Annotated in this window: 116 protein-coding genes, 3 pseudogenes and 1 riboswitch (1 of these 120 only partly in view); of the genes and pseudogenes, 36 read left to right on the forward strand and 83 right to left on the reverse strand. The window is 71.1% G+C overall.

Annotated features, from left to right (window positions below; all coding sequences use genetic code 11):
* A protein-coding gene (locus tag T328_RS14890) for a 2-oxoacid:ferredoxin oxidoreductase subunit beta (RefSeq protein ID WP_496496497.1) crosses the window boundary here: on the forward strand, positions 1-582 show its 3' portion. The gene continues 495 nt to the left of window position 1, outside the view; only the last 582 of its 1077 coding nucleotides appear in the window; its start codon lies beyond the left edge, outside the window; it ends in the stop codon at positions 580-582.
* Between the two features lie 44 nt (positions 583-626).
* Here T328_RS14890 and T328_RS14895 read toward each other — a convergent pair whose 3' ends face one another.
* Positions 627-1052 carry a winged helix-turn-helix transcriptional regulator gene (locus T328_RS14895; protein ID WP_496496656.1) on the reverse strand — a complete coding sequence of 142 codons (426 nt, stop codon included), beginning with the start codon at positions 1050-1052 and terminating at the stop codon, positions 627-629.
* A gap of 75 nt (positions 1053-1127) precedes the next feature.
* Between T328_RS14895 and T328_RS14900 the strand changes: the two genes are divergently transcribed.
* Positions 1128-2006 carry an NAD(P)H-binding protein gene (locus T328_RS14900; protein WP_496496498.1) on the forward strand — a complete coding sequence of 293 codons (879 nt, stop codon included), beginning with the start codon at positions 1128-1130 and terminating at the stop codon, positions 2004-2006.
* 96 nt (positions 2007-2102) lie between these two features.
* On the forward strand, positions 2103-3134 hold the full coding sequence (rarD, locus tag T328_RS14905; RefSeq protein WP_496496499.1) for an EamA family transporter RarD: 1032 nt from the start codon (positions 2103-2105) through the stop codon (positions 3132-3134).
* A 28-nt stretch (positions 3135-3162) separates the two neighbouring features.
* On the opposite strand, the gene T328_RS14910 is transcribed toward rarD, so the two are convergent.
* A complete protein-coding gene (locus T328_RS14910) occupies positions 3163-3801 on the reverse strand; it encodes a class I SAM-dependent methyltransferase (RefSeq protein ID WP_496496500.1) in 639 nt (212 codons plus the stop codon).
* Between the two features lie 69 nt (positions 3802-3870).
* Between T328_RS14910 and T328_RS14915 the strand changes: the two genes are divergently transcribed.
* Positions 3871-4695, forward strand: coding sequence for an APH(3'') family aminoglycoside O-phosphotransferase (locus tag T328_RS14915; protein WP_496496501.1), 825 nt, complete (start codon positions 3871-3873; stop codon positions 4693-4695).
* Positions 4696-4701: 6 nt separating this feature from the next.
* Here T328_RS14915 and T328_RS14920 read toward each other — a convergent pair whose 3' ends face one another.
* Both T328_RS14920 and T328_RS14925 read right to left on the reverse strand, forming a co-directional pair.
* The gene (locus tag T328_RS14920; RefSeq protein WP_496496502.1) at positions 4702-5157 is read right to left on the reverse strand and encodes an NUDIX domain-containing protein; all 456 of its coding nucleotides are present in this window, start codon (positions 5155-5157) and stop codon (positions 4702-4704) included.
* Positions 5158-5279: 122 nt separating this feature from the next.
* Entirely contained in the window at positions 5280-5897 is a 618-nt protein-coding gene (locus tag T328_RS14925) for a CGNR zinc finger domain-containing protein (RefSeq protein WP_496496503.1), read from the reverse strand.
* Positions 5898-5917: 20 nt separating this feature from the next.
* Here T328_RS14925 and T328_RS14930 point away from each other — a divergent pair, with 20 nt between their 5' ends.
* On the forward strand, positions 5918-6373 hold the full coding sequence (locus T328_RS14930; RefSeq protein WP_496496504.1) for a VOC family protein: 456 nt from the start codon (positions 5918-5920) through the stop codon (positions 6371-6373).
* 140 nt (positions 6374-6513) lie between these two features.
* Here the strand turns inward: T328_RS14930 and T328_RS14935 are convergent.
* The 3 genes and pseudogenes from T328_RS14935 to T328_RS14945 all read right to left on the reverse strand — a co-directional run bounded on the left by T328_RS14935 (position 6514) and on the right by T328_RS14945 (position 9238).
* Positions 6514-7770, reverse strand: a pseudogene (locus T328_RS14935) (IS3 family transposase).
* A gap of 158 nt (positions 7771-7928) precedes the next feature.
* Positions 7929-8795: an NAD(P)H-binding protein gene (locus T328_RS14940; protein WP_496496505.1), complete on the reverse strand. Its 867-nt coding sequence runs from the start codon at positions 8793-8795 to the stop codon at positions 7929-7931.
* Positions 8792-9238 (reverse strand): nuclear transport factor 2 family protein, encoded by a 447-nt coding sequence (locus tag T328_RS14945; RefSeq protein WP_443234978.1) that lies wholly within the window; start codon positions 9236-9238, stop codon positions 8792-8794. The genes T328_RS14940 and T328_RS14945 overlap by 4 nt, the downstream gene beginning before the upstream one ends.
* A 135-nt stretch (positions 9239-9373) precedes the next feature.
* Between T328_RS14945 and T328_RS14950 the strand changes: the two genes are divergently transcribed.
* Together T328_RS14950 and T328_RS14955 are read left to right on the forward strand one after the other, a co-directional pair.
* Positions 9374-10219, forward strand: a complete 846-nt coding sequence (locus T328_RS14950; protein WP_496496506.1) for a helix-turn-helix transcriptional regulator — start codon at positions 9374-9376, stop codon at positions 10217-10219.
* A 210-nt stretch (positions 10220-10429) separates the two neighbouring features.
* A pseudogene (locus T328_RS14955) lies at positions 10430-10974 on the forward strand (transposase).
* 8 nt (positions 10975-10982) lie between these two features.
* Here T328_RS14955 and T328_RS14960 read toward each other — a convergent pair.
* The 3 genes from T328_RS14960 to T328_RS14970 form a co-directional block, all read right to left on the reverse strand.
* Positions 10983-11189, reverse strand: a complete 207-nt coding sequence (locus T328_RS14960; RefSeq protein ID WP_496496507.1) for a hypothetical protein — start codon at positions 11187-11189, stop codon at positions 10983-10985.
* A gap of 158 nt (positions 11190-11347) precedes the next feature.
* On the reverse strand, positions 11348-12556 hold the full coding sequence (locus tag T328_RS14965) for a LolA family protein (RefSeq protein WP_496496508.1): 1209 nt from the start codon (positions 12554-12556) through the stop codon (positions 11348-11350).
* Positions 12557-12826: 270 nt separating this feature from the next.
* On the reverse strand, positions 12827-13837 hold the full coding sequence (locus T328_RS14970) for a polyprenyl synthetase family protein (RefSeq protein ID WP_496496509.1): 1011 nt from the start codon (positions 13835-13837) through the stop codon (positions 12827-12829).
* Positions 13838-14025: 188 nt separating this feature from the next.
* Here T328_RS14970 and T328_RS14975 point away from each other — a divergent pair, with 188 nt between their 5' ends.
* Positions 14026-15243, forward strand: a complete 1218-nt coding sequence (locus tag T328_RS14975; RefSeq protein ID WP_496496510.1) for a fumarylacetoacetate hydrolase family protein — start codon at positions 14026-14028, stop codon at positions 15241-15243.
* A 63-nt stretch (positions 15244-15306) separates the two neighbouring features.
* Here T328_RS14975 and nuoN read toward each other — a convergent pair whose 3' ends face one another.
* The 14 genes from nuoN to T328_RS15045 form a co-directional block, all read right to left on the reverse strand.
* Entirely contained in the window at positions 15307-16950 is a 1644-nt protein-coding gene (gene nuoN, locus T328_RS14980) for an NADH-quinone oxidoreductase subunit NuoN (protein ID WP_496496511.1), read from the reverse strand.
* Positions 16943-18565, reverse strand: a complete 1623-nt coding sequence (locus tag T328_RS14985) for an NADH-quinone oxidoreductase subunit M (RefSeq protein ID WP_496496512.1) — start codon at positions 18563-18565, stop codon at positions 16943-16945. Before T328_RS14985 ends, nuoN begins: the two co-directional genes overlap by 8 nt.
* A 6-nt stretch (positions 18566-18571) precedes the next feature.
* On the reverse strand, positions 18572-20479 hold the full coding sequence (gene nuoL / locus T328_RS14990) for an NADH-quinone oxidoreductase subunit L (protein ID WP_496496513.1): 1908 nt from the start codon (positions 20477-20479) through the stop codon (positions 18572-18574).
* 12 nt (positions 20480-20491) lie between these two features.
* Positions 20492-20791 (reverse strand): NADH-quinone oxidoreductase subunit NuoK, encoded by a 300-nt coding sequence (gene nuoK, locus T328_RS14995; RefSeq protein ID WP_496496514.1) that lies wholly within the window; start codon positions 20789-20791, stop codon positions 20492-20494.
* An 85-nt stretch (positions 20792-20876) separates the two neighbouring features.
* Entirely contained in the window at positions 20877-21785 is a 909-nt protein-coding gene (locus tag T328_RS15000) for an NADH-quinone oxidoreductase subunit J (protein WP_496496515.1), read from the reverse strand.
* The gene (nuoI, locus tag T328_RS15005) at positions 21782-22393 is read right to left on the reverse strand and encodes an NADH-quinone oxidoreductase subunit NuoI (RefSeq protein ID WP_496496516.1); all 612 of its coding nucleotides are present in this window, start codon (positions 22391-22393) and stop codon (positions 21782-21784) included. Before nuoI ends, T328_RS15000 begins: the two co-directional genes overlap by 4 nt.
* Entirely contained in the window at positions 22386-23753 is a 1368-nt protein-coding gene (nuoH, locus tag T328_RS15010) for an NADH-quinone oxidoreductase subunit NuoH (RefSeq protein WP_496496517.1), read from the reverse strand. Before nuoH ends, nuoI begins: the two co-directional genes overlap by 8 nt.
* Complete coding sequence (locus T328_RS15015; RefSeq protein ID WP_496496518.1) at positions 23750-26221, reverse strand: NADH-quinone oxidoreductase subunit G; 2472 nt, start codon at positions 26219-26221, stop codon at positions 23750-23752. Before T328_RS15015 ends, nuoH begins: the two co-directional genes overlap by 4 nt.
* Complete coding sequence (gene nuoF, locus T328_RS15020; RefSeq protein WP_496496519.1) at positions 26218-27564, reverse strand: NADH-quinone oxidoreductase subunit NuoF; 1347 nt, start codon at positions 27562-27564, stop codon at positions 26218-26220. The genes T328_RS15015 and nuoF overlap by 4 nt, the downstream gene beginning before the upstream one ends.
* On the reverse strand, positions 27564-28478 hold the full coding sequence (gene nuoE / locus T328_RS15025; RefSeq protein ID WP_496496520.1) for an NADH-quinone oxidoreductase subunit NuoE: 915 nt from the start codon (positions 28476-28478) through the stop codon (positions 27564-27566). The genes nuoF and nuoE overlap by 1 nt, the downstream gene beginning before the upstream one ends.
* Positions 28475-29809, reverse strand: a complete 1335-nt coding sequence (locus tag T328_RS15030) for an NADH-quinone oxidoreductase subunit D (protein WP_496496521.1) — start codon at positions 29807-29809, stop codon at positions 28475-28477. The genes nuoE and T328_RS15030 overlap by 4 nt, the downstream gene beginning before the upstream one ends.
* Complete coding sequence (locus tag T328_RS15035) at positions 29809-30549, reverse strand: NADH-quinone oxidoreductase subunit C (protein ID WP_496496522.1); 741 nt, start codon at positions 30547-30549, stop codon at positions 29809-29811. Before T328_RS15035 ends, T328_RS15030 begins: the two co-directional genes overlap by 1 nt.
* An 85-nt stretch (positions 30550-30634) precedes the next feature.
* Positions 30635-31189 (reverse strand): NuoB/complex I 20 kDa subunit family protein, encoded by a 555-nt coding sequence (locus T328_RS15040; RefSeq protein ID WP_496496523.1) that lies wholly within the window; start codon positions 31187-31189, stop codon positions 30635-30637.
* Between the two features lie 12 nt (positions 31190-31201).
* Complete coding sequence (locus T328_RS15045; protein ID WP_407560455.1) at positions 31202-31561, reverse strand: NADH-quinone oxidoreductase subunit A; 360 nt, start codon at positions 31559-31561, stop codon at positions 31202-31204.
* A gap of 810 nt (positions 31562-32371) precedes the next feature.
* Between T328_RS15045 and T328_RS15050 the strand changes: the two genes are divergently transcribed.
* Positions 32372-33118: a C40 family peptidase gene (locus T328_RS15050; protein ID WP_496496657.1), complete on the forward strand. Its 747-nt coding sequence runs from the start codon at positions 32372-32374 to the stop codon at positions 33116-33118.
* A gap of 159 nt (positions 33119-33277) precedes the next feature.
* Here the strand turns inward: T328_RS15050 and T328_RS15055 are convergent, their stop codons facing one another.
* From T328_RS15055 to T328_RS15065, 3 genes are all read right to left on the reverse strand, one after another.
* Positions 33278-33439 (reverse strand): prevent-host-death family protein, encoded by a 162-nt coding sequence (locus T328_RS15055; RefSeq protein WP_496496524.1) that lies wholly within the window; start codon positions 33437-33439, stop codon positions 33278-33280.
* A 107-nt stretch (positions 33440-33546) separates the two neighbouring features.
* Positions 33547-34122: an HD domain-containing protein gene (locus T328_RS15060; RefSeq protein WP_496496525.1), complete on the reverse strand. Its 576-nt coding sequence runs from the start codon at positions 34120-34122 to the stop codon at positions 33547-33549.
* 23 nt (positions 34123-34145) lie between these two features.
* Entirely contained in the window at positions 34146-35219 is a 1074-nt protein-coding gene (locus T328_RS15065) for a helix-turn-helix domain-containing protein (protein ID WP_496496526.1), read from the reverse strand.
* A gap of 254 nt (positions 35220-35473) precedes the next feature.
* Between T328_RS15065 and T328_RS15070 the strand changes: the two genes are divergently transcribed.
* Positions 35474-36145, forward strand: a complete 672-nt coding sequence (locus tag T328_RS15070; RefSeq protein ID WP_496496527.1) for an ATP-binding protein — start codon at positions 35474-35476, stop codon at positions 36143-36145.
* Here the strand turns inward: T328_RS15070 and T328_RS15075 are convergent.
* The 7 genes from T328_RS15075 to T328_RS15105 form a co-directional block, all read right to left on the reverse strand.
* Positions 36129-37415, reverse strand: coding sequence for a geranylgeranyl reductase family protein (locus T328_RS15075; protein ID WP_496496528.1), 1287 nt, complete (start codon positions 37413-37415; stop codon positions 36129-36131). The two genes, T328_RS15070 and T328_RS15075, sit on opposite strands and share 17 nt — an antisense overlap.
* Before the next feature lie 88 nt (positions 37416-37503).
* On the reverse strand, positions 37504-38199 hold the full coding sequence (locus T328_RS15080) for a demethylmenaquinone methyltransferase (RefSeq protein ID WP_496496529.1): 696 nt from the start codon (positions 38197-38199) through the stop codon (positions 37504-37506).
* Positions 38196-39392 (reverse strand): cyclic dehypoxanthinyl futalosine synthase, encoded by a 1197-nt coding sequence (mqnC, locus tag T328_RS15085; protein ID WP_496496530.1) that lies wholly within the window; start codon positions 39390-39392, stop codon positions 38196-38198. Before mqnC ends, T328_RS15080 begins: the two co-directional genes overlap by 4 nt.
* A gap of 148 nt (positions 39393-39540) precedes the next feature.
* Positions 39541-41475 (reverse strand): protein kinase domain-containing protein, encoded by a 1935-nt coding sequence (locus T328_RS15090; protein ID WP_496496531.1) that lies wholly within the window; start codon positions 41473-41475, stop codon positions 39541-39543.
* Positions 41476-41606: 131 nt separating this feature from the next.
* Positions 41607-42815, reverse strand: coding sequence for an RNA-guided endonuclease InsQ/TnpB family protein (locus T328_RS15095; protein WP_496496532.1), 1209 nt, complete (start codon positions 42813-42815; stop codon positions 41607-41609).
* Positions 42812-43243 (reverse strand): IS200/IS605 family transposase, encoded by a 432-nt coding sequence (gene tnpA / locus T328_RS15100; RefSeq protein ID WP_496496658.1) that lies wholly within the window; start codon positions 43241-43243, stop codon positions 42812-42814. Before tnpA ends, T328_RS15095 begins: the two co-directional genes overlap by 4 nt.
* Before the next feature lie 223 nt (positions 43244-43466).
* A complete protein-coding gene (locus T328_RS15105; protein WP_496496533.1) occupies positions 43467-44342 on the reverse strand; it encodes a menaquinone biosynthetic enzyme MqnA/MqnD family protein in 876 nt (291 codons plus the stop codon).
* Positions 44343-44569: 227 nt separating this feature from the next.
* On the opposite strand from T328_RS15105, the gene T328_RS15110 reads away from it, so the two are divergent.
* Both T328_RS15110 and T328_RS15115 read left to right on the forward strand, forming a co-directional pair.
* Positions 44570-44773: a cold-shock protein gene (locus tag T328_RS15110; protein ID WP_018840208.1), complete on the forward strand. Its 204-nt coding sequence runs from the start codon at positions 44570-44572 to the stop codon at positions 44771-44773.
* 101 nt (positions 44774-44874) lie between these two features.
* Entirely contained in the window at positions 44875-45813 is a 939-nt protein-coding gene (locus T328_RS15115) for a phosphotransferase (protein WP_496496534.1), read from the forward strand.
* Positions 45814-45937: 124 nt separating this feature from the next.
* Here the strand turns inward: T328_RS15115 and T328_RS15120 are convergent, their stop codons facing one another.
* On the reverse strand, positions 45938-47080 hold the full coding sequence (locus tag T328_RS15120) for a hypothetical protein (RefSeq protein ID WP_496496535.1): 1143 nt from the start codon (positions 47078-47080) through the stop codon (positions 45938-45940).
* Positions 47081-47345: 265 nt separating this feature from the next.
* On the opposite strand from T328_RS15120, the gene T328_RS15125 reads away from it, so the two are divergent.
* Positions 47346-47753, forward strand: a complete 408-nt coding sequence (locus tag T328_RS15125) for a hypothetical protein (RefSeq protein ID WP_496496536.1) — start codon at positions 47346-47348, stop codon at positions 47751-47753.
* A 44-nt stretch (positions 47754-47797) separates the two neighbouring features.
* Here the strand turns inward: T328_RS15125 and T328_RS15130 are convergent, their stop codons facing one another.
* The 6 genes from T328_RS15130 to T328_RS15155 form a co-directional block, all read right to left on the reverse strand.
* Entirely contained in the window at positions 47798-49786 is a 1989-nt protein-coding gene (locus T328_RS15130; RefSeq protein WP_496496537.1) for an AMP-dependent synthetase/ligase, read from the reverse strand.
* 127 nt (positions 49787-49913) lie between these two features.
* On the reverse strand, positions 49914-50306 hold the full coding sequence (locus tag T328_RS15135; protein WP_496496659.1) for a hypothetical protein: 393 nt from the start codon (positions 50304-50306) through the stop codon (positions 49914-49916).
* A 105-nt stretch (positions 50307-50411) separates the two neighbouring features.
* On the reverse strand, positions 50412-50927 hold the full coding sequence (locus T328_RS15140; RefSeq protein WP_496496660.1) for a GNAT family N-acetyltransferase: 516 nt from the start codon (positions 50925-50927) through the stop codon (positions 50412-50414).
* Between the two features lie 96 nt (positions 50928-51023).
* Positions 51024-52487 carry a caspase, EACC1-associated type gene (locus T328_RS15145; RefSeq protein ID WP_496496538.1) on the reverse strand — a complete coding sequence of 488 codons (1464 nt, stop codon included), beginning with the start codon at positions 52485-52487 and terminating at the stop codon, positions 51024-51026.
* Between the two features lie 6 nt (positions 52488-52493).
* Complete coding sequence (locus T328_RS15150) at positions 52494-52838, reverse strand: effector-associated constant component EACC1 (protein WP_496496539.1); 345 nt, start codon at positions 52836-52838, stop codon at positions 52494-52496.
* A 252-nt stretch (positions 52839-53090) separates the two neighbouring features.
* Positions 53091-54299: an ATP-binding protein gene (locus T328_RS15155; protein ID WP_496496540.1), complete on the reverse strand. Its 1209-nt coding sequence runs from the start codon at positions 54297-54299 to the stop codon at positions 53091-53093.
* Between the two features lie 469 nt (positions 54300-54768).
* Between T328_RS15155 and T328_RS15160 the strand changes: the two genes are divergently transcribed.
* A complete protein-coding gene (locus T328_RS15160; protein WP_496496541.1) occupies positions 54769-55026 on the forward strand; it encodes a hypothetical protein in 258 nt (85 codons plus the stop codon).
* A gap of 5 nt (positions 55027-55031) precedes the next feature.
* Positions 55032-55385: a PIN domain-containing protein gene (locus T328_RS15165; protein WP_496496661.1), complete on the forward strand. Its 354-nt coding sequence runs from the start codon at positions 55032-55034 to the stop codon at positions 55383-55385.
* A gap of 527 nt (positions 55386-55912) precedes the next feature.
* On the opposite strand, the gene T328_RS15170 is transcribed toward T328_RS15165, so the two are convergent.
* The 6 genes from T328_RS15170 to T328_RS15195 form a co-directional block, all read right to left on the reverse strand.
* On the reverse strand, positions 55913-57268 hold the full coding sequence (locus tag T328_RS15170) for a dicarboxylate/amino acid:cation symporter (RefSeq protein WP_496496542.1): 1356 nt from the start codon (positions 57266-57268) through the stop codon (positions 55913-55915).
* 286 nt (positions 57269-57554) lie between these two features.
* On the reverse strand, positions 57555-57866 hold the full coding sequence (locus T328_RS15175) for a DUF4229 domain-containing protein (protein WP_496496543.1): 312 nt from the start codon (positions 57864-57866) through the stop codon (positions 57555-57557).
* A 58-nt stretch (positions 57867-57924) separates the two neighbouring features.
* Positions 57925-58452 carry a GNAT family N-acetyltransferase gene (locus tag T328_RS15180; protein ID WP_496496544.1) on the reverse strand — a complete coding sequence of 176 codons (528 nt, stop codon included), beginning with the start codon at positions 58450-58452 and terminating at the stop codon, positions 57925-57927.
* A 7-nt stretch (positions 58453-58459) separates the two neighbouring features.
* Positions 58460-59122: a hypothetical protein gene (locus T328_RS15185; protein ID WP_496496545.1), complete on the reverse strand. Its 663-nt coding sequence runs from the start codon at positions 59120-59122 to the stop codon at positions 58460-58462.
* Between the two features lie 69 nt (positions 59123-59191).
* Positions 59192-59644 (reverse strand): Lrp/AsnC family transcriptional regulator, encoded by a 453-nt coding sequence (locus T328_RS15190; RefSeq protein ID WP_496496546.1) that lies wholly within the window; start codon positions 59642-59644, stop codon positions 59192-59194.
* Between the two features lie 48 nt (positions 59645-59692).
* Positions 59693-60406, reverse strand: a complete 714-nt coding sequence (locus T328_RS15195) for a UbiX family flavin prenyltransferase (RefSeq protein ID WP_496496547.1) — start codon at positions 60404-60406, stop codon at positions 59693-59695.
* A gap of 175 nt (positions 60407-60581) precedes the next feature.
* Between T328_RS15195 and T328_RS15200 the strand changes: the two genes are divergently transcribed.
* The 4 genes from T328_RS15200 to T328_RS15215 are packed head-to-tail and all read left to right on the forward strand — an operon-like array spanning position 60582 to position 62454.
* Complete coding sequence (locus tag T328_RS15200) at positions 60582-61154, forward strand: rhomboid family intramembrane serine protease (protein ID WP_496496548.1); 573 nt, start codon at positions 60582-60584, stop codon at positions 61152-61154.
* Positions 61155-61200: 46 nt separating this feature from the next.
* Positions 61201-61908: a DUF4870 domain-containing protein gene (locus T328_RS15205; protein ID WP_496496549.1), complete on the forward strand. Its 708-nt coding sequence runs from the start codon at positions 61201-61203 to the stop codon at positions 61906-61908.
* Positions 61909-61954: 46 nt separating this feature from the next.
* Entirely contained in the window at positions 61955-62206 is a 252-nt protein-coding gene (locus tag T328_RS15210; protein ID WP_496496550.1) for a type II toxin-antitoxin system Phd/YefM family antitoxin, read from the forward strand.
* A complete protein-coding gene (locus T328_RS15215; protein ID WP_496496551.1) occupies positions 62203-62454 on the forward strand; it encodes a type II toxin-antitoxin system RelE family toxin in 252 nt (83 codons plus the stop codon). The genes T328_RS15210 and T328_RS15215 overlap by 4 nt, the downstream gene beginning before the upstream one ends.
* A 12-nt stretch (positions 62455-62466) precedes the next feature.
* On the opposite strand, the gene mqnP is transcribed toward T328_RS15215, so the two are convergent.
* Complete coding sequence (gene mqnP, locus T328_RS15220) at positions 62467-63411, reverse strand: menaquinone biosynthesis prenyltransferase MqnP (protein ID WP_496496552.1); 945 nt, start codon at positions 63409-63411, stop codon at positions 62467-62469.
* On the reverse strand, positions 63408-64853 hold the full coding sequence (locus T328_RS15225; protein ID WP_496496553.1) for a menaquinone biosynthesis decarboxylase: 1446 nt from the start codon (positions 64851-64853) through the stop codon (positions 63408-63410). Before T328_RS15225 ends, mqnP begins: the two co-directional genes overlap by 4 nt.
* A gap of 190 nt (positions 64854-65043) precedes the next feature.
* Between T328_RS15225 and T328_RS15230 the strand changes: the two genes are divergently transcribed.
* Together T328_RS15230 and T328_RS15235 are read left to right on the forward strand one after the other, a co-directional pair.
* Entirely contained in the window at positions 65044-65439 is a 396-nt protein-coding gene (locus T328_RS15230; protein WP_496496554.1) for a PLD nuclease N-terminal domain-containing protein, read from the forward strand.
* A gap of 70 nt (positions 65440-65509) precedes the next feature.
* Complete coding sequence (locus T328_RS15235) at positions 65510-65902, forward strand: PLD nuclease N-terminal domain-containing protein (RefSeq protein WP_496496555.1); 393 nt, start codon at positions 65510-65512, stop codon at positions 65900-65902.
* 105 nt (positions 65903-66007) lie between these two features.
* Here T328_RS15235 and T328_RS15240 read toward each other — a convergent pair whose 3' ends face one another.
* From T328_RS15240 to T328_RS15260, 5 genes are all read right to left on the reverse strand, one after another.
* Positions 66008-66784, reverse strand: a complete 777-nt coding sequence (locus T328_RS15240; protein ID WP_496496556.1) for a DUF5995 family protein — start codon at positions 66782-66784, stop codon at positions 66008-66010.
* Between the two features lie 224 nt (positions 66785-67008).
* Positions 67009-67650 carry a superoxide dismutase gene (locus tag T328_RS15245; RefSeq protein WP_496496557.1) on the reverse strand — a complete coding sequence of 214 codons (642 nt, stop codon included), beginning with the start codon at positions 67648-67650 and terminating at the stop codon, positions 67009-67011.
* A 279-nt stretch (positions 67651-67929) separates the two neighbouring features.
* Positions 67930-68109, reverse strand: a complete 180-nt coding sequence (locus T328_RS15250; protein ID WP_496496558.1) for a hypothetical protein — start codon at positions 68107-68109, stop codon at positions 67930-67932.
* 556 nt (positions 68110-68665) lie between these two features.
* Positions 68666-69727, reverse strand: a complete 1062-nt coding sequence (locus T328_RS15255; RefSeq protein WP_496496559.1) for a fatty acid desaturase family protein — start codon at positions 69725-69727, stop codon at positions 68666-68668.
* Between the two features lie 29 nt (positions 69728-69756).
* The gene (locus T328_RS15260; protein ID WP_496496560.1) at positions 69757-69966 is read right to left on the reverse strand and encodes a hypothetical protein; all 210 of its coding nucleotides are present in this window, start codon (positions 69964-69966) and stop codon (positions 69757-69759) included.
* 379 nt (positions 69967-70345) lie between these two features.
* Here T328_RS15260 and T328_RS15265 point away from each other — a divergent pair, with 379 nt between their 5' ends.
* The 5 genes from T328_RS15265 (at position 70346) to T328_RS15285 (ending at position 74521) form a co-directional block, all read left to right on the forward strand.
* The gene (locus T328_RS15265) at positions 70346-70549 is read left to right on the forward strand and encodes a cold-shock protein (RefSeq protein WP_496496561.1); all 204 of its coding nucleotides are present in this window, start codon (positions 70346-70348) and stop codon (positions 70547-70549) included.
* 194 nt (positions 70550-70743) lie between these two features.
* The gene (locus tag T328_RS15270) at positions 70744-72216 is read left to right on the forward strand and encodes a DEAD/DEAH box helicase (RefSeq protein ID WP_496496562.1); all 1473 of its coding nucleotides are present in this window, start codon (positions 70744-70746) and stop codon (positions 72214-72216) included.
* Between the two features lie 246 nt (positions 72217-72462).
* Positions 72463-72654, forward strand: coding sequence for a hypothetical protein (locus T328_RS15275; protein WP_496496563.1), 192 nt, complete (start codon positions 72463-72465; stop codon positions 72652-72654).
* A gap of 163 nt (positions 72655-72817) precedes the next feature.
* Complete coding sequence (locus T328_RS15280; RefSeq protein WP_496496564.1) at positions 72818-73351, forward strand: GNAT family N-acetyltransferase; 534 nt, start codon at positions 72818-72820, stop codon at positions 73349-73351.
* Between the two features lie 168 nt (positions 73352-73519).
* The gene (locus T328_RS15285) at positions 73520-74521 is read left to right on the forward strand and encodes a UDP-glucuronic acid decarboxylase family protein (RefSeq protein ID WP_496496565.1); all 1002 of its coding nucleotides are present in this window, start codon (positions 73520-73522) and stop codon (positions 74519-74521) included.
* Between the two features lie 7 nt (positions 74522-74528).
* Here the strand turns inward: T328_RS15285 and T328_RS15290 are convergent, their stop codons facing one another.
* The 6 genes and pseudogenes from T328_RS15290 to T328_RS15315 form a co-directional block, all read right to left on the reverse strand.
* Complete coding sequence (locus T328_RS15290) at positions 74529-75713, reverse strand: aminotransferase class I/II-fold pyridoxal phosphate-dependent enzyme (protein WP_496496566.1); 1185 nt, start codon at positions 75711-75713, stop codon at positions 74529-74531.
* Between the two features lie 30 nt (positions 75714-75743).
* Positions 75744-76859, reverse strand: a complete 1116-nt coding sequence (locus tag T328_RS15295) for a hypothetical protein (RefSeq protein WP_496496567.1) — start codon at positions 76857-76859, stop codon at positions 75744-75746.
* A gap of 46 nt (positions 76860-76905) precedes the next feature.
* Positions 76906-77028, reverse strand: a pseudogene (locus T328_RS15300) (hypothetical protein); the annotation flags it as partial.
* A complete protein-coding gene (locus T328_RS15305) occupies positions 77025-77993 on the reverse strand; it encodes a ketopantoate reductase family protein (RefSeq protein ID WP_496496568.1) in 969 nt (322 codons plus the stop codon). The pseudogene T328_RS15300 and the gene T328_RS15305, both read right to left, overlap by 4 nt.
* Positions 77994-78157: 164 nt before the next feature.
* Entirely contained in the window at positions 78158-78604 is a 447-nt protein-coding gene (locus tag T328_RS15310; RefSeq protein ID WP_496496569.1) for a hypothetical protein, read from the reverse strand.
* Between the two features lie 90 nt (positions 78605-78694).
* Positions 78695-79060, reverse strand: coding sequence for a hypothetical protein (locus T328_RS15315; protein WP_496496570.1), 366 nt, complete (start codon positions 79058-79060; stop codon positions 78695-78697).
* A gap of 273 nt (positions 79061-79333) precedes the next feature.
* Between T328_RS15315 and T328_RS15320 the strand changes: the two genes are divergently transcribed.
* Positions 79334-81397 (forward strand): HelD family protein, encoded by a 2064-nt coding sequence (locus T328_RS15320; RefSeq protein WP_496496571.1) that lies wholly within the window; start codon positions 79334-79336, stop codon positions 81395-81397.
* A 444-nt stretch (positions 81398-81841) separates the two neighbouring features.
* On the opposite strand, the gene T328_RS15325 is transcribed toward T328_RS15320, so the two are convergent.
* The 8 genes from T328_RS15325 to T328_RS15360 form a co-directional block, all read right to left on the reverse strand.
* Positions 81842-82849 (reverse strand): hypothetical protein, encoded by a 1008-nt coding sequence (locus T328_RS15325; protein WP_496496572.1) that lies wholly within the window; start codon positions 82847-82849, stop codon positions 81842-81844.
* Positions 82831-83478 (reverse strand): hypothetical protein, encoded by a 648-nt coding sequence (locus T328_RS15330; RefSeq protein WP_496496573.1) that lies wholly within the window; start codon positions 83476-83478, stop codon positions 82831-82833. Before T328_RS15330 ends, T328_RS15325 begins: the two co-directional genes overlap by 19 nt.
* Before the next feature lie 150 nt (positions 83479-83628).
* Positions 83629-85113, reverse strand: a complete 1485-nt coding sequence (locus T328_RS15335) for an FGGY-family carbohydrate kinase (RefSeq protein WP_496496574.1) — start codon at positions 85111-85113, stop codon at positions 83629-83631.
* 206 nt (positions 85114-85319) lie between these two features.
* On the reverse strand, positions 85320-85568 hold the full coding sequence (locus T328_RS15340; protein ID WP_496496575.1) for a type II toxin-antitoxin system RelE family toxin: 249 nt from the start codon (positions 85566-85568) through the stop codon (positions 85320-85322).
* A 2-nt stretch (positions 85569-85570) separates the two neighbouring features.
* Positions 85571-85816 (reverse strand): type II toxin-antitoxin system Phd/YefM family antitoxin, encoded by a 246-nt coding sequence (locus T328_RS15345; protein ID WP_496496576.1) that lies wholly within the window; start codon positions 85814-85816, stop codon positions 85571-85573.
* Positions 85817-86101: 285 nt separating this feature from the next.
* Complete coding sequence (locus T328_RS15350; RefSeq protein WP_496496577.1) at positions 86102-86452, reverse strand: type II toxin-antitoxin system prevent-host-death family antitoxin; 351 nt, start codon at positions 86450-86452, stop codon at positions 86102-86104.
* 57 nt (positions 86453-86509) lie between these two features.
* Entirely contained in the window at positions 86510-86749 is a 240-nt protein-coding gene (locus tag T328_RS15355) for a ribbon-helix-helix protein, CopG family (RefSeq protein WP_496496578.1), read from the reverse strand.
* 69 nt (positions 86750-86818) lie between these two features.
* A complete protein-coding gene (locus T328_RS15360; protein ID WP_496496579.1) occupies positions 86819-87535 on the reverse strand; it encodes a copper homeostasis protein CutC in 717 nt (238 codons plus the stop codon).
* Positions 87536-87562: 27 nt separating this feature from the next.
* Here T328_RS15360 and T328_RS15365 point away from each other — a divergent pair, with 27 nt between their 5' ends.
* Complete coding sequence (locus T328_RS15365) at positions 87563-88270, forward strand: HD domain-containing protein (RefSeq protein ID WP_496496580.1); 708 nt, start codon at positions 87563-87565, stop codon at positions 88268-88270.
* Between the two features lie 17 nt (positions 88271-88287).
* Here the strand turns inward: T328_RS15365 and T328_RS15370 are convergent, their stop codons facing one another.
* The 3 genes from T328_RS15370 to T328_RS15380 all read right to left on the reverse strand — a co-directional run bounded on the left by T328_RS15370 (position 88288) and on the right by T328_RS15380 (position 92575).
* Positions 88288-91395 (reverse strand): NACHT domain-containing protein, encoded by a 3108-nt coding sequence (locus T328_RS15370; RefSeq protein ID WP_496496581.1) that lies wholly within the window; start codon positions 91393-91395, stop codon positions 88288-88290.
* A 138-nt stretch (positions 91396-91533) separates the two neighbouring features.
* Positions 91534-91755 (reverse strand): DUF397 domain-containing protein, encoded by a 222-nt coding sequence (locus tag T328_RS15375; RefSeq protein ID WP_496496582.1) that lies wholly within the window; start codon positions 91753-91755, stop codon positions 91534-91536.
* Positions 91745-92575 carry a helix-turn-helix domain-containing protein gene (locus T328_RS15380; protein WP_496496583.1) on the reverse strand — a complete coding sequence of 277 codons (831 nt, stop codon included), beginning with the start codon at positions 92573-92575 and terminating at the stop codon, positions 91745-91747. The genes T328_RS15375 and T328_RS15380 overlap by 11 nt, the downstream gene beginning before the upstream one ends.
* 267 nt (positions 92576-92842) lie before the next feature.
* Here T328_RS15380 and T328_RS15385 point away from each other — a divergent pair, with 267 nt between their 5' ends.
* Positions 92843-93232, forward strand: a complete 390-nt coding sequence (locus T328_RS15385; protein ID WP_496496584.1) for a hypothetical protein — start codon at positions 92843-92845, stop codon at positions 93230-93232.
* An 11-nt stretch (positions 93233-93243) separates the two neighbouring features.
* On the opposite strand, the gene tgmC is transcribed toward T328_RS15385, so the two are convergent.
* The 5 genes from tgmC to T328_RS15410 all read right to left on the reverse strand — a co-directional run bounded on the left by tgmC (position 93244) and on the right by T328_RS15410 (position 96434).
* Positions 93244-94419, reverse strand: a complete 1176-nt coding sequence (tgmC, locus tag T328_RS15390) for an ATP-grasp peptide maturase system methyltransferase (protein WP_496496585.1) — start codon at positions 94417-94419, stop codon at positions 93244-93246.
* Positions 94416-95252 (reverse strand): MvdC/MvdD family ATP grasp protein, encoded by an 837-nt coding sequence (locus tag T328_RS15395; RefSeq protein WP_496496586.1) that lies wholly within the window; start codon positions 95250-95252, stop codon positions 94416-94418. The genes tgmC and T328_RS15395 overlap by 4 nt, the downstream gene beginning before the upstream one ends.
* 127 nt (positions 95253-95379) lie before the next feature.
* On the reverse strand, positions 95380-95667 hold the full coding sequence (gene tgmA, locus T328_RS15400; RefSeq protein ID WP_496496587.1) for a putative ATP-grasp-modified RiPP: 288 nt from the start codon (positions 95665-95667) through the stop codon (positions 95380-95382).
* Positions 95668-95784: 117 nt separating this feature from the next.
* Positions 95785-96057 (reverse strand): DUF4031 domain-containing protein, encoded by a 273-nt coding sequence (locus tag T328_RS15405; protein ID WP_496496588.1) that lies wholly within the window; start codon positions 96055-96057, stop codon positions 95785-95787.
* A complete protein-coding gene (locus tag T328_RS15410) occupies positions 96054-96434 on the reverse strand; it encodes a DUF8819 family protein (protein WP_496496589.1) in 381 nt (126 codons plus the stop codon). Before T328_RS15410 ends, T328_RS15405 begins: the two co-directional genes overlap by 4 nt.
* A 140-nt stretch (positions 96435-96574) precedes the next feature.
* Between T328_RS15410 and T328_RS15415 the strand changes: the two genes are divergently transcribed.
* On the forward strand, positions 96575-97513 hold the full coding sequence (locus T328_RS15415) for a MurR/RpiR family transcriptional regulator (protein WP_496496590.1): 939 nt from the start codon (positions 96575-96577) through the stop codon (positions 97511-97513).
* A gap of 509 nt (positions 97514-98022) precedes the next feature.
* A complete protein-coding gene (gene murQ, locus T328_RS15420) occupies positions 98023-98958 on the forward strand; it encodes an N-acetylmuramic acid 6-phosphate etherase (RefSeq protein ID WP_496496591.1) in 936 nt (311 codons plus the stop codon).
* 106 nt (positions 98959-99064) lie between these two features.
* Here murQ and groL read toward each other — a convergent pair whose 3' ends face one another.
* From groL to thrC, 4 genes are all read right to left on the reverse strand, one after another.
* Positions 99065-100687, reverse strand: a complete 1623-nt coding sequence (groL, locus tag T328_RS15425; RefSeq protein ID WP_496496592.1) for a chaperonin GroEL — start codon at positions 100685-100687, stop codon at positions 99065-99067.
* A gap of 322 nt (positions 100688-101009) precedes the next feature.
* Positions 101010-101213: a cold shock domain-containing protein gene (locus T328_RS15430; protein WP_027756133.1), complete on the reverse strand. Its 204-nt coding sequence runs from the start codon at positions 101211-101213 to the stop codon at positions 101010-101012.
* Positions 101214-101609: 396 nt separating this feature from the next.
* The gene (locus T328_RS15435; protein WP_496496593.1) at positions 101610-101888 is read right to left on the reverse strand and encodes a MoaD/ThiS family protein; all 279 of its coding nucleotides are present in this window, start codon (positions 101886-101888) and stop codon (positions 101610-101612) included.
* Positions 101885-103189, reverse strand: coding sequence for a threonine synthase (thrC, locus tag T328_RS15440; protein WP_496496594.1), 1305 nt, complete (start codon positions 103187-103189; stop codon positions 101885-101887). Before thrC ends, T328_RS15435 begins: the two co-directional genes overlap by 4 nt.
* 17 nt (positions 103190-103206) lie before the next feature.
* Positions 103207-103346, reverse strand: a riboswitch (SAM riboswitch).
* Between the two features lie 193 nt (positions 103347-103539).
* Here thrC and T328_RS15445 point away from each other — a divergent pair.
* From T328_RS15445 to T328_RS15455, 3 genes are all read left to right on the forward strand, one after another.
* Positions 103540-104604, forward strand: a complete 1065-nt coding sequence (locus T328_RS15445; protein ID WP_496496595.1) for a glucosyl-3-phosphoglycerate synthase — start codon at positions 103540-103542, stop codon at positions 104602-104604.
* Between the two features lie 116 nt (positions 104605-104720).
* Positions 104721-105218, forward strand: coding sequence for a hypothetical protein (locus tag T328_RS15450; RefSeq protein WP_496496596.1), 498 nt, complete (start codon positions 104721-104723; stop codon positions 105216-105218).
* 49 nt (positions 105219-105267) lie between these two features.
* Entirely contained in the window at positions 105268-106707 is a 1440-nt protein-coding gene (locus tag T328_RS15455; RefSeq protein ID WP_496496597.1) for an alpha,alpha-trehalose-phosphate synthase (UDP-forming), read from the forward strand.
* 84 nt (positions 106708-106791) lie between these two features.
* Here the strand turns inward: T328_RS15455 and T328_RS15460 are convergent, their stop codons facing one another.
* The gene (locus tag T328_RS15460; RefSeq protein WP_496496598.1) at positions 106792-107325 is read right to left on the reverse strand and encodes a CGNR zinc finger domain-containing protein; all 534 of its coding nucleotides are present in this window, start codon (positions 107323-107325) and stop codon (positions 106792-106794) included.
* 107 nt (positions 107326-107432) lie between these two features.
* Here T328_RS15460 and T328_RS15465 point away from each other — a divergent pair, with 107 nt between their 5' ends.
* Positions 107433-108296, forward strand: coding sequence for an alpha/beta fold hydrolase (locus T328_RS15465; RefSeq protein ID WP_496496599.1), 864 nt, complete (start codon positions 107433-107435; stop codon positions 108294-108296).
* Positions 108297-108362: 66 nt separating this feature from the next.
* Here the strand turns inward: T328_RS15465 and otsB are convergent, their stop codons facing one another.
* Positions 108363-109223: a trehalose-phosphatase gene (gene otsB, locus T328_RS15470; RefSeq protein ID WP_496496600.1), complete on the reverse strand. Its 861-nt coding sequence runs from the start codon at positions 109221-109223 to the stop codon at positions 108363-108365.
* 37 nt (positions 109224-109260) lie between these two features.
* Here otsB and T328_RS15475 point away from each other — a divergent pair, with 37 nt between their 5' ends.
* Positions 109261-109506, forward strand: coding sequence for a DUF3263 domain-containing protein (locus tag T328_RS15475; RefSeq protein ID WP_496496601.1), 246 nt, complete (start codon positions 109261-109263; stop codon positions 109504-109506).
* 20 nt (positions 109507-109526) lie between these two features.
* Here T328_RS15475 and T328_RS15480 read toward each other — a convergent pair whose 3' ends face one another.
* Positions 109527-110807, reverse strand: a complete 1281-nt coding sequence (locus T328_RS15480; protein WP_496496602.1) for an ABC transporter substrate-binding protein — start codon at positions 110805-110807, stop codon at positions 109527-109529.
* Between the last annotated feature and the right edge of the window lie 252 nt (positions 110808-111059).

Consider the following 111059-nt stretch of genomic DNA (forward strand, 5'->3'; position numbering starts at 1 on the left):
CCCATGGGCTCGCTCGACGCGCCGTTCAACCCGGTCTCCCTGGCGCTCGGCGCCGAGGCGTCCTTCGTCGCCCGCACCGTCGACTCGGACCGCAAGCACCTCACCGAGACGCTGCGCGCGGCGGCCTCGCACCCGGGCACGGCGCTGATCGAGATCTACCAGAACTGCAACATCTTCAACGACAACGCCTTCGAGGTGCTCAAGGACCGCGAGCAGGCCCAGGAGGCGGTGATCCGGCTGCGGCACGGCGAGCCGATCCGCTTCGGCGCCGACGACCACAAGGGCGTCGTACGCAACCGGGCCACCGGCGACCTGGAGATCGTCGAGGTCACGCCGGAGAACGAGGCGGACGTCCTGGTCCACGACGCCCACGCCGCGACCCCCACCACGGCCTTCGCCCTCTCCCGGCTGGCCGACCCCAACACGCTGCACCACACCCCGATCGGCGTGCTGCGGGACGTGAACCGGCAGGTGTACGACACGGAGATGGCCGAGCAGCTCGACGACGCCGTCCAGCACAAGGGCAAGGGCGACCTCGCCGCGCTCCTCGCCGGCGGCGACACCTGGACGGTCCTGGGCTGAGGCGACCGCCTCACCGTTCGACAGCGCGAGCCCGGGCCCGGCGATCAGGCCCGGGCTTCGTCGTACCCGGCCCGCGCCGCCGTCACCTCGGGCACGCTGTCGTTCGACCAGACCGCCAACGGCCGCACCAGCCGGGCGGCCTGCTCGCCGAGCGGAGTCAGCGAGTACTCCACGTGCGGCGGGATGACGGGCTTCGCCTCGCGCAGCACCAGGCCGTCGCGCTCCAGCGTCTGCAGGGTCTGCGCGAGCATCTTCTCGCTCACCGCGCCGATCCGCCGCCGCAGCGCGCTGAACCGTATCGTCCCCTCCAGCAGCGTCAGCAGCACCAGCACGCCCCACCGGCTGACGACATGCTCCAGGATGTTCCGCGCGGGGCAGTCCGCCGTGATCACATCCGGAAAGCCCCGCAGCCTGGCCCCCGCGTCTGCCTCTACCTCTACCTCTGCCTCTGCCTCCGCACCGACCTCCATGCTTACCCTCATACCAGTACCCTACTTCAAAGTGGGTACTTACTCATCGTAAGCGTGCAGCTTACGGTGGCTTCTATGAAGATCACCGTCACCGGAGCCACCGGACACCTCGGCCGCCTCGTCGTCGCGGACCTGCTGGAGCAGCTGCCCGCGGAGCGGGTCGCCGTCGTCGTACGCAACAGAGACAGGGCCGCGGACCTCGCGGCGCGCGGCGTGGAGCTGCGGATCGCCGACTACGACGAGCCGGCCACGCTCGTGGACGCCTTCCGCGCGGGCGAGCGGGTGCTGCTCGTCTCGGGCAGCGAGGTGGGGCGGCGGGTGCCGCAGCACCGGGCGGTCGTCGAGGCCGCCGCGGCGGCGGGCGTCGGGCTGCTCGCGTACACCGGCATCCTGGGCGGGCCGAAGGCCGACTTCCGGCTGGCGGACGAGCACAAGGCCACCGAGCAGCTCATCCTCGACTCCGGCCTGCCGTACACCTTCCTGCGCAACGGCTGGTACCACGAGAACTACACCGAGCACCTCGCCCCCGTGCTCGAACACGGCGCCGTCGTCGGCAGCGCGGGCGCCGGCCGGGTCGCCTCCGCCGCCCGGGCCGACTACGCCGCGGCGGCGGTCGCGGTGCTGACCGGCGAGGGCCACGAGGGCCGGGCGTACGAGCTGAGCGGCGACACGGCGTGGAGCCTCCCGGAGTACGCCGCCGAGGTCGCCCGGCAGTCGGGCGCCCCGGTCGGCTACCGCGACCTGCCGCCCGCCGAGCACCTGCAGACCCTGCTCGGCGCCGGGCTGCCGGAGCTGATGGCCGAGGTGCTGGTCGACGTCGACGCGGCGGTCGCCCGCGGGCTGCTGGCCGGGACGTCGGGCGAGCTGGCCCGGCTCATCGGCCGACCGACGACGCCGCTGGCGGAGGCGGTGGCCGCGGGGCTGGCGGCGCGGTTGGCGGCGCGGCAGGCGTAAGGACCCAAATACTGATACGAGAATGACAACGGGCTCTCCCGCCCGCTACGGTCGTCCCGGCGCAGGCCGTAGGGCAAGCGGGACGGGAGGGCAGCCGTGGGGTCGTCAGGCGACGCACCGGCACGGTCGGCGGGTGAGGCGCGGCTCGGGCTGGTCTACGGCTTCGCCGCGTACGGGACCTGGGGGATCATCCCGCTGTTCTGGCCGCTCCTGAAGCCCGCGAGCGCCGGGGAGATCCTGGCCAGCCGGATGGTGTGGTCACTCGTCGTCTGCGTGCTGCTCCTGCTGGTGCTGCGCCGCTGGGCGTGGATCCGGCCGCTGCTGCGCGAGCCGCGGCGGCTGGGGCTGGTCGCGGGGGCGGCGGCGGCGATCACGGTCAACTGGTTCGTCTACATCTGGGCGGTCAACTCCGGACACGTCATCGAGACGTCCCTCGGCTACTTCATCAACCCCCTCGTCAGCATCGCCTTCGGCGTGCTGCTGCTGCGCGAGCGGCTGCGCGCGCTGCAGTGGATCGCGGTCGCGGTGGGCGCGGGCGCGGTGGTCGTGCTCGCAGTGGGGTACGGGCAACTGCCGTGGATCTCGCTGGCGCTGGCGTTCTCCTTCGGGACGTACGCGCTGATCAAGAAGCGGATCGGGCTGGAGGGCATCGAGTCCTTCGCCGCGGAGACGACGGTGCAGTTCCTGCCGGCGCTGGGGTTCCTGCTACTGCTCGGCGGCCGGGGCGACGCGACGTTCCACACGGAAGGCCTGGGCCACGCGCTGCTGCTCGCGAGCTGCGGCGTGGTCACGGCGTTCCCGCTGATCTGCTTCGGCGCGGCGGCGGTGCGGCTGCCGCTGTCGACGATCGGGCTGATGCAGTACCTGGCGCCGACGCTGCAGTTCCTGCTGGGGGTCCTGTACTTCCACGAGTCGATGCCGGCGGAGCGGTGGGCGGGGTTCCTGCTGGTGTGGCTGGCGCTGACGCTGCTGACGTACGACGCGCTGCGCACGGCGCGACGGGGGCGGCTGGAGCTGCGCCGCGCGGCGGCGGAGGCGCGGACGGCGACGGCGGAGGCCGCGGAGGAAGCGACGGCCGCGGCCGGAAAGGCCCGCGCGAAGGCGGCGGACCCGGCCCGGCCCGCCTGAGACGCCGACGGGCCCCTCGGCGGCCCCGTCAGTCCCCGGCTGCCCCGGCCGGCTGCGCGGTGCCGACGATGAACGTGCCGCGCTCGCGTACGTCCGCCGCCCAGCCCAGCGCCGCTAGGTCGGCCGCGAGCACCCATGGGTCGTGGAAGACCTTCACGATCTCGTAACGAGTGCCGTCCTCCAGGTGCCGGATCTCCTTCTCCAGCCCTTCGCGTTCGGCCTCGGCGGGGCCCTCGTCCACGAAGACCGCCCGGCCGCCCGGGGCGAGCGCGGCGCCGACGACGTCCCAGAAGGCCGCCATCCGGGACGGCGGGACGTGCGAGATCCAGAAGCCGAAGAACACGGTGTCGAAGCGGCGTTGCGGTCGCCAGCCGAAGACGTCGGCCCGTACGAACTCGACGTCCTCGGTCCCCGGCCGGGAGCGGGCGACGGCCAGGGTCTCGGGTGCGGAGTCGAGCGCGGTCAGCGAGCGGGCGCGGGCGGCGAGCGCGGGGGTCCACTGGCCGGTGCCGCAGGCCAGCTCCAGCACGTCGCCGCTGATGGGGACCTCGTCGACCACGTTCAACACCTCGCGCAGGTCCTCGCGTTCGGCGTAGACGGCGTCGTATTCGGGGGCGCGGGCCCGGTAGTAGGCGATCTGCTCCGCGATGCGCTCGTCGTCACTCATGATCCGACGGTAACGGCGGCGGGGGCCGGGCCGATAGTGCGCGCGTAGGCTGCGGCTAGGGTGGCCGCCATGGGCGATCACCACGGGCTCCAGGCCCTGCTGCCGGGACGCGCCGGCGCGGGCGACGACGGCGACTGGACGCCCGTCGTCACCGGCGAGTCGGGCGCCGCCGTCTTCCGCAGCGCGGACGGCACGCGGTACGCCAGGTGCGTGCCCGCCGCGGTGGCCGACGAACTCGACGGCGAACGGGACCGCGTCGAGTGGCTGGCCGCCCAGGGCGGGCCGGGGCCCCGGGTGCTCGACTTCCGCTCCGACGACGTCGGCGCCTGCCTGGTGACCAGCGCCGTTGCCGGCGTGCCCGCCGACCGGCTGTCCGCGGCCGACCTGCGGGCCTGCTGGGGCCGCATCGCGGAGGCCGTACGCGCCTTGCACGCGCTGCCGGCCGCGGACTGCCCGTTCCGCCGGGACCTGGACCTGATGATCGCCGTTGCCCGCGCCGTCGTCGCCATCGACGCGGTGAACCCCGACTTCCTGCCCGTCGAGCAGCAGGCCACGCCCGCACCGCAGTTGCTGGCCCGCCTCGAACCGCAGCTCGCGCGGCGCCGGGCGCAAGAGGCCGCCGACACAGTCGTCTGCCACGGCGACCTGACCCTGCCGAACATCGTCATCGACCCGGAAACCCTGGACGTGGCGGGCTTCGTCGACCTGGGCCGCCTCGGCCTGGCCGACCGGCACGCCGACCTGGCCCTGCTCCTCGCCAACGCCCGCGAGACGTGGCCGGACGAGCAGCTGGCGCACGAGCAGGACGCGGCCTTCGCCGAGCACTACGGCACCGCCCCCGACCCCGACCGCCTCCGCTTCTACCTCCACCTCGACCCCCTCACCTGGGGCTGAGTCCCGTCATGCCGGGGCGCCCGCCCTGATCAGCCGGACGTGGGACTCCTGCAGCCCCTCCGGGAGCGCGTCCGGGCTGAACCACTCCGCCGCCAGAATCTCGAAGCCGTCGAGCTTGAGGGTTCCACCCACGTGCAGCGCCTCGTACGCGATCTCCGCCCGGAGCCGGTAGCCGCTGGTCACCCGGACCAGGCGGCCCGGAATGACGTCGAGGCCGGTCTCCTCCCGCACCTCCCGGACGACGGTCTGCGGGAACTCCTCGCCCTTGACCGCGAAGCCGGTCGGCAGCCCCCACGGCCGGGCGTCGGGCCACATGCGGTGCTTGAGCAGCAGAACCTGCCCCTGCTCGTTCCGCACCACGCCCGTCACCCCGATCATGAACTTGGCCTGCGTGAACCAGAGGACGCGCCATTGCAGGGAGCCGCGCATGAGCTTCCACGCTCGGGCTACAACTCGCTTCATGCGCATGCGCATCCTTTCGGCCGGGCAGGCGCGGGGGCGCCTGTGCTGACCGATTCAACCCGAGCCGTGAGGCGCGGGTCACGCCCTTGACGAACGCGGCTCGACGGCTTTGCCACCCGCCGTCAGGGGTGGTCCGACTCGCGGCGGGCCCGGAGGGCGCGGACCTTGTGGCGGTTGCCGCAGCGTTCCATCGAGCACCAGCGGCGGCGGCCCGGGCGGGAGGTGTCCGCGAACAGCAGGTAGCACCGCTCCCCCGCGCACTCGCGGATGCGGCGGCCGTACGGGCCCGAGAACAGGTCCACCGCTTCGCGGGCGACAGTCGAGAGCAGCTGTGCCGCCGTGGCCGGCGGCTCGGACCAGGCCGGGGTGCCGTCCGGGGTCAGGCGGGGGGCCAGCGGGGGTGCGGCGGCGGCGGCGTTGAGGGTGGCGAGGTCGGCGGGTGGGAGGGGGGCGCCGTGGGCGCGGGCCTGGGTGAGGCGGAAGAGGGCGTCGCGCAGGTGGCGTACGGCGGGGACGTCGGCGTCCGTGACCGCCAGCTCCGGCACCGGGCGCAGTCGGCTGGCCGCGGCCCAGGCCGCGACGTCCGCGGGGCTGTGCAGCACCTCGTACCGAGCGAAGAGGCCCGGGCCGCCCGTGGTGAGCAACTCCAGGCTGAGCGCGCCCGGGTCGAAGCGGAAGACCTGGCCGTCCGGCGGGCACATCTCGATGCCCGGGGCGCGAGTGCTTGCCTCGTCCACCATGTAACCAGTATAACCGGTACATGGTTCCCACGCACTGGAAAGTCGTCGTCGACGCCCGCGACCCGCACGCCCAGGCCGACTTCTGGGCCGCCGCCCTCGGCTACGAGGTGGAGGACAACAGCCCGCTCATCGAGCAACTCCTCGCCGCCGGCGCCATCCCCGAGGACGTGCTGACCCGGCACCACGACCGCCGCGCCTGGCGCACCGCCGCCGCCATCCGGCACCCCGACGACCCGTACGACCCCGCCTCCGGCGCCGGGCTGGGCCGTCGGCTGCTCTTCAACCAGGTCCCCGAACCCAAGCCCGCGACCAAGAACCGCCTCCACCTCGACCTGCATCCCGAGTCCGGGCGGCGCGAGGAGGAGACGGCCCGGCTGGCGGAGCTAGGCGCCACCGTCCTGCGCCACGTGAAGGAGCAGGGCGGGGAGTGGACGATGATGGCGGATCCGGAGGGCAACGAGTTCTGCGTCCACTGACGCGGGCGTCAGAGGGCATGAGGGCCCGCCCACGCCACAGCGCGGGCGGGGACGGTTCGGTGCCTCACACGGCCCAGGACTCCGCGGGAACGTCCAGCCACGCGCGGTGTGTGTGAACCGCCCCGGGTTCTTCGGAGGCTCTAGGTTGTGACTGTGACCTGCGGTTCTTGGATGTTCTGGTGGTAGGCGGCCTCGTATTCGGCGGGTGGCGCGTGGCCGATCTCACCGTGTAGTCGTCGGTGGTTGTACCAGTCGACCCATTCGGCGGTGGCCAGCTCGACCTCGGACAACGTCCGCCAGGGCCGTCGTGGTTTGATCAGCTCGGTCTTGTACAGGCCGATGGTCGACTCCATCAGGGCATTGTCCAGCGCGTCCCCGACCGAGCCGATGGAGGCTGCGATGCCGTCCCGGTCCAGGTGCTCGGCCAGCGTTGCGACGACCGATTGAATCCGTCTTGCGACCCGGCGTCGGAGTGATGTATCAGCTCGCCCGTCACCGCCGGGGTGCCGGAGCGGTCGCGCTGCCACAGGGCCATCTCCAGTGCAGCCAGCACGAGTTCGGTGTGCTTGGTGGTGGCCGCCGACCAGCCCACGATGCGGCGCGAGAAGGTGTCCACCACGAAGGCCACGTAAACGACGTGGGCCCAGGCCGCGACGTGGGTGAAGTCCGCTACCCAGTGCGGTTCGGGGCCTCGGCGACGAAGTCGCGGTCAACGAGGTCGGGTGCCCGTTCCGCGGCCGGGTCCGTGCTGGTGGTGACGATCTTCTTCCCGCGGACGGCGCCGGCGATGCCCAACTCGCGCATGAGTCGCTCCACCGTGCAGCGGGCGACGGTATGGCCCTGGCGGTTCAGCTCCCGCCAGACCTTGCGGGCGCCGTAGACGCGGTAGTGGGCGTCGAACACCTCGCGGATGAGCACCTTGAGCCTGGCGTCGCGGCTCGCGCGCGCAGAGGCAGGGCGGTTCTGGGCCGCGTAGTAGGTGGAGGGGGCGATGCTGATGCCGTGCTCGGACAGCACGGTGCAGATCGGCTCGACGCCGCCGAAGCGGTCCCGGTGCTCGTCGATGAAGCTCACGAGCGTGTGTGTGGCCGGTCGAGCTCGGCCGCGAAGAAAACGGACGCGGCCCTGAGGATCTCATTCGCCCGCTTGAGCTCGGCGTTCTCCTTGCGCAGCCGCTTCAGCTCGGCTGACTCCTCCGTCGTGGTGCCGGGCCGCTGCCCGGCATCGATCTGATCCCGACGCACCCACTGGCGCACCGTCTCGGCCGCGCCGATGCCCAGCCTGGCCGCGACCGCTTTCATGGCCGCCCATTCAGTGTCGTAGTCCGGCCGCACCTCGGCGACCATGCGCACCGCACGACGGCGCAGTTCAGCAGGGTAAGGGGACGGACGCGCCATAGCTCGATCCTCTCAGGGAATCGAGCCTCCACCCGACCCGGGGCGGTTCACTTCAGTTGGCGAGTTGCCAGTTGATCTGGCGGGTTGAGCACGATGGGTGGCCGAGCTCACGGGCTGGTCCAAGGAGGAGGTCACGCCGGGGCCAGCACAGGTGTCGGTCAGTCTTCGGGTGTCCCGGCGTTCGCCCACTGGGGTGCGTGGTCCTGGACGAACTCGGCGAAGGTGCGGGGCGGGCGTCCGGTCAGGTCCAGCACCGCGGTGCTGACCTGGTCGTCACGGCCGGTTTGGATGCCGGCGTCGACAGCGGCGAGGGCGGTCGCGAAGGCGTCCGGCATGCCGGACGCACGGTAGGTGTCTGCCTGCTCGGCGACCCCGACGGGCACGACCCGGATCGGCCGGCCGGTGTGGATGGTGATGATCTGTGCCGCGTCCTGGTAATTCAGCGCCTTCGGCCCGGTGAGCAGGTAGTCACGCGGCTCGTCGGGGTGGCCGTCGGGTTCGGCCAGTAGCACGGCGGCCACCGCCGCGATGTCGCGAGCGTCGATCCAGCCCACCCGGCCGGTTCCGGCGGCGGTGCGGATCTCACCGCGTCGCCGGATCCGCTCACCCAGCGGGTGGGGGGCCAGGAAGTTCTGCATGAACCCGGAGGCGCGCAGCACCACCCATCCGGGCCGGGCCCGCACGTGCGCGGCCAGTGCCAGCGCACTTGGGGCACCGGGCAGCACGATAGCGGAGCCGAGCAGCACCACCCGGCGCACGCCGAGGCGTTCGGCCTCGGCCAAAAACGGTTCGACCAGCGGCATCGGGTCCGTGGTGTCCACCGGAGGCACCAGGTAGACCCGGTCCATCCCGTGCAGCGCGGCCGGATGGGTGATCGGGTCGCTCCAGTCGAACCGAACCGCGTCCGGGGCGTCGGCCGGTGGGATGCGGCTGGCCACCCGGACCGGCACACCGCTTTTGCGGAGCAGTTCGGCCAGGGCGCTTCCCGTCTTCCCGGTGCCGCCGGTGATCAGCACGCCGGTCATCGGGTGGCCTGCGAGCGCAGCGAGCCGAGCAGTTCGGGCAGCGTGCCGGCCGCTGAGGCGGCGGCCAGCGGGTTCCAGTAGTCCCGATAACGGGTGATCAGGCCCTGGTGGGTGGTGAGCACCGTGATGTAGTCCAACTGGTACGGCTCATCGGTGGCCACCGTGCGGCCGCGCGCGGTGAACTCCACCACGATGGTGTCCGGCTGGTCCGTGTGGCGCACGGTGAGGGTCGGGATCGCCTGCACGTCCATCAGGTCCGGGTAGCCGGCCAGATAGCCCCGGACGGCCTCACGTCCAGTCAGCCGTCTCGGTGAGGCCCCTTCGGCGAAGGGGAACTCGGCGGTGCCGTACTCCGCCCACAGATCGGCGATGGCATCCATGTCTTTGGCCAGCAGCAGCTCCAGCAGCTGGCCAAAGGTCTCTTCGGAAGTGCGTGGTGACACGGTGATTCTCCAGCGTTCAGCAGGACGTGTGACCGCACCAGAGTGGGCGCACGAGGCAGTGCCGTGGAACGCACCAGTGAGCCCCGGACCACTGGTCCGTGGCTAAGCCGAGTGCCGTTGTGCCAACCTGGCCGGGTGAGCAGAGGAGAACTGGCCGACTTCCTGCGCCGTCGGCGGGAGGCGCTGCGCCCGGCCCAGATGCCGACCACGGCTGTCCACCCACCCGGCCTGCGTGCCCGGCGCACCCCCGGGCTGCGCCGGGAAGAGGTGGCCGCCCTGGCCGGGGTGTCCACGAGCTACTACGAGCGACTGGAGCAGGCCCGCGCGCCGCGTCCGTCGCCGCAGGTGCTGACCGCGCTGGGCACGGCGCTGCGCCTCACCGCCACAGAGCGTGAGCACCTGGCACGGCTGGCCGGGCAGATCCCGCCCAGTACGGACGCCGATCGCGCCCCGGTGCCTGCCGAAGCACGCCGACTGCTGCACCGGCTCGGCCCGATTCCCGCCTATCTGGTGAACGACCTGGAGAACATCGTGGCCTGGAACGCTGCGGCGGCCGCGTTGATCATCGACTTCGCGCAGCTGCCCGTCCACGAGCGCAACACCGTGCGCCTCGCCATCCGGCTGGGCGGCACCCTCTGCTCGGCTCCCGTCGGCGCGGAAGGCGACTTCGCCCGGCAGTCCGCCGCCCACCTGCGCGCGGCCGGCGCCCGCCATCCGGCGGACGGTGCGCTGGGCGAGCTGGTCAACGAATACGCCGCGCACAACCCGGACTTCGTCGCCGGCTGGCGCAGCCACGACGTGCGCCCCCGGCCGACGCTGCGCAAACGCCTGCATCATCCCGAACTCGGCGAGCTGGAACTTGACCGTCAAACCCTGCTCATGCCCGGCACCAGCCTGCGGCTGGTTCTCTACACCGCAGATCCCGGTAGCCCGAGCGCCACCGCACTGGCCCAGCTGGGCCCTCCCGACGCGCCGCCGTGACCGTTGGCCCAGGCCAGGCGGGGCGGCCAAGACCTTATCCACGAACGCTCGGGAGCCCCAGTCCAGCGGCCGACAGACCTCGCCGCGGCGGCAGGCGTCCCGCAGGAGCGCCAGAACGGTCTGGATATCCTGCCGGGCTATCGCTCAACTGGCCAGCTGAAGCGCTCAGTCACAGCTGCGGCATCATTGTTGCTTGTGGGTGTCGATCTGTTGCAGCGGCTCGTTCGTGACGGTCTGTGGGGAGTTGGTCACTCCATTGCTGCCGTCGTTCAACTCCCGTCCGCAGGGCGGCGGGACCACTCCGCGTGACGAGCGGGCCGTGTTCACGGCGGTTGTTTATGTACTGACCAGCGGGTGTGCCTGGCGGCATCTGCCGGAGGCGTTCGGTGTCTCGCCCGCGACGGCGCACCGCCGGTTCACCGTGTGGACCCGAGCGGGGCTGTGGCGTCGGCTCCACCGGACGGTCCTGGACGAACTCGGCGCGCGGGGCGAGCTGGACTGGACCGCGTCGATCGTCGACGCACCTCACCTGGCTGCGCGAGCGCGGACTCATCCCGCGCATCGCACGCCCCGGGATCGAATCGAGCGAACGGCTCGGCCGACACCGCTGGAAGATCGAGCGGTCGATCGCCTGGCTGTTCGGCTACCGCCGCCTCACCATCCGGTACGAGCGAAAGTGCTCCCACTTCCTCGCCTTCCTCGGCCTGGCCGCCGCCCTCACCTGCTACAAGAAGCTCGCGAAACTCGCCACATGAGACATCCCCTAAGCCTTGTGGACAGGGCCATCGCAGAGGCTCAGCAGAAGCTCGACAGCGCAGACCGCGATATCGCCGTGTGCATCCTGAACCTTCGCGGCATGACCTTGGCAGGCAGGCTCATGGACAAGAAGGAAGCCAAGCGGGAAGCCGAAAGGCACATCCGGTCTGCCCTGGCCATGTCGCAGGGCATGAGCCAGGAGCTTGACGTTCACGGCCTGACTGTCGGTCAGGGATCAAGGTCTGACGAACGGCCCCACAGCAGCTCGCATACTCGGAGATCCGAGGGCAGCGAGTTTTGTGTCCACTGACACGCACGCGAAGGCCGCCGCATGCGGGGAGGCGCGCGGCGGCCTTGGGGGCGGTGGTGCGGTCAGTCGCCCGCAGCGGCCTCCAGGGCCTCCGGGGTGACGGCGCCGACGTAGACCTTGTCGTCCGTGATCAGCACGTTGACCAGCCGGCTCTCGAAGACCCGGCCGGCGTCCGTCTTCTCGGTGAAGAAGTCGAGGGCCGCCCCGGCCCCGTTCCCGCTCAGCGCGTCGCCGGGCAGCGCGATCTCGGCGATCGAGCCCCAGCCCTCGCCGTGGACCTGCACGTCCTCCAGGCCGGCGGGCGCGTCGTCCTTGTCGCCCTTGCCCCAGTCGCCGCCCCAGTCCCCGGTGTCCTCACCGAAGCCGCCGAAGCCCTCGCCGAAACCGCCGTCGAGGCCCTTCCCGAGGTCCCCCTCCGTCACCTCGGCGCCCGCCGGCGGCGCGAACAGGTCCGCGGCCGGCTTGCTGAAGTCGACCTTCGTGAAGCCGACGTCCACGACCGCCTTGCCGTCGTCCGCGGTCAGCGCCACCCGCAGCGGCACGCCGTTGTCGGCGTCCACCGCGACGGTGATGTCCCTGACCGTCGACTCGTCCTGCTTCGGCGTCAGCCGCAGCTCGTACGCGTCCTGCCCGGCGACCTGCGCCGTCCCGGCGACGTCCACGACGGTCGTGTCGTCCGCGGCCTTCAGCAGCCGCTCCGCGAGCTGCTGCGGGGTGGCGTCCTCCAGATCCTTCGGCAGGGCGAAGTCGTCGCCCTTCGGGGCGTCCTTCTCCGCGTCCCGCGGCAGCGTCGAGTGGACGACTTCGTCGGAGTCGCCGCCGAACGTCCACACGTCATCGCCGTTGTGCACGACCGTCCGGTCGCCGTCCGCCCCCTCCAGCGTGACCCGCTGCTTCTCCGGGCCGTCGGCCGCGACCTGCAGCTTGGTGTCGCCGGAGAGCAGCCGCGCGAGATCCGCGCCCTCGCCTCCGCCCATGCCGCCGAAGGGCAGCGAGGGCAGGCCGAGGTCCGTGCTGACCTTCACCGTGCCGTCGACCGACTCGACCTCCGACGCGAGCGCCTTGGCTATCAGCTCCTTCGCCGTCACGTCGTCGGTGCTCGGTCCCTCGTCCTGGGCGAGCGCGGGCACCAGGCCGATGGTCGCGGCGGCGAGACCCGCGACGGCCAGGGGTACGCCGTACCGCACCGCCTTTCTGCGCCTGGCCGCGGCGAGTTCCACGGCGAGGTCTTCGGCCTCGTCGTAGGGCCGCTCCGGTGGGATCAGTGCCATAGGAAGTACCTCCGTCTCCGCGGTGATTCGCGGAAAGTCACCTGCTGCGTCGCGCTCGTCGCACTCGTCGCACTCGTCCACCCCTGCGGACCATTGTCACTCGATCCGCGTATGAGGGCTGTAACCATCCCAACAAACCGGACGGCCCGGGTCGTCAGCCCCTGGGCGCAGCTTGGGTTACTCCTGTCGTATGACGGCATCCGCCGCGAGAGGGGGTTCACCCTGATCGGTGTACGGGCCATCCTCTTCCCGGCCGCGCGGCCGGGGCCGCTACCCGGCGCGGTCCACCACCGCGTCGCACAGCCCCTCCAGCGCCGCCCGCGCCGGGCACGCCGGCAGCGACATCAGGATCGCCCGCGCCTCCGCGGCGTACCGCACGGTGTCCCGCCTGGCCTGCTCCACCGCCGGGTGCACCCGCAGCCGGGCCAGGGCCTCCGCGTGCCGCGAGTCGTCCGTCAGGTCGTCGGCGAGCAGCGCCGCCAGCTCCAGGTCCTCCGGCCGGCGGTCCCGCTGGGCGGCGGCGCGCAGGTGCAGCACCGGCAGGGTGGCCACGCCCTCGCGCAGGTCCGTGCCCGGGGTCTTCCCGGACTCGTCGCCGTCGCTGGTGATGTCCAGCAGGTCGTCCGCGAGCTGGAAGGCGATGCCGATGCGCTCGCCGTACTGCGTCAGAACCTCCACCACCGACTCGTCCGCGCCCGACGTCAGCGCGCCGAAGCGGCCGGAGACGGCGATGAGCGAACCGGTCTTGCCGGCGAGCACCTCCAGGTAGTGATCGACCGGGTCGCGGCCCTCGGCCGGCCCCGCGGTCTCCAGGATCTGCCCGGTGACCAGCCGCTCGAACGCCTGCGCCTGGATACGGACCATCTCGGGACCCAGGTCGGCGAGGATCCGCGACGCCCGCGCGAAGAGAAAGTCGCCGGTGAGGACGGCGACGGAGTTGGCCCAGCGGCTGTTCGCGCTGGGTACGCCCCGGCGTACGGCCGCCTCGTCCATCACGTCGTCGTGGTAGAGCGTGGCCAGGTGCGTCAGCTCGACGACGACGCCCGAGGGCGCGACGCCCGGCGCGTGCGGGTCGCCGAACTGCGCGGAGAGCATGACGAGCAGGGGGCGGAATCTCTTGCCGCCGGCACGTACGAGATGCCGCGCGGCTTCGGTGATGAACGGCACATCGCTCTTCGTGGCCTCAAGAAGGCCCTCTTCGACGGCCGCCAGTCCGGCCTCGACATCGGCTTCCAGAGCTTGGTCCTGCACGCTGAGCCCCAAGGGCGCGACCACGGTCACGAGGGCTCCTCCTGTCTGCAGACGTTCACGTGGAACAGATTGTCGATCTGTCGCCAGCAACCACCATGCACCACGTTCGCAGCGTAGCCGGTCACGCGACGATCACGTCGGGCGGCTTCCCCTAGGTCGACCGGGGGGTCGTAATCTGAGGTCCGAGCCCACCGACCACGATGAGGCAGGACTCCGCGATGTCCGAGCACAGCCCGCTCGACGTGCCCGAAGGCGATCCCTTCGGACCGCACAACCTTCCGTACGGCGTCTTCACCACGCACGGCGACGCAAACCCCCGCGTCGGCGTCCGCTACGGCACCGCCGTCCTGGACGCCGCCGCCGTCGCGGCGGCCCTCGGCTCCCCGCACGCCGCGCTGCTCGCCGCCCCGACGCTGGCGCCGCTGATGGCCGCGGGCCGGCCGGTGTGGCAGGCCGTACGGGCCGAGGTGACCGGCTGGCTGACCGACCCGGCGCACCGCGCCGCCGCGGAGCCGCACCTGCACGCGCTGGACCGGGTCGCGCCGCGCATGCCGTTCGAGGTCGGCGACTACGTCGACTTCTACTCCAGCGAGCACCACGCCGCCAACGTCGGCCGCATCTTCCGCCCCGGCGAGGAGCCGCTGACGCCCAACTGGAAGCACCTGCCCATCGGCTACCACGGCCGCGCCGGCACCGTCGTGCCGTCCGACACCCCCGTCGTACGCCCCGCGGGCCAGCGCAAGCGCGCCGCCGGCGACCCGGCGCCCGAGTTCGGACCCTCCATCCGCCTCGACATCGAGGCCGAGGTCGGCTTCGTCGTCGGCGTGCCGTCGCCGCTGGGCACCCCCGTGCCCCGTACCGCCTTCCGCGACCACGTCTTCGGCGTCTGCCTGGTCAACGACTGGTCCGCACGCGACGTCCAGCCCTGGGAGCAGCGCCCCCTCGGCCCACACCAGGCGAAGTCCTTCGCCACGTCCATCGCGCGCTGGATCACCCCGCTCGACGCCCTGGACGCGGCCCGCGTCGCCCCGCCGGAGCGCACGCACCCGCTGCTGCCGTACCTTGACGACACCGGGGCGGACGAGGAGCGTGGCGGCTACGACCTGCACCTTGAGGTACGGATCAACGGGGAGCCGGTCTCCCGGCCGCCGTTCGCCGCGATGTACTGGACCGCGGCGCAGCAGCTGGCCCACATGACCGTCAACGGCGCCTCCGTACGCACCGGCGACCTCTACGCCTCCGGCACGGTCAGCGGGCCCGAGCCGGACCAGGTGGGCTCGCTGCTGGAGCTGACCAAGGGCGAGGGCCCGTGGCTGGCGGACGGGGACACCGTCGAGATCGACGGCTGGGCCCCCGGCCCGGACGGGGTGCGGGTCGCCCTCGACGGGGTCCGCGGCCAGGTGAAGCCGGCCGGCTGGACCCCGCCGCGGCGCTGAGCGGCTCGGCCGGATTCCGCGCGGAGGGGATTCCGGGGGCGCACCCGCCCCCGGACCCCCCGCTCAGCGGACGAACACTCCCGCGTCCCCGGCCAGATCCAGGAAGTACTGCGGCGCCACGCCCAGCACCAGCGTCGCGGCCAGGCCGACCGCTATGGCGGTGACCGTGAACGCGCTCGGCACCGTCACCGCCGGGCCCTCCGGCCGCGGCTCGCTGAAGAACATCAGGACGATCACCCGCACGTAGAAGAACGCGGCGATGGCCGAGGCGATGACGCCGACGACGACCAGCGGCGTGGCGCCGCCCTCCGCCGCCGCCTTGAACACCGCGAACTTCCCGGCGAAGCCGCTGGTCAGCGGAATGCCCGCGAACGCCAGCAGGAACACCGCGAAGACCGCCGCCACCAGCGGGGAACGCCGGCCGAGCCCCGCCCACTTGGACAGGTGCGTGGCCTCGCCGCCCGCGTCGCGCACCAGCGTGACGACGGCGAACGCGCCGATCGTCACGAAGCCGTACGCGGCCAGGTAGAACAGCACCGAGGAGATACCCTCCTCGTTGGCGGCCGTGACACCCGCGAGGATGAACCCGGCGTGCGCGATCGAGGAGTACGCCAGCAGCCGCTTCACGTCGGTCTGGGTGATCGCGAGGATCGCGCCGATGACCATCGTGATGATCGCCACGCCCCACATCACCGGCCGCCAGTCCCACTTCATGCCCGGCAGTACGACGTACAGCAGCCGCAGCAGCGCGCCGAACGCGGCGACCTTGGTGGCCGCGGCCATGAAGCCGGTGACGGGCGTCGGGGCGCCCTGGTAGACGTCCGGGGTCCACATGTGGAACGGCACGGCGCCGACCTTGAAGAGCAGGCCGAGCAGCAGCATGGCGCCGCCGATGAGCAGCAGCGCGTCGTTGCCCATGGTGTCGGCGAGCGCCGGCGTCATGTTCGGCGGGTTGCCGGCGACGACGTCGGCGATGACGGCGTACTTCACGCTGCCCGAGTAGCCGTACAGCAGCGCGATGCCGAAGAGCAGGAACGCCGACGAGAAGGCGCCGAGCAGGAAGTATTTCACCGCCGCCTCCTGCGACATCAGCCGCTTGCGGCGGGCGACGGCGCAGAGCAGGTACAGCGGCAGGGAGAAGACCTCCAGCGCGATGAAGAGCGTCAGCAGGTCGTTCGCGGCGGGGAAGATGAGCATGCCGCCGGTCGCGAACATCAGCAGCGGGAAGACCTCGGTGGTGGTGAACCCCGCCTTGACCGCGGACTGTTCCGCCTTGCCGCCGGGCGTGGCGGCGGCCTCCGCGGCGAAGGAGTCGACCTGCTTGCCGTGCGCGGCCGGGTCCAGCCGGCGCTCGGCGAAGGTGAACACCCCGAGCATGCCGATCAGCAGGATGGTGCCCTGCAGGAAGAGCGCCGGGCCGTCGACGGCCAGCGCGCCCATCGCGATGGTCTGCGCCTCGTCGGTGCCCTTGCCGGTCGCGGCCTGCGCGACGATGACGCCGAACGCGCTGCCCATGGCGATCACGGCGAGGAAGACCTGCGTGAAGTACCGGTGCCGCCGGGGGACGAACGCCTCGACGGCGACGCCCAGCACGGCCGCGCCGAGCACGATCAGCGTGGGCGCCAGCAGGTCGTACTCGATGTGCGGCGCCTTGATCTTGTCGACGTTGTCCTGCGCGATCCACAGGCTGTGGACACCCCTACTCATGTGCGGCCTCCACAGGGTTCACATCGGGCTCCGGGTCGGTCTTCTGCACGTCGGACATGGTGTGCTCGACCGCCGGGTTGACGATCTCGGTGAGCGGCTTCGGGTACACGCCGAGGCCGATGAGCAGCGCGATCAGCGGCGCCACCACCAGCACCTCGCGCACCCGCAGGTCGGGCAGTTTCGCGACCTTCTCGGTGACCGGCCCCGTCATCGTCCGCTGGTAGAGCACGAGGACGTAGATCGCCGCGAGCACTATCCCGACGGTGGCGATGATGCCGATCACCGGGTAGCGGCTGAACGTGCCCACCAGCACCAGGAACTCGCTCACGAACGGCGCGAGGCCCGGCAGCGACAGTGTGGCCAGCCCGCCGATCAGGAACGTGCCGGCCAGCACCGGCGCCACCTTCTGCACGCCGCCGTAGTCGGCGATGAGCCGCGAGCCGCGCCGGGAGATGAGGAACCCGGCCACCAGCATCAGGACCGCGGTGGAGATGCCGTGATTGACCATGTACAGCGTCGCCCCGGAGTGGCCCTGGCTGGTCATCGCGAAGATGCCCAGGATGATGAAGCCGAAGTGGGAGATCGAGGCGTACGCGATCAGCCGCTTGATGTCCCGCTGTCCGATCGCGAGCAGCGCGCCGTAGAGGATGCTCACCACCGCGAGCACCAGCACCACCGGCGTCGCCCAGTCGCTGGCCTCGGGGAAGAGCCCGAGGCAGAAGCGGAGCATCGCGAACGTGCCGACCTTGTCGACGACCGCCGTGATGAGCACGGCGACCGGCGGGGTGGACTCCCCCATGGCGTTGGGCAGCCAGGTGTGCAGCGGCCACAGCGGCGCCTTGACGGCGAAGGCGAAGAAGAAGCCGAGGAAGAGCAGCCGCTCGGTGTTCGTCGACAGCTCCAGCTCGCCGTTGCCGCGCGCCTGGAGGATCTCCTGCAGCGAGAACGTGCCCGCGTCCAGCTGGTCGCTGGTGGCGGCGTACAGGCCGATGACCGCGGCCAGCATGATGAGGCCGCCTGCCAGGTTGTACAGCAGGAACTTCACGGCCGCGTACGAGCGCTGCCGGGCCGCTTCCTCTTCACCGTGCTCGTGGGCCTTGTCCCCGAAGCCGCCGATGAGGAAGTACATCGGGATGAGCATGGCTTCGAAGAAGATGTAGAAGAGGAAGACGTCCGTGGCCAGGAAGCTGATGATCACCATCGCTTCGACGGCCAGGATCAGCGCGAAGAAGCCCTGGGTGGGGCGCCAGCGCGACGAGGTGGAGCCGCCGACCGGGTCCGCGTCGCGCCAGCCCGCGAGGATGATGAACGGGATCAGCAGCGCCGTCAGCGCCACCAGCGCGACGGCGATGCCGTCGACCCCCAGCTCGTATCTCACCCCGAAGTCGGCGATCCACGCCCGCGACTCGGTGAGCTGGAAGCGGTCGCCGTCCGGGTCGAACCGGACCGCGATCACCGCGGCCAGCACGAGCGTCGCCAGCGACACCCCCAGCGCGAGCCACTTGGCCAGCTCGCGCTTGGCCGCGGGTACCGCGGCGGTGGCGATCGCGCCCACGGCCGGGACCGCAGCGGTGATCGTCAGCAGCGGGAACGTAGAAGAAGCAGCATCAGCCATGGATAATCAGACCGCCCTCATCAGCAGGGTGGCGGCGATGAGGACCACCGCGCCCCCGAACATCGAGACCGCGTAGCTGCGGGCGTAGCCGTTCTGGATCCGCCGCATCCGGGCGGAGAGCCCGCCGAACGCCGCCGCGGTTCCGTTGACGACGCCGTCGACCAGCTTGTGGTCCAGGTAGACCAGGCCGCGGGTCAGGTACTCGCCGGGCTTGACCAGCGCCACGTGGTTGAAGTCGTCCTGCAGCAGGTCGCGCCGGGCGGCGCGGGTGAGCAGGGAGCCGCGCGGGGCGGCGGCGGGGACCGGGCGGCGGCCGTACTGCAGCCAGGCGGCGCCGACGCCGAGCACCATCACGGTGACGGTGGCGGCGGTGACCATGCCGACGCTCAGGCCCTCCGGCAGGTGCCCGTGCTCGAAGCCCGTGACGGGCTCCAGCCAGTGCACGAACCGCTCGCCGATGTCGAAGAACGCGCCCGCGCCGACCGAGCCGACCGCCAGCACGATCATCGGGATCGTCATCGTCCGCGGGGACTCGTGCGGGTGCGGCATCTCGCCGTTCGCGTCCGGCTTCCAGCGCTTCTCGCCGAAGAACGTCATGAGCATCACGCGCGTCATGTAGAACGCGGTGATCGCCGCGCCCAGCAGCGCCGCGCCGCCCAGGATCCAGCCCTGCGTACCGCCCTTGGCGAACGCGGCCTCGATGATGGCGTCCTTGGAGAAGAAGCCGGACAGGCCCGGGAAGCCGATGATCGCCAGATAGCCGAGGCCGAACGTGACGAACGTGACCGGCATGTACTTCCGGAGGCCCCCGTACTTGCGCATGTCGACCTCGTCGTTCATGCCGTGCATGACGGAGCCCGCGCCGAGGAACAGCCCGGCCTTGAAGAAGCCGTGCGTCACCAGGTGCATGATCGCGAAGGCGTAGCCGATCGGGCCGAGCCCGGCGGCCAGCACCATGTAGCCGATCTGCGACATCGTCGAGCCGGCCAGCGCCTTCTTGATGTCGTCCTTCGCGCAACCGACGATCGCACCGAAGAGCAGCGTGACCGCGCCGACGACCGTGACCACGAGCTGCGCGTCCGGCGCCGCCTCGAAGATCGCGCCGGAGCGGACGATCAGGTACACGCCGGCGGTCACCATCGTCGCGGCGTGGATGAGCGCCGAGACCGGCGTCGGGCCCTCCATCGCGTCGCCCAGCCAGGACTGCAGCGGCACCTGCGCCGACTTGCCGCACGCCGCCAGCAGCAGCATCAGCCCGATCGCCGTCATCTTCCCTTCGCTGGACTCGCCGACCGAGGCCATCACCGGCTCGAAGGCGAAGGTGCCGAAGGTGACGAACATCAGCATGATCGCGATGGACAGGCCGACGTCGCCGACGCGGTTGACGATGAACGCCTTCTTCGCCGCTGTCGCCGCGCTCGGCTTGTGCTGCCAGAAGCCGATCAGCAGGTACGAGGCGAGGCCGACGCCCTCCCAGCCGACGTACAGCAGGAGGAAGTTGTCCGCGAGGACCAGCAGCAGCATCGCCGCGAGGAAGAGGTTCAGATAGCCGAAGAACCGGCGGCGGCGCTCGTCGTGCTCCATGTAGCCCACGGAGTACAGGTGGATGAGCGAGCCGACGCCGGTGATCAGCAGCACGAACGTCATCGAGAGCTGGTCGAGCTGGAACGCCGCGTCCGCCTGGAACCCCTCGACCGGAATCCAGGTGAAGAGGTGGCTGTGCAGCGCCCGCTCCTCGCCGTCCTTGCCGAGCATGTCGGCGAAGAGGACCAGGCCGAGGACGAACGAGGTGAAGGCGAGGCCGGTACCGAGCCAGTGGCCCGTACGGTCCAGCTGTGGGATCTTGCCGCCGCAGAGCAGCACCGCCGCGCCGAGCAACGGCGCCGCGACGAGCAATCCGATGAGTGACTCCACTGGTGCGTCCCCTTACAGCTTCATCAAAGCGGCGTCGTCGACCGAGGCCGAGTGGCGGGAGCGGTACACCGACACGATGATCGCCAGGCCGACCACGACCTCCGCGGCGGCGACGACCATGGTGAAGAACGCGACGATCTGGCCGTCGAGGTTCCCGTGCATCCGGGAGAACGTGACCAGCGCCAGGTTGCAGGCGTTCAGCATCAGCTCGATGCACATGAACACCACGATCGCGTTCCGCCTGATGAGCACCCCGGCCGCGCCGATGGTGAACAGCAGCGCGGAGAGATACAGGTAGTTGACCGGGTTCACGGCATCTCCTTGTTCGCTTCTCCGCCCGCGCGGCGAACGTCACGACGCGCTGTCGGGTGCGGCTGGGCAGCCGCGCGTGCGTCGCTCACTTCCCCTCTCCCTTTCCGGCCGTTCCGGTTCCGGCCGTTCCGGCGTTCGCGCCGACTGTGCTGACCGTGTCCTGCCCGCCGTCGTCGTCGCCGGTGTCCGGCTCCAGGGCCTTGCCCTGGTAGTCGGCGGTGCGCTGCTCTATGGCCGCGAGATCCGCCAGCGCCTGCGCGGAGACGTCCCGGATCTGGCCGCGGTCGCGCAGCGTGCGGTTGACGGTCAGCTCGGACGGCGTGCCGTCGGGCAGCAGGCCCGGGATGTCCACGGCGTTGTGGCGGGCGTAGACACCGGGCGCGGGCATCGGCGGCACCTGGACGCCGTCGCGTACGCGCTGCGCGGCCTGCTCGCGCTGCGTCGGGGTCCGCTCGGTCTTCTCGCGGTGGGTGAGGACCATGCCCGCGACCGCCGCGGTGATCAGCAGCGCGCCGGTCAGCTCGAAGGCGAAGACGTAGTCGCGGAAGATCAGCCGGGCGAGACCGTGTACGTTGCCGCCGGAGTTGGCCTCCTCCAGCCCGTCGAAGGTGCTGAGGCTCGCGTTGCCGATGCCGGCCATCAGCAGCACGCCGAAGCCGATGCCGCAGAGCATCGCCAGCCAGCGCTGGCCCTTGATGGTCTCCTTCAGCGAGTCGGCGGCGCTGATGCCGACGAGCATCAGTACGAAGAGGAAGAGCATCATGACCGCGCCGGTGTAGACGACGATCTGGACGACGCCGAGGAAGTACGCGCCGTTGGCGAGGTAGAAGACCGCCAGGATCACCATCGTCCCGGCGAGGCAGAGCGCCGAGTGCACCGACTTCTTCATCAGCACGGTGCCCAGCGCACCGGCGACGGCGAAGACGGCCAGCACCCAGAACTGGGTCGCCTCCCCGGTGGACGTGGTGTAGCCGGCCTGGGCGAGGGCGTTCATGCCTGGACTCCTTCGGAGTGCGGCTCCGGGTCCGCCGACTCGCCCTTGCTGACGGCGACCTGGCGCTCCGTACCCGGGGCGGCCTCGGTGACGAGGCCGCTGTAGTAGTCCTTCTCCGTCATCCCCGGGTAGATGGCGTGCGGCGACTCGACCATGCCGTCCTGCAGTCCGGCGAGCAGCTCGTCCTTGGTGAAGATGAGCGATTCGCGGCTGCGGTCGGCCAGCTCGTACTCGTTGGTCATGGTCAGCGCCCGCGTGGGGCACGCCTCGACGCACAGCCCGCACAGGATGCAGCGCAGGTAGTTGATCTGGTAGACGCGGCCGTAGCGCTCGCCCGGCGAGTAGCGCTCCTCGTCGGTGTTGTCCGCGCCCTCGACGTAGATCGCGTCCGCCGGGCAGGCCCACGCGCACAGCTCGCAGCCGATGCACTTCTCCAGCCCGTCCGGGTGCCGGTTGAGCTGGTGGCGGCCGTGGAAGCGGGGCGCCGTCGGCTTCTTGTACTCGGGGTACTGCTCGGTCAGCCGCTTCTTGAACATGGCCTTGAAGGTCACGCCGAAGCCGGCCACCGGGTTGACGAACCCCTGCTTGTCCTTCTTCTCGTCAGCCATTGTCGGCCTCCTCAGTGTCGCCTCCGGGACCGTTCGTACCCACCAGCTCGCGCTCGCGTCGCGAGGGCCGGCGGGGCACGGGCGGCAGGGTCTGACCGGGCAGCGGAGGCACGGGGTAGCCGCCCTCCGTCGGGTCGAACTCCGGCTCCCCGCGGGCCTCCGCCGCGGCAGCGGCCAATGTTGCAGCCTCCTTGTCCTTGCGGTCGCGGAAGATGTCCACGACGAAGGACAAGACGAGGATCATCAGCAGCCCGCCGGCGATGTAGAGCACGATCTCGGTGAAGTCCACGTCCTCGTTGCGCAGCGCCCGCACGGTGGCCACCAGCATCAGCCAGACCATGGAGACGGGGATGAGGACCTTCCAGCCCAGCTTCATGAACTGGTCGTAGCGCACCCGCGGGAGCGAGCCGCGCAGCCAGACGAAGCCGAAGAGGCACACGACGACCTTGGCGGTGAACCACAGCATCGGCCACCAGCCGGTGTTGGCGCCCTCCCACACGGTGCTGATCGGCGCGGGCGCGCGCCAGCCGCCGAGGAAGAGCGTGACCGCCACCGACGACAGCGTGACCATGTGCACGTACTCGGAGAGCATGAACATCGCGAACTTGATCGACGAGTACTCGGTGGAGTACCCGGAGACCAGGTCGCCCTCGGACTCCGGCATGTCGAAGGGCAGCCGGTGCGACTCGCCCACCATCGCGACCAGGTAGACCAGGAACGACACCGGCAGCAGGATCGCGAACCACCGGTCGTCCTGCGCCGCCACGATCTCCGAGGTCGACAGCGACCCGGAGTAGAGGAAGACGGCCGCGAACGACAGGCCCATCGCGACCTCGTACGAGATCACCTGGGCCGTCGCGCGGACGCCGCCGAGCAGCGGGTACGTCGAGTTGGACGCCCAGCCGGCGAGGACGACGCCGTAGGCGGCGATGGAGGCGGTGGCCAGCACGTACAGCATGGCGACCGGGAGGTCGGTCAGCTGCAGCGCGGTGCGCTCGCCGAAGATCGACACCTGGTTGTCGGCGGGGCCGAAGGGGATGACCGCGATGGCCATGAAGGCGGGGATGGCGGCGAGGAGCGGCGCCAGGATGTAGACCGCCTTGTCGGCGCCCTTGACGATGATGTCCTCTTTGAACATCAGCTTCACGCCGTCGGCGAGCGACTGCAGCAGGCCCCACGGGCCGTGCCGGTTCGGGCCGATGCGCAGCTGCATCCAGCCCAGGACCTTGCGCTCGAAGACGATCGAGATGAGGACCGTCAGCATCAGGAACGCAAAGCAGAAGACCGCCTTGAGCAGGATCAGCCACCAGGGGTCGCCCCCGAAGAAGCTGAGGTCCTCCGCGGCGAGGTACGTGGTCACGCCTGAACCTCCTTGGAGACGGCCGAGACCTGGACCAGGTCGCCGGGGTTGGCGCCCGTCGCCGCCGGCACGCCCGGGGTCGTCGACTGCAGGGGCAGCCAGACGACCTGGTCGGGCAGCTCCGCGGTGATCCGCAGCGGGAGCGTGACCGTGCCGGCGGGGCCGGTGACGGCGAGCGGGTCGCCGTCGGCGACGCCGGTGGCCGCCGCGGTGGCGGGCGAGAGCCGGGCGGCGGCCTCGTGGCGGGTGGCGGTCAGGGCGTCGTCGCCCTCCTGCAGCCGGCCCTCGTCGAGCAGCAGCCGGTGGCCCGCGAGCACCGCCTCGCCGGCGCCGGGCTGCGGCAGCGGCGCGGCGCGGTCGTCGGGCGGCGTGGGATGCAGGCCGCCGGTGCGGACGCCGAGGCGGGCCAGCTCGGCCCGTACCGTACGGGCGTCGGGCAGGCCCAGGTGGACGTCGAGGGCGTCGGCGAGCATGTGCAGCACCCGCTGGTCCGCGGGGGCGAGCCGGCGGGTCATCTGGTCCGGCTTCAGCGCGGCCTCGAACGGCCGGGCGCGGCCTTCCCAGTTGATGTACGTGCCCTGCTTCTCGGCGACCGCGGCCACCGGGAAGACCACGTCGGCCCGCTCGGTGACCTCGCTGGGCCGCTGCTCCAGGCTGACCACGAACTCCGCCCGGTCCAGCGCCTCGCGGGCCTTCGCCGGGTCCGGCAGGTCGGAGACCTGCACGCCGCCGACGAGCAGCGCCCCGAGGTCCCCGGCCACCGCGGCGTCGATGATCTCGCCGGTGTCGCGGCCGGCCCGATGCGGCAGTTCGGCCAGGCCCCACGCGGCGGCGGTCTCCCGGCGCGCCTCGGCGTCGGTCGCGGGCCGGCCGCCGGGCAGCATCCCGGGCAGCGCACCGGCCTCGACGGCGCCGCGTTCGCCGGCGCGGCGCGGGATCCAGGCGAGGGTGGCGCCGGTGGCCTCCGCGGTACGTACGACGGCGGACAGCGCGCCGCGTACGCCCGCCAGCCGCTCGCCGACGAGGATCACCGCGCCCTCCTGGCGCAGCGCGTCGGACGCGGCCTTGCCGTCGTCGCCGAGTCCGGCGCCGGAGCCGAGGGCGTCCAGCCAGCTCGGCTCGGTGCCGGGGGCGGCGGGCAGCAGCGTGCCGCCGGCCTTGGTGAGGCCGCGGGTGGCGAAGGGGGCGATCGCGTAGACCTTCAGGCCCTTCTTCCGCCACGCCTTGCGCAGCCGGAGGAAGACGCCGGGCGCCTCCTCCTCGGCCTCCAGACCGGCGAGCAGCACCGCGGGCGCCTTCTCCAGCGCGCCGTACGTGACGCCGCGCCCGCTGCCCGCGACCCGCGCGGCCAGGAACTCGGTCTCCTCGGCGCTGTGCACCCGGGCCCGGAAGTCGATGTCGTTCGTGTCGAGCGCGGCGCGGGCGAACTTGGCGTACGCGTAGGCGTCCTCCAGCGTCACCCGCCCGCCGGTGAGCACCCCCGCCCGGCCGCGGGCCGCGGCCAGGCCGGTGGCCGCGGCGCGCAGCGCCTCGGGCCAGCTCGCCGGCTGCAGCTCACCGTTCTCGTCCCGGACCAGCGGCTGGGTGAGCCGGTCGGGCAGCTGCGCGTAGCGGAAGCCGAAGCGGCCCTTGTCGCACAGCCACTCCTCGTTGACCTCCGGGTCGTTGGCGGCGAGCCGGCGCATGACCTTGCCGCGGCGGTGGTCGGTGCGCGTCGCGCAGCCGCCGGCGCAGTGCTCGCAGACCGACGGCGAGGACACCAGGTCGAAGGGGCGCGAGCGGAAGCGGTACATCTTCGAGGTGAGTGCGCCGACCGGGCAGATCTGGATGGTGTTGCCCGAGAAGTACGACTCGAACGGCACGCCCTCGCCGGTGCCGACCTGCTGCAGCGCGCCGCGCTCCAGCATCTCGATCATCGGGTCGCCCGCGATCTGGTTGGAGAACCGGGTGCAGCGCGCGCACAGCACGCAGCGCTCGCGGTCGAGCAGCACCTGCGGCGAGATCGGCACGGGCTTCTCGAACGTGCGCTTCTGGCCGTCGAAGCGGCTCTCGGCCTGCCCCGCGGACATCGCCTGGTTCTGCAGCGGGCACTCGCCGCCCTTGTCGCAGACCGGGCAGTCCAGCGGGTGGTTGATGAGCAGCAGCTCCATCACGCCGCGCTGCGACTTCTCGGCGACGTCGGAGGTCAGCTGGGTCTTCACCACCATCCCGTCGGTACAGGTGATGGTGCAGGACGCCGACGGCTTGCGCTGGCCCTCGATCTCGACGATGCACTGCCGGCAGGCGCCGACGGGGTCGAGCAGCGGGTGGTCGCAGAACCGCGGGACCTCGATGCCGAGCTGCTCGGCGGCGCGGATGACGAGGGTGCCCTTGGGCACGCTGACCTCGACGCCGTCGATGGTCAGCGTGACGATGTTCTCCGGGGCGGCGGGCTTCTCCGGTGCCTTCTCCGGCTCCGTGACGGTCACGCGGTCACCTCCTGGTGGGTCGTGGAGCCGGGGGTGTCGGCCCAGGCGGTGGATCTGGCCGGGTCGAAGGGGCAGCCGCCGCCGGTGACGTGCTGCTCGTACTCCTCGCGGAAGTACTTCAGCGAGGAGAAGATCGGCGCGGCGGCGCCGTCGCCGAGGGCGCAGAACGACTTGCCGTTGATGTTGTCGGCGATGTCGTTGAGCTTGTCGAGGTCGGCGAGCGAGCCCTTGCCCGCCTCGATGTCGCGGAGGAGCTGGACCAGCCAGTACGTACCCTCGCGGCAGGGCGTGCACTTGCCGCAGGACTCGTGCTCGTAGAACTCGGTCCAGCGGGTGACGGCCCGCACCACGCAGGTCGTCTCGTCGAAGCACTGCAGCGCCTTGGTGCCGAGCATGGAGCCGGCACCGCCGACGCCCTCGTAGTCGAGGGGGACGTCGAGGTGCTCCTCGGTGAGCATCGGGGTGGACGAGCCGCCGGGGGTCCAGAACTTCAGCCGGTGGCCGGGGCGCATGCCGCCGCCCATGTCGAGCAGCTGGCGCAGCGTGATGCCGAGCGGCGCCTCGTACTGGCCGGGGCGGGCGACGTGGCCGGAGAGCGAGTACAGCGTGAAGCCCGGGGACTTCTCGCTGCCCATGGTGCGGAACCACTCCTTGCCCTTGTTCATGATCGCGGGAACGGACGCGATGGACTCGACGTTGTTCACGACGGTGGGGCAGGCGTAGAGGCCCTCGACGGCCGGGAACGGCGGGCGCAGCCGGGGCTGCCCGCGGCGGCCCTCCAGCGAGTCGAGCAGCGCGGTCTCCTCGCCGCAGATGTACGCGCCGGCGCCGGCGTGCACTGTTACGTCCAGGTCGAGCCCGGAGCCGAGGATGTCCTTGCCGAGGAAGCCCGCGGCGTACGCCTCGCGCACCGCCTCGTGCAGCCTGCGCAGCACCGGCACGACCTCGCCGCGCAGGTAGATGAACGCGTGGTTGGACCGGAAGGCGTGACAGGCGATGACGATGCCCTCGATGAGGGAGTGCGGGTTCGCGAAGAGCAGCGGGATGTCCTTGCAGGTGCCCGGTTCCGACTCGTCGGCGTTGACGACGAGGTAGTGCGGCTTGCCGTCGCCCTGCGGGATGAACTGCCACTTCATGCCGGTGGGGAAGCCGGCGCCGCCACGGCCGCGCAGGCCGGCGTCCTTGACGTACGCGATGACGTCGTCGGGCGACATCGCGAGTGCCTTGCGCAGGCCCTCGTAGCCCTCGTGGTGCTGGTACGTCTCCAGTGTCCAGGACTCGGGGTGGTCCCAGAACTCGGAGAGCACCGGGGTCAGCAGCTCTTCCGGCGAGTCGACGGTCATCACGCGCCCTCCTCCTCGGTGGGCTCCGCTGCGGTGGGCTCCGCCGCGGACGCGGTGGGCGGGTGCGCCGGGTCGGACGCGGAGGTCTTCAGCGGCGCGTCGTGCGAGCTGGGGTGGCCGGCCGGCGGCTGGTCCTCCAGCGCGTCGGGCGGCGGGCTCTCGGGGTGCGGCTCGGCGCGCCGGGTGGTCGCGCGCGCGGCGGGCTCCTCGCCCTTGGCCATGCGCAGCCCGACGAGCGAGGCGGGACCGGCGCCGCCGGACTCGGCGACCACGCCGGGGCGCTCGTCGGGGAAGCCGGCCAGTATGCGGGCGGTCTCCTTGAACGTGCAGAGCTTCGCGCCGCGGGTGGGGTGCACCTCGCTGCCGGCGCGCAGGTCGTCCACGAGCCGGCGGGCGGATTCGGGCGTCTGGTTGTCGAAGAACTCCCAGTTGACCATCACCACGGGGGCGTAGTCACAGGCGGCGTTGCACTCGATGTGCTCCAGGGTGACCTTGCCGTCCTCGGTGGTCTCCTGGTTGCCGACGCCCAGGTGTTCCTTCAGCTCGTCGAAGATGGCGTCGCCGCCCATGACCGCGCAGAGCGTGTTGGTGCAGACCCCGACCTGGTAGTCGCCGGAGGGCTTGCGCCGGTACATGGTGTAGAAGGTGGCGACCGCGGACACCTCGGCGGCGGTCAGGTCCAGCGTCTCGGCGCAGAACTGCATGCCGGTGCGGGTGACGTGCCCCTCCTCCGACTGCACCAGGTGCAGCATCGGCAGCAGCGCCGAACGGCTGTCGGGATAGCGGGCGATGATCTCCTTCGCGTCCGCGGTCAGCCGCTCGCGCACGTCGGCCGGATAGTCGGGGGCGGGCAGCTGGGGCATGCCCAGCTGGACGGCCGCCGCGCCGCCCTGGTCACGTTCTGCCGTCGTCATCGGTCGACGCCTCCCAGCACGGGGTCGATGGATGCGATCGCCACGATCACGTCGGCCACCTGGCCGCCCTCGGTCATGGCCGCGATGGCCTGCAGGTTCACGAACGACGGCTCGCGGAAGTGCACCCGGAACGGGCGCGTGCCGCCGTCGCTGACGACGTGCACGCCGAGTTCGCCCTTGGGCGACTCCAGCGCCACGTACGTCTGCCCGGGCGGCACCCGGAAGCCCTCGGTGACCAGCTTGAAGTGGTGGATCAGGGCCTCCATCGAGGTGCCCATGATGTTCTTGATGTGGTCCAGCGAGTTGCCGAGGCCGTCGGGCCCCAGCGCGAGCTGCGCGGGCCAGGCGATCTTCTTGTCGGCGACCATCACCGGGCCCGGCTCCAGCCGGTCCACGCACTGCTCGACGATGCGCAGCGACTGGCGCATCTCCTCCAGCCGGATGAGGAACCGGCCGTAGGCGTCGGCGGTGTCGGCGGTGGGGACCTCGAAGTCGTACGTCTCGTAGCCGCAGTACGGGTCCGTCTTGCGCAGGTCGTGCGGCAGCCCGGTGGCGCGCAGGATCGGGCCGGTGGCGCCCAGCGACATGCAGCCGGCCAGGTCCAGGTGCGCGATGTCCTGCATCCGCGCCTTGAACGCCGGGTTGTTGGTGGCCAGCTTGTCGTACTCCGGGAAGTTCTTGCGGAGCGTCTTGATCGTCTCGCGGATGGCGTCGACCGCGCCCGGGGGCAGGTCCTGGGCGAGACCGCCGGGGCGGATGAACGCGTGGTTCATGCGCAGGCCGGTGATCAGCTCGAACAGGTCGAGGATCATCTCGCGGTCGCGGAAGCCGTAGATCATGACCGTGGTGGCGCCCAGCTCCATGCCGCCGGTGGCGATGGCCACCAGGTGGGAGGAGATCCGGTTCAGCTCCATCAGCAGCACCCTTATGACCGTGGCCCGGTCGGGCACCTCGTCGGTGATGCCGAGCAGCTTCTCCACCGCCATGGAGTACCCGGCCTCGTTGAAGAACGAGGTGAGGTAGTCCATGCGGGTCACGAAGGTGGAGCCCTGGGTCCAGGTCCGGTATTCGAGGTTCTTCTCGATACCGGTGTGCAGGTAGCCGATGCCGCAGCGGGTCTCCGTCACGGTCTCGCCGTCGATCTCCAGGATGAGCCGCAGCACGCCGTGGGTGGAGGGGTGCTGCGGGCCCATGTTGACGACGATCCGCTCGTCGTCGGCGCGGTGCACCGACTGGGCCAGCTCGTCCCAGTCGCCGCCGGTGACGGTGTAGACGGTGCCCTCGGTGGTCTCGCGGGCCGAGGCTGCGCCGGTCGCGTGGGTGGTGCTCATCAGCTGTACGACCTCCGCTGGTCGGGAGCCGGGATCTGGGCGCCCTTGTACTCGACGGGGATGCCGCCGAGGGGGTAGTCCTTGCGCTGCGGGAACCCCTGCCAGTCGTCGGGCATGAAGATCCGGGTCAGCGCGGGGTGGCCGTCGAAGACGATGCCGAAGAAGTCGTAGACCTCGCGCTCGTGCCAGTCGTTCGTCGGGTAGACGTCCACGACGGACGGGATGTGCGGGTCGTCGTCGGGGGCGCTGACCTCGACCCGGAGCAGCCGGGTGTGGGTGAGGGAGCGCAGGTGGTAGACGGCGTGCAGCTCGCGGCCCTGGTCGCCGGGGTAGTGCACCCCGGAGACGCCGGTACACAGCTCGAAGCGCAGGGCCGGGTCGTCGCGCAGCGTACGCATCACGCGCGACAGGTGCTCGCGGGCGACGTGGAAGGTCAGCTCGCCGCGGTCGACGACGGTCTTCTCGATGGCGTTCTCGGGGGCGAGACCCTGCTCCTCCAGGGCGCCCTCCAGCTCGTCGGCGGCCTCGTCGAACCAGCCGCCGTAGGGGCGTACGGACCCTCCCGGCAGCCGGACGCTGCGCGTCAGGCCACCGTAGCCGGAGGTGTCGCCGCCGTTCTCGGCGCCGAACATGCCGCGCTGGACGCGGATGGTCTCGCCGTGGTCACCGCGCCGGCCCGGCAGGTTCTCGGCGTTCAGGTCCTGGTCGGGGTTCACCCCGTCCGCGCTCTCCCCGCTCACCGTGCCACCTCGTTCGCTACTCCGCCCGCTCGGCGAAACTCGCGATTACTTGTCGGCCGCAGGTAAGCAGCCTCGCGTGCGTCGCTCACCGCAGCAGACCCTTCATCTCGATCGTCGGCAGCGCCTTCATCGCGGCCTCCTCGGCCTCCCGGGCCGCCTCCTCGCGGTTCACGCCGAGCTTCTCGTTCTTGATCTTCTCGTGCAGCTTGAGGATCGCGTCGATGAGCATCTCGGGGCGCGGCGGGCAGCCGGGCAGGTAGATGTCGACCGGCACGACGTGGTCCACGCCCTGCACGATCGCGTAGTTGTTGAACATGCCGCCGGACGAGGCGCAGACGCCCATGGAGATGACCCACTTGGGGTTCGGCATCTGGTCGTAGACCTGGCGCAGCACCGGCGCCATCTTCTGGCTCACCCGGCCGGCGACGATCATCAGGTCGGCCTGGCGGGGCGAGCCGCGGAAGACCTCCATGCCGAAGCGCGCCAGGTCGTAGCGGCCGGCGCCGGCGGTCATCATCTCGAACGCGCAGCAGGCCAGGCCGAACGTCGCCGGGAAGACGGACGACTTGCGTGCCAGCCCGGCGGCCTGCTCGACCGTGCTCAGGATGAACCCGCTCGGGAGCTTTTCCTCAAGTCCCATTGGTGATGCCCCCTAGTCCCATTCCAGTCCGCCGCGCCGCCACACGTAGGCGTACGCGACGAAGACGGTGAGCACGAAGAGCAGCATCTCCACGAGCCCGAAGATCCCCAGGGCGTCGAAGGAGACGGCCCAGGGGTAGAGGAAGACGATCTCGATGTCGAAGACGATGAACAGCATCGCCGTCAGGTAGTACTTGACCGGGAAGCGGCCCCCGCCGGCCGGCACCGGCGTCGGCTCGATGCCGCACTCGTAGGCGTCGAGCTTGGCCCGGTTGTAGCGCTTCGGACCCACGAGCGCCGCCGCGACCACGGAGAACACCGCGAAGGCCGCCGCAATGGCTCCGAGCACGAGGATCGGCGTGTATACGTTCACCGCTGCCCCGCTCCTCTCCAGTCGACGATGACTGCCTGCCAGTCCACACCGGACTCGCGTTCCTGTCCCACCAAGATCGTGCTCATGTGAGGCAGTTCACAAGCCCTACTGATGCGCATCTTATGCCCCCCGCTCTGTGATCTGCGACACGGGGGCCCCCTAAGGCTTTGTGATCTTAACCACCCGGTGATCGATCGGACGCGCGAATGATCGCCCAGCTGTTCACGCGGTGCGAAGGCCCGATCACCGGATCTCCGCCATCGGCGGATCGTCGCAGGTCAGCGGGGTGGGCGCGGAGGCGTTCGACGTGCGGGCGATTTCGGCGCCGGGCCGCCGGAGGCGAATTCGAGCGCCCGCGTGCTCAATTGTCTTTCGGGCTTCAGGGTGCTTGCGCACGCCCTCTCAAGCGCCCTGTGGGGGCCGTGGGGGACAGAAACGGCGCGGAGTGATTTGGACCACAGCACGTGATCCGGAGCAAGGGTCCTTGCTTGGTTTGCGGCGGGAGAAGTGATAACCGTCCGGCAACGTTCGGCGCGCCGGCCAAATGCCGTGCGTATCGCGTAGGTAACGAAGCCGAGGTCGCCGGGCGCCGGACGGCTGGCGCGGAACAGACGGCCCAAATGCCGCATTTCACGGGAGGGGCCGCCAAGTGTGGCGCATCCCACGAGTGTTGAAACTCGAACCATCCCCCTGATAGCGCTGGTTCTCATGTCCCGTAAACCGCACATACCCAGCCACCGGAAACCCCGGCGCCGACAGGCCCCCGCGTGGGTCGTCCGCACCGGAGTCGCCGGTGGCGCCCTCGGCACGATGGTCGCGACGGCGGCGTCCGCTACCGCCCTCGCAGACACCAGCAGGACGGCCGGGGCGACGGCCGCGGAGTCGACGGCCGAACTCCCCGCCGTGGACGCCGACGTCCACGTGGGCACGGCACTCGCCACCGGCGTCGAGCAGAGCGCCGACGCCACCCAGACCGCCGCCCTGCGCCTCGAACTGAGCAAGGAGTCGCAGGAGGCCGCCGAGGACGCCCGTAAGGCGGCCGCGGAGGCCAAGAAGGAGGCGACGGCCCGCGCGGCGGCCGAGAAGCGCGCACAGGAGCGCGCAGCGGCCCGCGCGGCGGAGCGCGAGGAGCTGGCCACGGCCTCCGCGTCGTCGCCCGAGTCCACCGCCGCCGAGGCGCCCGCGGCGGCCCCGGCCGCGTCGGGCAGCGTCGGCACGGTGCTGGACTTCCTGAACGCCCAGGTCGGCAAGGCGTACGTGCTGGGGGCCAGCGGCCCGTCGGCGTACGACTGCTCGGGCCTGACCCAGGCCGCCTTCCGCACGGTGGGCGTGGAGCTGCCGCGCACGGCGGCGGAGCAGTCCACGGCCGGCACACCGGTGTCGGTGTCCGATGTCCAGCCCGGCGACCTGGTCTTCTGGGGCGGCACCGGCTCGGCGTACCACGTGGCCGTCTACATCGGCGACGGCAAGTACCTGGACGCGGCCAACCCGTCGAAGGGCGTGGTGATCCAGGAGATGTCGTACTACATGCCCACCTCGGCCGTCCGGGTCCTCTGAACTCGTATCGCCCGACCCGAGAGCCCGCGGCCGGACGTCCGGCCGCGGGCTCTCGCAGGTGTTGCACAGGCGCATTGTGCGCGAATTCTCAAGCCCGGCTTCACGAGCTGCAGCCGAGGTGCTCGATACGGTGGCCCGACCCAGCCCGTCGACGCGATGTCACGCCTCACCCTCCGGCAGGCCCGCTGCCTCAAGCAGCCAGGCCCGTGCCACGTCATGCGGCACCGGTTCTTTGGCGACACCCAGCGCCCGATCACGTTCCAACCCAGCCACGGCCAGGGCGTCTTGCAGGTCGGCCAGCTCCGCCGGCGAGATAAACACGGCCGCAGGCACCCCTCGGTCGATCAGCGTGCGGTCCGTCCGCGACGCCCCCTGAGCCCCCGCCGAAGATCTTCAGTCCGGCGGTGGCAATGCGCGTACGTCTCGGCCTACCGGAGATAGGTCCGCTGCCAGTCCGCGGAGCGCATGCCCTGAGCGGCGTCGGCGAGCGCTATGGCGGATTCCGTCTTCAGCTTCGCCCGCGTGCTGTCCACCCACTCCTGGGCATTGCTGTAGCCCTGTTCCAGGTACTCCATGCCCTGCAGCATGCACTCCAGCCTGTCGGCATCGTGCGCCACCATGACCTCGATCGAGTCGCCGTTCTCGTACTCGTCGACGATCGCCTGAATCCCGCTGGCGACCGCGGGGTGCGCGTCTGCGAGCTGGTCAGCGGTCACGTCCTCGTTCTTCGCCGCGCTGAGGTAGCGGCGTCCGACCCACGGAATGTCGCCCACGCGGGTCTCCTGGGTGTCGTGGAAGGTGCACAGGAGAGCCACCTTGGCGGGGTCGGCGCCCTCAAGCATGGCCAGCACCGCACCGATGACGGCCGTACGAAAGCTGTGCTCCGCAACGGTCTCGGGGTCCTTCACGCCTACGATCCACCAGCCGGTGCGCCGCGCCCGCTTCAGGGTTCCCATCTCCAGCAGGTAGCCCACGGAGCCCTTGGCGAGGGCGTCATCGGTCATGGGGTCTTTGTCCCTCCGATAGATCACGGCGTACTCAGCCTCAGACCGTAATGCACCGAGTCCAGTTCGCGCCGGGCCTGCCGGGACACCCGGTCACCGTCGAGCAGCAGGGATACCCGACACCGCAGGTCATGCACCAGCCGGGGGTCTGACGCCAGGAGGCCAGGACGAGAGGCGATGAGAGCCCAGACCGAGTGCACGTTGAGATCCACGCAGCCGAGCGCGGGATCAAGACGGTCTACCAGGCTGCGGAGGAGCGCGCCGGGATCCCAGGAGCGGTGCGCGGAATCGGCCATGAACGAGTCGTCGGACCGTGGCAACCGGTCGAGCCCGAGCCAGTGCGCCCAGTAGTTGAGATTGGCAGTCTCGCCGGGGTCGCCGCTCATCCCGCGCTCGATGAAGGCGTGCAGTATTTCGACATCGCCATGCCGGGTCAGAGAGGTGGCCAGGGATCGCGCATCGGACCAGGCGGGGGCCCAGACCGCATGGGTGAGCTGCGTCTTCCGACGGCTTTGCATCTCGCCGAGCCATGCGTGCGTGTCGGGAGCGGAGTCGTAACTGCACAGGTAGAGGGCCTGCCGTCGGAGCAGCGCCCCCTCGTCCCCGGAGCGGTCGGCCAGTTCGGCGAAACGGCGAAGGTGGTCGAAGAACCGGCGTTGGTCATCGGCGCCCAGGGACGGGGCCGCGGGCGATGGCCCCCGCCGTCTCGGCACCGGTCGGGCCGGCTTCGGCAGGGCTGCGGGAGCCACCCCGTTGATCGCCCACGTGAGCATGTGGGTCGCCGAACGGGTGAAGACCCACCCGGCCAGCGGGTGATCGCGGAAGCCTTGATGCGGACGTCCGGCGTCCAGGGCATAGCCGATCACCGAATCAGCGTCCATGGCGGCATCAAGGAGGACCAACAGCGCAGGATCCGCACCAGTCCTCAGCAGATGCCGACGTAAAGAGAGCAGCTGCACGGAGGGAACCGCGGTCAGTGGACGACGGCCGGACTCCCACCCCTGAACAGTCGCCAAGTCGACACCGAGCTCCTCCGCCAACTCGCACTGGGTGCGCGGAAGCCGCTCCCTGACGACCTTGAAGAGATGCCCGGTCACGACCCCGCCGCGGGTGCGTGTGCGCGAACCCTGCGCACCGGTCGGTGTTCTGTCACCTCTGCGCGACCGAGTTGGCGTCATGGCTTGCTCCCCGCGTGCCCGGGCCTCAAGAACTCGTACCCTGCGTAAGTTTTTCACCCCGCTCAGTCACCGTACGTTCGTAGTCCGGCGGATGAGCATGAAGCCTCCCCAGCTTAGTTGCGCTCAGCGACTAGAGGTCCACACATCGTGCTCTTCAGTTCCAGAGGAGGTAGGTGACGACGGTGGCACAGCACCTGAAGGACATCGACGGGCACACCGCCCAGGAGTGGACGATGCGTTACACCATGGTCAAACGGTCAGCGCGACTTACTCGCCTCCACACCCGTCGCACACTGACCAACTGGAGCTGGCGCGGAGAGACCGAGGACGCGGTGCTCATCGTTTCCGAGCTGGTGACGAATGCAATCGAGCACGGTCGGGTGCCCGGGCACCAGCTGGCGTTGCGCCTCACCCTCCTCGAATGCGGTGGACTGGTGATCGACGTCTCCGACCCGGTTCCGGACTTCCCGAACTTCGCCGACGCCATCGCCCACGTCGGTCCACACCATCCCGAGCAGGGGCGCGGCCTGCTGGTTGCGACTCGGCTCGGCGCCGAGATCACCTGGTTCCCGCGTAAGTACTGCGGCAAGACCGTACGCGCGCGCCTCGTCGGCCCGCCGGGTTGCCAGGACTGCACTGACGGCTTGAGCGTAAATTCTCAAGCGCGGCCGCGCCGGTTCGTGGCACGCGATGCGTTCGCGGCCACGTCGCGTACCGCCCCCGACATCTCCCTCGAAGCGTTCCGGGCAGACCAGGACGCGACAGCGGAGACGAGGACGGACGCACTGGCGACCGGAATCGACGGGCCGGCCGCGGTCGCCCCGGCGGCTACGCGCGGGGGGTGACCTTCGTCAGGCCGTTGATGATGCGGTCCATCGCGTCGCCGCCCTGGGGGTCCGTCAGGTTCGCCAGGAGCTTCAGGGTGAAGCGCATCAGCACCGGGTGGGTGAGGCCGCGTTCGGTGGCGAGCTTCATCACCTTCGGGTTGCCGATGAGGCGGACGAAGGCGCGGCCCAGCTGGTAGTAGCCGCCGTAGGTGTCCTTGAGGACCTTCGGGTAGCGATGCAGCGCCAGCTCGCGCTGGGCGTACGTCGAGCGGCCGTGGGCCTGGACGACGACGTCCGCGACGATCTGGCCCGACTCCATCGCGTACGCGATGCCCTCGCCGTTGAACGGGTTGACCATCCCGCCGGCGTCGCCGACGAGCAGCAGCCCGCGGTCGTAGTGGGGCTGGCGGTTGAACGCCATCGGCAGGGCGGCGCCGCGGATGGGGCCGGTCATGTTGTCCGGGGTGTAGCCCCACTCCTCCGGCATCGAGGCGCACCACGCCTTGAGCACGTCCCGCCAGTCCAGCTCCTTGAAGGCGGACGACGAGTTGAGGATGCCGAGGCCCACGTTGGACGTGCCGTCGCCCATGCCGAACACCCAGCCGTAGCCGGGCAGCAGCCGGTCCTCCGGGCCGCGCTTGTCCCACAGCTCCAGCCAGGACTCCAGATAGTCGTCCTCGTGCCGCGGGGACGTGAAGTACGTCCGGACGGCGACGCCCATGGGGCGCTTCTCGTTGCGGTGCAGGCCCATGGCCAGCGAGAGCCGCGAGGAGTTGCCGTCGGCGGCGATGACCAGCGGGGCGTGGAAGGTGACCGGGGTCTTCTCCTCGCCGAGCTTCGCGTGCACGCCGGTGATCCGGCCGGTCCGCTCGTCGATGACCGGCTGTCCGACGTTGCACCGCTCGTGCAGCCGGGCGCCGGCCTTCTGCGCCTGCTGCGCGAGCTGCTGGTCGAAGTCGTCGCGCTTGCGCACCAGCCCGTAGTCGGGGAAGGCCGCCAGCTCCGGCCAGTCGAGCTGCAGCCGGTTGCCCCCGGCGATGATCCGCAGGCCCTTGTTCCGCAGCCAGCCGGCCTCTTCGGAGACGTCGATGCCCATGGCGATGAGCTGCTTGGTGGCCCGCGGGGTGAGCCCGTCGCCGCAGACCTTCTCGCGGGGGAACGCCGTCTTCTCCAGGAGCAGGACGTCGAGCCCGGCCTTGGCGAGGTAGTACGCGGTCGTCGAGCCGGCCGGCCCGGCCCCGACGACGATCACATCGGCACTGCGGGTGGACTCAGTGGCGTCGATCACGGCGGCTCCCAGGTCACGCGGGTCGTTCCCCGAAGTCTAAGTGGCGGCTCGGACAGCCGGGCGCGCGGCCCGGCCCACGGCCCCGGGCTCAGCTCGGGGCGTACGCGCGGTGGAGGGCCACGATGCCGCCGCTGAGGTTGCGCCAGGCCGGGCGGGTCCAGCCGGCGTCGGCGAGTTGGGCGGCGAGCGCCGGCTGGTCCGGCCAGGCGCGGATGGACTCCGCGAGGTAGACGTACGCGTCCGGGCTGCTGCTCACCCGCTCCGCGATCGGCGGCAGCGCGCGCATCAGGTACTCCGTGTACACCGTCCGGAACGGCGCCCACGTCGGGTGGGAGAACTCGCAGATCACGAGCCGGCCGCCCGGCCGCGTCACCCGCCGCATCTCGCGCAGCGCCGCGGCCGTCTCCTGGACGTTCCGCAGCCCGAAGGAGATCGTGACCGCGTCGAACACCCCGTCCGCGAACGGCAGCCGCGTCGCGTCACCCGCCGTCAGCGGCAGCCGCGGGTGGCGCCGCCTGCCCTCGCGCAGCATCCCCAGCGAGAAGTCGCACGGGACCACGTACGCCCCCGCCGCCGCGAACGGCAGCGACGATGTGCCCGTACCCGCGGCCAGGTCCAGCACGCGCTGCCCCGGCCGCGCGTCGACCGCGCGGGCGACCGCCCGGCGCCACAGCCGCGCCTGGCCGAGGGAGAGGACGTCGTTGGTGAGGTCGTAGTTCGCGGCGACGTCGTCGAACATCGCCGCCACCTCGTGCGGCTGCCTCTCCAGGGTCGCGCGCGTCACCGGTCGGCCTCCACCAGCGTCAGCTCCGGGTGCGCCGTGCCGCCCTCGATGGCGGTGGACGACAGGTGCGACACGACGCGGTCGTCGACGGGGTCGTCCGCCGGATCGTCGTGCACCGCCAGATGCTCGTACGTCGTCGAACGCTGCGCCGGCACCCGGTCGGCGCCGCGGATCATCTCGATGATCTCGCGCAGGTTCGAGCGGTGGCGCGCGCCGGCGGAGGACACCACGTTCTCCTCCAGCATCACCGAGCCGAGGTCGTCCGCGCCGTAGTGCAGCGTCAGCTGGCCGACGTCCTTGCCGGTGGTCAGCCAGGAGCCCTGGATGTGCGCGACGTTGTCGAGGAAGATCCGCGCGATGGCGATCATCCTCAGATACTCCAGCGTGGTCGCCTGCGTGCGGCCCTTCAGCTTGTTGTTCTCCGGCTGGTACGTGTACGGGATGAAGGCCCGGAACCCGCCGGTGCGGTCCTGCACGTCGCGGATCATCCGCAGGTGCTCGATCCGCTCGGCGTTCGTCTCGCCCGTGCCCATCAGCATCGTGGACGTCGACTCCACCCCGAGCCCGTGCGCGGTCTCCATGATCTCCAGCCACCGCTCGCCGCTCTCCTTAAGAGGTGCGATGGCCTGCCGCGGCCGGGCCGGCAGCAGCTCGGCGCCGGCACCGGCGAAGGAGTCCAGGCCGGCGGCGTGGATGCGGCGGATGGCGTCCTCGGCGGTGGTGCCGGAGATGCGGGCCATGTGCTCGACCTCGGAGGCGCCGAGGGAGTGGATGACGAGCTGCGGGTACGCCTTCTTGATCGCGGAGAAGTGCTCTTCGTAGTACTCCACGCCGAAGTCGGGGTGGTGGCCGCCCTGGAACATGATCTGCGTGCCACCGAGCCGCACGGTCTCCTCGCAGCGGCGCAGGATGTCGTCCAGGCCGCGGGTCCAGCCCTTGTCCGTGGCGGTGGGCGGGGCGTAGAAGGCGCAGAACTTGCAGGCGGTGACACAGACGTTCGTGTAGTTGATGTTCCGCTCGATGATGTACGTCGCGATGTGCGCGGTCGCGGCGTAGCGGCGGCGGCGTACGGCGTCGGCGGCGGCGCCCAGCGCGTGCAGCGGGGCGGAGCGGTACAGGTCGAGGGCCTCGCCGGGGGTGACGCGGCCGCCCGCGGCGGCGCGGTCCAGGACTGCCTGCAGATCGGTGGTCACGGTGACCGGCCCCTTCCGCGAGTGGTGCGTACGAGCGAACACCAGCCTACGCGGCGGATGTCACCCGCTCGGGCCGGGCCTCTCCCCCAGGCCGTTCCGTCGGCCGGGCCCGCGGGCCGGTCCGCAGGCCGGTCCCTCGGCCGGTCCGTCAGCCGGAGTCCTTCGTCAGCGTCGAGCGCGGGTTGCCCGAGGCTTCCGCGTCGGAGCGGTACTCGGCGGTCGTGCCGCCCTTGTGCGTCAGGGTCACCGTCGACTTGCCGGGGGCGCAGAGGCCCTCGGAGCTCTCGCGTGCCGGGTCGTCCTCCTCGCGGAGGGTGAGGGTGGTGTCGGTGGCGACAGTCAGCTTGGCGCGGCTGTAGCAGTGCGCGACGTCGTAGAGGGAGTAGTCGAAGTACGCGACGTACTCTCCCTTCCCGCCCTGCTTGATCTCCACGCTGACGTCGCCGTTCGGGACGCCGTCCGCCTGGATGATCTCGCCCTCCCAGTCGCCGAGGAACTTCTCCGGTACGGAGTCGACCGCCCGGGTCGGCTCAGGGGCGGGGCTGTCGGTCGCGTCGCTGGAGTCGCCTCCGGTGCCGCCGCCGGTGGATTCCTGGCCGCCGTCGCCGGCGCCGCCGCTGTCGACCGTGTTGCCGCCGGAGGCGTCCCCCGCCTGCGGGCTGTCCCCGCCGTCGCCGTCCAGCAGTCCGGGTACGAAGAACAGGCCCAGCATCAGCGCCGCGAGCGCGCCGGCGACGGAGAGCACCAGAGTGCAACTGAACCGCCGCGAGCGCAGGCCGACTTCCGCCCGCCGCTCGGGCGGCGTCACGCCGACGGCCTCGAAGGCACCGGCTCCGGCACCCGCCGCCCCGGCACCCGCCGCGTCGGCGCCCGCAGCTCCGGGACCAGCGGCTCCGGCACCCGCGGCGCCGGCCCCCGCCGCCCCGGCTCCGGCCCCCGGCCCGCCCGCCGGCGCCGCACCCGGCGGCGCCGCGCCGCCCGCCGCGGCGGGCGTACCCGCGCCCGGCGTACCCGCCGCGCCCGGGGCCCCCGCCCCCGGCGCCGTCCCGTCCAGCACCGGCGGCGGCCCGAACACCCCCGGCCCGTACTCCCCCGGCCCGTACTCCGCCGACTGCAGCGGCACCGGCCCCGACGGCAGCCCGTCGCCGCCCCGCTCCGGTGCCCCCTCCGGCGCCGCCGCCGGCCGCGCCTCCATCGCCAGCAGCTCCACCGCACGCCGGCTGATCTGCTCCGTGACCGGCGGCGGCAGCCATCCGGGCCGTACGAGACGCGCCGCCTCGCCGCCCGCCGCCAGCCCGCGCACCAGCTCCGCCGGCTCCGGCCGTGCCGCCGGGTCCTTCGCCAGGCACGCCGTGGCCAGCTCGCGCAGTTCGCCCGTCAGGCCGTGCAGCTGCGCCTCCTCGTGCACCACCAGGTACAGCAGCGTGGGCGCGGCGTCGCCCGGGAACGGCGGCTGCCCGGTGGCGGCGAAGACGAGCACGGCGCCGAGGCTGAAGACGTCGCCGGCGCCGGTGACGGGCCGGCCGAGGATCTGCTCGGGCGACATGTAGCCGGGCGAGCCGACCGAGGCGCCGGAGGCGGTCAGCGAGGCGGTGCCGTCGGTGGCGCGGGCGATACCGAAGTCGATGAGGCGGGGGCCGTCGAGGGTCAGCAGGACATTGGAGGGTTTGACGTCGCGGTGGACGAGCCCGAGCCCGTGCACCGCCGCCAGCGCCTCGGCCAGCCCCGCGCCCATGGTGCGCAGGGTCTCCTCGGGCAGCGGCCCGTGCTCGGCGACGGCGTCGCTGAGGCTGGGCCCGGCGACGTACCCGGTGGCGACCCACGGGACGTCGTCGTCCGGCCCGGCGTCGAGCACGGGCGCGGTCCACGCGCCGCCGACGCGGCGCGCGGCCTCGACCTCGCGGCGGAAGCGGGTGCGGAACTCGTCGTCGTGCGCGAAGTGCGGGTGGACGACCTTGACGGCCACGGTGGCGCCGCCGGGGCTGCGGCCGAGGAAGACCCGGCCCATGCCGCCGGAACCCAGCCGTCCCAGCACCCGGTACGGCCCGACGACCTCGGGATCACCGCTCTGTACCGGCTGCATCGACACCCCCCGGACCCGCCTCTCCTACGGCCCTCTCCTACGGCCCTCTCCTACGGTGCACCGCGCACCGTGGCCGACCCAGTTTGTGACTCCTCCCTCCGGATGAATCCGGGGGCTTCTCCTGTCGGTGGCTAGGCCACGTCGGGAAGGACCAGCCCGGCCCTGAGTGCAACGTTCCATGCGCCTACCCGGTCCGCGTGGTCGCGGTGGTCACAGGCGGTGCAGTGGAACTTCTCGCCGTCACGGTTCTCTGCGTCCACGTGCCCGCACGTGGGGCAGGTGCGCGAGGTGTTGCGGGGGTCCACCGGGATCAGTACACGAGCGGCGCTTTCAGCCTTCTGCGCGAGGATGCCCAGGAACACCCCCCAACCCGCGTCAAGAATACTGCGGTTGAGTCCGGCCTTCGAGGTGGATCCGTTCGGCAGGAATGCGCCGGGCGTCTCGGGGTCGGGCTTCGGCTTGGGTGCCCGAACCATGTTCGCGATGTTCAGGCGCTCATGTGCGATCTGGTCGTAGTCGCGGACCAGGGTGAGCGCGGTCTTATGCGCGTGGTCGAGGCGCTGACGGCGCACCTTGCGGTGCAGCCTGGCGGCCTTGGCCACCGCTCGGCGGTGCGTTGCCGTGCGGTTCTCCCGCTTCCGGCGCCCGAACGCCTTGAGCGCCCGCTGAGCGTCAGCGAGGGCATCAGCGTTGCGCTTGCCGTGCCTGGGGTTCTCGACGTGGGCACCTTCGGAGGTAGTGAGAAAGTGCGTGACGCCCATGTCAACGCCGCACACCGCGCCCGTTGCGGGCAGCGGTTCGGCGGGCACGTTGTCACAGGCGAGGATGACGTACCACCGGCGTCCCTCGCGCTTAATGCTGACGGTCTTGACGCGTCCCTTCACGGGCCGGTGCTGGTGCACGCGAACGTGTCCGATACCGTGCAGGCGGACGCGGGTGACGGGATCGTGCGGGGTGGAACCCCAGCGGCATCCGTCGCCGTCTTTGGGGAACTCGACGGTGTCGAACCAGTTCACGCCCCGGAACCTAGGGTATCCGGGCTTCTCCCCGGCCCTGACGCGCCGGAAGAAGGCCTGGAATGCCTTGTCCAGGCGGCGCAAGGTGGCCTGCTGGCTGGAGAATGACCAGCGTCCTTGCCGCTCGGGGTCGAAGGCGCGGATGTCCTTGAGCTGTGCCGACTGCTGCCCGTAGGTGACCGTTGTCTTCGAGGGGTGCCGGTAGGCGTCGCGTCGTTCCTGCAAGGCGCCGTTGTAGAGGGCACAGTGATCCCGCAGCATCGTGCCCAGGGCCTGATCCTGGCGGACGGTGGGGCGGAGGAGAAACTTGTAGGCACGGATCACGCCTGCCCCTCCTTCTGCTTCTTCGTCCCAGGTCGTTCCCACTGGGTGTTGATGTACTTCTCCACCGTGTCCGCCGAGACGGCGCCGACCGAGGCGACGAAGAACGACGATGACCACAGGGTGGGCATACGGCTCTTGAGGTGCGGGAACTCCTCGCGCAGCACGCGGGATGTGAAGCCCTTGAACTGGTTCGCAACGTAGGAGGCGGAAGCCTTCGGTCCGTGCTTCACGAACAGGTGCACGTGATCGGGCATCACCTCAAGGGCGATGACCTCCCAGTCTTTCTCGGCTGCCTTCTGCTCGATCAGCTCACGCAGCCGGACCGCGACCCGGCCACCGAGAACCCGGCGGCGGTACTTCGGGCACCACACCACATGCAAGCCCAAGTCGTACACGCCACCGGAATACCGGCGAACCCTCCGTGCCACAGCCACACGATCACCATACACACACCACACATCTAGCTGAGGCCAACAGCGCAGCCCCGCAGGCACAGTTGAGATCAGCGACCCAGGGCGGCTACGCCGCCCGCCGCGGGGCGGGGGCACATCGAAGGCGCCGGAGCCTTGGTGACCATGGAACCGATCTACTTACGCGTCAGAGCAGTCCCGGGAAGCGATCCCTCCATGCCCAAAGGCACGGGTCCCGTCGCTAGCCATCCGATGGCGCCCCGGCCGCGGGCAGCAGCCGTACCCGCGCCTCGTCCGGGAAGCCCGCCCGGCGGGCGAACTCGTCGATGCCCTCCAGCTGCTCCGCGCCCAGCCGGAAGTCCAGCGTGCGGAAGTACCGTTCGAGCAGCGGCGGGTCGAACGACTCCCACCGCGCCGCCTGCTCCGCGACCTTTCCGACCTCGGCCAGCGACAGGTCACGGGAGTCGAGGAACGCCCGGTGCACGTCCGCCACCAGCCCGGGTTCGCGCGCGAGGAAGTCGCGGCGTACGGCCCACACGGCGAAGACGAACGGCAGCCCGGTCCACTCCTTCCACATCTGCCCCAGGTCGTGTACGTGCAGCCCGAGGCGCGGGGCGTCGTGCAGCGAGGCGCGCAGGGCGGCGTCCCCGATGAGCACGCCGGCCTGCGCCTCGCGCATCATCAGTGAGAGGTCGGGCGGACACGAGTAGTAGTCGGGCACGACGCCGTACTGCTCGCCGATCAGCAACTCGGCCAGACGCACGGACGTGCGGGAGGTGGAGCCGAGCGCCACACGCTCCCGGTCCAGGTCCGCCAGGGGCCGCTGCGAGACGATCACGCAGGACATCACGGGCCCGTCGCAGCCGACGGCGATGTCGGAGAGGGCGACCAGCTCGTCGGAGTGTCGCAGGTACTCCACGAGGGTGACGGGGGCGATGTCCAGCTCCCCGGCGACGAGCTGCTCGCTGAGCCGTTCCGGGGTGTCCTTCGAAAGCTCCAGGTCGAGCAGGTTGCCCGTGCGGGCGAGGCCCCAGTAGAGGGGGACGCAGTTCAGGAACTGGATGTGGCCGACCCGCGGCCGCCGTCTGGCTCCTGCGTCAGGAGGTGGTGCTGTCACGGCTCCGAGGCTAACCGCCGCCCCGCCGCACGTGAGTACGGGGGCGCACCCGAGCGTGATCCTTTCTCTACCGGGGCGGGCTCCTGCGTGCTAGGCTCGACCGCAAGTTGCAGTTTGGTTTCCTTGCAGTACCGTGCCTGCGGAGATTCTGACGCCGCAGGCATGTGTCGTTTTCAGGCTTCTTCGAGGCTCTGGGGCAGGGCGACCCTTTGGCCCAAGGAGGGCTCATGGCTACCGGAACCGTCAAGTGGTTCAACGCTGAAAAGGGCTTCGGCTTCATCGCCCAGGACGGCGGCGGTCCCGATGTCTTCGTCCACTACACCGCTATCAATGCCCAAGGCTTCCGCTCGCTCGAAGAGAACCAGCAGGTGACCTTCGACGTGCAGCAGGGCCCGAAGGGTCCGCAGGCGGCGAACGTCTCCCCGTCGTGACGTACGCCCCACGCTGACCTGGGAAAACCCCCGCCATCCGGCGGGGGTTTTCTCATGCCCGGGGCGCGGGCGGGCGGCGCGGCCGGATACGGTGGCGTCGCATGAGCGGTACGGAGATCACCACGGAGATCACCACGGAGATCACCGCGGAGCTGATCCGCGAGCTGCTGCGCGAGCAGCACCCCGACCTCGCCGACCACCCCCTCCACCTCGGCGCCCGCGGCTGGGACAACCAGCTCTGGCGGCTCGGCGACGACCTCGCCGTACGGCTCCCCTGGGCGACGCGGTCCGCGGACGAGCTGCTGCGCAAGGAGCACACCTGGCTCCCCGGCCTCGCCCCGCACCTGCCCCTACCCGTCCCCGTACCGCAGCGCCTCGGCGAGCCCTCCGACCGCTTCCCCCGCCCCTGGATCGTCACCACCTGGGTACCCGGCACACCCGCCGACCGCGCCCCGGTCACCCGGGGCCCGGCCGCCGCCGACGCCCTGGCCGCGTTCCTCACCGCGCTGCACCGGCCCGCCCCCGGCGGCGCGCCCACCGGGCGGGGCCGCGGCGGGCCGCTGGCGGAGGCGGGCGGGTGGTTCGAGGAGCAGCTCGCCGAGGTGACCGGGCTGGGGATCGTCGCCGCGGCCGACGCCGACGCTGTACGGGCCGTATGGGCCGACGCCGTCGCCGCGCCCCCGTGGACGGGCCCCGCGCTGTGGCTGCACGGCGACCTGCACCCCGCGAACGTCCTCACCGCCGACGGCACGCTGTGCGGCGTCGTCGACTTCGGCGACCTGTGCGCCGGCGACCCCGCCCTCGACCTCGCCGCCCCCTGGATCCTGCTCCCCGACGACGCCGCCGCCGACCGCTTCCACGCCGCCTACGGACCCGCCGCCGACGCGGCGACGCTGCGCCGCGCGCGGGGCCTGGCGGCGGCGCGGGCGCTGGCCGGGCTGCTGGTCGGGGAGGCGGGCGTCCGCGGCCGGGCGGGCGGCAAGCGTACGTGGGGACCGCCGGCGGAGGCGTCGCTGCGGCGGCTGGTGGCGAAGCGGTGATGAGGGCCGGCGGCCACGTACTGCGGCCACCTCATCTGTACGTTGGCCCCGGGGCCACGTACTCGCTCCACCGGCCGGGGGTGCCGCTGCGATGCCGTGGCCGGCGGGCGCGGGCGATGGGCGTTTACCGGCTCTTCACCTTGCTTCGCCCCGTCAGCTCGACCGGCTCGCCACCGAGCAGGAGGCCCTGGACGGTCAGGAACTCCGCGCACGCCAACGTGACCGAACCGCGCCCGGTCAGGCCCTGTTCGAGCAGGGCGCGCGCCACCATGGCGGCTCCCCGGTGCCGTGGTGGGCGCCACTCCCGGCCGCGTACCGTCCAGATGCCCGACCTGCCGAACACGCCCTTCTCCAGCGACCGCAGCCACGCGGGCAGGTCGGCCGGCGCGCAGGGAGTGTAGAGCTGCGGGCACAGCAACAGCGTGACCCTTTCCCGCAGCGAGTGGCCCGGGTGATCGGCTTCGATGAGGAGGTTCTCCGCTGTGACCTCCAAGGACGGTTCCGCGCCGGGTGTCCTGGTCACGGTGAGACGGGCGTCGGGCGGCAGGCGGGTGTCACCGGGCACGGGCGGCCCGGCCGATCGGCGACCGAGGTCAGCCATCAGAATCTCGTACAAGGCGGTGAGGCTGTCGGGTGAGTCAAGCGGGAGCCGCATTGTCTCCTGTGCGAACGGACGCGCCAGGCCGTCCACGAGCCGTGAGGTCTCCCCGCGGAGGGAAAGTGTCTGGGGCCCCCACCCGGTAACCCGTAGTGAGTACGTGTCCGAGCTGACCGTGCCCTCGACCTCGACTGGCCGGGGGTAGCGGGTGGATGGGCTGCCGGGGTCGTCATCGGGCGGTGCCGCACCGAGCGTCCGGGCGAGTGCGACGAGCAGTCGACGCAGATCCCGGCTGTCCCGCAGGGTTGCGGGCAGCGGCCAGTGCGAACTACGCGCACCGGGGATGTCCACGTGGATCCAGTCGGTCTTGGAGCGGTCCTGCGGGACGGCCGACAGGCTCCATCCATACGTCGAGCGGATCACGAGGCCCACCTCCCGCACGTCGTCGTCGGCGAGATCGGACACCAGGGCGGCTACCGTACGGGGGTGGGTGCGGCCGACCTCCTGGGTGGAGGAACCCCACGTGTTCGGCGGTCCATCGAAGTGGTAGGTCTTCTCTCCGCCGCGCTCGACCGTGAATCCCCGGGGTGACAAGGCGAAGCGGTCGAAGATCCCGGCCAGCCAGTCCTCAAGGGCGCCGGACCCGGCCCGCCACTTCCACTGATCCACTCGGCATCCTCACCTCTCCGCGCTCACAGCAGCCGCCGGTCCGGCAGTTTACGATCGACGTGTGGGCCGTAAGCGGAAGTCCGCAGTCGTCAGGGGAAAGCGTGATTCTGTCAACTCCGTGCAGGTCCGCTCCGTCCCGTGTCCTCGGTGCCCGGCCGAGGAGGGTGAGGCGTGCCGCAGGGAGGACGGAGCCAGACTGGGCGGTCACCATGCCGAGCGTCGCAGGGCCGCCGAGGAGGACCGGACCCGGGAGCCGACCAGGCGCTTGATCGAGGCTCCGGTCACCTCAAGCGGGCACGCGTACGTCGAGTTCGTCTCGGCCCGCCAGCTCCGTCACAAGATGCGCCGAAAAGTCGATGAATCGCTCATCATCCCCGAAGACGCACTGCGTTGGAGGCTCCCCCCGGATCCGTCGGTCGGCCGGGCCGACCCCACCCTGGGTGGGTTCACCACGGAACTCAGCCTCGACACCACCTCTTGCCCCGGTCTGAACTCCCAGCAGCGTCAAAGGATCCGCGACCGGGCCAGGCCTCGACGCACCGACGACATCATCGTCTCCATCGCCGGTGGCGTGATCACCGTGAAGGTCGACTACGTCTTCTTCCCTCCCGAATCCATGCGCGTCGCGCGAGACTGCCTGGCCGCAGTGCTGCACGACGCCCTGGCACCGTAGCGATCGCCATCGGCCCGCCGATCTCGGGCTTCTCCCCGCCCCCTTCAGTCCTGCGTCGCGTACAACTCGTCGATGACGTGCCCGAAGTCCCGTACGATCGCCGCCCGCTTCAGCTTCATCGACGGCGTCACATACCCGCCCGCCTCTGTGAAGTCCGCCGGCAGCACCGTGAACCGGCGAATCGATTCCGCGCGCGACACCAGCTCGTTCGCCTCGTCCACCGCCCGCTGCAGATCGGCGAGGAGCAGCGGGTCGCGTACGAGGTCCGTGACCGGCACGTACTCGCGCCCCCGCATCACCCGCCAGTGCCGCAGCCCGTCGGGGTCGAGGGTGACGAGCGCCGCGACGTACGGGCGGTCGTCGCCGACCACGAGGCACTGGCTGACCAGCGGGTGCGCGCGCAGCCGGTCCTCCAGCGGCGCGGGCGCGAGGTTCTTGCCGGAGGCGGTGACGATGAGGTCCTTCTTGCGGCCGGTGATCGTCAGGTAGCCGTCGGCGTCCAGTTCGCCGAGGTCGCCGGTGGCGAACCAGCCGTCGGCGTCGGTGTCGAGCCGGGTCACGCCGGCCGCGGCGTCCCAGTAGCCGGAGAACAGGTGCCCGCCGCGCACCAGCACCTCGCCGTCGGGCGCGATACGTATCCCGGTGCCCGGCAGCGGCCAGCCGACGGTGCCGAAGCGGGGCTTCAGCGGCGGGGTGACGGTGGCGGCGGCGGTGGTCTCGGTGAGCCCGTACCCCTCGAAGACCATGACGTTGGCGCCCGCGTAGAAGGCGGCGAGGCGGCGGCCGAGCGGGGAGCCGCCGCAGACCGCGTACTTGACGCGGCCACCGAGCGCGGCCCGGATGCGGCGGTAGACCAGCGTGTCGTACAGCTTGCGCAGCGCCCTGAGGCCCGCCCCCGGGCCGGGGCCCTCGCCGTGCAGCTCGGCCTCGACGGCCTCGGCGTAGCGGACGGCGACCTTGGCGGCGCGTTCGAAGGAGGCGAGGCGGCCGATGCCCTCGGCGGTGGCGCGGCCGGTGTTGTAGACCTTTTCGAGGACGTACGGGATGCCGACGAGGAACGTCGGGCGGAAGGCGGCGAGGTCGCGCAGCAGGTCCTCGGTCTGGATGCTGGGCGCGTGGCCGAGCTTGACGCCGGCGCGGAGGCAGCCGATGGCGGTCATGCGGCCGAGGACGTGGGAGAGGGGGAGGAAGAGGAGGTTGGCGGCGGGTTCGTCGCTGATGGCCTTGAAGAGGGGGTAGAGCAGCTCGATGGCGTTGTCGACCTCGGCGAGGAAGTTGCCGTGGGTGAGGACGCAGCCCTTGGGCAGGCCGGTGGTGCCGGAGGTGTAGATGACGGTGGCGACGCTGGCGGGGCCGAGGCCGGCGCGGCGCTGGCGGACGAGGGTGTCGGGCACGTCGTGACCGGCGGCGGCGAGCTGGCCGAGGATGCCGGTGTCGAGCTGCCAGAGGTGCGCGAGGTGCGGCAGGGCCTGGCGCTCGGCGCTGATCAGCCGGGCCTGGTCGACGCTCTCCACGGCGCAGGCGATGGCGCCGGAGTCGTGCAGGATGTGGCGGGCCTGGATGGCGGAGGAGGTGGGGTAGACGGGCACCGTGATCAGGCCGGCGGCCCAGGCGGCGAAGTCCAGCAGGGTCCACTCGTACGTCGTACGCGACATGATCGCGAGCCGGTCGCCGGGGCGCAGGCCGTAGACGATGAGGCCCTTGGCGACGGCGAGCACGTGGGCGGCGAACTCGGCGGCGGTGACGTCGACCCAGTCCCCGGTCCCGTCGTCGCGGGGGCGGGCGAGGGAGAGCTCGTCGGGGGCCCGGGCGGCGTTGTCGAAGGGGATGTCGGCGAGGGAGCCGTGGGTCGCCTGTGGCGCGGCGGGGGGTACGACCGCCGCGCGGACGCCGTAGGCGTCGGCGTAGACGTCGGGGGGCAGCAGCTCGGGGACGGCGGTGCCGGGGAGGAGTCTGGAATGGATCTCCTTCAGATACTGCGACCCCGGTGGTGCGGGCGCCGGGCGTTGCTGCTGTGGTGCGGACTGCGTCATCGGTGGCTCCCTGACGTTCGCGTCGGCCGTGATCAACTCGCCGATCGGCGACGGACGCCGCATTCTCGCGAACACCGGACCGACCCGCCAGAGGACGCCACACCTGGTACGCCCGGTTCCGCTTCGTTCACATCAGTGAACGGTGGTGAAAGGCCCGCTCCCCCGCTCCGCTTTCCCCGCGCAGGGCGCCGACGGTGACGGCGACGAGGGCGGACCCGACGAACGTCCCCATGAGGATCAGCGCGACCCCGACGGCGAAGAGCCCGCTGTTGTCCTCCGACCAGTCGGAGAACGAGGCGAAGGTCAGCCCGGCGGTGGACCCGAGCACGGCGGGCACGAAGTGCCGTACGTACGCGACGGCGACCACGGCGACGAGCAGCGTCAGCACCAGCCCGCCGACCTGCCACACCTCGTACGGCCCGGACTCCGCGTAGCCGGTCACGTCGCGCTCCTGGTCCCACCCCAGCCACGCGGCCCAGGCCCCGGCGGCGGCGCCGGCGAGGATGACGCAGGAGAGCAGTTGAAAGAGAAACGTCCGCAGCAGGGGATGCATGCCCCCAGGGTCACGAGCGGCGGCGAACCGGGCCAGAGCGAAGGTACTCACCCGCGTCTGAGTACCTGCACCTCACTCCCCCGCCACCTCCGCCTCCCCGGGCTCCCCCGCCTCCCCGCGCTCCCCCACCGCCCGCCGGAACACCTGCCGCGAACCACCCTCCGGCCCGGGCGGCGCGTCCTCCGCAGGACGGAAGCCCAGCCGCTCGTAGAAGACCCGCGCCCCACCGGCGACGGCCCCCGGATGATCCACCCCGAACGTCACCACCTCGACGCACCCCGCCCCCCGCCCCCGTACGAACCGCCGCTCCGCCTCCGCCATCAACGCCTGCCCGACGCCCTGGCCCCGGGCCTGCTGGGAAACGACCAGCCAGTGCACCCGGTAAACGGGCGCCGCACCCCCGAACAGCAGCCCCCCGACGACCTCGCCCCCGCCAACGGCAACGAGCGCCACGCCCCGCCGGGTGTGCCCGCGGACGGCCTCGTGGAAGCCGGGCTCCGCGACCATGGGCCCGAACCACTGCTCGACCTCGGCGGCGAGCGCGAGAAAGCCGGGGAAGTCCCGCTCACCCGCAAGTCTGACGATCACCACCGCCGCAGTCTGGCACGCGCCGTCTCGCAGGGTCGCCGAGACGGCACCGCTTCGCACACACGCCTCGTACGCCCCGTCAGACTCCGCTCATCATCAGGACAGCCCCGCGTCGTCCCAGTGCAGCCGTGCCCCGCAGGTCGCGGTGTCCGTGCGCTGCGCGGTGACCTCGACGGTCTCGACGTCACGGGGGATCGATTCGGTCAGAAACTGCGAGTCGTCGGGCACCAGAGTGCCGCCTTCCACGCGGCGTGCGCCGACGGTGACGTCCCACTCCACCGTCGCGTCGCAGTCCGCCTCCAGCCGGAGCGACCCGGCCAGAGCCCGGTCCTTCCCGGCGCCGTCCAGCTCCAGTGTCGTCCGTATCCCCTGGGAGGCGGGAACGTCCCATGACCACCCGGCTGCCGTGCAGCCGCCGCCTGCCTGCGGGGGCCGGCACATCTCGTGACTTTCGGTGGGCTTGTCTCCGGCCGAGTAGTCGAGCCCCGGGGTCGGATCGCCCTCCGGACGGTAAGCGAAATAGACGAGCACCATACCCACGGCAAGCACGGCGAAGAACACGAGCACAGACCGCAGAGAGTTGCGCACCGACGGTCGGCCGCCCGGCGCCGGCCCGGCGCCCGGAGGAGTGCGCGCCGACGGCTCCTCGTCCGGCCCATCTCCGTGGCCGCCCGGCGTCGGCCCGGCGCCCGAAGGAGGGGGCACCGACGGCTCCTCATCCGGCTCATCACCCTGGCCGCCCGACGTCGGCCCGGCACCCGGAGGAGGGGGCTGCACCCCTGCGGGGGCGCTCTCCTCGGCAGGCGGCGCGGCAGAGGTCTGCATCCCGTGGGCCCGGTTTCGTACCAGTGCCAGTCGATCGGCGTGGTCGAAGACGCGCTGTCGGGGGATCGGGCGGGACTTCGCGCGCATCTCGGCCTCGACGTGGCGGAAGAGCGTGTCCATGTCCAGCACCTCCGGCCCCTCCGCGATGCCCTGCCGGCACAGGCGGATCAGTTCGCCGGTGAAGGCGGTGTGTCCCTCGCCGTCGTCCGCCAGCGCCTCTCTGGTCTCCCCGGCCGCGGACACCAGATACGTGCCGTGCACGAGGGCCTGTTCCAGAAGGTGGCCTGAGGGATCGCTCATGCCCCGGAAGGCCCGGGCGCCGTAGCAGCAGTCCAGGACGACGATCCTGCGCGAGGCACGGGAGCCGTGGATCTCGCGCCGGAGGTACTCGAAGAGGACGGCCGTATAGGGCTCTTGGGATCGCGATCCCACGAGCGAGAGGCTCAGGTCTCCGTTCCGGGGGTCCAGCAGGCCGTGCCCGGCGTAGTAGACGAAGAGCGCATCGGAGGCGGCGCGGGCCGCGTGCCGAACGGCGTGCACGACCTCGTCCACGGTCTCGGGGTCCCGGACGACCCTGCAGTGACTGTTCTCCGCCAGGGACCACGAGGAGGCCGACATCAGCACCGTGGACAACGCCGTGAGGTTGTTCTCCACGTTCGGCAGGTCGTCCAGATGTCTGTGGCGGCTTGCACCGATGAGGACGGCCTGAGACCTTTCCGCCTCGGGGAAGAGCACTTTCCCTTACTCCCGAGCGAGCGCCCGGCTCAGGACGGCGACGGTCTCCGGATCGGCGTCGTCGATCGTCACCGTGACGCCGTTGTACGCGACCCTGGCCGTGGGCCTGTGGTGCCGTGTGCGGCGCCATGCCGTGTACGCCAGGACGAAGTTCGCCGCGTTCCAAGCCGTGTCGGTGACGAGTTGGAGCCACTCCATCGCCTCGGCCCCCATGCTGCCGGCCCGGGAGGGCGGCCCCACCCAGGACATCGCGGCGTGCCGGCTGACCTCCGGCTCAGCCTCCAGCCACTCACGGAGCGACCTCAGCTCGCCCTCCGCGTCCGGCCCGTCCATTCCGATACGAATGACCACCGTGACCCCCAAGCGGCATCAACGAGCCTTCAACTTAAGCCAGTCGGCACCGCCAGGCCATAGGCCGCATCCTCCACGAGCCGCAGAGCTGACAAGGGTGCACAAGCGAACGCCCGCAACCCCAGAACCGCGGGGTGCGGGTGTAGCGTTGTGGGCGGTGGTGGTCAGGCCGGTGCTGGCACCAGCCGGACTGAGTGTAGGCACGCCGCCCCGACGGGCGCTCCGGTGTGCTCCACCCTGCTGATGCGGAAGTCAGGGGGCGAGGCGCCACAGCGCCTCCATCGGCACGGCGCGGATGCGGTCGCCGAACGACAGTGTCTGCGCCCCGGTGTAGAGGACGTAGCCGGCGACGAAGCGATCGCCCAGGAGCCGGGCCAGGTTCCGCAGTCCGGCCAGGTCTTCGGTACGAACGGTGGCGCCGGCCTTGACCTCGGCTCCGACCACCCGGCCATCGGGAGTCTCGATGACGGCGTCGACCTCCAGCTTGTCCCTGGTGCGGTAGTGGTACAGACGCCCCTGTTGCTCGGACCAGGTCAACTGGCGGGCCAGTTCCATGACGGCGAAGTTCTCCAGCATCGGACCGGCCGCGCCATCGGGTTCGGCCAGCCGGTTGACGTCCTGGCCGATGAAGTGGCAGGCGATTCCGGTGTCGACGAAGGCGAGTTTGCCCGTGGCTACCGCGCGCCGTGTCATGCCGGAGGACCAGGCTGGAATGGTCTTGATGAGGAACACCGAGGACAGCAGCTCCAGGTAACGCACGAGGGTGGTGCGCGGGATGCCGGATGCGCCGGCGAGCGTCCCCGGGACGAGGAGACCGCCTGCCCGCCCCGCAAGCAAGGCGACGAGCTTGAGCAGCTCGCCGTGGCGCTCGATGCTCGCCAGCTCCAGCACATCGCGTTCGATCAGGGTGGAGACGTAGGAGTTGAAGAACGCCGAGCGTCGCCGTGCATTGCGCCGGACCGCCTCCGGGAAGCCGCCGGCGACGGCTCGTTCCAGGTAGTCGCGTTTACGCAGAGCAGAGGTGTGCATGAGGGCGGGACCGTGAGCGAACGCGGCGTCGACGAACCGGTCGGCGCCGTCGTGCAGCTCACCTTGCGAAAACGGCCACAGCTCGATCACTTCCATACGACCGGGCAGTGCGTCCGGCAGCGTGCACAGGGCCAGGATCCGGGACGAGCCGGTGAGCAGGAACCTGCCCGGAGTCGGATCCAGGTCGACCGCAAGCTTGATCGAGCGCAGCAGCTCCGGCACCAGTTGGATCTCGTCGATGACCATCAAGCCGTCGTGCTCGACGAAACCCACCGGATCGTCCTGGGCAGCCCGCAACACCGCCCCGTCGTCGAGCAGCCGAATGACCGCATCCGGGCGGCGCGCGGTAATCAAACGGGTCAAGGTGGATTTACCTGCCTGCCGAGCACCATTGACCAGAACGACACGCGTGTCCGCCAGGGACTCGCTCACCAGGTGTTCTGCCTGGCGTTGGACCAGGTCACGAGGGGTGGACATGCGTCCCACACTGCCACATGTCCAACATCAACGGCCACATGGCCGGCACATTCGTGGTCACTTAGACGGTCGCTACGCGGTCAGATAGCCGCCCTGATAATGGCCATCTGGCCGGAGAAACATGAAACGCGCACAGCGCCGGATGTCAGCAGCACCGCAGCGCTGCCGGACCGACTGTTCTCCTGCGCCGCGACCAGCCCCGGCACCACGGCCTGACCTGCGACGTTCGCAGCCGGTCCACGTGTAGATACGTTGGTCTGGCCGGGCAGGAGGTCAGGCAGAGGACGAAGCGCTGCGCGTGGGCACCTGCGTCCGGGGGCGGCAAGGTCGCCAAGTGTGCTCAATGGCAAGTGCTGGAGCGGCTCTTCGGTGTACGGGTACGGGTGCGTACCCGTACACCGGAGCCGTGGGAAGAAGTCTGCCGATGCCCGACGCCAACGTCCGCATCCCCGAGGAAGCCAAGAACCGACTCGCCGCCGTCGCGGCGGCCGAAGGCATGTCCCTGCGCGCCTATCTGGCCCGCCTCGCCGAGGGCCTGCTCACCCCGGCCGAGCGTGCCGACCGGGCGGAGAAGGCCCGCGAGACGCTCAAGGCGTGGAACGGATACGCGCCCACCGCGGCCGAGCAGCAGAGCCTCGACAGCGAGCTGGACCGGTGCCTGGACCAGGTAATCGGTTCGTGACCGACCTGCACATCGTCCTGGACGACACCGCGATGACAGCGGCCGGCCAGGGCAACGTCGTCCTCGCCTCCCGGCTCATCCACCGGGCTCACGCCGAACCGGGCTGGTTCCTCTACGCCCCGGCGTGCGCACTCGTGGAAGCCGACCGCCGCCGGCCGGGAACGGCCGAGCACCTCGCGGCCCTGCCCGGCATCACCGTCCTGGACCTCGATCTGCCCGCCGCCCTGGCGGTAGCGAAGCAGAGGACCTGGGCCGCAGCCCACAGCGGCCACGCGGCCCAGCCCACCCCGGACCGTCAGAGTCTCCCAACCCGAGCGTACCGTCGCCAGAACCGTCCCATTTCGATTGGACGAGTATGACCCTGTGCTGCGCAGGGTCGATGGCGATGGCGTCGATTCCGTTATCATGGCTTCCGTCAACAACAGCGGACGCGGCTGCCGCCGTGGAGAGTTCCGTAAATCTCTGCACTGCGAGCGCCGCCAAGGATCGACTCAGGAATGCCTTTTCGCGTACCGAGTCACTTGCTCTCTCGTAGTCGCTCATGTCGATGTGCTCGGAAAAGCCTTTGTGCAGTGCTTCCTTGACATGCCTGATCCAGAGCTTCTTCATGTCATGCCCCTTGATCGCCGATCCCAATGGACACGTTCACGTCCCCACCAACGTGGCTGAAGCGACTCCCCTATGCGCGCTCACACCCTTCTTAGCCCGTCAACTTGCTGTCCGCGAGGGAGTATGCAGGTGAGAGTCATCCTTGATGATCGAGTAGTGTCTGCATTCCCTTCCAGCCGCAAGCTGTTGATCGGAATGCCAACGCAGTGGTGCGGCTGTGCGAACGCCCGCAGCCCCAGAACTGCGGGGTGCGGGCGTCGCGTTGTGGCGGTGGCGGTCAGGCCGCGGTGGTGACCGGGGTCTTGTGGAGGGTGGGGTCCGCCGGGTCGGGGTCGTTGAGGTCGAAGCTGGTGGCGTTGTCGTACGCCTCGCGGTCCAGGATCTTCTCCTGCGCCGCGACCAGCACCGGGACCACCGCCTGACCTGCGACGTTCGTCGCCGTGCGGGCCATGTCCAGGATCGGGTCGATCGCCAGCAGCAGGCCCACGCCCTCCAGGGGGAGGCCCAGGGTGGAGAGGGTCAGGGTGGTCATGATCGTGGCGCCCGTGAGGCCCGCGGTGGCGGCGGAGCCGATGACCGAGACGAAGGCGATCAGGATGTAGTCCTGGATGCCCAGGGTCACGTCGAAGATCTCCGCGATGAAGATGGCCGCCAGGGCCGGGTAGATCGCGGCGCAGCCGTCCATCTTCGTCGTCGCGCCGAAGGGGACCGCGAAGGAGGTGTACTCCTGCGGGACGCCGAGGCGTTCGGTGACCTTCTTGGTGACCGGCATCGTGCCGACCGAGGAGCGGGAGACGAAGGCCAGCTGGATCGCGGGCCAGGCGCCGCGGAAGAACTGCAGGGGGTTGACCTTGGCGACGGTGGCCAGCAGCAGCGGGTAGACGCCGAAGAGGACCAGGGCGCAGCCGATGTAGACGTCGGCGGTGAAGGTCGCGTACTTGCTGATCAGGTTCCAGCCGTAGTCGGCGATCGCGAAGCCGATGAGGCCGATGGTGCCGATCGGGGCGAGGCGGATGACCCACCACAGCGCCTTCTGCAGCACCTCCAGGATGGTCTCGCTGAGCGCGATGACCGGCTGGGCCTTCTCGCCGAGCTTCAGCGCGGCGATGCCGAGGGCCGCGGCCATGAAGACGATCTGCAGCACCTGCAGTTCGGTGAAGGGCGTGATGATGTCGGTCGGGACGATTCCGGTGAGGAAGTCGATCCACGAGCCGCTGTCCTCGGGGGCCGCGCCGTCCTTCGGGGTGAGGCCGGTGCCGTCGCCGGGGTTGGTGATCAGGCCGATGGCCAGGCCGATGGCGACCGCGATCAGCGAGGTCGCGAAGAACCACAGCAGGGTACGGGTCGCGAGGCGGGCGGCGTTGTTGACGTTGCGGAGGTTGGTGATCGACACCAGGATGGCGAAGAACACCAGTGGCGCGACCGCCAGCTTCAGCAGCTGGACGAAGATGGTGCCGATCTGTTCCAGGGTGTCCTTCAGCCAGGCGACGTCGCCGGTGCGGGCGGCCCAGCCGAGGAGCACGCCGAGGACGAGGCCGGCGAGGATCTGGGCCCAGAAGGGCACCTTGGGTATCCGGAAGCCGCTGCGCGGCTGCGCGGCGGGGGTGGTGGGGGCAGGGGTGGGTGTGGACACGGGCGTCTCCGTCACTGGGCGCGCCGGACCGCGTCCGGGCACGGTGGCGGGACGGGGGGAAACGGGCGCGCGGCTGCTACTGGGGAAGGGGGGTGCTGACCGTCAGAGCGCGGGGACTAGCTGCGCTGACATGCCGCGGAGAGACAGCGGCACAGATCGACGTGCAGGCGCGCCACGAGCAGAGGGCTCGTGGGCATGCGAAGCGCAGCCGCCGTCGTCGTCATGACGAGAAGGCTAACACCCGTGCTGTGACATTCCCATAGTGCGGTTTTGGGGGTGACTACCCTCACGCCTCGCCGCGTGCCTCGTCGTCGGCCTCGTCCTCGCGGCTGCGGTTCGCGGCCAGCCGATCCTTCGACTTCTCCACCCGGCCCGCGATCTGCTCCGACATCTGCGCCCGCTGGCTGCGCAGCAGCACGAAGCTCAGCGGCGCGGAGACGACGATCGCCAGCAGCATGACCCACAGGTAGTTGGAGTCCCCCAGCCCCGCCGGGAGCGCGCCGATCCGGACCAGCACGGCCAGGATCACGAACGACGCGGCGAAGACGCCGAGGCGCATGGCGGTGTAGCGGACGGCGGGGTTCGGTTTGGGGGTCACGGCTGACAACTTCTCTCTGCTCTCTGCTCCGTGCGGACGGTTCGGTGGGCGGCGCGTATCAAGTATGCAGCGGCAGCCACATCGTGATGTCGTCGCGGTAGTCGTCGTCCGCGACCCGTATCGCGTCCGGTACGCGGCCGACCTCCTTGTAGCCGCACGACGCGTAGAACGTGTCGACCCCCGTCCCGCCCCGGCACGTCAGCCGGATCCCCCGCATCCCCGGCAGCCCGCGCGCCGCGTCCGCCGCGGCGGCCATCAGCCGGCGGCCCTCGCCGGTGCCCTGGCGGGCGGGGTGGACCATCACGGTGTAGAGCCAGCACCAGTGCCGCATCAGCCGGTGCGTGTTGAGCGTCAGGAAGGCGGTCGCGGCCGGGCGGCCCGCCGCGTCGAGCCCCGCGACCAGCCGGGTGCGGCCCTCCGCCATCGCGGCGAGGTGCTTGAGCAGCTCCGGGCGGATGTCCGCGGCCGTCACCGGGGGTACGAAGCCCACCGCGCCGCCCGCGTTGCTGACGTCGGCCCAGAGCGCGCATATGCCGTCGTGCAGGGCAGGGGTGAGCGCGGGGTCCAGCTCGTAGTGCAGGGTCATGTCGTCCTCAGAAGCGCATGGGCTGCGGCGCCTCGCGCCGCTCCGGGTCCGGGCCCTCGTGCTCGCGTACGGCGGCGTAGCGCGCGTCGCGCTCCACCGGGCGGAGGCCCGCGTCCTGGATCAGGTCGACGAGTTCGCCGGCGGGGAGGGGGTCGGGGGCGGGGGCTCCGGGCGCCGGCGCGAAGTCGTCCGCGCCGTGCTGCAGCGCGAGCTGCGCCGTCTGCGTGCCGTACGCCGGCCACGCGACCCGCACGTGCGCGACGTTGTCCAGCAGCAGCCGCGCCACCGCGAACGTCTTCAGCACCTCCGCGCCCGTGACCCGCCCCGCCGCCAGCGGCGCGACCGCCAGCAGCCCGGCGCCGGCGTCCTGCCGGTCGCGGACCTCCAGGATCGTGTCGACGATCTGCGCGGCGATCTGCTCCGCCGGCTCCTCGCCGTACGTCACCGTCACCGCCGCCACCGCGTCGGCCTCGTCCGCCGGCCCAGGCCCCGGCCCCGGCCCCGCCGCGAAGTACCCGCGCTCCCCGTGCCGCCGCGTCCGCGCCTCGTGCGCGAGCCCGCCGAGCCACGCCAGGTCGCCGCTCCCGTACAGCGCGACGCCGTCCTCCCGGCTCAGCCGCGCGCCCGCGCGCGCCTTCTCCGCCAGCTCCCGCCTGAGTCCTGCGTCCACGGGCCGCCTCCCTGCCGTACGTCGTACGTCACTTTCCTGCGCATCTGCGCGCATCCGAGCCTACGCGGCCTACTCCTCCGCGATTTCCCCCACCCTGCTCTCCCACATCGTGGACAGCACGACCGTCGTCGCCGTCCGCGAGACCCCCTTGATCCGCGACAGCCGCCTGACCGTCTTCCCCAGCCCGTCCACGTCCGGCGCCCGCACCTTGAGCATGAACGAGTCCTCCCCGGCGATGAAGAAGCAGTCCTCGATCTCCGGCTGGTCCCGCAGCCTGTCCGCGATGTCGTCGTGGTCCACCGCCTCGGAGAGCGAGATCCCGATGAGCGCGGTGACGCCCTGCCCCAGCAGGGCGGCGTCGACCGTGGCGCGGTAGCCGGTGATCACCCCGGCGGTCTCCAGGCGGTTGATCCGGTCGGTGACGCTGGGGCCCGAGAGCCCGACGAGCCGGCCCAGCTCGGCGTACGAGGCCCGGCCGTTCTCCCGCAGGGCCTGGATGAGCTGTCTGTCGACGGCGTCCATGTGTGATCTCAAGCCTTCCGTGCTGCTCGTACTGCTCGTACTGCTGTGTCAGCGGGAGCGCCCCAACTCCCCTTCCCATCTGCGATAGAGCTTGTGCGGGACGCCCGCGGAGTCGAGGGCGCGCCCGGCGACGAAGTCCACGAGGTCCTGGACGCCCGTGGCCCCGGCGTAGAAGGCGGGGGCGGCCGGGAGCACCGCGGCGCCCGCCTCGTCGAGCGTCACCATCTGCCGCAGCGTCGGCCCGGGCAGCGGCGTCTCCCGTACGACGACGACCAGCGGCCGGCCCTCCTTCAGCGTCACGCTCGCCGCGCGCTGCAGCAGGTCCTTGGAGAGCCCGAGCGCGATGCCGGCCACCGCGGCCGTCGACGCCGGCACGACGATCATGCCCTTCGCGGCGTACGAACCGGAGGACGGCCCGGCCGCCAGGTCGCCGGCGGGCCAGTGCCGTACGTCCGACAGATCCGTCTCAGTACTGAACGCGTCGGGCCGGCCGTCCGCGCCGGCGGCGAGCCAGCGCCGCAGGTCCTCGCGCCAGTGCGCATCGCGGAACGGGCCCCCGGTCTCGTCCAGCACCGTCAGCCGCGCCGCCCGGCTGACGACGAGGTCGACGGCCTCCCCGGCCTGCAGCAGCGCGCGCAGCACGGCGGCGGCGTACGGGGTGCCGGAGGCGCCGGAGACGCCGACGACCCAGGGCCGGCGTCGACCCTGGCCCGGCTGGTCGGCGTACGGCTCCCCGTACGGCGTCTGGTGAGGCGGCTCCACGCAGCGAGCCTATCCGGCGCCGGGAACCGAGGCGCGGGCCACCTGCGTTTCCACTGGGGAGGACACACTGGTCCGTGAGGGGGCTCGGGTGATGTACGAACCTTATGGGCGCGGCACCCCCGCCGCGCAGCCGGGAAGGCCGGCAAGGGCGCGCACGCCGCGCGGACGGATATACGTGATGCGTGCCGGGGTGGTGATGGTCGCCTGGGTGGCGCTGCTGTGGGTGCTGGAGGCGGTCGACCAGGTCGGCGACAACAAGCTGGACACGTACGCGATCTCGCCGCGCGAGTTCGGCGAGCTGCGGGACGTGATCCCGGCGTCGTTCATGCACTTCGGCTGGGACCACCTCTCGGCGAACTCGGTGCCGCTGCTGGTCCTGGGCTTCCTCGCGGCGATGCGCGGGGTCAGCCGGTTCGTGGGCGTGGTCGCGGTGATCATGTTGGTGAGCGGGCTCGGGGTGTGGCTGACAGCACCGGCGCACTCGGCCACCGCGGGGGCGTCGGGAGTCGTCTTCGGACTCTTCGGCTATGTGGCGGTGCGCGGCTTCGTCGACCGCAGGGTGGTGGACGTGCTGGTCGGTGTGGCGGTGGCCTTCGTGTACGGCTCCATGCTGTGGGGCGTGCTGCCGACGGACGAGGTGGTGGAGCAGTCGATCTCCTGGCAGGGCCACCTCTTCGGGCTGCTGGGCGGCGTGCTGGCGGCGTTCTATTTCAGCGACCGCAGGCGGGGAGCGCTGCAGACGGGCTAGGTTCTGCAGCGGTAACGATGCGGAGGACCACCCGGGGGATGGGCGCATGAGTGAGCAGGACCCGCCGAGCGAGGAGCGCACGGCCCCGCCGCCGGGCGGGCCGCCGCCGGGCGAGCAGCAGCCGCCTGCGCAGTCGGGGCAGTCGCCGGGGCAGCCGGCCGACCAGCCGCCGCCGGGGCCGCCGCCCGGCCCGCAGCTGCCCGCCGCGCCCCCGGGTGTCCCCGGCCCGTACGCCCCGCAGGGCGGCACCGGCCCGTACCCCCCGCCCGCCGGCGGCCCCGTGCCGTACCCGCAGCCGCACCCCGGCGCCCCGTACCCGCCGCAGCTCTACCCGCAGGGCCCGCCCGGGAAGCCGCCGCCCGACTCGGCGATGTGGGCGCACCTGTCCGCGCTGCTCATCTTCGTCGCCGGCACCGGCGCCTGCTGCATCGGCTTCCTGCTCTCCTGGATCGGGCCGCTCAACATCCGCGGCAAGGCCCGGGACCCGTTCGTCCGCCACCACGGCACCGAGGGCCTGAACTGGGGCATCACCCAGATCGTCGCGGTCGTGGCCTTCGGCGCGCTGATGGGCGGGAGCATCTACATGGCGGAGGAGCAGGGCTGGCCGGAGTGGGTGCCGGCGGTGCCGTTGATCGCGTGGGGCGTGTACCTGCTGACGTCCTTCGCCTTCGCGATCATCGGCTGCCGGCGGGCGAAGAACGGCGTGCTGTGGTCGTATCCGCGCCTCTTCGCGCTCCCGTTCGCCAAGCCATGAGCTGAGCAAGCAGAGACAAGACTGGCATCTTCTGTACAGTTGATGCATGAGTGAAACGCTGCCCATCGCGCAAGCACGCAGCCAGTTCGGCGCGCTCGTCCGCCGTGCCGCTCTCGGCCGGGAGCGCACCGTCATCACCGACCATGGCGAACCGGCCGCCATGATCGTCGGTATAGGGGATATCGAGGACCTCGAAGACGCCCTCGCCCTCGCGCAGCACGAAGCCCGCAAGGCCCGCGGCGAAGACACGTACGTGACGCACGAAGAGGCGCGCAGGCGGCTGGGACTCAACACGTGAGCCACGAGGTCGTCTGGGCCGTCGAGGCCCTGACCGCCGCCGCGGGCTTCCTCGCCGACGACCCCGCCGGGCTTCGGGCGCTCTTCGACGGCGTCGACGCGCTCGCCACGGAGCAGCGCCCGAAGAACTCGGCCCCCTGGGGCAGCGACAGCCGCCGCCTCCGGGTCGACCGCTACCGCGCGATCTACCAGATCGACGACGGCACCGTCACCGTGCTCGTACTGCACCTCGGCCGCACGGCAGAGTGACCGCGGCAGCCTTCACAGGCTCAGGTCACGGACGAACAGATCCGCCGCCGCGCAGCAGAAGAGCACGATCCCGATCACACCGTTCAACGTGAAGAACGCCCGGTTCACCCGGCTCAGGTCGCCCGGGCGCACGATGCTGTGCTCGTACGCGAACACCCCCGCCACCACCGCGAGGCCGACCCAGAACAGCGCACCCGCGTCCGTCGCCAGCGCGTACCAGACGAACAGCGCCATCGTCACGACGTGCGCCCCCCGCGCCCCGTACAGGGCACCCGCGACGCCGAAGCGGGCCGGGACCGAGCGGATGCCCTGGGCGCGGTCGGTGTCGACGTCCTGGCAGGCGTAGATCAGGTCGAAGCCGCCGATCCACACCCCCACCGCAAGGCCCAGCAGCACCGCGGACCACGACCACTCCCCCGTGACCGCCAGCCACGCGCCGATCGGGCCGATCGCCTGGGCCAGCCCGAGGATCGCGTGCGGGTACGTCGTGAACCGCTTGCCGTACGGATAGACCACCATCGGCACCGCCGCGACCGGCGCCAGCGCCAGGCACAGCGGGTTCAGCAGCGCCGCGGCGCCGAGGAAGACCGCGAGCGCGATCAGCGCGCCCGTCCACGCCGAGCGCACCGAGACCGCGCCGGTGACCAGTTCGCGGTGTGCGGTGCGGGGGTTGCGGCCGTCGATCTCGCGGTCGATTATCCGGTTCGCGGCCATCGCGAACGTCCGCAACGCCACCATCGCGACGGTGACGAGCAGCAGCGTCCCCCACTCGATCCCGCCGTCGCCGTCGCCGTCGCCGTCGAGCAGCATCGCGGTCAGCGCGGCGATGTACGCGAACGGCAGCGCGAAGATCGAGTGCTCGATCATCACCAGCCGCAGGAACGCCCGCACCCCACTGCCGGACCGGGCCGGCCCCGGCCCCGGCCCCGGCCCGACGACGCTCCCGGCCGCCGTCACAGCCCGTACTCCCGCCACCGCGCGTCGACCTTCGCCGCCGTGTCCGGATCGGAGACGACCATCTCCGGCCAGCCGCGCGCGTACCCCTCCTCGGGCAGCTTCGCGGTCGCGTCGATGCCCGCCTTGCCGCCCCAGAACTGCTGGTACGAGGCGTGGTCGAGGTGGTCCACCGGGCCCTCGACGACGGACAGGTCGCGCGCGTAGTCGGTGTTGCCCAGCGCCCGCCAGGCGACCTCGTGCAGGTTGTGCACGTCGCAGTCGGCGTCGACCACGATGATCAGCTTAGTGAGCGACATCATGTGCGCGCCCCAGATCGCGGACATCACCTTCTGCGCGTGCTTCGGGTACTTCTTGTCGATCGAGACGATCGCGCAGTTGTGGAAGCCGCCCGCCTCGGGCAGGTGGTAGTCCACGATGTCCGGCACGATCACCTTCAGCAGCGGCAGGAAGAACCGCTCGGTGGCCCGCCCCAGCGGGCCGTCCTCGGTCGGCGGGCGGCCGACGACGATGGACTGCAGCAGCGGGCGGCGGCGCATCGTGACCGCGTCGACGGTCAGGGCGGGGAACGGCTCCTGCGGGGTGTAGAACCCGGTGTGGTCGCCGAACGGGCCCTCGGGCAGCTCCCTGCCGGGCTCCAGCCAGCCTTCGAGCACCACCTCGGCGTGCGCGGGGACCTGCAGCGGCACGGTCTTGCAGTCGACCATCTCGACGCGCTTGCCGCCGATGAAGCCGGCGAGCATGTACTCGTCCATGTCGCCGGGCAGCGGCGCGGTCGCCGCGTACGTCACGGCCGGCGGGCAGCCGAAGGCGATGGCGACGGGCAGCTTCTCGCCGCGGCGGGCGGCGACCTGGTAGTGGTTGCGGCTGTCCTTGTGGATCTGCCAGTGCATGCCGATGGTGCGGCGGTCGTGGCGCTGCAGCCGGTAGAGGCCGAGGTTGCGGACGCCGGTCTCGGGGTCCTTGGTGTGGGTAAGGCCGAGGTTGTAGAACGACCCGCCGTCCTGCGGCCAGGTGAAGAGCGCGGGGATCGCGTCGAGGTCGACGTCGTCGCCGGTCAGGACGACCTCCTGGACGGGCCCGTCCTTCGCCTTCCGCGGCGGCACGTGCGCCATCGAGCCGAGCTTGCCGAACGCTTCGCGTACGCCCGTGAAGCCCTGCGGCAGCTCGGGCTTGAGCAGCCCGCCGATGCGCTCGCCGATCTCGGCGTACGAGCCGAGGCCGAGGGCCTTGAGGAGCCGGCGGTCGGTGCCGTAGACGTTCATCGCCAGCGGCATCGCGGAGCCCTTGACGTTCTCGAAGAGCAGCGCCGGACCGCCGGCCTTGTTCACCCGGTCGGTGATCTCGCCGACTTCGAGGTACGGGTCGACCTCGGCCTTGATGCGCTTGAGGTCGCCGTCGCGCTCCAGGGCCCGCAGCAGCGAGCGGAGATCGTCGTAAGCCATGCGCCCCAGTATCCGCCAGGCCCGGGCGCGGTCCGCGAAGGGGTACGGGGACGGTGCGTGAGCGGCGCGGCGGGGATGTCGGCAGTACGGATTACGCTGGACGCACCGCGGGGTGCCGTACGGGAACCGCACCGGACCGGACGCGGGGAACCGCCGCACCACCGCACCACCGCACGTCGAAGGGCCGCACATGCTCAGGTATCTACCGTTTCTGCTGGTCCTGGCGGTGTGGATCTATGCGTTCATCGACTGCCTGAACACCCCGGAGAAGGACGTACGGAACCTGCCCAAGCTGGCGTGGGTCGCGATCATCGTGCTCTTCGGCTCCGTGCTCTTCGGGCCGCTGGCGTGGTTCGTCGGCGGCCGGCCGCGCGGCCGGCCCGTGATCGCCGGCGGCGAGGCGGCGGCCGGCGGGGGCGGGCGGCGCCCGCGGCGGGCCCGGTGGGTGGCGCCGGACGACAACCCGGACTTCCTCCGGTCGCTGGAGGAGGACCGCCGCAAGGAGGACCGGCGCGCGGAAGAGCGGCGGAAGAAGGACGAGGAAGGCCCCGAGGGGCGCCAAGGACCCGACGAGGACCGGCGCTGAGACGTTAACCTGACGCGGAGACGCAGTGGGGGCCATGGCGTAGCCCCGCGACATCAGGGGGTTTGCCCGCGTGCTCCGCTACTTGCCGTTCTTGATCTTCCTCGGACTGGTGATATACGCGCTGATCGACTGCGCCACCACGAAGAAGGAGGACGCCAAGCACCTCCCCAAGGTCGCCTGGATCGTGCTCATCGTCCTGTTCCCGCTGCTGGGCTCCCTCGGCTGGCTGCTCGCGGGCAGGAACCGCCGCCGGGCCGGGGCGGGCGGAAGCCGGGGCGGGGGCGGCGGCGGGGGCCTGGGGCGGCGGTCGACGTGGGTGGCGCCGGATGACAACCCGGAGTTCCTGAAGAAGCTGGGCGACGAGAACGCGAAGGACGCCGGGGGCGACGCGGACGGCGGCGAGCGGGACGGCAGCGGGGACGACGAGGGCGACGGCAAGAAGGACGGCGACCCGGGCCGGTAAGCCCGTCTCGGCGGGGCGTACGGCTGCGCGCCGCGACGGTCAACGGGCAGCCGGGCATCCTCACCCGCCGGGCGCCTGACTTGCCAGCGGTACCCGGGTACAGGTCTACCGTCGCTGGTGCTCGCGCTCCATGGCCTGGTCGAGGTGGGCGATGACGGCGGGCACGTCGTCGCTCTCGGTGCTGCGGATCAGCTGCAGCGCCGGCCGGACGAGCCCGCCCGGGCGGGCGATCAGCCGGGCGAGCACCTCGGCGCGGACGTCGAGCCGTTCGAGGGTGGCCTCGCGCTCCTTGTCGTTCTGACCGGCGAGCAGGACCGCGTTGTGCCACGCCTCCTCGCGGGACTGGCGGACGCTGAAGTCGAGGATCCGCTCGTCCGTACGGGCTCCGACCTGGTCCAGCAGCGACAGGAGCGGCGACAGGGCGCCGACCGAGTCCTCCACCTTCAGCACCACCCCGGCCAGGATGTCGTTGATCAGGAGGAAGTCGTGCCGGAGCGATTGGATGTCCTCGCCCGGGGAGGTCCGTGCGGCGGCGATGGCGAGGTCGAGGTTGATGTGCGCGTTCACCCCGAGGATCAGGTGCTGGACGATGACGGTGTCGGAGTCGTCGAGCAGCCCGAACGCCTCGCGCCAGCAGCGCGGCCCGCTCCGGTCCCGGCGCCAGGCGTCGTACGCCTCGAAGTAGCGGTTGCCGAAGAGCGTGTCGAAGCGGTCCATGCGGGCGCCGTCGTCGAACCGCCCCTCGTGGATGGCCGTACGCACCTCCACGGTCACCTGCCGGTACAGCGCCGCGAAGTACCCGGCCCGGTCCCCGTCGCGGACGGCGTCCCGCACGATCCCGGCCAGCCCGTCCACAACCTCGTCGATATTCTCCGCCGCCATGCCCACTCCCTCTCCGGTCTCGTCGTTCCTCCGGCCCTGTCCTACCACCGCACGGCGGGGAGGGGCCCCTGGGTGCCCGGTTTCAGGTGCTCACCTCGACGGAGCCGCACCCGAACGAGCGAAGGGCCCCCGCGCACACACGTGTTGCGGGAGCCCTTCGTCGTCCGGCCTGCCGGTGACGGTGGAAGACGATCACGAGCAGGACGTCGAGGTGCGCTCTGCCGTCAGGGGGCGAGCAGCAGGTTGTTGCCGTGTTCCTTGGCGGCGGCGTAGCGCTTGGCCACGTCCTGCCAGTTGACGACCTCCCACATGGCGTCGATGAAGTCGACCTTCTGGTTCTTGTACTGCAGGTAGAAGGCGTGCTCCCAGGCGTCGAAGACCAGGATCGGGGTCGAGCCCTGGCCGACGTTGCCCTGGTGGTCGTAGATCTGCTCGACGATGAGCCGGCCGCTGACCGGTTCGTAGGCCAGGACGCCCCAGCCGGAGCCCTGGGTGGTCGCGGCCGCCTTGGTGAGCTGGCCCTTGAAGTTCCTGAACGAGCCGAAGGACTCGGCGACGGCGTCCGCGAGTTCGCCGACGCCGTCCTTGTCCAGGGGCTCGCCGCCGCCGTCGCCGGTCATGTTGTGCCAGTAGATGCTGTGCAGGATGTGCCCGGAGAGGTGGAAGGCCAGGGACTTCTCCAGGCCGTTGAGCGAGCCCCACTGCTCCTTGTCCCGCACCTCGGCGAGCTGCTCCAGGGTGTCGTTCGCGCCCTTGACGTAGGCCGCGTGGTGCTTGTCGTGGTGCAGCTCGATGATCTCGGGGCTGATCACGGGGGCGAGTGCCGAGTAGTCGTACGGAAGCTCCGGGAGCGTGTACAGCGCCATGTCCAACATCCTCCGACGTAATTGCAAGCTATACGCAATTGCACCTGGCGCCCACAGCCGTGTTGCAGGCCGCCCGGCACCGCCAGTTGACCTGCGCGTCCGTATCCGGCCAGGCAGAGCGGGAAGATTATTGCACATCAGTTGCAACAGAGGGCGGGACGCAGGAGCGCGCGTATGGGTTCTCCGACCGGGCCGGGCATCGAGTCTTCAGACTCCGGCGATGGAGCGCGGCGAGCGTTCAACCCACCCGTGGCTGCGGGTTCTGCCTTCTGTCGGGCGTTACTCCTTGGACGCGGGCCCGCCGGGCTTGCCGGGCTTGCCGCCGTCCTTCCGGCGGCGGGAGGGGGTGTAGTAGTGGTTGGCGAGGCGTTCCTCCCGCTGGGAGTTGAGCATGTGGAGGATGAGCGCGCCCAGCGCGATCGCGCCGAGGACGATGAGGATGGTGACGAGGGTCTCCATAAGGTTCACCCTTCCTCTGCGGCGGCCGGCAGCGGGACCGGCGGGTGTGCCGTACGCGGGGGCCCGGTACGTCCGCCTTCGGAGTTCCAGGTCGCCTGCTGGGCCGTGTCGCCCTCGGTTGACCGCGGGAGCGGTGACACCAGGCGCAGTCCGGTGGCATCGGTGTGGTGCCGAAGGGCGGTGAGCGACAGCCCCGGAGGCGACGAGGTGAGCTGGTCTCCGGTTGTCGGTGGGGAAAGAGTGGTGCTGGTCATGACGCCGACGTCGCTCCGGGCGGGATTCGCCTCGCCCCGGGCTCGTATGCGCCGAAAACGGCACAGGCACTGCAGCTTGCGCACGAATTGCCTTCGGTGTCCTCAGTCTACTCCTCGCCCGCAGGTCACCACGGGGCAGCGAAGGCGGCCCCGCACGTCCTGCGGCGATGTCTAGGGACCGGACTGGAGGTGTCCGAGTCTCGTCCAGGCCCAGGAGCGGTACGCCGCCCCGACGGCCCGACGGCCCGACGGCCCGGCGGCCCGGCGGCCCGGCGGCCCGGCGGCTCGGCTACGACGACGTATCAGGACGCCCGCGCGGGGCGGCGCAGCGGGGCACCGGCCTCGTGGAGGCTGCGCAGAGCCTGCTTGTACGAGGTGAACAGCCCTGTCTCCGCGTAGGACACACCCAGTTCCTGGCAGTGACGCCGGACGATGGCCTGCGCCTTCGCCAGATGCGGGCTGGGCATGCTCGGGAAGAGGTGGTGCTCGATCTGGTAGTTCAGCCCGCCCAGCGCCAGGTCGGTGAGCCGGCCGCCGCGCACGTTGCGGGAGGTGAGCACCTGGCGGCGAAGGAAGTCCGGGAGGTCGTGGCCGGACAGTGTCGGCATGCCCTTGTGGTTGGGGGCGAAGACGGAGCCCAGGTAGAGGCCGAACAGACCCTGGTGGACGGCCAGGAAGGCGAACGCCATGCCGGGCGGCAGGACCAGGAACAGCACCGCGAGGTACGCCGCGATGTGCCCGAACAGCAGGGTGCCTTCCAACGTCCGGTGCTTGACCTGGCGGCCGGCCAGCGCACGGACGCCGGCGACATGCAGGTTGACGCCCTCCAGGGTGAGCAGCGGGAAGAACAGCGCGGCCTGCCAGCGGCCGAGCAGACGGGGCAGCCCGCGGGCGGCGCGAGCCTGCTCGGGCGTCCAGACCAGGATGTCGGGGGCGAGGTCGGGGTCGCGCTCTTCGTGGTTGGGGTTGGCGTGGTGGCGGGTGTGCTTGTCCTGCCACCATTCGTAGCCCATGCCGATGGCGGCGCCGGCGATCCGGCCGGACGCCGTGCTGGCCCGGCGCAGCCGGAAGACCTGGCGGTGCGCCACATCGTGGGCGACCAGGGCAACCTGGCCGAAGACCACGGCGAGTGCGGCGGCGACCGCCAGCGTCCACCAACTGGCACCGACGAAGCCGAAGACGGTCCAGGCAGCGGCGTAGCTCGCGATCACGGCCGTGATCCGGACCGCATAGTAGCCGGGGCGGCGGGCCATCAGCCCGGCGTCTGAGATCTTCTTCGCCAACTGGGCGAAGTCACTGCCGGAGTCACTGCCGGACCCGTTCGGGGGCCGGGCATGGGCTGAAGGGGCTGCGGATGGGGTCATGGTGGTAAGTCCTGTTCTCCGGTGGTGCGTTACGTGGTCTCCCGCCGGTCGTCCCGGAGGGACGGCGGCGGGGCGGGACCGGAGGCCCGAACCGTCTTGGGATCCAGCCCCAGCAGGGTCGCCGCCTGACTGACTCCACCGGCTCTCGCGACGATCGCGCGGATCACCGTCGCGTACTCGGTGCCAAGCACCCGCTGCCGGGATTCGATTGTGCGCGGCCGATCGAGAAGATCGCGCATGCCAGTCCTTCATGCCATGGGCCGGAGGCCCTTACGCCCCATTGGACGTATTTTCCGCGCCGATGTCAAAGAGCCGGAGATCACCGGACGCCGAAAGCGGGCCGCGCCCCCGCCCCGGGCCCCATCGGGAAGCAGTCTCGGATCACCGTGGGGTTGGCCCTGCGGCCTGCGGCCTGCGGAACCAGTTCGTGGGTCGCCCGTGCTACGCTGGGCGGCAGTTGCAGTTTTGGTTCCCATGTACTTTGTGTGCGCCTGCTGGCTTTGAGCTTCAGGCGCATTTCTGTTTTTTCGGTGCTTTCCGGATCGGGTAATCATCGCGGCGACGCGGGATCGCGCACCGTGCGGATCTCCGGAACAGCCACCAAAAGGAGAAAAAGACATGGCCACCGGCACCGTGAAGTGGTTCAACAGTGAAAAGGGCTTCGGCTTCATCGCCCAGGACGACGGCGGCGCCGACGTCTTCGCCCATCACTCCAACATCAACGCTCAGGGCTTCCGCGAGCTGGCCGAGGGCCAGCGGGTGGAGTTCGACGCCACCCAGGGGCAGAAGGGCCTGCAGGCGGAGAACATCACCATCATCTGAACCCTGATCCGAGGACGTGGCGCAAGTCACGAGCACGGGCCGGCGCGGCTGTACCGCGCGGGCCCGTGCCCTGCGGCCGGAGCGCTCTTCGCACCGCGCCGCCGTTCGCCCATTCCCCGGCCCGTTCCTGCGGCTTCCGTGCGGCTCGTCTCCGCCGGGATCTCCTCGGCACGCGCCGTGACGAGGAGGTTCCCATGAACCGCAACACCCGCCGTGCCCCCGACAGCCCGGCCCGTCGCCGTTCGCGTGGTCAGACTCCGCGCCGGCCCGGTCGCGGGAAACCCGCCGCCGTGCAGGGTGAGTTCGCGCTGCCGGCGAGCACCACGCCCGCGCTGCCCCCGGCCGCGTCGTTCGCCGACCTGGACATGCCGGCCGTCTTGCTGACGACGCTGCATCACCAGGGTGTGAGCGTGCCGTTCCCCATCCAGGCGGCCACCCTTCCCGACTCCCTGGCCGGCCGGGACGTCCTCGGCCGCGGTCGCACCGGCTCGGGCAAGACCCTGGCCTTCGGCCTGGCCCTGCTGGCCCGTACCGCCGGCCGGCGCGCCACCCCCCGCCGCCCGCTCGCACTCATCCTGGTACCCACCCGCGAACTGGCCCAGCAGGTCACCGCGGCCCTCACCCCCTACGCCCGGGCAGCGCATCTGCGGCTCGCCACGGTGGTCGGCGGCATGTCCCAGGCGCGGCAGGCCGCCGCGCTGCGCGACGGCGCGGAAGTGGTCGTGGCCACCCCGGGACGGCTGCGCGACCTGATCGACCGCGGGGACTGCCACCTGGACCAGGTACGCATCACCGTGCTGGACGAAGCCGACCAGATGGCCGACATGGGCTTCCTGCCCCAGGTCACCGCCCTGCTGCGGCAGGTGCGGGCCGACGGCCAGCGGATGCTGTTCTCGGCCACGCTGGACCGCAACGTCGACCGGCTGGTACGGGGCTTCCTCACCGACCCGGTCGTCCACTCGGTCGACCCGTCGGCCGCGACCGTGACGACTATGGAGCACCACGTGCTGCATGTCGCGGACGGCGACAAGCGGACGGCCGCCACCCACATCGCCGCCCGCGACGGCCGCGTGCTGCTGTTCCTGCACACCAAGCGCGGCGCCGACCGGCTGACCCGGCACCTGCTGGCCAACGGGGTGAAGGCCGCCGCGCTGCACGGCGGCAAGTCCCAGTCCCAGCGCAACCGCACCCTGGAACAGTTCAAGCGCGGAGACACCACCGCGCTGGTCGCCACCAACGTCGCCGCGCGCGGAATCCACATCGACGACCTCGACCTGGTCGTCAACGTCGACCTGCCCGTCGACCACAAGGACTACCTCCACCGCAGTGGCCGCACCGCCCGCGCCGGCGGGTCCGGCAGGGTCGTCACCCTCGTCCTGCCGGACCAGCGTCGCGAGATGACCCGCCTGACCACGACCGCCGGCATCACCGCACACGTCACGAGCATCCAGCCCGGCAGCACGGAACTCGCCCGCATCACCGGCGCCCGTACCCCCTCCGGCATCCCGGTCACCCCCACCGCAGCCGCCGCGGCGGCCGTGCGGCCCGTCAAGCGCAAGAACGCCGCAGGAGGCAACGGCCGACGCGGCAACCCCGCCCAGACCCAGCACGCGTCCCGCCGCACCCGCCTCCCGGAGAAGACGGCGCCGCGCAGGGCGGCGGCGTAGCGCCACAGCCCGGCCCGGCCGCCACGCTGATGGAGGCCGGGCGGCAGCACGAGGCTCGGAACCCGGCGCCGCTCGGTAACGCCGGCGCTGGTGCCATGAGCCGCCGCCTGGTCACTCTCCAGGCCTCGGTTACCGTGTACTCGTGCCGGATCACATGCAGCTTCTCGCTTTCACGGCCGCCGCCCGAAGACGGCGCTGTTCTTCCTCACCTTCCTGCCACAGTTCTGCCAGCCGGAGAACGGCCCGGTGGCACTGCAGGTCGCGATCTTCGGTCTCATCAGCGTGTTTCTCAACACCGCCGCGGACATCGTCGTCGCCTTCGTGGTCGGACCGTTGGGCCGGCGGCTCATGCACAACCTCAGGCTCTGGCGGCGGCAGCGCAGGGCCACCGGTGGTCTGCTCATCGGCCTGGGCATCAACGCCGCAGCGCGCAACTGACGCGCGAATCTCACGGATGACGGGCCGGCGGCCACCGACCGGGGCTTCGGACTCGTTGGCCGCTCCGCGCGAGCACGTTGGCGCCCCGGTGGCTCGGGTGCCCTGGGCTCGTCGGGTGGGGTGAGGAAACAGGGACGTAACGAGGGCTTATTACGATCGCCGCATGCGCACCGCCGTGAACAGGGAAGACGACGCGGACACGCGGATACGGCCGGGCGCCGACAGCGACCTGGACGAGCTGACCCGCATCTACAACCACTATGTCGTCGAGACGCCGATCACCTTCGACATCGAGCCACTCACCGTCGAGCAGCGCCGCCCGTGGCTGACGTCCCACCCGGACCGGGGGCCGCACCGGCTGCTCGTGGCGGAGGAGGCCGGCAAGATCCTCGGCTACGCGACCAGCAGCCCGTTCCGCCCGAAACCGGCGTACTCGACCTCCGTCGAGACCAGCGTCTACCTGGCGCCCGAGCACGTGGGCCGGGGCGTCGGGGGCCTGCTCTACACGGCGCTCTTCGAGGTGCTGGAGCAGGAGGACGTACACCTGGCCCTCGCCGGCGTGGCCCTGCCCAACGAGGCGTCGGAGCGGCTCCATCTGCGCTTCGGGTTCCGGCCCGTCGGGGTGTACGAGGAGGTCGGGCGGAAGTTCGGCAGGTTCTGGGACGTCGCCTGGTTCCAGAAGAAACTCGGGAACTGACCTACCCGCGTCTGCGCACGAGGCTGGTGCCGTCCTCGCTCTGCACCCGGTCACAGAAAGGCAGAAATCCATCATTCCGGCAGACCCCTGGATGCGGGAAAATGAGAATGAGCCGGCATTCCCCACGGGCCGCGCAGCGATCCTCGACGCCCGAGAAGGAGTCCTTCTGTGGAGGTCCCCTTACCGCGAACGGCGTCCGTCCTCGACGGGACCGTGTTCGCCGGGCGCCGCGTCGTCGTGACCGGAGCCGCCGGATTCATCGGTTCCCATCTCTGTGAACGACTTCTTCGGCTGGGTGCCCTCGTGGTCGGGATCGATAATCTCTCGACCGGGAGGACGGCCAACCTGACGGCGTTCATCGACAGTCCGCGCTTCGAGTTGATCGCTCACGACGTGATCCTGCCGTACAGCCTGGACGGCGTCGTCGACTACGTGCTGCATCTGGCGTCACCGGCCTCGCCACGGGATTACGCCGAACTGCCGCTCATGACGCTCAAGGCCGGCGCCCTCGGTACACTTCATTTCCTGGAGCTGGCCGACGCGAAGCAGGCACGTTTCGTGCTCGCCTCGACGTCCGAGGTGTACGGGGACCCGTCGGAGCATCCGCAACGGGAAAGCTACTGCGGCAACGTCAACCCGGTCGGCCCGCGCAGCGTATACGACGAGGCGAAGCGATATGCCGAGGCCCTGACGGCCTCCTTCCGCCGCGACAACGGCACCGACACCGCTATCACGCGGATTTTCAACACCTACGGGCCGCGCATGCGACCGGGCGACGGCCGCGCCGTCCCGGCATTCATCAGCCAGGCGCTCGCCGGACTACCACTCACCGTCTACGGGGACGGCTCCCAGACCCGCTCCCTGTGTTACGTCACCGACACGGTCAACGGCCTGCTCGCCCTGGCCGCCAGTGATCATCCAGGCCCGGTCAACATCGGCAGCACCGACGAGATCACCATGCTGGACCTGGCTCGGCGCATCCGCGATCTGTGTGGCTCGCCGTCGTCGATCGAGTCCGGGGACCTCCCCGTCGACGATCCACGCCGCCGCTGCCCCGACATCGCCCTGGCCCGCAGCCTGCTGTCCTGGACACCCCGCGTCGGCCTCACCGAAGGACTCCGCCGCACCATCCCCTGGATGGCGTCGGCGAGATCGTCCACTCCGGGCTGACGTCTCTTCAGGCCCAGGCCCGGGCAAGGCCGAGCACGATGCGTTCCAGGCGTTCCGCACTGGTGCCGATGTTCACGCGGACCGAGGTGGCATAGCCCGGGTTGCGGGTGCCGCCAGGGGCTGTGCCGGGGGGTGGGCCGTACGTCGTACCAGCGTCGAGGAGGACCCCTCCCTTGTGGAGGGCGATGGCCGCCGGTTCCGGCTGGCCGGGCGGCTCGACCCAGGCGAGGTACGTGGCCTCGCCCGGATGCCAGATCACGTGGGGTACGTGGGTGGCGAGGAGCCGGCCGAACTGTTCGCGACGTTCGTGCAGGTGGGAGACGAGCGCGGCACGCCAGGGATCGCCGTCGCGGTAGGCGGCGACGGCCGCGGCGACGCCGAGCGACGAGACGCCGCGGTTGGCGGCCCTCGGCAATGCCCGGAGTGCGGCCGCGTCCACCGCTGATCCGGTGATGATCTGCGCGCACTTGAGGCCAGGGATGTTCCACCCCTTCGAGGCGGCGATGACGGTGATGTGGCGGTCAGGGTCGATCGTGGCGTACGGGACGTGGACGGCGCCGGGCAGGACCAGCGGAGCGTGAATCTCGTCGCTGACCACCCGGGCTCCGTGCCGGTCGGCCACCTGCCGGAGGGCGGTGAGTTCGGATCGCGACCAGCTGCGGCCGAGAGGGTTGTGCGGATTGGTCAGCAGGATGGTGCGCGCGCCGGCGGCCAGCTCGGACTCGACGGCGTCAAGATCGAGAACGTACCGGCCGCCGTCCAGGGAGCACGGCACACCGACGAGACGTCGTCCGGCCCGGGGAACGGCGGCGACGAACGGCGGGTAGCACGGGACCGGTACGACGACCGGCGCGTCCGCGCACAGCGTCTCGATCGCGAGTGCCACGCCGATGACGGCGTCACCGGTGAGGACGACGTTGCGGGGTTCGGGTCGCCAGCCGAAATTCCGGTGCAGCCACCCGGCCAGGACTTCGGGGAGCACACTGCCGGTGAGGGTGGAGTAGCCGACCATGCCGGCGTCGACCGCCTCCCGAAGGGCCGCGACGACGACAGGGGCCGGCGAGACGTCCATCTCGGCGAGCGAGGCGGGGATGGTGTCCGGAGGGCAGTCGCGCCACTTCTTGTCGCCGCGCCGGCGCAGATCGTCGTCGGTGAGGTCGAAGTCCGGCAGTTGCTCGGCGACGGCTTCCATGATTTCGACCCTACCCACTGCCCGCGGCATCTACCGGGGGACGTCGGCCGCCGGCAACCGGGCATGCCGGCGTCGGGCGTCGGCGGCGAGGTGATCGGCGGCGAGGGCGGCGTTGAGGGCGGTGGTGGTGGCCTTGGTGGTGAACGCGAGGCTGACACAGTCGCGGGTCGGTATACGGACTCCCATGTTCCGGCGCACCCGGGAGTCGGCCACGCTGTTCACGGCAATCGCGATGCGCGGCTGCCGCACGACGGCCTCCCGCAGGGCGGGATACGCGATCTCGGCGGCACGGGCCACCAGGTGCCGTGCCCGGTCGGCGTCGGCATCGGCGGGATGCTCGACGCGGTCCAGCCAATCGGCCGGCACGATGTACGGGGGTGACAGCTCGGTCAGCGCCAGGTGCGACAGCGGCGGGTGATAGACCAGGCCATGTGTGGCGCCGAGTGGTGCGTCCATGGCCCCGAAATCGCCCTCCAGCATCAGCCGGGTCGGCGCCGGGAAGGGGCGGGGCCGTCGGTACTCGACATCGGCGATCAGCCGCAGCGCGACATGCACCCGTTCCGGTGGCGAGAAACCGTCGTCTGCCACCCCCCGCTCCAGCGCGAAGCCCCGGACGTGGTTGGCGAGAGCGACCTGCGACGCGTCGAAGGTCCGCGCCCCCGCCTCGGTGACGGCCTCCACCCGGAACTGACCGCGCCCGCGGCGGACGACCCGGCGGACGTCGTGTCGGGCCCGTACCTCGACGCCCGTACGCTGAAGCATCCGCGTGATCGTGGCGACGAGGACGTCGGGGTGCACCCCGCGCTGCGGTGTCACGAACCCGCTGTCCACGTTGACCAGGTCGGCGTACTCGTCCGGGGCGAGCCGCCGCCAGAACTCGCCGACCGGACAGATGTCCTGCTCCAGGCTCGGATCCCGACGAACCATCTGCTCGTACTCGGCCTGCAGGTGCCTCAGCAGCGCGGTGTACCGCTGCCCGTCCATCCCGGCCGCCGCGGTGCCGGTGGCGATGAGCATGTGGGTCCGGGGTTTCGTCACCGCCTCCGCGGGCAGCACCCGTTGGAGGGCGGCGAGTCCATGCAGGCAGTCGACGGCGCTGCGCGGGTCGAACGGGTACTCGCCGCCGGCATGGATCTCGGTCACCACGCGTCGGCCCGACTCCGCAGATCTCCGGGAGCCGTTCCAGCAGGAGCACCTCCCCGTACCCCCGCCGGCGCAGTTCCAGGGCCAGGAAACATCCACCAAGGCCGGCGCCGATGACGACGGCCGTCTCGGCGGCGAGGTCGGCACGATCGGGTAAGTCGGCGTGGTTCACGATGACAGCGCCCTTTCCTGCACTTCTCCTGTTCCCCGGCCGCTGTCGCCGTTCCCCTCGGCGAGGGTGACAGCGGTGCGGATGGCCGTGTTGACCGGTGTGTCGATGCCGTGCGCGGCGGCGAGTTCGACGATCGCGCCGTTCAGCGAAGCCACCTCGGTAGCACGCCCGGCGAGCAGATCCCTCAGCATCGACGATGTCGCCCCCTCCTGTGCCCCGCGATAGGCCTCGGTGCGTGCCAGCACCGCCTCCTCCGTGGTGGCGACCCCCACCGCGCGGGCGACGGCGACGGCTTCGGCGACGCACCGCCGGTAAAGGAGCATCGCCGCCTCGTCGTGCAGAATCGGACCGATCGGCGTCCGGCACAAGGTGGTCATCCCGGAGAACGCGACGATGAACGCGAACTTCGACCACTGGTCCCGCAGGATGTCCGTCGAGGCGGTGGCGAGGACTCCCGCCGATCGCAGTTCCGCCTCAATGCTTCGCAGCACCTCCCGGTCGGGATGCACGGGATCGCCGTAGACCAGGGTCCTCGGTCCCCCGGACTGCCGGATCCGACCGGGCGCGACGCGCGCGGACACGATGTGCGCGAGCCCGGGGAACACCTGCGCACCCGGCAGCGACGCCCGCAGCACGTCGTCGTTGCCGATGCCGTTCTGCACCGAGATCACCACCGTGCCGGCACCGACCGCGGGCGCGATCCCGGCGGCTGCGGTGGTGTTGTCATACGTCTTCACACAGAACAGGACCACGTCGTACGGCCGTTCTCCCGTCACCCCGGCACGCGCCCGCACCCGCGGGACGTGGTACGCACCGTCCACCGTCTCCAGATGCAACCCGTCCCGCTGCAGTGCCGCGAGGTGCTCGCCGCGGGCGAGGAAGGTGACGTCCGCACCCGCATGTGCGAGCAGACCCCCGAAATAGCCTCCGATGCCCCCAGCACCGACGACAAGCCACCGTCGCATGGCCTTTCACTCCCGTGTCATACCATTCCGGTCGTGCCTCCGACTGCCGCGGCAAAGGTCGCGGCACCGGCTCCCGGGCGATGCCGTGCGCCACCATCTGGTTGTACGCGTAGCCGAACTTACTGAAGAAGACCAGGGGTTGATGTGCCAACGGCCGTGTCGTGTCAATCGGGAAGCCGTGCGACAGGTGGCAGGCCAGCGATGAACGGGGTCAGTTCCCACCAGTAGTACGGCAGGATCCGATCGAATATCGCCAGGCCCTCGGCGTCGATCAGACCCCGCTGGAAGCCCACCCCCATCTCGGCGAACAACATCGACATCGCATGCAACCGGTTGTACAGCCTCACCGAATCCGGATCTTCACGACGGCAGATCGCGCTGAACCGTTCCACCCGTTGGTCCATCGGCAGATCACGCATTCCGGAAAGGCAGATGTCGACAGAGTCCCTGGTCTCCATGAAGTCCGGCGCCGAGTACCGGGCCATATACTCGGCGATCAAGGTTGCGGCGATCGTTCTATCGGTCTGCCATTTCGCAACCCTCCGGACGGCGAAGAAGCCTCCGATCGTCGCCAGTAACGCCCCTAGCACGGCACTCGCCAACTCAGTCATCAGACCGCTCTCAGCAGGGAGCCCGACCAGCGTAGGGCGGAACGATAGATCCCGGCACCGGGGATTTCGGACAGCGCCGTTGGCCAGCCGTCAACCGTCAGTCGTCAGACAGAACCCCGATCCCGAGGGCTCCAGGCGGGACAGGGTGTAGCCGGAGGTCGGCTCCCAGACCTCGCCCGCACCCAGGCCGCGGTTGAAGCTGCCGGCGAGGCAGTACCCGGTCTTGGTGGAGTTGACGGCCGCCACCAGCTTCACGGGAGGGTCGAAGGCGTGGTCGGCACCCTCGGGGACGAGGGTGACGACGCCGTCGTGGTGGACGCACACGTACCCGGTGGTGCAGAAGGGCGCCGCGGTGGGGGTGTCGGCGGCCGGAGCGGCGGTGGCCGTGGCCGTGGTGCCGAGGGCGGCGGCCAGGGTGAGGGAGGCAAGGGCGGAGGTCAAGCGTCTTCTTCGCATGCTGCGTGGCTCCTTCGGGGTTCGTATCCCGTAGCGGGATTCATGGGTTGTCGGCGTTCAGACAACTGCGCCAGCGCGACCGTGGCCAGCGCAGTACCGGCCATTCGGGCCCGCGGCGAAAATCGTTGGACCCGCCCCCGCCCCGCGCGTAGGCTCGCGCGTCTGCCCCCGCCTCACCGGCCGTTTCGCCGGGAGTGCCGCCTGCCGGTCGGAAACCGGCGGCCCACGCCACGCCCGTGCCCGTACCGCCAGCCGCCGGAGGCTCGTACCGCCATGTCCGCGCCCACCCCCGCCGCTCCCCTGGAGCACGAACGCGCCCACCTCGCCGCCTCCCGTACCGCCCTGCGCGCCATGCGCGCGGACGCCGAGGCGCTGGACATCACCGACGTGACCGCGAACTGGGTCAACGCCGAGGTGCTGCAGTCCGAGATCGACCTGCGCATCAAGGCGCTCGCCGACCTCGCCGACACCCCCCTGTTCTTCGGGCGGCTCGACTACACCCACGCGCCCGGCGCCGAGCAGGCGGAGGGCGACCCCGGGGAGAGCTTCTACATCGGCCGGCGGCACGTGCACGACGCCGACGGGGACCCGATGGTGGTCGACTGGCGGGCGCCGGTGTCGCAGCCGTTCTACCGGGCGTCGAAGAAGGAGCCCATGGACGTGGCGCTGCGGCGCCGGTTCGGGTACGACCGCGGGGAGATCACCGCGTACGAGGACGAGCACCTGACCGACCCGGCCGAGGCGGCGAAGTCGAGCGCGCTGCTGCAGCGGGAGATCGAGCGCCCGCGCGTCGGCCCCATGCGCGACATCGTGGCGACGATCCAGCCGGAGCAGGACGTCATCGTACGGGCGGAGATCGGCGGGACGGTGTGCGTGCAGGGCGCGCCGGGGACGGGGAAGACGGCCGTGGGGCTGCACCGGGTGGCGTATCTGCTGTATGCGCACCGGGAGCGGCTGGCGCGTACGGGGACGCTGGTGATCGGGCCGAACGACTCCTTCCTGCGCTACATCGAGCAGGTGCTGCCGACGCTGGGCGAGCTGGAGGTGAAGCAGGCGACGGTGGCGGAGCTGGTGGCGCACGTGGAGGTGCGCGGGGCGGATCGTGCGCCGGTGGCGCGGCTCAAGGGCGACGCGCGGATGGCGGAGGTGCTGCGGCGGGCGGTGCGCGCCGGGGTGACGATGCCGACGGAGCCGGTCGTGGTGGTGCGCGGGTCGCGGCGGTGGCGGGTGCCGGCGTACGAGGTGGCGGAGCTGGTACGGGAGCTGCTGGAGCGGGACATCCGGTACGGGGCGGCGCGGGAGGCGCTGCCGCAGCGCATCGCGCACGCGGTGCTGGTACGGATGGAGCGCGCCGGGGAGGCGCCGGACGACCGGGTGCAGGACGCGGTGGCGCGGAACGCGGCGGTGAAGGCGGCCGTGAAGGCGATCTGGCCGGCGGTGGATCCGGCGAAGGTGGTGCTGCGGCTGCTGTCGGATCCCGGCTTCCTGGCGGCGCACGCGGAGGGGGTGCTCGACGCGGCGGAGCAGCGGCTGCTGCTGTGGGAGAAGGCGCCGCGCGGGGTGCGGTCGGCGCGGTGGTCGGCGGCGGACGCGGTGCTGATCGACGAGGCGCGGGACGTGGTGGAGCGGACGCCGTCGCTGGGGCACGTGGTGCTGGACGAGGCGCAGGATCTGTCGCCGATGCAGTACCGGGCGGTGGGGCGGCGGTGTTCGACGGGGTCGGCGACGGTGCTGGGGGACATCGCGCAGGGGACGACGCCGTGGGCGACGGAGAGTTGGGCGGTGGCGCTCGCGCACCTGGGGAAGCCGACGGCGGCGGTGGAGGAGCTGACGCAGGGCTTCCGGGTGCCGCGGGAGGTGATCGCGTACGCGTCGAGGCTGCTGCCGTCGATCGCGCCGGGGCTGGCGGAGGCCACGTCGATCCGGGAGTCGGCGGGGGACCTGGCGGTACGGGAGGTGGCGCCGGCGGCGCTGGCCGGGGCGGTGGCGGCGGCGTGCGGGTCGGTGCTGGCCGGCCGGGAGGGCTCGGTGGGCCTGATCGCGGCGGACGGGCGGGTGGCGGCCGTGGGGGCGGCGCTGGACGCGGCGGGGCTGGCGTATCTGTCGCCGGGTGAGGAGACGACGTCGGCGGCGCGGCTGACGCTGGTGCCGGCGTCGCTGGCGAAGGGCCTGGAGTACGACTACGTGGTGCTGGACGACCCGGCGGCGATCGTCGCGGCGGAACCGGACGAGCGGACGGGGCTGCGCCGGCTCTACGTGTGCCTCACGCGCGCGGTGTCGGGCCTGACGGTGCTGCACGCGGAGCCGCTGCCGGGGGCGCTTGGCGCGCCCGTCTGAATCACCGCACCCCGATCGCAGCACAGGCAGGTCGAGAACAACCCGGGGCCGAACACACCCGAACCGGCTGCTGTTCACGGCCGGTCTGTGACGACGGCCAGTCCGGGCGGCTGAGGAACGCCGACGACCCCGGCACCGCGACGTCGGGAGACGGGGGGCAGCGGTGCCGGGGCGTGTGTGGGCCGCCGCGGAGCGTCCTCCGCGGCGGCGGTTCCGGTTCAGGTAGAGATGCAGTCGGCCAACGCAGGCACCGCCGTGACGACGACGCCGCCGGTGGCGACGACCACTCCCCTAGCCTTCGCGATGAAACGCGTCGGAGACCCCATCTCTGTCCGCGAACATGCGTACCGGAACGGCACAGCACACGTTAGCGACTGCGTCTGCACGAAACCTTGACGCGATCTCTCACGCCTCCGGATGCGTTCTTGACGGCAAAGAGCGAGGTCAGCGGACGACCGTCTGGATCTCCTTCACCGTCACGTCCTGCTCCGAGGTCGACAGCCCGTCGGGCAGGTCGCCGTTCTGCGGCTCCCCGTCCGGGCTCGCCGTCGGGTTCCAGGTGACGTCCCAGACGATCTGCGCCTCCATCGGGTACGTACCGTCGCCCGAGGACTTGCGGTACGTGATGTTGCAGCCGGAGCCCTCGCTGTTCACCTGGTAGCCGCCGTCCGCCGGCACCAGGTCGTACGTGCAGGAGGCCGGGTCCGCGTACTCCGTGCCCGCGTCGATGCGCAGCGAGACCGGCTCGGCGACGGTGGTGGCCGCAATGTCGACGCCGGCCTGCGCGTTGGCGAGGCTGGCCGTCGTCCAGACGCGGTCCAGCGGCTCGCTGAACTCGATCTTCGTGGGCAGGTTGACCACGTTGCGGTCCTCGTTGGGCTTCAGGTCGACCGGCGGCGCCGGGAGCTTGGTCCGGTCGTACGCCAGGCCCGCGAGGATCTCCGGGTCGACGGCATCGGCCGGCGGGTCGGGGTCGCCGCGGTCCACCCAGATCCACAGCTCGCCGATCTCGCAGGAGCGCGGCGACATCATCGGGGTGCGCTCCCACCACATGCCGTCCTTGCCCTTGTGGGCGTTGGTCTCCTCCTCCCGGTTGTCCGCGGTGTCGTGGTCGATGCCCTCCAGCGGACCCTTGTCCTCCAGCTCCTCGTTGTGCTCGTACAGCTCCTGGTTGGTGTAGCGGGGCTCGAACCAGCACACCGGCGGTGACCAGTCGCCGCTGGAGCTGGTCATCGGCTGACCGCCGCCCGGGCTGTGGTAGGTGAACTGCACGCTTGAGCCGATGTCGCCGTCACCGGTGTCCGCGCCGGGCGTGGTGGTCCCGGTCTCCCGGTTCGCCGCCGCCCCGCCGGCGGCGGCGAGCAGCAGTCCGCAGGTCAGCGCGGCGACCGTGGCGGTGGCGCGGGTTCGGTGCGTGCGGTGCGTGCGGTGTGTCAGGCTTCGTCGCGACATTCCTTGCTCCCCCTGGTTGCCTGGTAGTCCACGACCTTCCAGCCGGCCCCGCTCTTCTCCATCGTGGCGCGCGCGTCGATGAAGGAGTCCAGGTCGGCCGGGGTCTTGTCGACCTTTCCGGTCTCGGCGTTCTTCAGGTACGCCTTGCTCTGGTCCTCGCAGTACGCGACGACGGCGCGGTCGCCCTTCAGCGAGGTGACCTCGCGGAAGTAGAAGACGTCGAGCCCGGTGATGGTGACGCCGTCCTTGCGGTACGCGGCGAAGTCGGCCTCGAACGTGGCGGCGGCCTCGCCGTCCCAGTACAGCGTGAAGTTCGGTGTGGCCTCGGTCGCGGCGTACGACTCCTGCTGGGCCATCAGCGCATGGCCGTGGTCCCGCAGGATCGCGTCCTTCTTCTCGTCGCCCGTCGCGTCCTCGGCGATCTCGACCTCCACGTCCTCCGGGAGGTCGAACTCCGGCGCCCCGGGCTCGTCCGCGGACGGCTCGGCGGACGGCTCCTTGTCGCCCGACTGCGCGCCCTCGATCTTGTCGCCGGATGAGCCCCCGTCGTCACCGCCGCATCCGGCCAGCAGCAGCGCGACCGCGGCTGCCGCGGACGCGCCGGCTGTTCGTGCTCTACGCGCTTTCATCGTGCGGTCATTCCCTCCGTCGCATGTGGGAGGGGAGCACCTGCCCCCGTCGTGCCTCAACGAGATTAGCGACGGGAGGTCGCGTCTTCGATGGCGGGAAAGCAACTGTGCCGCCACAACCGCGTGATACGGACCTTCCTCCCGGTCTGTTCAGGCGTCCGCGTGCTGGCGGGCGGCCAGGGCGTGGGCGGTGTTCCTCGTGGCCGGGTAGAGGTCCAGGTAGTGGGCGTAGAGCTGCTCGTAGACGGGGGCCGCGGCGGGGTCCGGGGTCACCGTCGACTCGACCGGGTTCCAGGTGGCGATGTCCGGCGGGGACGCCGTGCCGGCGCCGACGGCGGCGAGGAACGCGTCGCCGTAGGCGGCGCCGACCAGGTGGCGGGGGATCTGCTGCTCCTTGCCGGTGACGTCGGAGACGATCCGGGTCCACAGTTCGCGGGCGCCGCCGCCGACCGCGACGAGGCGGGCGGGTTCGCCGCCGGCCTCGGTCATCGCGGCGAGGTTGTGGCGTACGCCGTACGCGGTGGCCTCCAGGGCGGCGCGGTAGAGGTGGCCGCGGGTGTGGCGGAGGGTGAGGCCGTGCACGAGGCCGCGGGCGTCGGGGTCGAAGAGGGGGGTGCGCTCGCCGGCGAAGTACGGGAGCATCAGCAGCCCTTCGGCGCCCGGCGGGACGCCGGCGGCCTCGGCGACGAGGGTGGCGTAGTCGGAGCCGGTGAGGTCGCGCAGCCAGCCGGTGACGGCGCCGGAGGTGGCCATGCCGGCGGCGAGGCAGTACGTGCCGGCGAAGGCGCCCGCCGTACCCCACAGCTTCGGGCTGGCGACCGGCTGCTCGACCACGTTCACCAGGAACATCGTCGTGCCGTACATCAGCATCAGGTCCCCCGCGCCGGTGGCGCCGACCGCCGTGGACTCCGCCCAGGCGTCCACCGTGCCGGCGACGACGGGGATCCCGGCGGGCAGGCCGGTCTCCCTCGCGGCAGCCCGGGTGACCTCGCCGACCACGTCGGCCGGCCAGACCAGTTCCGGCCAGGTGAGGCCCGGGGCGATCTCCTCGCACCGCTCCTCGATCCAGCGCCGCTCGCGCAGGTCGTACAGCGGCGTGCACTGGCTCGCCGAGTGGTGGTCCAGGACGTACGCGCCGGTGAGCCGGTGCGCGAGCAGCGAACTGGCCATGTACCAGCGGCGGGTGCGGGCGTAGACCTCCGGCTCGTGCCGGCGCAGCCACTCCAGCTTCGGGCCCACGGCCTGGCTGGTCAGCGGCGAGCCGCACTGCGCGATCACGGCCTCGCCGCCGTAGCGGGCGGTCTGCGCCTCGATCTCGGCGCCGGCGCGGGTGTCGACGCCGTAGAGGATCGCGGGGCGCAGCGGGGTGCCGGCCTCGTCCACGGGCAGGAGGCAGGGCCCGATCCCGCTGACGCCGACGGCGTCGACCCCCTCCCCCGCCGCCGCCGTCAGCTCAGCGGCCAGTGCGGTGAAGTCCGCCCACCACACCTCCTCGGCATCGTGCTCGACCCAGCCCGGCCGCGGTGAGGCGGTGGCGTGTTCGCGTACGGCCTGGGCGACGAGCGTGCCGTCGTCGCGGACGAGCACGCCCTTGGACGAGGAGGTGCCGATGTCGATGCCGAGGAGGAGCCCCATGGGTGTCAGTCGACCTTTCCGCTCATGTCGTACGTGGCGTAGACGTCCTCGGCGTTGGCCTTGGTGATCTCCACCGTGCCGAGGGGCCGCTTCTTCCGGGGGCGGGGCGGCGGACCCGGGGGCGAGGGTGGCGGACCCGGGGGCAGGGGCGGAGCGACCGGTGGGCTGCCGGTGTCCGGCCGGCAGGAGACGGCCCGTTCAGTAGCTCACTGCTGGTCTTCGGTGCGGCCCACATGGATGACCAGGATGATGATCTGGCCCTCCTGCCAGGCGTACACGGCGCGATAACGGCCGACGCGCAGTCGCCAGTGGAACGGTCCCCAGCGCACGCCGCGGCGCGGGTCATCGACCAACGCCTCCAGCTCGCCGATCAGTTCCTTCAGGCCCTCGGCGTCGCCGTCGCGCATGTAGGCGGCGAGCTGGTTCTTGGCTTTGTCGGTGAAGCGTACTTCCACTTCTACAGGCCCAGCTCGCGCTTCACGTCATCGAGCGCGAAGGTGGGGACTTCCTCGCCACGGGCACGGCGCAACTCGTTCTCCAGCACGGCGATGGTGTCCTCCTGGTCCTCAAGGTACTGAACCGACACGACGGCGGCCGAGGTCTTGCCGTTGAGCGAGATGTAGGTGCTGGTGCCGTCGACGACGGCGTCGCGCACCAACGTGCCGAACTTCCCGCGCGCTTCTTTTACCGGTAGCACAGCCATACCCAGAAGTGTACACAAGGTTACCCCGCGCTGCCCAGCAGCCCGAAGCCACCGCGCGCGGCGGCGGAACCCGCCCGGCAGCGGAACCCGTTCCCCGCACACCCGCCCCAGGGTAGGCCGCCCCTCCGACAACCAGAGGGTCCGGGAGCCCATCGACGCAGGCCAGTCGGGCCAGACGTGGCTGCTACACGTTGCCGATGTGGAACACGGTGATGGTGGACCACGTCATCGCCCGGCGCGGTCACGGGTCCCAGGCCAGCGCGTTGATCGCGTCGAAGATCTGGTCTACGCCCGGGGATCCTCCTTGCTGTACGCGGCGATCTTCTCCTTGACGCCCCGGTCGTATTCGACCCGGTGCCTCACGCGGCGCCCTGGCCGTGCGCCGTATTCCCCCGCGTACACCGCGCGCACCACCTCATCGTGCGACTCGGTCTCCACCGTGCCGCGGGCCTTGCGCAGCTCGTACAGTGCGAGCACCAGGCGGTCGTCAAGGTCTGCGAGTTCCTCAGCGCTGATCAGCACGGCCGCCGGCTCGCCGCCGTCGCCGGTGATGACCACCCGTTCCCGTCCGGCCGCGCACTGCTGCACCAGCATCTCCAGCCGGGCGCCAGCCTCGCCGATCCCCACATCACTCATCTTCGATCCCGCTACTCGTGCCCCACTTGGTGCTTCGGCGCGCGCAGGCGGTACATGTCACCACGCACGCAGGTCGTCCATGTCCTCCCGCACCGCGACCGCCTCCGCCTCGTACGCCGGGTCCAGGCGCCACTCCTGCACCTCGGCCGCCGCCTGGCGGCACTGCTCGCGGACGTACGCCTCGTGCACCGCCTGCCTGATGGCGTCGGACACCGTCACGTCGCGCATGGTCGCCAGCGCGTCGAGTTCGCGGCGCGTGGCGGCGTCCGGGCGGAAACTGATGGTCCGTACGGTCACGAGGCCAGCGTAATGCGCAACGTATTACGCCGCCGGTGTGCGCACCCGGCCCCGCCAACCACGGTGCGGTCAGCTGTCCAGCAGCGTGCGCCACTCCTCGACCGACTCCGCCGACACCGGCCCCGACCAGCCCTCCGGGCGGACCGCGCCGCCGACGTGGAAGGCATCCAGGCCCGCCGCGCGGAGCCGGGGGACGTGGGCCGTGGTCAGGCCGCCGCCGGCCATGATGCGCGGCTCGTAGCCGGGCTCGCCCGCCACCGCGCGGGCCGCCTCCGCGACCAGCACCGCGAGGCCGTCGGCGACGCCGTTCGGGGAGCCGGCGGTGAGGTACGTGTCCAGACCCGGCAGCCCCGCGAGCTGCTTCCGCAACGTGTCCCGGTCTGCCGCCCGGTCGATCGCCCGGTGGAACGTCCACCGGCAGCCGTCCCCCACCTCCCCCACCTCCCCCACCGCCGCCAGCAGCCGCCCCATCGCCGCCAGATCCGGCCCACCCGCCTCGTCCAGAAACCCGAGGACGAACTCCTCCGCCCCCTCCGCCCGCAACGCCCCCGCCCGCGCCGCCAGCGCCGCCACGTCCCCGGCGGCGAAGCCGTCCTCGGCGCGGAGCATGACGCGTACGGGGATGTCCACCGCGGCCCGTACGGCGGCGACCGTCGCGCGCGACGGGGTGAGCCCGTCGGCCGCCATGTCCGTGACCAGCTCAAGGCGGTCGGCGCCGCCCGCCTCCGCGGCGGCGGCGTCGGCGGCGTTCAGGGCGATGACCTCAAGCAGCATTGGTCTAGACATGCAGCACAGCCTGCCATATCGCGCAGAATGGTGACCATGCCAGCCCCCGTAGACGAGTCCCCCGCCGGACCGCCCGCCGGATCGGCCGCCGAGCCGCCCGCCCCCACCCTCCTCGACCGCTGGACCACCCTCCTCACCCGCTGCCAGACCGGCGCCGAGCGGCCCGACCCCGTTCCGTACGGCAAGAACCTGCTGGAACGGTGGGGTGAGCCGCAACGGCACTACCACACCGCGGCACACCTGAAGGCCGTCCTCGACCGCATCGACGAACTGGCCGACCACGCCGACGACCCCGACGCCGTGCGCCTCGCGGCCTGGTTCCACGACGCCGTCTACCGGCCGGACCGGAGCGAGAACGAGGAGCGCAGCGCGCGTCTCGCGCAGGTCGCCCTCGCGGAGGCGGGAGTTGGAGAGGAACGGGTCGCGGAGGTGGCGCGGCTGGTACGGCTCACGGTGAGCCACGACCCGCGGGCGGACGACCGCAACGGCGAGGTGCTGTGCGACGCGGACCTGGCGGTGCTGGCGGGCACGCCGGCGGAGTACGCGGCGTATGCGGCGGCGGTCCGGGAGGAGTACGGCTTTGTGCCGGACGACGCGTTTCGGGAGGGGCGGGCGGCGGTGCTGCGGCAGTTGCTGGGGTTGCCGCGGCTGTTCCGTACGGAGACGGGGTACGGGCGATGGGAGGCGGCGGCGCGGCACAACGTGGGGACGGAGCTGGAGCTGCTGGGGGTGTAGGGGGGTTGGGCGAGAGGTCACTTGACGCGGACGCTCACCCCCGGGACGTCGAGGGTGGTGACGGGCGTGCCATCGGGGGTGCGACAGGCGTGGAAGGTCACCCTTCTGAGGCTGCTGAACCGCGTGAAGGTCTGACGGTCGGGCAACACGACGCAGTTGTACAGCGCCAAGTCCGTCAACGACGGCGGGACGCTCTTCACGCTCGTGAGCCACGCGTGGCCGTTGAGATTGTAGAGTTCCACCCCACGAAGACGGGTCATGCCCTCCAGTTCGTCGAACCCCCGAAGCGTGCACCAGCCGACTCCCACGAGCGTCACGTGCTGCACGCCTGTGAGGGTGGTAAGCGGGCCAAGGCCCGTCACCCCCGCTTCGAAGAGCTTGATGCCCGTTAGCTTGGGAATACGTCGCAGTATGTCCAGGTCCAGATCCATGGCCTCGGAGGCGGGGAGCCCCAGCCACTCCAGGTGAGTGAGGTCCGCGAGGGCCGATACCCCGCGGACAGACATGGTGCCGTGCAATGAGAGATTCCTCAGGCGTGAATGGTCGCGGAGGACCGACAGATCGGCTTCTCCGGACAACCGGGTCGTCCACAACTCCCGGAGGGGCGGAAAGTCGACCACGAACTCAAGTTCGCGCTGGGGGCAGGTGACAACGACGTCTGTCAGGGCACCCAAGCGGCGCGCTGCATGGAGCTGACCAGAATGATTGATCATCACCATGCGTTCCGCCAGCGGCAGTCGGCTGAGCACGCGGTCGACATAGACCTCCGCGTCGAAGTAGTCCCAGGCATGGATGAGTTCGTAGACGACCCACCAGCGCTCGTCCCCTACGTAACCCTCCAGCATGGCCAGAGCCTGCTCGCCCCCGATCAGAGCCACCGTCCGTACCGTCTGCGCCGCCGCCTTCTCCGTCAGCTCCTCCAGTGACGTCGGCAGCCAGCGCAGCAACGTCGGCCCCACCGCGGCCAGCGCCGGCGGGTCCGTCTTCCGCCTCGCCGGAAGCAGCGCGGTCACGGCCTCGTCCAACCGGTCCGCCAACCCGCCCGACACCGACGGCAGCGTCTCCTGGCACGCCGCCGCCAGCAGCCGCAGTGTGCGCGCGTGCCGGGGCTCCTCCTCCGCGCGGTCCAGGATGCCGCCGAGCAGCTCCTCCCGCTGGCGCGCGTTCGCGTGGCCGGCGGTCATGATGATCGTCTCTCGCCACAGGTCCAGATGCGCCCGCTCGACCAGGTTGCCGATACGGTCCTCCTCCGCCGCCTCCTCGGCGGCCAGGTACTCCTGAAAAGTCCGGTGTACGAAATCGATGCGGTCCTCCGCAGGCGACCGCAGGATCCCGGAACGCTGCCGCAGCTGGCCCAATACCACACCGCCGTCCAGCACATCCAGGTGCCGCATCCCCCGCAGCTTCGCGGCCACGTACCCAGCCGCCCGCTCCACGTCGATCTCGCTCCGGTAGTTGTCCGACAACCGCCACGCGAGATCCCTCAGGATGACCAGCTTGTCACCGAGGCTCAGCCTGCTGTCCGCCGCACTCGGTACGTTCCGGTCCGCATCCCGGTCGTGGACGAGGGTGTGCAGAGCGTTGCGGTACAGCTCCATCCGGTCGCGCGGCAGTTGGCGGCCCCGGTTGAGGTGCATCGCGCAGAGCATGGCCGCGAGCAGTGGGGTGCTCGCGAGGGACTGCAGGTGGGCGCGGTCTTTAAGGCTGGTGAGGAGGGACTGTTCGTACTGCGGGATGTCGTCCACCGCGCAGGGCAGTTCGCCGCCCAGTTCGCGTACGGCCTGGTGCCACCGCCGTACGAAGGCCGCCAGGTCGGGCGGCGTCATCCGGTCCAGGTGGAGCGCAGTGAAGTCCTCGCGGCGCAGCCAGTCCGCACCGGCCGCCGCGGGACGGGACGTCACGACCACGCGCAGGCCCTTGTACTGGCCGAGCAGCTTGCGCAGCCAGTCGCGGACCGCCTGCCGTTCCCGGCCCAGCAACTCGTCCACGCCGTCGATCAGGAGCAGCGCCGTGCCCGCTCGAAGTTGGCGCTCCACCCACCCCTTCGGCATGATCCCCGTGATCGGCCCGGCGACCCCGTCGAGCATCGCCTCCGGGTTCGGGGGCTTGCGGCCGCTGTACTCGCGGAGCTTGACGAAGATCGGCGTGAGACCGTTCCATTCGGCCAGCTCACCCGTGAAACCCCCGCGCGCGGCCGTGATCGCCAGCCACCGCAGCAGCGTCGTCTTGCCCGAACCGGCCTCGCCACGCAGCAGCACCCGGGACGCGCCGCTCAACGCCGCCTCGACCCGCATGCCGGAGGCTTCGTGCCCGCCCTCCTCCCAGTTGCTCATGTCGGGCCTGAGCTTCGGCACCGCTCTACGGACGGTGCGGCGGCGGAGCTTCGCGTCGTCGCCGGTCGTGCGCAGGCTCACGTACGCGACCGACAGCCGGACGCGCTGCGGGGTCGCCTGGTCGGACGTGCCGCGGAACAGCTCCACCTCGTCGAGGTCCCGGCTGACCAGCTCCAGGTACTCACGCAGGAAGTCGGTGTCCTGGTCTGAGCCGTCCGGCGCGAACAGCGAACGGTCCGGCAGGCGTTCCAGGATCCGCGCCACCTCGGCGCCCAGCGTGGCGGTACGCGCCAGCAGTTCGGCCGCCGCACGCTCCTCGAAGACGGGCAGGCTGCGCACGATGCTGACGTAGTACGCGACGCACTCGGCGAAGAGCACCTCATACAGACGCGTCTCCGCCTCGCCGAGGCCGACGGGCCCGGGCACGGAGGCGGTGATGCGGCGGACCAGCTCGGCGGGCTGGGCGTCGGCGGCGAGGAGGGCGTCGTCGGAGAGATCCGCGCGCGCGAACGTATCGGCCACGGCGTCGATGACCGCCTGCCGGCCGCCGGGCTCCAGGCGGTCGAAGGCGTGGGTCAGGAACGGGTCCAGGCGGTCGTACACCGCGTTGGTGATCTGCTCGAACTGCTGCCGGACCTCGCGCTGGAGCCGCACGCCCGGGACCCGTACCCGGACCAGCTCCTCCATCTCCAGCTGCCGCTCCTGGTCGCGCTGCTTGCCGCGCAGCCACAGCTTCCCCGCGGCGTTCGCCACGAGCGTCCCGAGCCGTAACGCCGCCGTCTCCGCGAGCATGTGCACACCCCTCCCTGCCCCTGCACAGCAGGAAACCACACGGCAGTGACAGTCCGTACGCCAAGCGAGCGCGCCGACACGCCACCGGCCCGCGTCAGGCTTGACGCGGGCCGGTCTGCGGGAATGCTGCGGGTCGGCTCAGGCGGAGAACTCCCCGGCCTTGACCGCGGCGACGAAGGATGACCAGCCCGCTGCCGGGAAGACCAGCGCCGGGCCGTGCGGGTCCTTGGAGTCGCGCACCGGGACGGCGCCGGGGAACCCGTCGGCGACCTCGACGCAGGCCCCGTTCTCCGCTCCGCTGTAGGTCGACTTGCGCCAGGTCGTGAGTGCCGAGGCGTCGGGGATGCGGTTAGCTTTCATCGGCATACTCTTTCAGATAATGACGAATCAGATCGAGAGATTCACTCTCCGGAAGAGCCTTGGAGCGCGCAACGTCAAAGCGCTGTACAAGCTCAACCGCCCTCTTCGGTGAGTCTACTGCCTCGCCGGAATCGTAGCTCTCGACGAGAGCCACCGTGGCACCGTCCTTCAAGGTCAGCAGCATCAGGCTCCCGCCCATCATCGAGTGCAACCCCTGGTCGAAGGGGAGGACTTGAAGGGTTACGTGCGGCTTTTCTGCCATCTGCACCAGATGTTTAATCTGCCGCCGCATGGTCTCTTTGTGCTCTAGTGGACGCCTGAGTGCCGACTCATCCATGATTGCCCAGTAGAGCGGCGGCGAGTCGCCGTCCAGCACACGCTGCCGCTTCACACGGGCGGCGACACGCTCGTCCAGTTCGTTCAACATCCCGGTGGGCAGCCCCATCCGGTACAGCTCGCGGATGTACTCCTCCGTCTGCAGCAGCGCCGGAATGGTGCTGCTCGTGAAGACCTGAATCCGGATCGCGTCGCCCTCCTTGTCGACGACCTCGCGGCTGTAGACGGCGATCAGGCTGTCGTGCGCCATTTCGCGCAGTTCGACGAACAGGCCGTCGGTGTTGAAGTAATCGTCGAGTACCTGCGCCAGGGCTTCCGACGGCAACTGCTCCCCGCGCTCCACCCGGCTGATGTACGTATGCGGGTAGCCCACCCGTTCGGCAAGCGCTCGCTGGGAAAACTCCGCGCCTTCCCGGAGACGCCGCAACCGGCGTCCGAGCACTGTGCGCGGAGTGGCCTTGCCGTCGTCCTCGTGCAGCTCCATACCTCGAACACCCCTTCAATTCCCTGTCCACAAAGGCCCTTTGGCGACGGGCCATTCCTGTACGGGGGCGTTCCCCATCGGCAATGGTGGTAACCAAGCCGCCCTTCCGGGGCGGGATCTCGCCGAACTGACAGGCCACACGCGAGAGACCCCCGCAACCGCACGACCGGTCCGGGGCGTGGCCACCAACCCCACGGAGGTTGACGACGTGACCCACGCTATCGCGAGGCTGTTCGTGCCGCTGCTGCGGCTGCCGGAGGTGACGGTGTGCTGAAGGGGCGCCGGACCTTGCGACTCATGGCGTGGTCGGACGACCGGGGCCACTCCGCCTACCTGATCACGGACAACCCCGACAGTTATCTCTCGCGATTCGCAGACGACGCCGAGGAAACACAACTCGGCATGGCCTCCGACCTACTCGACCACGTCCACGACCTGCTGGCCGAAAGCAAGCAGGACGCCGACGAACTCCGCTTCTTCGCGAGACAGTTGTGCGAATCGCTGCACAAGACACTGCACATCGCGGACAGCCGAGGTGAACGCCTCGCCGACGCCGCCGACGCCGCTGACGCGGAAACTGCCGAATGCGGCGACGTGGACGAGGACGCGGCACCCAGCCTTCCCCAGCCCAAGGAATGCGGGGCGTTCGGACCGTGAGGCTCGCCCGATCACACGAGGCGATGTTCCCAGCGCAGGGTCGGATCGTCTCCGATCCAATAGGTGTGCCCGGCGGGTGTGACGTCCAGTTGGACAGCGCTGATATCAGGCTCCCCGGTGCCCTGCCATGTGGTAACCGCGGTTTCGATGGCGTCCCAGAGGGCGACGGGTCCGCCTTGGCGGACGGTCCAGGCGTCGCCGTCGCGTGCGAGTTCAGCGAACGATTCCCGGTCTGTGTCGAAAAGGTAAACCCGCTGTTCGCCTCCGGAGGCGGTGTTAATCATCTGCACGCCGGGGGCGGCGAGCTGGGCGAGGAACGCTGGCATCCACGCGTGGAGCAGCCCCGGTGCGATGCGGGCGGGCCGGGTGGTGTCGGCGTAGGCGGTGCGGGCGGCGAGATCGCCCGAGAGCGGAACGGGTGCCTGGGCGCGGGCAGGCATGAAGGAGGAGCGGCCGATGATCCGCCCCTCTGCCGTGCGCTCACCGGTGACGGTGACCTTGGCCAGGCCAGTGCCGCGGGACCAGGAGCCGACGGTGGCCAGGATGATGCCGCCCGGGGAAGTCTGGCGGATCCAGGCATGGGGAATACGGCGCACGGCGCAGGTAGCGATGATGCGGTCGTACGGGGCGCGGCGGGGGTGTCCAAGCAGGCCGTCGCCGGTCACGGTCCAGGTGGAGTAGCCGCAGGCTTCGAGCGCGTCGTCGGCGCGTTTGGCCACCTCGGGATCGACTTCGATGCTGGTCACCTGGTCTTCGCCGAGGCGGTGGCACAGTAGCGCGGTGGAGTAGCCGGTGCCCGTGCCGATCTCCAGCACGGTCATGCCGTCGTCCACGTCCAGGTCTTCCAGCATCCCGACGACGGTGGCGGGGACGGTGGAGGAGGAGGTGGGGAAGCCGGTGACCGGCCCGGTGGCCTGGTCGGGTGTGAGGTGGCCGTCGAGCTGGGTCACGAGGGACTCGTCGCCGTAGGCGATCTCCACCCACTCCTTGGTCTCGACGCTGCCGGGGGCGACCGGCCGCCAGCAGGCGGCGTTGTCCTCGGGCAGGAACACCCCGGAGGCACCAAGGAACGCCTCGCGGGGCACGGCTTCGACCGCTGCCCGCCACACAGGGCTTGTCAGGTGCCCTTGCGCTTGGAGGCGGTCGGCGAGCGCTCGGCGCTCGCGGCGGGTGTCGGGTGCGGTCATGGCTCTCCTTGCGCCAGCAGATCTGCGAAGGCAGAGGTCAGGGGAAGGTCGGCGGCGTCTTCGAGCCAGCCCCACTGGCCATTGGGGTTGAGTTCCAGGAAGTGCAGGTCACCGTCGCAGTCGAGGACGAGGTCGAAGCTACCGCTGGCGAGGCCGAAGCGTCGCAGATAGCGGACCAGGAGGTCGGAGATCTGGTCGGGCAGCGTGGTGACCCGGTAGGACAGGACGCTGTAGTCCCGGCGCCAGTCCAGCAGGTCGCAGTCGATGCGGACGGCGAACACCCGCTCACCCACGACCACCACGCGCATGTCCGCTTCCTTGCGGATGCGTGCCTGGAAGAGGTGCGGCACCACCGCGACCGACTCGTCCAGCTCATCGATGCTCACCGGCTCGGTCCAGGTGGTCAGCCCGGTGCCGTCCTGCTGCCGGTAGGGCGTCCAGCGCAGCGCCTTGTAGACCACCTGCTCGTGTTCGGTGAGGAACGCCTTGATGTCGTCGAGATTGTTGGAAACCAGCGTGGGCGGAATGGGCAGGCCCATCCGCTGGGCGGTGGCGAGCTGGAGCGGCTTGTGCTCGGCTGCGTAGTTGCGTAGCGGGTGGTTGACGTACCGGGCGTGAGGCAGGGCGTACAGGGTTCCGCCCAGGCCATGACGGGTCTGGGCGGCGGCGAACCGCGCGTCCGCCGCGTCCAGGTGCTCGAAGGAGGCCAGGTGGGGCGGCGCCAGTACACCGAGCGCACCCCCTCCAGCCGGTGCGGCGGGAGGGGGTGTGGACCTGCCCCGCCGGCGCGGTCGAACCGGTGCCGAAGGAGGCCGAGACCTGGAGATGGTCACCGATGTCGGCGGGGTTGAACCGGACCACGGGCACGCCCCGGCGGTTGAGTTCGGCGATCACCATGTTCGCGGTGATGTCGTCGACCTCGGTGACCACCAGGACCGAACTCTCGGCTGATGCCACGCGTCAGCTCCCGGGGTCCTGCTCGCTGTCTTGGTCGTGGTCGGTGTCGTTGCGGGAGTCCAGGTTGGTGCTCTCCATCTGGGTCTCCGTGCCCATCGACGTTCCGTGCTTGCCCATCTCGATGATTCCGCCGCGAGCGTCGCGGTAGACCGTGAGCTGGGTGGCCGGGTCGATGACGGCGGAGGCGAAGTCCCGATGGTGCACGGCCGGATACGGACGCATCCGACCGACACCCCAAGGGCGGCAGCCAACTGACGAGGCACCTGTGGGTAACACGCTGACCTCCTGCATGGGTGAGGCGCACTGACACGAGCCTGACCCCGCCGAACGGTCCGATGCAAGGCAGTCTCTACGGTGCTGCCCTCGAACGCTCCGGTACGCCCGCGCATGGTGCACCGCCCTACGCCCTCACGCCACCCCCGACCGCCTCCCCGGCCGCCGCAGGCCGCCCGCCACCAGTCGGCGCAGCAGCTCCTTCGAGCCCACCTCCACCGCCCCCCGCCGCACCGCGTCCTCGTACCGCGTCGACGGAATGTCGTAGTGGTCCCGGTCGAAGGCCCTCGGCGGCACTCCCATCGACTCCGCGAAGGCGTGCAGTTCCTCGTACGACTCGTCGCTGACCAGGTGCGACCACATCCGCCCGTGTCCCGGCCACGTCGGCGGGTCGACGTAGATCGTCATCCGGCGCCGCCCGCCGGCCCCAGGCCGCCCACCGGGGCCACCACCGCGCCCGTCCGCCCGCAGACCCACCTCGGCTCGGGGCCGAGTTCCGGTTCGATGTCCAGCGCGTGCGGGCCGGAGGCGTCGACGTCCTGGCAGACGGGGCACAGCGGCCACCTGCCGTGCTTCTCCAGGAGCGCGTCCTGGACGTCCTGAGCCACCAGGCCGTCCAGGTACGCCACGCCCTGCGGCCACTGCTCGACCCACCAGCGGCGGTGCGCGACGGCGTCCTCGACGAGGGTGACGACGTCCGGCTCGGCCACGTCGGCGGCGGTGAGGTCGGCGAGTATCAGCGCACGGGCGCAGTGCAGCGCCTGCTCCAGCCCTTGGTGCTCCATGCAGCCATTCTCCCGCAACCGGCACCCGCGAGACGGCGCCCACAGCCGCCCCGGCGCCCGCGGCGCCCACCCCCGCGGGGTTTTCCACAGGGCGGTCGCGGGGGGTTGACTCGCCTCGGTCGTGAAAATATCTTTCGGGTGTGAGCTACAGCGTGAAGGAAACTTTCACTCCCGACCCCCCGACCGGACCCGCGCCGCCCGCGCCCGCGGCCCTCGCGGCCAAGGTGCGGACGGTCGCGCCGTCCATGACGCGCTCCATGCAGCGCGTCGCCGAGGCCGTCGCCGGTGACCCGGCCGGCTGTGCCGCGCTCACCGTCACCGGCCTCGCGGAGCGCACCGGTACGTCGGAGGCGACCGTGGTGCGGACGGCGCGGTTGCTCGGCTATCCCGGGTATCGCGACCTCCGGCTGGCCCTCGCCGCCGCCGCCGCGCAGCAGGAGGCCGGGCGGGCGCCGTCGGTCACCGCGGACATAGCGGTGGACGATTCGATGGCCGACGTCATCGCCAAGCTCGCGCGGGACGAGCAGCAGGCGCTCGCGGACACCGCGGCCGGGCTCGACCCCGCGCAGGTGGAGGCGGCGATCGCCGCCATGTCCGCCGCTCGGCGCATCGACGTGTACGGGATCGGCGCCTCCAACCTCGTGGGCCAGGACCTGGTTCAGAAGCTGCTGCGGATCGGCGTCGTCGCGCACGCCTCGCCCGACCCGCACCTGGCCGTGACCAACGCCGTCCAGCTGCGCGCGGGTGACGTGGCCATCGCGATCACGCACTCGGGTCGCACGGTCGACGTCATAGAGCCGTTGCGCGTGGCGTTCGACCACGGGGCGACGACCGTGGCCATCACCGGCCGTCCGGACGGCCCCGTCGCCTCGTACGCCGATCACATACTCACCACGTCCACGGGTCGCGAGAGCGAGCTGCGGCCGGCGGCCATGTCCAGCAGGACGGGCCAACTGCTGGTCGTGGACTGCCTGTTCATAGGCGTGGCCCAGCGTACGTACGAGCGCGCGGCCCCGGCGCTCGCCGCCTCGTACGAGGCGCTGGCCCACCGGCACAGCCCGCTCCGCCCGCGGCCCTGACGCCGCCCGGCGACACCCGACGACCGCCCGATGCACCGGCGACCCGCCCGCGACGCAGACGCGGGCCCCGCCCGCGGTACCGGACGGCGCGGCGGGTGCGCCGGGGGCGCCGGGGGCGACCGACACGCCCGGACGTGCCAGACGCGCCATCTGCACCACGCACAGCTCATGCACTCTGCACCACGTACAGCTCATGCGCCACGTGTCATGCACCACGTACACGCGACCACGCACCACCCCCCGCACCACCCCCACGCACCACCCCCCACACTGGTCTGCCCGAAGGCGTCCCGCGGACGTCCGAGGGCCCGGCACCTGACCGCACCCGACCGCACCGCCGTACGACGCCGGCGCCGCCCGGCGTCCGGACGCGCACCGCGCGCCGGCCGCCCGCGACGGCAGCCCGACCGCCGGCGACCGCACCACGCAAGCCGCCGTGACCGACCCAACTCCGCGTGCGCGCACCGCCCACCGCGCGCCACGCACCGCATGGAAAGAGCCGCCCCGACATGCCCTCTCCCTCAGCCGACATCCGCCGGGAGCTGGAAAGCCTGACCACCGAAGCGTTCCGGCCGGAGCTTGCGGAGATCGACCGCCTCTCCAGCCTGGAGATCGCCAGAATCATGAACGAGGAGGACAGCGGCGTACCGGGCGCGGTCGCCACGCAGTTGCCGCAGATCGCCGCCGCCATCGACGCCACCGCCGAGCGCATGGCCCGCGGCGGCCGGCTGTTCTATCTGGGCGCCGGCACCGCGGGCCGGCTCGGGGTGCTGGACGCCAGCGAGTGCCCCCCGACGTTCAACACCGACCCGTCGCAGGTCGTCGGCATGATCGCCGGTGGTGACAAGGCGATCCGCACGTCCACGGAGGGCGCGGAGGACAGCAAGGAGCTGGCCGCGGCCGACCTGGCGGCGGCGGACCTGGGGCCCGACGACACGGTCGTCGGCATCTCCGCCTCGGGCCGTACGCCATACGCCGTCGGCGGCGTGACGTTCGCGCGCGGCCGGGGGGCGCTGACCATCGGGGTGTCCTGCAACGCCGGTTCCGCGCTGTGCGCGGCGGCGCACCACGGCATCGAGGTCGTCGTGGGCCCCGAGCTGATCGCGGGCTCGACGCGGCTGAAGGCGGGCACGGCGCAGAAGCTCGTGCTCAACATGCTCTCGACGATCACGATGATCCGGCTGGGCAAGACGTACGGGAACCTGATGGTCGACGTGCGCGCCTCCAACGAGAAGCTGCAAGCGCGTTCGCGGCGCATCGTCGCGCTGGCGACGGGCGCGGGCGACGAGGAGGTGGAGGCCGCCCTCGCGGAGACCCACGGGGAGGTGAAGAGTGCGATCCTCACCATCCTCGGCGGCGTGGACGGCAGCACGGCGGAGCGGCTGCTCGACGCCTCGCACGGCCACCTGCGGGTGGCGCTGAAGGCCGCGACCGACGTGAGCTGACGGGCTGCCGACCCCCGGCCCCGGCACCCGGCCCTCCGCGCCCGAGGGCGGCACCCCCTGCGGGGTACCGCCCTCGGTTCGTCGGTGCGTCCGCGGACGACCCGGATCAGAAGTCCATGTCGCCGCCGGGCATACCGCCCCCGGCCGCGGCCTTCTCCTTCTCCGGCTTGTCGGCGACGACGGCCTCGGTGGTGAGGAACAGGCCCGCGATCGACGCCGCGTTCTGCAGCGCGGAGCGGGTCACCTTGGCCGGGTCGATGATGCCCTCGGCGATCATGTCGACGTACTCGCCGCTGGCGGCGTTCAGGCCGTGGCCCGGGGTCAGGTTGCGCACCTTCTCCACCACGACGCCGCCCTCAAGGCCGGCGTTGACCGCGATCTGCTTCAGCGGGGCCTCCAGGGCCAGCTTCACCGCGGCGGCACCGGTGGACTCGTCGCCCTCCAGCTCCAGCTTCTCGAAGACGTGGCCGGCCTGCAGCAGGGCCACGCCGCCGCCGGCGACGATGCCCTCCTCGACGGCCGCCTTCGCGTTGCGCACGGCGTCCTCGATGCGGTGCTTGCGCTCCTTCAGCTCGACCTCGGTCGCGGCACCGGCCTTGATGACGGCCACGCCGCCGGCCAGCTTGGCGAGCCGCTCCTGCAGCTTCTCGCGGTCGTAGTCGGAGTCGCTGGCCTCGATCTCGGCCCGGATCTGGTTGACCCGGCCCTGGACGCCGTCGCTGTCGCCGGCACCGTCGACGATGGTGGTCTCGTCCTTGGTGATGACGACCTTCCGGGCGCGGCCCAGCAGGTCGAGGGTGGCGCTCTCCAGCTTGAGGCCGACCTCCTCGGAGATGACCTGGCCGCCGGTGAGGATGGCGATGTCGCCGAGCATGGCCTTGCGGCGGTCGCCGAAGCCCGGGGCCTTGACGGCGACGGACTTGAAGGTGCCGCGGATCTTGTTCACCACGAGGGTGGACAGGGCCTCGCCCTCGACGTCCTCGGCGATGATCAGCAGCGGCTTGCCGGACTGCATGACCTTCTCCAGGAGCGGCAGCAGGTCCTTGACCGCGCTGATCTTGGAGTTGGCGATGAGGATGTACGGGTCCTCCAGCTCCGCCTCCATGCGCTCCATGTCGGTGGCGAAGTAGGCGGAGATGTAGCCCTTGTCGAAGCGCATGCCCTCGGTGAGCTCCAGCTCCAGACCGAAGGTCTGCGACTCCTCGACGGTGATGACGCCTTCCTTGCCGACCTTGTCCATGGCCTCGGCGATCAGCTCGCCGATCTGGGTGTCGGCGGCGGAGATGGAGGCGGTGGAGGCGATCTGCTCCTTGGTCTCCACGTCCTTGGCCTGCTCCAGCAGGGCGGCGGAGACGGCCTCGGTGGCCTTCTCGATGCCGCGCTTCAGCGCCATCGGGTTGGCGCCGGCGGCCACGTTGCGCAGGCCCTCCTTGACCAGCGCCTGGGCCAGGACGGTCGCGGTCGTCGTGCCGTCACCGGCGACGTCGTCCGTCTTCTTCGCGACCTCCTTGACCAGCTCGGCGCCGATCTTCTCGTACGGGTCCTCGAGTTCGATCTCCTTGGCGATGGAGACACCGTCGTTCGTGATCGTGGGGGCGCCCCACTTCTTCTCAAGGACGACGTTCCGGCCCTTGGGGCCCAGGGTGACGCGGACGGCATCGGCGAGCTGGTTCATGCCGCGCTCAAGGCCGCGCCGCGCCTCCTCGTCGAACGCGATGGTCTTGGCCATTGTGTTGAGTCCTCCCGGACAGGGGGGTGGTCTGTGTCCGGACCGCGCTGGCGCCCGCGACGGACGGTCCGCGACCCGCGTGGTTCCCTCCCACCCGGCGTACGGACCTCACCGAACCGGTCCCGTGCTGTCACTCTCACGGGGAGAGTGCTAACGCCAATGATTAGCACTCGCCCCCTGCGAGTGCAAGCGGGTGGGGCGTTCTCACGCGCAGAGCGGAACACGCACAGAGCGGAACCGGAGAACCGCACCGCACAGCAGAGGGCCCGCACCCCGGGGGGTGCGGGCCCAGCGCAAGTCGTCCGTGGTCGATGCCCGGCGCTCAGCCGTTGACGCGGACCATGTCTGCCTGCGGCCCCTTCTGACCCTGCGAGATCTCGAACTCGACCCGCTGGCCTTCCTCGAGGGTGCGGTACCCGTCCATCTGAATCGCGCTGTAGTGGACGAAGACATCCGCACCACCGTCGACCGCGATGAAGCCGTACCCCTTCTCCGCGTTGAACCACTTGACGGTGCCCTGAGCCATTCCAAACTCCCCTATTGCTGGCCCTTACACAGGACCGCACTCCGCGGACCCGGGTCAGACCTCACCCCCGGATACACGCCGGGGCGTGCGCCGGAACGCGTCGACCGCGGCTGAATGTATCCGCACAGATGCCCAGTGCAACAGGTCAATCGGACGAGAATTCTGCGGACACTTGATCGGTATTTTTCCGACCAACACCCGCCATCCCCTGACAACTCGGGCAGGGCATAACTCACCATCACGACAAATAACTCTCCGCAATTACCCGGAACTTGTCGCGTTCTCATATGCATGGAGCACGGGCCACGAGGGGGGAACGTCCCAACCCTATCGCGTGCACGGACATGCGAACGGCCCCACTCCGGATCGGTGGGGCCGCACACGCAGCAGCAGGGTTCAACTGCCCCCGGCAACCGCCGGGATGATCGAGACGCCCGCCCCCTCCGGAGTGGGAGTCTGCAGGCCATCGGCGAAGCGGACGTCGTCGTCGTTCACGTAGACGTTCACGAACCGGCGCAGCTTGCCTTGATCGTCCAGCACCCGGGCGGCGATCCCGCGGTGGTTCTTCTCCAGGTCTTCGATCACGTCGGCCAGGGTCGCGCCCTCGGCGCTCACCTCGGCCCGGCCGTCGGTATACGTACGGAGGATGGTCGGAATTCGGACGTTCACGCTCATGATGCGAGGCCGGCCTCTCGGAAGGAGTCGAGTGTGGGACGAATGATCGCGCTCGGCCCCGTGGTGGGGGCGACCGCGTCGAGTGTCTTCAGGCCGTCGCCGGTGTTGATCGCGACGGTGGTCGCGGCCGGGTCGATCCGGCCGTCCGCGACGAGTTTCGCCAGCACGCCGAAGGTCACGCCGCCCGCCGTCTCCGCGAAGACGCCCTCGGTACGGGCCAGCAGCTTGACCGCGTCGACGACCTCGGCGTCCGTGACGTCCTCCACCGCGCCGCCGGTGCGGCGGGCGATGTCCAGCACGTACGGGCCGTCCGCCGGGTTGCCGATGGCGAGAGACTTGGCGATGGTGTCGGGCCGGACGGGACGTACGACGTCATGGCCGTCCTTGAAGGCCCGCGAGACCGGCGAGCAGCCGGCCGCCTGGGCGCCGAAGATCCGGTACGGACGCTCCTCGACGAGCCCCGTCGCGATCAGCTCCTTCAGCCCCTTGTCGATCTTCGTGAGCTGGGAGCCGGAGGCCACCGGGATGACGATGTTGTCCGGGAGCCGCCAGCCGAGCTGCTCGCAGATCTCGTAGGCGAGGGTCTTGGAGCCCTCCGCGTAGTACGGGCGGAGGTTGACGTTGGTGAAGCCCCAGCCCTCGCCGACCGGGTCGCCGATCAGCTCGGAGCAGAAGCGGTTCACGTCGTCGTACGTGCCCTCGATGCCGACGACGTCGCCGCCGTAGACGGCGGCCATGACGACCTTCGCGTGCTCCAGGTCGTACGGGATGAACACGCACGAGCGCAGCCCCGCCCGGGCCGCGGCGGCGCCGACCGCGCCCGCCAGGTTGCCGGTGGAGGAGCAGGACAGCGTGGTGAAGCCGAAGGCGCGGGCGGCCTCGACAGCGATGGCGACGACGCGGTCCTTGAAGGAGTGCGTGGGGTTGCCGGAGTCGTCCTTGACGTGCAGCTCGCCGGTGACGCCCAGCTCGGCGGCGAGCCGGTCGGCGCGGTGCAGCCGGGTGAAGCCGGGGTTCAGGTTGGGCTTGGCCGCCACGTCGGCGGGGACGGGCAGCAGCGGCGCGTACCGCCAGATGCTCCGCGGGCCGGCCTCGATGTGCTTCCGCAGCCGGGCAGCGGACTCGGCGTCGCCGCCGGGCAGGTCGTACGCCGCCTCCAGCGGCCCGAAACAGGACTGGCACGCGAACACGGGACCCAGCGGCACCCGCTCCCCGCACTCCCGGCAGGACAGCGCGACGGCCGGACCCAGGTCGGGGGCGCCGTCGACGGCGGTGTGGGTGGCAGCTGTCTCTACAGCCATACTGGCGAGGCCCTCTCTCCTCATCTTCCCCGCGACGCATCTCGCCGCAGGACGGAATTGGCACCATCACCGTCCGGGGCCTCGCAGCGTCGCGAGTGCCGGACGGAGGGTTGCCGGGGCTTCAACGGGCCGTTCCCTCTGCCCCTCTGGATGAGCTCTGTATGGCGCCGGCCCGGCGGGGCCGAACGGCGCTTTTGTCTGGCGCTTCTCTCCGGCGCGCGGACCCCGACATAGGGACGTCACGCACGTTGTTCAAGACTGTAACCGACGACCAGGACAGTTGTGAGGGCCGTCCGACACGCGAGACGGCTCTCACACCGCACAGGACCACCGGCAAGGGAGGCCCGCAGGTGCTCGACGACGTGGAGCGGTGGCTGAAGGCGCGGTCCTGGTCCGCCGCGGACCGGCCGCCGGCGCGGCTGCTCGCGGCCAAGCGGGCGCTGGGGGCGCGCGGGACGGTGAGCGTGGTGCTGCCGGCGCTGAACGAGGAGGCGACGGTCGGGGCGATTGTCGCGGCGATCCGGGCGGAGCTGATGGCGGCGGGCGGCGCGGACGGCGGGGGTGGCGGGGGCGGGGGCGGGGCGCTCGTCGACGAGCTGGTCGTGATGGACTCCGGCTCCACGGACCGCACGGCGGAGGTCGCCGCCGCGGCCGGCGCGCGGGTCGTACACCGTGACGACGTGCTGCCGCGGGTGCCGGCGGCACCGGGCAAGGGCGAGGTGCTGTGGCGGTCGCTGCTGGTGACCCGCGGCGAGATCGTGTGCTTCGTCGACGCGGACCTGAAGGACTTCGACACGGCGTTCGTGAGCGGGATCGTGGGCCCGCTGCTGACGGACCCGGACGTGGAGTTCGTGAAGGCGGTATACGACAGGCCGCTCGGCACTCGGACGGGCGGCCAGGGCGGGCGGGTGACGGAGCTGGTGGCCCGCCCGCTGCTGAACCTGCACTGGCCGCTGCTGGCCGGCTTCGTCCAGCCGCTGGGCGGCGAGTACGCGGCGCGGCGGTCGCTGCTGGAGCGGCTGCCGTTCCCGGTGGGATACGGGGTGGAGCTGGGCCTGCTCGTCGACGCGCTGCACACGGTGGGCCTGGACGCCCTGGCCCAGGTCGACGTCGGCGTCCGCCGCCACCGCCACCAGGACGACCGCGCGCTGGGCCGCATGGCGGCGGCGATCTACCGCACGGCGCAGCTGCGGCTGGCGCGGGGGCACCTGGTGCGGCCCCGGCTGACGCAGTTCGAGCGGGGGGTGGACGGGGCGTTCGAGCCGCGGACGTACGGGGTGGACACGGAGGAGCGGCCGCCGATGCGGGAGATCCCCGAGTACGCGAGCCCTCGCCGGGCGTGCTGTGGCGGGGTACGGGGTCACGGGCCGGACCGGGGCCGCGGTGACGAGGAGCCGGACACGACGGTGGCGTAACGGAGCCCTCGCCGGGCGGGCCACACCCGGGGCACAATTGTTCAGCTCTGCTTGACGCAGCGAGGCTGGCTACACAACGATCATCATCCATGGGATGGAATACATCGGCATTGTTCGTGCGCGACCGGTCCATCGACGAGGTCGTGGACAGCCTGCCGGACGTCGTCGGCTACGTGCCACGCGACGAACGCGTGAGCGCCGACTTCGCGTGGAGCCACTCTCCCCGTGAGCGCCTCTACCTCGCTGAGGACGGTGGGTGGTGTCAGATTTGGGATCCGGACCAGCGGATCCCTCTCAACGTCGACCGGTGGCTGACCTCGGACGTTCTCGGAACGATCAAGGGGACGCAGGCCCTGGCTGTCGTGTTCTCCAGCGTGGCGAGCGTGTACGCCCTGTGGTTTTACGACGACGCTGACCTCGTCCGCCACGTCTGTTTCGAGAACGGCGAGGCCAGGGCGGAGACCGGTGACCCGTTGCCATCGGAATCGGGTGTCGAATTTCCTTCCTGGGGCCCGGACGAGGACTTCCTCTGGCATGTGATCAAGAACACCACCGGCCTGGAGGCGAACCTCGATCAGCTGTTCACTGTCTACGAGGTGGTCGAAGACTTCTGAAGTCGTGGCCCTACGTTTCGGGCGCCCGTGCCGTGGCTAGGCTCGGCGCATGGCCGAGCCCTCGCGTGCCCCCCTGCTCGTCGCGTCGAACCGCGGGCCCGTCTCGTACGCCGTCCGCGACGACGGCGAACTCGTCGCCAAGCGCGGCGGTGGCGGGCTCGTGTCCGGGCTCAGTGCCGTGGGGCCCGACGCCGGGGCGCTGTGGGTGTGCGCCGCGCTCGGGGACGGGGACCGGGAGGCCGTGCGGCGTGGGGTGGGCGAGCCCGGCGTACGGATGCTCGGCATCGACCCGGACGTCTTCCACGACGCGTACAACGGCATCGCGAACTCCGTCCTGTGGTTCGTCCACCACATGCTCTACGACATCCCCGTCTCCCCCGTCTTCGACGCGGAGTTCCGTCGCCGCTGGGCCGCATACGAGACGTACAACCGCGCCTTCGCCGACGCCCTCGCCGACGGCGCCGCCGACGGCGCCGCGGTGCTCGTGCAGGACTACCACCTCTGCCTCGTGCCCGGCATGCTCCGCGAGCACCGCCCCGATCTCAGGATCGCGCACTTCTCGCACACCCCCTGGGCGCCGCCCGAGTACTTCCGGCTGCTCCCCGACGACATCGCCGCCGCGCTGCTGCGCGGGCTGCTCGGCGCCGACCGCGTCGGCTTCCACACCCGCCGGTGGGCCGAGGCGTTCGTCTCCTGCTGCCGCGACGTGCTGGGCGACGAGGCGCACGTCGCCTGGGAGGGGGAGGACCCGCCGCCGGACCGCCGCGGGCGGCGGACCACCCGGGTCGACGTACACGCCCTCGGCGCCGACGCCGACTTCCTGCGTGAGCGCTCACGGCGGCCGGACGTGGCCGAGCGGATGGCGGCGCTGCGGGCGCAGATCGGCGGCACGGACCGCGAGGTGGTGGTACGCGTGGACCGCACCGAGCTGTCCAAGAACATCGTCCGCGGGCTGCTGGCCTACCGGCGGCTGCTGGAGCGCTGGCCGCGGTGGCGCGGGCGGGTGGTGAAGCTGGCGTTCGCGTACCCGTCGCGGCAGGACCTGGCCGTGTACCGGGACTACACCGCGGAGGTCCGCCGGCTCGCCGCGGAGATCAACGAGGCGTACGGCACGGACGGCTGGCAGCCGGTCGTGCTGCACGTCGAGGACGACTTCGCCCGCTCCCTCGCCGCGTACCGGCTCGCGGACGTGGCGCTGGTCAACCCGCTGCGCGACGGGATGAACCTGGTCGCGAAGGAGATCCCGGTGGTCTCGGACGACGGCTGCGCGCTGGTGCTGTCGCGGGAGGCGGGCGCGTACGCGGATCTCGGCGAGGACGCGCTGGTGGTGCACCCGTACGACGTGGAGGCGACGGCGGAGGCCCTGCACGCGGCGCTGTCGATGCCGCGCGACGAACGCGCCCGCCGGACGAAGCGGCTGGCGGCGGCGGCCACGGCGCTGCCGCCGCAGGCGTGGTTCCTGGCGCAGCTGAACGCGCTGCGGGGGTAGCGGGCAGGGGCGGCGGTACGGAGCAGCGCGCCCCGCTCACCCGGGCGCGGTGGCGGGTCCTGGAAGGTGCGGGGCACGCCCTGCTCACCGGGCGCGGTGGCGGTCCTGGAAGCGGGCCGCCTTGGCGCGGTTGCCGCACCCCTCCATGGAGCACCAGCGGCGTCGCCCGTTCTTGCTGACGTCGTAGAACCACAGCACGCACTCGGGGTTCGCGCAGCCGCGGATCCGCTCCGGCTGCTCCGCGTACAGCCGGACCAGGTCGGCCGCCGCACACCAGGCGGGCAGCCACGCCGGGTCGTCCACGACCACCTCCGAGGTGGCCACGCCAGCGCGCAGCAGGGGGCGGCGGGCGCCGTGGGCGAGGATCGCGTCGAGCGGCTGCTCGTCCCCGTCGAGGGCGGCGCGCAGGGCGGCGCGGGCGGCGGCCAGCGGGGCGCGTACGGCGTCGGCGGTGGCGGTGGCGGTGGGGTCCGCCGCGTCGTCGGTCAGGTGGTGCTCGTCCAGCCAGCGGCTTATGCCGTCCGGCTCGTAGAAGAAGTCGACGGGGCGTCCCTGGTCGATCCACCAGGTGTTCACCAGGTCCAGGGCGAGCGGTTCGCCCGTCAGCGGTCGTGCCATACAGAGCAGTGTAACCATTGAAGTCGGGTTGACAGGTTGGCGGGGGCAGGGTTAGGTTCGGAGCGTACTAACCGTTCAAATTGCTTTAGCCGGTTGGAGTGTGCTCCATGACCGTACGCCACCGCACCGCCCGCATCGACGGCCTCGATGTCTTCTACCGGGAGGCCGGCGACCCGGCGGCGCCGACCTTCGTGCTGCTGCACGGCTTCCCGACCTCGTCTGTCGGCTTCGCCCCACTGATGGCGGAGCTGGCGGACGAGTTCCACCTCGTCGCCCCCGACTACCCCGGCTTCGGTCTCAGCTCCGCGCCGCCCGCCGACGAGTGGGCGTACACCTTCGACCATCTCGCCGACGTCGTCGACCAGCTGCTCGATGAGCTCGGCGTCCGGCGCTACGCGATCTACGTCCACGACTACGGCTCGCCCGTCGGCTTCCGCCTCGCCCTGCGCCACCCCGAGCGCGTCACCGGCATCGTCAGCCAGAACGGCAACGCCTACGAGGAGGGCTTCGTCGCCCCCTTCTGGGCCCCGATCCGCGCCTACTGGGCCGACCCGACACCGGAGCACCGCGACGCGCTGCGCTCGGCCCTCACCGCGGACGCCACGCTCTGGCAGTACCAGCACGGCGTCCCCGACACCTCGCTGGTCGACCCGGCGCTCCAGCTGCACGACCAGGCCCTGCTCGACCGGCCCGGCAACCAGGAGATCCAGCTCGACCTGTTCCTCGACTACGGCACGAACCCCGGCCGGTACCCCGACTGGCACGAGTACCTGCGCGTGCACCAGCCGCCGGTGCTGGCGGCGTGGGGGCGGCACGACGAGATATTCGGGCCGGACGGCGCCCGCGCGTTCACGCGCGACGCGAAGGACGCGCACGTGCAGCTGCTCGACGCCGGGCACTTCCCGCTGACCACCCGGTTCACGCAGAGCACGGGGCTGATACGGGACTTCCTGCGCAAGCTGTCCGACTGAACGGGCCCGGCAAGGGGGCCCGGCAAGGGGGCCCGGCGGCAGCGGGCGGCCTCGGTCCCGTGGCGGCTACGCGCCGAGCGCCGCCGCCAGCGCCGTCAGCAGCTCCACCACGCCCCCCGGCCCCTCGACCGTCAGGTCCGCCCGGTCCGCCAGCGCGTCCGCGCCCTCGCCCGTCGTCGCCGCGCTGCACACCAGCAGGCCGGGCACGCCCTCCGCGCGCAGCGCGTCCACCGCGTCGTACGCCGCGAGGTCGCCGAGGTCGTCGCCGGCGTAGAGGACGGCGCGGGCGGACGTCTCGCGCGTCAGGTCCGTGAGCGCGCGGCCCTTGTCCATGCCCGGGGGGCGGAGTTCGAGGACGAAGCGGCCCGGCTCGACCACCAGGCCGTGCGCCGCCGCCAGGTCGTCCAGCGGCTTGCGCAGCGCGTCGGCGGCCTCCGCGGGGTTGTCGGCGCGGCGGGTGTGGACGGCGACGGCGCGGCCCTTGTCCTCGATCCACGTGCCGCGCCACGCCCCCGCCGTCTCCAGCACCCCCGGCAGCTCGGCCTGCACCGCCGCCACGCCGGGGTGCGGCTCGGGGGTGCGCAGGGTGCCGGTGGCGGCGTCCCACTGCTCGGAGCCGTAGTGGCCGAGCACGCGCAGGTGCGCGAGCCCCGGGGCGCCGGCGAAGCCGCCGTACCGTACGGCGACCGCGGCGGGCCGGCCGGTGATGACGGCGACTGTGCCCACGCGCGGCGCGACGCGGCTCAGCGCCGGTACGGCCCCGGGGTGGGCCCGCGCGGAGTCGGGGTCGGGGACGATCGGGGCGAGGGTGCCGTCGAAGTCGAAGGCGACGAGGGCCTGTTCCGGGTCGGCCAGGAGCGCCGCGAGGCCGACGCGGCCCGCCTCGGTACGCGGAACGGGGAGCTGTGCTGCGGAGGTGCTGCCCATGTCCAGGACCCTACCGGCCCGCGGTAACGTGCAGGGCATGTCTGAGGGTGACCCGGCGCTGACCGAGCGGGACTTGGCGGTCCTCGCGCTGGAGACGCGCGCGTGGCCGGCCCCGGGGGCGAAGGAGCGGGCGATCCGGGAGCGCCTGGGGCTCTCCCCGACACGCTACTACCAGCTGCTCAACGCGCTCCTGGACGACCCCCGTGCGCTCGCGCACGACCCGGTGACCGTGCACCGGCTGCGGCGCGTCCGGCAGGCCCGCCGCGGCGCCCGGGAGGGCTGAGGCGCCGTACGTACCCCCGCTCACTCCTCCGTCGTGGACGCCGTCTCCGCGATGCTCTGCAGGTTCGTCAGCACCCGCTCCGGCGCCTCGCCGCCCGACTCGGCCGCCTTGCCTATCTGCTTCTTCAGCTCCGCGTTCACCCGCGCCCAGGACGTCTTGTTGTCCGGGTAGAAGGTGGCGGTCTGCAGCTGGTCCAGGAACGGCTGCAGGTCCTTACGGCCCCGGCTCAGCTCCTCCACCCCGGAGACCGTCGTCGGCAGCAGGTCGTAGCGCTGCGCGAACTTCAGCACGTTGGTGTCCTCGAAGACGTAGTCGAGGAACTGCCCGACCTCCGACCGGTGGCCGTTGGCCTTGAACGCCATGACCCAGTCGGCGACGCCCATGGTGGACTGCGCGGGACCGTTCCGACCGGGCAGCTTCAGGGCGATGCCGAAGTCGACCTTCGCCCGCCGCAGATCCTGCATCAGCGTCGGGTGGCCGAAGATCATGCCGACGTCGCCCTTGACGAAGTCGTCGAAGGCGGTGCGCCGGTTGGTCTCGGACGGTGCGGCGTAGGTGAGGCCGGCGCCGACGAGGTTGTCGCGTATCCAGTTGAAGGTGTGGATGTTCTGCTCGGAGTCGATCGTGTAGCTGCCGACGTCGTCCGTGTACGCGCCGCCGCCGCTGATCATCCACATCAGCGTCTCGCCCTGCGCCTCCTCGGGCCCGAGCGGAAGCGCGTACGGGATCTTCACTCCGGTGTCCTTGAGCGCCTGCGCGACGTCCAGCAGCTCGTCCCAGTCCTGGGGCGCGTTCTCGGGGTCGGGGTCCAGGCCCGCCGCCTCGAAGAGCGTCTTGTTGAAGAACAGCAGCCGCGAGCTGGACACGAACGGCATGCCGTACTGGACGCGGTTGACCTCGCCGGCGGCGGCGAGGCTGGGCACGAAGTTGGCCTGGGTGGGGATGGAGAGCAGCTCGTCGATGGGGTAGAGCATGTCGCGGGCGCTGTACTCGGCGTACGGGCCCATCTGCGCGATGTCCGGCGGGTTGCCGTCCTGGACCATCTTGTCGACCTTGGCGTCGATGTCCTCCCACGGGATGATCTCGATGTCGACCGAGATGCCCGACGCCTGGTTGGAGAACTTCGCCGCCAGCTGCTCCCAGTAGCGCCGGGAGGTGTCGGACTCGCCCGTACCGTACTCGGCGGCCACCACCCTCAGCGTGACCTCGCCGCCGCCGCTGCCGTCCCCGCACGCGCTCAGCGGGAGGGTCGCCGCTCCTGCGGCACCGGCTGCCGCCTTCAGAAATCCACGCCGCTGCACAGCTTTAGCCACCTCGTACAGAATCATCTGAGAGGGCGAGTCTGACCGGAACGCCCCTCCTGGGTCTACACCACAGGGATATCACTTCCGTAACCACGTTCCCCTGCCCGCCATTGCCGCACGGGCGGCCGGGCTGATAGGGAGACGGCGGCTGAACCGCACGTCAACTATCGCGGAACGGCACGAAAGCGCGCACGATCGGTATCGGGCGCGTGCAGACGTACGTACACCAGCACAACGAGGGAGCCGCAC

This window comes from Streptomyces sp. CNX435 (genome assembly GCF_059570575.1).

What these genes read in the sequence shown, in the direction of transcription:
- T328_RS15305 (WP_496496568.1), bottom strand. Translation starts at nt 77,993, where the DNA reads ATGCGACGGTGGCTTGTCGTCGGTGCTGGGGGCATCGGAGGCTATTTC.
- T328_RS15465 (WP_496496599.1), top strand. Translation starts at nt 107,433, where the DNA reads ATGACCGTACGCCACCGCACCGCCCGCATCGACGGCCTCGATGTCTTC.
- T328_RS15270 (WP_496496562.1), top strand. Translation starts at nt 70,744, where the DNA reads ATGAACCGCAACACCCGCCGTGCCCCCGACAGCCCGGCCCGTCGCCGT.
- T328_RS15265 (WP_496496561.1), top strand. Translation starts at nt 70,346, where the DNA reads ATGGCCACCGGCACCGTGAAGTGGTTCAACAGTGAAAAGGGCTTCGGC.
- T328_RS15365 (WP_496496580.1), top strand. Translation starts at nt 87,563, where the DNA reads ATGGTGACCATGCCAGCCCCCGTAGACGAGTCCCCCGCCGGACCGCCC.
- T328_RS15410 (WP_496496589.1), bottom strand. Translation starts at nt 96,434, where the DNA reads ATGGAGCACCAAGGGCTGGAGCAGGCGCTGCACTGCGCCCGTGCGCTG.
- T328_RS15310 (WP_496496569.1), bottom strand. Translation starts at nt 78,604, where the DNA reads ATGACTGAGTTGGCGAGTGCCGTGCTAGGGGCGTTACTGGCGACGATC.
- T328_RS15335 (WP_496496574.1), bottom strand. Translation starts at nt 85,113, where the DNA reads ATGGGGCTCCTCCTCGGCATCGACATCGGCACCTCCTCGTCCAAGGGC.
- T328_RS15210 (WP_496496550.1), top strand. Translation starts at nt 61,955, where the DNA reads ATGAGTGAAACGCTGCCCATCGCGCAAGCACGCAGCCAGTTCGGCGCG.
- T328_RS14920 (WP_496496502.1), bottom strand. Translation starts at nt 5,157, where the DNA reads ATGAAGCGAGTTGTAGCCCGAGCGTGGAAGCTCATGCGCGGCTCCCTG.
- T328_RS14900 (WP_496496498.1), top strand. Translation starts at nt 1,128, where the DNA reads ATGAAGATCACCGTCACCGGAGCCACCGGACACCTCGGCCGCCTCGTC.
- nuoN (WP_496496511.1), bottom strand. Translation starts at nt 16,950, where the DNA reads ATGAGTAGGGGTGTCCACAGCCTGTGGATCGCGCAGGACAACGTCGAC.
- T328_RS15375 (WP_496496582.1), bottom strand. Translation starts at nt 91,755, where the DNA reads ATGAAAGCTAACCGCATCCCCGACGCCTCGGCACTCACGACCTGGCGC.
- T328_RS15405 (WP_496496588.1), bottom strand. Translation starts at nt 96,057, where the DNA reads ATGACGATCTACGTCGACCCGCCGACGTGGCCGGGACACGGGCGGATG.
- T328_RS15190 (WP_496496546.1), bottom strand. Translation starts at nt 59,644, where the DNA reads ATGGACGCCGTCGACAGACAGCTCATCCAGGCCCTGCGGGAGAACGGC.
- T328_RS15280 (WP_496496564.1), top strand. Translation starts at nt 72,818, where the DNA reads ATGCGCACCGCCGTGAACAGGGAAGACGACGCGGACACGCGGATACGG.
- T328_RS15030 (WP_496496521.1), bottom strand. Translation starts at nt 29,809, where the DNA reads ATGAGCACCACCCACGCGACCGGCGCAGCCTCGGCCCGCGAGACCACC.
- T328_RS15460 (WP_496496598.1), bottom strand. Translation starts at nt 107,325, where the DNA reads ATGGCACGACCGCTGACGGGCGAACCGCTCGCCCTGGACCTGGTGAAC.
- T328_RS14985 (WP_496496512.1), bottom strand. Translation starts at nt 18,565, where the DNA reads ATGGCTGATGCTGCTTCTTCTACGTTCCCGCTGCTGACGATCACCGCT.
- T328_RS14975 (WP_496496510.1), top strand. Translation starts at nt 14,026, where the DNA reads ATGTCCGAGCACAGCCCGCTCGACGTGCCCGAAGGCGATCCCTTCGGA.
- T328_RS15455 (WP_496496597.1), top strand. Translation starts at nt 105,268, where the DNA reads ATGGCCGAGCCCTCGCGTGCCCCCCTGCTCGTCGCGTCGAACCGCGGG.
- T328_RS15360 (WP_496496579.1), bottom strand. Translation starts at nt 87,535, where the DNA reads ATGTCTAGACCAATGCTGCTTGAGGTCATCGCCCTGAACGCCGCCGAC.
- T328_RS15160 (WP_496496541.1), top strand. Translation starts at nt 54,769, where the DNA reads ATGCCCGACGCCAACGTCCGCATCCCCGAGGAAGCCAAGAACCGACTC.
- T328_RS15110 (WP_018840208.1), top strand. Translation starts at nt 44,570, where the DNA reads ATGGCTACCGGAACCGTCAAGTGGTTCAACGCTGAAAAGGGCTTCGGC.
- tgmC (WP_496496585.1), bottom strand. Translation starts at nt 94,419, where the DNA reads ATGACCGCACCCGACACCCGCCGCGAGCGCCGAGCGCTCGCCGACCGC.
- T328_RS15115 (WP_496496534.1), top strand. Translation starts at nt 44,875, where the DNA reads ATGAGCGGTACGGAGATCACCACGGAGATCACCACGGAGATCACCGCG.
- T328_RS14930 (WP_496496504.1), top strand. Translation starts at nt 5,918, where the DNA reads ATGGTTCCCACGCACTGGAAAGTCGTCGTCGACGCCCGCGACCCGCAC.
- otsB (WP_496496600.1), bottom strand. Translation starts at nt 109,223, where the DNA reads ATGGGCAGCACCTCCGCAGCACAGCTCCCCGTTCCGCGTACCGAGGCG.
- T328_RS15330 (WP_496496573.1), bottom strand. Translation starts at nt 83,478, where the DNA reads ATGAAAGCGCGTAGAGCACGAACAGCCGGCGCGTCCGCGGCAGCCGCG.
- T328_RS15370 (WP_496496581.1), bottom strand. Translation starts at nt 91,395, where the DNA reads ATGCTCGCGGAGACGGCGGCGTTACGGCTCGGGACGCTCGTGGCGAAC.
- T328_RS15290 (WP_496496566.1), bottom strand. Translation starts at nt 75,713, where the DNA reads ATGGAAGCCGTCGCCGAGCAACTGCCGGACTTCGACCTCACCGACGAC.
- murQ (WP_496496591.1), top strand. Translation starts at nt 98,023, where the DNA reads ATGCCCTCTCCCTCAGCCGACATCCGCCGGGAGCTGGAAAGCCTGACC.
- T328_RS15245 (WP_496496557.1), bottom strand. Translation starts at nt 67,650, where the DNA reads ATGGCGCTGTACACGCTCCCGGAGCTTCCGTACGACTACTCGGCACTC.
- T328_RS15255 (WP_496496559.1), bottom strand. Translation starts at nt 69,727, where the DNA reads ATGACCCCATCCGCAGCCCCTTCAGCCCATGCCCGGCCCCCGAACGGG.
- T328_RS15040 (WP_496496523.1), bottom strand. Translation starts at nt 31,189, where the DNA reads ATGGGACTTGAGGAAAAGCTCCCGAGCGGGTTCATCCTGAGCACGGTC.
- nuoF (WP_496496519.1), bottom strand. Translation starts at nt 27,564, where the DNA reads ATGACCGTCGACTCGCCGGAAGAGCTGCTGACCCCGGTGCTCTCCGAG.
- T328_RS14895 (WP_496496656.1), bottom strand. Translation starts at nt 1,052, where the DNA reads ATGGAGGTCGGTGCGGAGGCAGAGGCAGAGGTAGAGGTAGAGGCAGAC.
- nuoE (WP_496496520.1), bottom strand. Translation starts at nt 28,478, where the DNA reads ATGACGACGGCAGAACGTGACCAGGGCGGCGCGGCGGCCGTCCAGCTG.
- T328_RS15060 (WP_496496525.1), bottom strand. Translation starts at nt 34,122, where the DNA reads ATGACCGATGACGCCCTCGCCAAGGGCTCCGTGGGCTACCTGCTGGAG.
- T328_RS15090 (WP_496496531.1), bottom strand. Translation starts at nt 41,475, where the DNA reads ATGCAGCCGGTACAGAGCGGTGATCCCGAGGTCGTCGGGCCGTACCGG.
- T328_RS15435 (WP_496496593.1), bottom strand. Translation starts at nt 101,888, where the DNA reads ATGAGCGTGAACGTCCGAATTCCGACCATCCTCCGTACGTATACCGAC.
- nuoI (WP_496496516.1), bottom strand. Translation starts at nt 22,393, where the DNA reads ATGGCTGACGAGAAGAAGGACAAGCAGGGGTTCGTCAACCCGGTGGCC.
- T328_RS15230 (WP_496496554.1), top strand. Translation starts at nt 65,044, where the DNA reads ATGCTCAGGTATCTACCGTTTCTGCTGGTCCTGGCGGTGTGGATCTAT.
- T328_RS15475 (WP_496496601.1), top strand. Translation starts at nt 109,261, where the DNA reads ATGTCTGAGGGTGACCCGGCGCTGACCGAGCGGGACTTGGCGGTCCTC.
- T328_RS15350 (WP_496496577.1), bottom strand. Translation starts at nt 86,452, where the DNA reads ATGAGTGATGTGGGGATCGGCGAGGCTGGCGCCCGGCTGGAGATGCTG.
- T328_RS14925 (WP_496496503.1), bottom strand. Translation starts at nt 5,897, where the DNA reads ATGGTGGACGAGGCAAGCACTCGCGCCCCGGGCATCGAGATGTGCCCG.
- T328_RS15430 (WP_027756133.1), bottom strand. Translation starts at nt 101,213, where the DNA reads ATGGCTCAGGGCACCGTCAAGTGGTTCAACGCGGAGAAGGGGTACGGC.
- T328_RS15180 (WP_496496544.1), bottom strand. Translation starts at nt 58,452, where the DNA reads ATGACCCTGCACTACGAGCTGGACCCCGCGCTCACCCCTGCCCTGCAC.
- T328_RS15260 (WP_496496560.1), bottom strand. Translation starts at nt 69,966, where the DNA reads ATGCGCGATCTTCTCGATCGGCCGCGCACAATCGAATCCCGGCAGCGG.
- T328_RS15250 (WP_496496558.1), bottom strand. Translation starts at nt 68,109, where the DNA reads ATGGAGACCCTCGTCACCATCCTCATCGTCCTCGGCGCGATCGCGCTG.
- T328_RS15205 (WP_496496549.1), top strand. Translation starts at nt 61,201, where the DNA reads ATGAGTGAGCAGGACCCGCCGAGCGAGGAGCGCACGGCCCCGCCGCCG.
- T328_RS15225 (WP_496496553.1), bottom strand. Translation starts at nt 64,853, where the DNA reads ATGGCTTACGACGATCTCCGCTCGCTGCTGCGGGCCCTGGAGCGCGAC.
- T328_RS15130 (WP_496496537.1), bottom strand. Translation starts at nt 49,786, where the DNA reads ATGACGCAGTCCGCACCACAGCAGCAACGCCCGGCGCCCGCACCACCG.
- groL (WP_496496592.1), bottom strand. Translation starts at nt 100,687, where the DNA reads ATGGCCAAGACCATCGCGTTCGACGAGGAGGCGCGGCGCGGCCTTGAG.
- T328_RS14910 (WP_496496500.1), bottom strand. Translation starts at nt 3,801, where the DNA reads ATGAGTGACGACGAGCGCATCGCGGAGCAGATCGCCTACTACCGGGCC.
- T328_RS15325 (WP_496496572.1), bottom strand. Translation starts at nt 82,849, where the DNA reads ATGTCGCGACGAAGCCTGACACACCGCACGCACCGCACGCACCGAACC.
- tgmA (WP_496496587.1), bottom strand. Translation starts at nt 95,667, where the DNA reads ATGCAGGAGGTCAGCGTGTTACCCACAGGTGCCTCGTCAGTTGGCTGC.
- thrC (WP_496496594.1), bottom strand. Translation starts at nt 103,189, where the DNA reads ATGGCTGTAGAGACAGCTGCCACCCACACCGCCGTCGACGGCGCCCCC.
- T328_RS14940 (WP_496496505.1), bottom strand. Translation starts at nt 8,795, where the DNA reads ATGACCGGCGTGCTGATCACCGGCGGCACCGGGAAGACGGGAAGCGCC.
- T328_RS14915 (WP_496496501.1), top strand. Translation starts at nt 3,871, where the DNA reads ATGGGCGATCACCACGGGCTCCAGGCCCTGCTGCCGGGACGCGCCGGC.
- T328_RS15345 (WP_496496576.1), bottom strand. Translation starts at nt 85,816, where the DNA reads ATGGCTGTGCTACCGGTAAAAGAAGCGCGCGGGAAGTTCGGCACGTTG.
- T328_RS15050 (WP_496496657.1), top strand. Translation starts at nt 32,372, where the DNA reads ATGGTCGCGACGGCGGCGTCCGCTACCGCCCTCGCAGACACCAGCAGG.
- T328_RS14965 (WP_496496508.1), bottom strand. Translation starts at nt 12,556, where the DNA reads ATGGCACTGATCCCACCGGAGCGGCCCTACGACGAGGCCGAAGACCTC.
- T328_RS15380 (WP_496496583.1), bottom strand. Translation starts at nt 92,575, where the DNA reads ATGGAGCTGCACGAGGACGACGGCAAGGCCACTCCGCGCACAGTGCTC.
- T328_RS15315 (WP_496496570.1), bottom strand. Translation starts at nt 79,060, where the DNA reads ATGCGAAGAAGACGCTTGACCTCCGCCCTTGCCTCCCTCACCCTGGCC.
- T328_RS15320 (WP_496496571.1), top strand. Translation starts at nt 79,334, where the DNA reads ATGTCCGCGCCCACCCCCGCCGCTCCCCTGGAGCACGAACGCGCCCAC.
- T328_RS15240 (WP_496496556.1), bottom strand. Translation starts at nt 66,784, where the DNA reads ATGGCGGCGGAGAATATCGACGAGGTTGTGGACGGGCTGGCCGGGATC.
- T328_RS15000 (WP_496496515.1), bottom strand. Translation starts at nt 21,785, where the DNA reads ATGAACGCCCTCGCCCAGGCCGGCTACACCACGTCCACCGGGGAGGCG.